Source organism: Pseudomonas sp. WS 5410 (assembly GCF_012985645.1).
GTDB classification, from domain to species: domain Bacteria; phylum Pseudomonadota; class Gammaproteobacteria; order Pseudomonadales; family Pseudomonadaceae; genus Aquipseudomonas; species Aquipseudomonas shahriarae.
The window spans coordinates 55959-169683 of record NZ_JAAQWS010000008.1; the positions used below are offsets into that span (position 1 = coordinate 55959).

General features: G+C 57.5%; 110 protein-coding genes and 6 pseudogenes (2 of these 116 only partly in view). 64 read left to right on the top strand and 52 right to left on the bottom strand.

Translation table 11 applies throughout. The annotated features are described in order from the left end of the window. Window positions 1-1573: the 5' portion of an FTR1 family protein gene (locus HBO24_RS13740; RefSeq protein ID WP_057960962.1), read on the bottom strand. The gene continues 326 nt to the left of window position 1, outside the view; 1573 of the gene's 1899 nt are visible here — the first part of the coding sequence; the start codon lies at window positions 1571-1573; its stop codon lies beyond the left edge, outside the window. A 303-nt stretch (window positions 1574-1876) separates the two neighbouring features. On the opposite strand from HBO24_RS13740, the gene HBO24_RS13745 reads away from it, so the two are divergent. From HBO24_RS13745 to HBO24_RS13760, 4 genes are read left to right on the top strand one after another with little or no spacing between them, the layout of a single operon-like run. After that, window positions 1877-3274, top strand: coding sequence for a hypothetical protein (locus HBO24_RS13745; RefSeq protein ID WP_169960079.1), 1398 nt, complete (start codon window positions 1877-1879; stop codon window positions 3272-3274). Between the two features lie 10 nt (window positions 3275-3284). Beyond that, complete coding sequence (locus tag HBO24_RS13750) at window positions 3285-3653, top strand: YcfL family protein (protein WP_029289599.1); 369 nt, start codon at window positions 3285-3287, stop codon at window positions 3651-3653. 35 nt (window positions 3654-3688) lie between these two features. Then, a complete protein-coding gene (gene lpoB / locus HBO24_RS13755; RefSeq protein ID WP_057440466.1) occupies window positions 3689-4276 on the top strand; it encodes a penicillin-binding protein activator LpoB in 588 nt (195 codons plus the stop codon). Window positions 4277-4279: 3 nt separating this feature from the next. Then, window positions 4280-5020: a hypothetical protein gene (locus tag HBO24_RS13760; protein WP_057440467.1), complete on the top strand. Its 741-nt coding sequence runs from the start codon at window positions 4280-4282 to the stop codon at window positions 5018-5020. A gap of 137 nt (window positions 5021-5157) precedes the next feature. On the opposite strand, the gene HBO24_RS13765 is transcribed toward HBO24_RS13760, so the two are convergent. From HBO24_RS13765 to HBO24_RS13775, 3 genes are all read right to left on the bottom strand, one after another. Beyond that, window positions 5158-5790 carry a LysE family transporter gene (locus tag HBO24_RS13765; protein ID WP_170059885.1) on the bottom strand — a complete coding sequence of 211 codons (633 nt, stop codon included), beginning with the start codon at window positions 5788-5790 and terminating at the stop codon, window positions 5158-5160. Window positions 5791-5861: 71 nt separating this feature from the next. Beyond that, entirely contained in the window at window positions 5862-6431 is a 570-nt protein-coding gene (locus tag HBO24_RS13770) for a mechanosensitive ion channel family protein (RefSeq protein ID WP_057440468.1), read from the bottom strand. Further along, window positions 6431-8341 carry an ATP-binding cassette domain-containing protein gene (locus HBO24_RS13775; RefSeq protein ID WP_057960966.1) on the bottom strand — a complete coding sequence of 637 codons (1911 nt, stop codon included), beginning with the start codon at window positions 8339-8341 and terminating at the stop codon, window positions 6431-6433. The genes HBO24_RS13770 and HBO24_RS13775 overlap by 1 nt, the downstream gene beginning before the upstream one ends. Before the next feature lie 50 nt (window positions 8342-8391). Between HBO24_RS13775 and HBO24_RS13780 the strand changes: the two genes are divergently transcribed. Further along, complete coding sequence (locus tag HBO24_RS13780) at window positions 8392-8856, top strand: TIGR02444 family protein (protein WP_170059886.1); 465 nt, start codon at window positions 8392-8394, stop codon at window positions 8854-8856. On the opposite strand, the gene HBO24_RS13785 is transcribed toward HBO24_RS13780, so the two are convergent. After that, entirely contained in the window at window positions 8853-10022 is a 1170-nt protein-coding gene (locus HBO24_RS13785) for an AlgP family protein (RefSeq protein ID WP_170059887.1), read from the bottom strand. The genes HBO24_RS13780 and HBO24_RS13785 overlap by 4 nt on opposite strands. A 192-nt stretch (window positions 10023-10214) precedes the next feature. Between HBO24_RS13785 and HBO24_RS13790 the strand changes: the two genes are divergently transcribed. Then, window positions 10215-10880, top strand: a complete 666-nt coding sequence (locus HBO24_RS13790; protein WP_057960977.1) for an FKBP-type peptidyl-prolyl cis-trans isomerase — start codon at window positions 10215-10217, stop codon at window positions 10878-10880. Between the two features lie 54 nt (window positions 10881-10934). Here the strand turns inward: HBO24_RS13790 and HBO24_RS13795 are convergent, their stop codons facing one another. From HBO24_RS13795 to HBO24_RS13825, 7 genes are all read right to left on the bottom strand, one after another. Next, the gene (locus HBO24_RS13795; protein ID WP_057440472.1) at window positions 10935-11393 is read right to left on the bottom strand and encodes an Rsd/AlgQ family anti-sigma factor; all 459 of its coding nucleotides are present in this window, start codon (window positions 11391-11393) and stop codon (window positions 10935-10937) included. 204 nt (window positions 11394-11597) lie between these two features. After that, complete coding sequence (locus HBO24_RS13800; protein ID WP_057440473.1) at window positions 11598-12119, bottom strand: disulfide bond formation protein B; 522 nt, start codon at window positions 12117-12119, stop codon at window positions 11598-11600. Between the two features lie 235 nt (window positions 12120-12354). Beyond that, window positions 12355-13596 (bottom strand): heme biosynthesis protein HemY, encoded by a 1242-nt coding sequence (locus tag HBO24_RS13805; RefSeq protein WP_057440474.1) that lies wholly within the window; start codon window positions 13594-13596, stop codon window positions 12355-12357. A gap of 5 nt (window positions 13597-13601) precedes the next feature. Beyond that, entirely contained in the window at window positions 13602-14714 is a 1113-nt protein-coding gene (locus tag HBO24_RS13810; RefSeq protein WP_057440475.1) for a uroporphyrinogen-III C-methyltransferase, read from the bottom strand. 19 nt (window positions 14715-14733) lie between these two features. Then, window positions 14734-15501 (bottom strand): uroporphyrinogen-III synthase, encoded by a 768-nt coding sequence (locus tag HBO24_RS13815; RefSeq protein ID WP_170059888.1) that lies wholly within the window; start codon window positions 15499-15501, stop codon window positions 14734-14736. Beyond that, window positions 15498-16439, bottom strand: coding sequence for a hydroxymethylbilane synthase (hemC, locus tag HBO24_RS13820; RefSeq protein ID WP_057440477.1), 942 nt, complete (start codon window positions 16437-16439; stop codon window positions 15498-15500). The genes HBO24_RS13815 and hemC overlap by 4 nt, the downstream gene beginning before the upstream one ends. 138 nt (window positions 16440-16577) lie before the next feature. Next, window positions 16578-17324, bottom strand: a complete 747-nt coding sequence (locus HBO24_RS13825) for a LytTR family DNA-binding domain-containing protein (RefSeq protein ID WP_057440478.1) — start codon at window positions 17322-17324, stop codon at window positions 16578-16580. Between the two features lie 550 nt (window positions 17325-17874). Between HBO24_RS13825 and argH the strand changes: the two genes are divergently transcribed. Continuing rightward, entirely contained in the window at window positions 17875-19269 is a 1395-nt protein-coding gene (gene argH, locus HBO24_RS13830) for an argininosuccinate lyase (protein ID WP_057440480.1), read from the top strand. 168 nt (window positions 19270-19437) lie between these two features. Here the strand turns inward: argH and HBO24_RS13835 are convergent, their stop codons facing one another. Continuing rightward, entirely contained in the window at window positions 19438-20097 is a 660-nt protein-coding gene (locus tag HBO24_RS13835) for a glutathione S-transferase (RefSeq protein WP_170059889.1), read from the bottom strand. 125 nt (window positions 20098-20222) lie between these two features. On the opposite strand from HBO24_RS13835, the gene HBO24_RS13840 reads away from it, so the two are divergent. From HBO24_RS13840 to HBO24_RS13850, 3 genes are all read left to right on the top strand, one after another. Next, window positions 20223-20507 carry a hypothetical protein gene (locus tag HBO24_RS13840; RefSeq protein WP_057440482.1) on the top strand — a complete coding sequence of 95 codons (285 nt, stop codon included), beginning with the start codon at window positions 20223-20225 and terminating at the stop codon, window positions 20505-20507. Between the two features lie 172 nt (window positions 20508-20679). Further along, window positions 20680-20934, top strand: coding sequence for a TIGR02647 family protein (locus tag HBO24_RS13845; protein ID WP_057440483.1), 255 nt, complete (start codon window positions 20680-20682; stop codon window positions 20932-20934). Between the two features lie 167 nt (window positions 20935-21101). Further along, window positions 21102-23942: a class I adenylate cyclase gene (locus HBO24_RS13850; protein ID WP_170059890.1), complete on the top strand. Its 2841-nt coding sequence runs from the start codon at window positions 21102-21104 to the stop codon at window positions 23940-23942. Here HBO24_RS13850 and rnk read toward each other — a convergent pair. The 3 genes from rnk to cyaY all read right to left on the bottom strand — a co-directional run bounded on the left by rnk (window position 23939) and on the right by cyaY (window position 25046). Then, window positions 23939-24349, bottom strand: coding sequence for a nucleoside diphosphate kinase regulator (rnk, locus tag HBO24_RS13855; protein ID WP_057444204.1), 411 nt, complete (start codon window positions 24347-24349; stop codon window positions 23939-23941). The genes HBO24_RS13850 and rnk overlap by 4 nt on opposite strands. 143 nt (window positions 24350-24492) lie before the next feature. Next, window positions 24493-24711 carry a DUF1289 domain-containing protein gene (locus HBO24_RS13860; protein WP_057440618.1) on the bottom strand — a complete coding sequence of 73 codons (219 nt, stop codon included), beginning with the start codon at window positions 24709-24711 and terminating at the stop codon, window positions 24493-24495. A 2-nt stretch (window positions 24712-24713) separates the two neighbouring features. Next, window positions 24714-25046: an iron donor protein CyaY gene (gene cyaY / locus HBO24_RS13865; RefSeq protein WP_057440485.1), complete on the bottom strand. Its 333-nt coding sequence runs from the start codon at window positions 25044-25046 to the stop codon at window positions 24714-24716. Window positions 25047-25285: 239 nt separating this feature from the next. On the opposite strand from cyaY, the gene HBO24_RS13870 reads away from it, so the two are divergent. Genes HBO24_RS13870 through HBO24_RS13895 form a run of 6 tightly spaced genes read left to right on the top strand, consistent with a single transcriptional unit; the run spans window position 25286 to window position 29871 of the window. Next, window positions 25286-25447, top strand: a complete 162-nt coding sequence (locus HBO24_RS13870) for a lipoprotein (RefSeq protein ID WP_038444426.1) — start codon at window positions 25286-25288, stop codon at window positions 25445-25447. Window positions 25448-25456: 9 nt separating this feature from the next. Next, entirely contained in the window at window positions 25457-26704 is a 1248-nt protein-coding gene (lysA, locus tag HBO24_RS13875) for a diaminopimelate decarboxylase (protein ID WP_170059891.1), read from the top strand. Between the two features lie 3 nt (window positions 26705-26707). Then, window positions 26708-27538, top strand: a complete 831-nt coding sequence (gene dapF / locus HBO24_RS13880) for a diaminopimelate epimerase (protein ID WP_170059892.1) — start codon at window positions 26708-26710, stop codon at window positions 27536-27538. A gap of 13 nt (window positions 27539-27551) precedes the next feature. Then, window positions 27552-28277, top strand: coding sequence for a DUF484 family protein (locus HBO24_RS13885; RefSeq protein WP_057440488.1), 726 nt, complete (start codon window positions 27552-27554; stop codon window positions 28275-28277). Window positions 28278-28279: 2 nt separating this feature from the next. Next, entirely contained in the window at window positions 28280-29179 is a 900-nt protein-coding gene (xerC, locus tag HBO24_RS13890) for a tyrosine recombinase XerC (protein WP_057440489.1), read from the top strand. Continuing rightward, window positions 29176-29871 carry an HAD-IA family hydrolase gene (locus HBO24_RS13895; RefSeq protein WP_057960982.1) on the top strand — a complete coding sequence of 232 codons (696 nt, stop codon included), beginning with the start codon at window positions 29176-29178 and terminating at the stop codon, window positions 29869-29871. The genes xerC and HBO24_RS13895 overlap by 4 nt, the downstream gene beginning before the upstream one ends. Window positions 29872-29981: 110 nt before the next feature. Here the strand turns inward: HBO24_RS13895 and sutA are convergent, their stop codons facing one another. The 4 genes and pseudogenes from sutA to glnK all read right to left on the bottom strand — a co-directional run bounded on the left by sutA (window position 29982) and on the right by glnK (window position 32535). Further along, window positions 29982-30308: a transcriptional regulator SutA gene (gene sutA, locus HBO24_RS13900; RefSeq protein WP_057440491.1), complete on the bottom strand. Its 327-nt coding sequence runs from the start codon at window positions 30306-30308 to the stop codon at window positions 29982-29984. A 123-nt stretch (window positions 30309-30431) separates the two neighbouring features. Beyond that, window positions 30432-30572 (bottom strand): annotated as a pseudogene (locus HBO24_RS29585) (YjbQ family protein); the annotation flags it as partial. A gap of 252 nt (window positions 30573-30824) precedes the next feature. Continuing rightward, on the bottom strand, window positions 30825-32162 hold the full coding sequence (locus HBO24_RS13910) for an ammonium transporter (RefSeq protein WP_029289659.1): 1338 nt from the start codon (window positions 32160-32162) through the stop codon (window positions 30825-30827). A gap of 34 nt (window positions 32163-32196) precedes the next feature. Next, window positions 32197-32535 (bottom strand): P-II family nitrogen regulator, encoded by a 339-nt coding sequence (gene glnK / locus HBO24_RS13915; RefSeq protein ID WP_002555808.1) that lies wholly within the window; start codon window positions 32533-32535, stop codon window positions 32197-32199. 420 nt (window positions 32536-32955) lie between these two features. Between glnK and HBO24_RS13920 the strand changes: the two genes are divergently transcribed. The 6 genes and pseudogenes from HBO24_RS13920 to HBO24_RS13945 all read left to right on the top strand — a co-directional run bounded on the left by HBO24_RS13920 (window position 32956) and on the right by HBO24_RS13945 (window position 39491). Further along, entirely contained in the window at window positions 32956-33216 is a 261-nt protein-coding gene (locus HBO24_RS13920; protein WP_057444205.1) for an accessory factor UbiK family protein, read from the top strand. A 148-nt stretch (window positions 33217-33364) separates the two neighbouring features. Continuing rightward, window positions 33365-33601: pseudogene (locus HBO24_RS13925) on the top strand (magnesium chelatase domain-containing protein); the annotation flags it as partial. A gap of 487 nt (window positions 33602-34088) precedes the next feature. Then, on the top strand, window positions 34089-35357 hold the full coding sequence (locus HBO24_RS13930) for a site-specific integrase (protein WP_262152972.1): 1269 nt from the start codon (window positions 34089-34091) through the stop codon (window positions 35355-35357). Next, on the top strand, window positions 35341-37068 hold the full coding sequence (locus HBO24_RS13935; protein ID WP_170059893.1) for a hypothetical protein: 1728 nt from the start codon (window positions 35341-35343) through the stop codon (window positions 37066-37068). Before HBO24_RS13930 ends, HBO24_RS13935 begins: the two co-directional genes overlap by 17 nt. After that, window positions 37046-39088: a hypothetical protein gene (locus HBO24_RS13940; RefSeq protein ID WP_170059894.1), complete on the top strand. Its 2043-nt coding sequence runs from the start codon at window positions 37046-37048 to the stop codon at window positions 39086-39088. The genes HBO24_RS13935 and HBO24_RS13940 overlap by 23 nt, the downstream gene beginning before the upstream one ends. Window position 39089: 1 nt before the next feature. After that, window positions 39090-39491 carry a hypothetical protein gene (locus HBO24_RS13945; protein ID WP_170059895.1) on the top strand — a complete coding sequence of 134 codons (402 nt, stop codon included), beginning with the start codon at window positions 39090-39092 and terminating at the stop codon, window positions 39489-39491. A gap of 229 nt (window positions 39492-39720) precedes the next feature. Here the strand turns inward: HBO24_RS13945 and HBO24_RS29835 are convergent, their stop codons facing one another. Next, window positions 39721-40179 (bottom strand): BPSL0761 family protein, encoded by a 459-nt coding sequence (locus tag HBO24_RS29835; RefSeq protein ID WP_122251781.1) that lies wholly within the window; start codon window positions 40177-40179, stop codon window positions 39721-39723. Next, complete coding sequence (locus HBO24_RS13950) at window positions 40176-40982, bottom strand: NAD-dependent deacylase (protein ID WP_170059896.1); 807 nt, start codon at window positions 40980-40982, stop codon at window positions 40176-40178. The genes HBO24_RS29835 and HBO24_RS13950 overlap by 4 nt, the downstream gene beginning before the upstream one ends. Before the next feature lie 704 nt (window positions 40983-41686). Between HBO24_RS13950 and HBO24_RS13955 the strand changes: the two genes are divergently transcribed. From HBO24_RS13955 to HBO24_RS13990, 9 genes are all read left to right on the top strand, one after another. Continuing rightward, window positions 41687-42154: a helix-turn-helix transcriptional regulator gene (locus tag HBO24_RS13955; protein WP_170059897.1), complete on the top strand. Its 468-nt coding sequence runs from the start codon at window positions 41687-41689 to the stop codon at window positions 42152-42154. Between the two features lie 644 nt (window positions 42155-42798). Next, on the top strand, window positions 42799-43149 hold the full coding sequence (locus HBO24_RS29590) for a hypothetical protein (RefSeq protein ID WP_262152971.1): 351 nt from the start codon (window positions 42799-42801) through the stop codon (window positions 43147-43149). A gap of 28 nt (window positions 43150-43177) precedes the next feature. Beyond that, complete coding sequence (locus tag HBO24_RS13965) at window positions 43178-44287, top strand: ATPase (protein WP_090401500.1); 1110 nt, start codon at window positions 43178-43180, stop codon at window positions 44285-44287. 43 nt (window positions 44288-44330) lie between these two features. Beyond that, a complete protein-coding gene (locus tag HBO24_RS13970) occupies window positions 44331-44891 on the top strand; it encodes a helix-turn-helix domain-containing protein (protein ID WP_020299879.1) in 561 nt (186 codons plus the stop codon). 113 nt (window positions 44892-45004) lie between these two features. Continuing rightward, on the top strand, window positions 45005-45361 hold the full coding sequence (locus HBO24_RS13975; protein WP_020299878.1) for a YegP family protein: 357 nt from the start codon (window positions 45005-45007) through the stop codon (window positions 45359-45361). Between the two features lie 208 nt (window positions 45362-45569). Beyond that, window positions 45570-46661, top strand: coding sequence for a multiubiquitin domain-containing protein (locus HBO24_RS13980; RefSeq protein ID WP_020299877.1), 1092 nt, complete (start codon window positions 45570-45572; stop codon window positions 46659-46661). Next, window positions 46658-48040, top strand: a complete 1383-nt coding sequence (locus HBO24_RS13985; protein ID WP_170059898.1) for a ThiF family adenylyltransferase — start codon at window positions 46658-46660, stop codon at window positions 48038-48040. The genes HBO24_RS13980 and HBO24_RS13985 overlap by 4 nt, the downstream gene beginning before the upstream one ends. Window positions 48041-48141: 101 nt before the next feature. Further along, window positions 48142-48378 (top strand): DUF6527 family protein, encoded by a 237-nt coding sequence (locus HBO24_RS29385; protein WP_225569406.1) that lies wholly within the window; start codon window positions 48142-48144, stop codon window positions 48376-48378. A gap of 55 nt (window positions 48379-48433) precedes the next feature. After that, window positions 48434-48973 (top strand): DUF6037 family protein, encoded by a 540-nt coding sequence (locus HBO24_RS13990; protein ID WP_170059899.1) that lies wholly within the window; start codon window positions 48434-48436, stop codon window positions 48971-48973. Window positions 48974-49729: 756 nt separating this feature from the next. Here the strand turns inward: HBO24_RS13990 and HBO24_RS13995 are convergent. The 4 genes and pseudogenes from HBO24_RS13995 to HBO24_RS14010 all read right to left on the bottom strand — a co-directional run. Further along, window positions 49730-50041: pseudogene (locus HBO24_RS13995) on the bottom strand (integrase); the annotation flags it as partial. Window positions 50042-50143: 102 nt separating this feature from the next. Then, window positions 50144-50473, bottom strand: a complete 330-nt coding sequence (locus HBO24_RS14000; protein ID WP_170059901.1) for a hypothetical protein — start codon at window positions 50471-50473, stop codon at window positions 50144-50146. A 189-nt stretch (window positions 50474-50662) separates the two neighbouring features. Beyond that, a complete protein-coding gene (locus tag HBO24_RS14005) occupies window positions 50663-51070 on the bottom strand; it encodes a HEAT repeat domain-containing protein (RefSeq protein ID WP_170059902.1) in 408 nt (135 codons plus the stop codon). A 229-nt stretch (window positions 51071-51299) separates the two neighbouring features. Further along, window positions 51300-53129, bottom strand: a complete 1830-nt coding sequence (locus HBO24_RS14010; protein ID WP_170059903.1) for a hypothetical protein — start codon at window positions 53127-53129, stop codon at window positions 51300-51302. A 938-nt stretch (window positions 53130-54067) separates the two neighbouring features. Between HBO24_RS14010 and HBO24_RS14020 the strand changes: the two genes are divergently transcribed. Beyond that, on the top strand, window positions 54068-55222 hold the full coding sequence (locus HBO24_RS14020) for a hypothetical protein (protein WP_170059905.1): 1155 nt from the start codon (window positions 54068-54070) through the stop codon (window positions 55220-55222). Window positions 55223-55459: 237 nt separating this feature from the next. Here the strand turns inward: HBO24_RS14020 and HBO24_RS14025 are convergent, their stop codons facing one another. Together HBO24_RS14025 and HBO24_RS14030 are read right to left on the bottom strand one after the other, a co-directional pair. Then, on the bottom strand, window positions 55460-56944 hold the full coding sequence (locus HBO24_RS14025; protein ID WP_170059906.1) for a hypothetical protein: 1485 nt from the start codon (window positions 56942-56944) through the stop codon (window positions 55460-55462). A 441-nt stretch (window positions 56945-57385) separates the two neighbouring features. Next, on the bottom strand, window positions 57386-58528 hold the full coding sequence (locus HBO24_RS14030; protein ID WP_170059907.1) for a hypothetical protein: 1143 nt from the start codon (window positions 58526-58528) through the stop codon (window positions 57386-57388). 335 nt (window positions 58529-58863) lie between these two features. On the opposite strand from HBO24_RS14030, the gene HBO24_RS14035 reads away from it, so the two are divergent. The 3 genes from HBO24_RS14035 to HBO24_RS14045 all read left to right on the top strand — a co-directional run bounded on the left by HBO24_RS14035 (window position 58864) and on the right by HBO24_RS14045 (window position 61567). Beyond that, window positions 58864-59733: a hypothetical protein gene (locus HBO24_RS14035; RefSeq protein WP_170059908.1), complete on the top strand. Its 870-nt coding sequence runs from the start codon at window positions 58864-58866 to the stop codon at window positions 59731-59733. Between the two features lie 626 nt (window positions 59734-60359). Next, window positions 60360-60989 (top strand): hypothetical protein, encoded by a 630-nt coding sequence (locus HBO24_RS14040; protein WP_170059909.1) that lies wholly within the window; start codon window positions 60360-60362, stop codon window positions 60987-60989. Beyond that, window positions 60974-61567, top strand: a complete 594-nt coding sequence (locus HBO24_RS14045) for a hypothetical protein (protein ID WP_170059910.1) — start codon at window positions 60974-60976, stop codon at window positions 61565-61567. The genes HBO24_RS14040 and HBO24_RS14045 overlap by 16 nt, the downstream gene beginning before the upstream one ends. Here HBO24_RS14045 and HBO24_RS14050 read toward each other — a convergent pair. Genes HBO24_RS14050 through HBO24_RS14060 form a run of 3 tightly spaced genes read right to left on the bottom strand, consistent with a single transcriptional unit; the run spans window position 61536 to window position 63827 of the window. Next, complete coding sequence (locus tag HBO24_RS14050) at window positions 61536-62498, bottom strand: GTP 3',8-cyclase MoaA (protein WP_170059911.1); 963 nt, start codon at window positions 62496-62498, stop codon at window positions 61536-61538. The genes HBO24_RS14045 and HBO24_RS14050 overlap by 32 nt on opposite strands. Window positions 62499-62509: 11 nt before the next feature. Next, a complete protein-coding gene (locus HBO24_RS14055) occupies window positions 62510-63505 on the bottom strand; it encodes a GTP 3',8-cyclase MoaA (RefSeq protein ID WP_170059912.1) in 996 nt (331 codons plus the stop codon). After that, entirely contained in the window at window positions 63495-63827 is a 333-nt protein-coding gene (locus tag HBO24_RS14060; protein WP_170059913.1) for a hypothetical protein, read from the bottom strand. The genes HBO24_RS14055 and HBO24_RS14060 overlap by 11 nt, the downstream gene beginning before the upstream one ends. Window positions 63828-64103: 276 nt before the next feature. Here HBO24_RS14060 and HBO24_RS14065 point away from each other — a divergent pair. From HBO24_RS14065 to HBO24_RS14075, 3 genes and pseudogenes are all read left to right on the top strand, one after another. Then, window positions 64104-64488, top strand: a pseudogene (locus tag HBO24_RS14065) (transposase); the annotation flags it as partial. Between the two features lie 332 nt (window positions 64489-64820). After that, window positions 64821-65000, top strand: coding sequence for a hypothetical protein (locus HBO24_RS14070; RefSeq protein WP_170059914.1), 180 nt, complete (start codon window positions 64821-64823; stop codon window positions 64998-65000). A gap of 53 nt (window positions 65001-65053) precedes the next feature. Further along, window positions 65054-66313, top strand: a pseudogene (locus HBO24_RS14075) (YifB family Mg chelatase-like AAA ATPase); the annotation flags it as partial. On the opposite strand, the gene HBO24_RS14080 reads toward HBO24_RS14075, so the two are convergent. Continuing rightward, window positions 66310-66894 (bottom strand): TetR family transcriptional regulator, encoded by a 585-nt coding sequence (locus HBO24_RS14080; RefSeq protein ID WP_057440493.1) that lies wholly within the window; start codon window positions 66892-66894, stop codon window positions 66310-66312. The pseudogene HBO24_RS14075 and the gene HBO24_RS14080 sit on opposite strands and share 4 nt — an antisense overlap. Before the next feature lie 113 nt (window positions 66895-67007). Here HBO24_RS14080 and HBO24_RS14085 point away from each other — a divergent pair, with 113 nt between their 5' ends. Continuing rightward, window positions 67008-67919 carry an ABC transporter six-transmembrane domain-containing protein gene (locus HBO24_RS14085; RefSeq protein ID WP_057440494.1) on the top strand — a complete coding sequence of 304 codons (912 nt, stop codon included), beginning with the start codon at window positions 67008-67010 and terminating at the stop codon, window positions 67917-67919. A gap of 6 nt (window positions 67920-67925) precedes the next feature. Here the strand turns inward: HBO24_RS14085 and HBO24_RS14090 are convergent, their stop codons facing one another. Continuing rightward, window positions 67926-69902 (bottom strand): methyl-accepting chemotaxis protein, encoded by a 1977-nt coding sequence (locus tag HBO24_RS14090; protein ID WP_115129273.1) that lies wholly within the window; start codon window positions 69900-69902, stop codon window positions 67926-67928. A 189-nt stretch (window positions 69903-70091) separates the two neighbouring features. Continuing rightward, window positions 70092-71012, bottom strand: coding sequence for a LysR substrate-binding domain-containing protein (locus HBO24_RS14095; RefSeq protein ID WP_057440495.1), 921 nt, complete (start codon window positions 71010-71012; stop codon window positions 70092-70094). Window positions 71013-71164: 152 nt separating this feature from the next. On the opposite strand from HBO24_RS14095, the gene HBO24_RS14100 reads away from it, so the two are divergent. Further along, window positions 71165-72559, top strand: coding sequence for a NorM family multidrug efflux MATE transporter (locus HBO24_RS14100; protein ID WP_057440496.1), 1395 nt, complete (start codon window positions 71165-71167; stop codon window positions 72557-72559). Window positions 72560-72624: 65 nt separating this feature from the next. Here HBO24_RS14100 and HBO24_RS14105 read toward each other — a convergent pair whose 3' ends face one another. Then, window positions 72625-74298: a bifunctional diguanylate cyclase/phosphodiesterase gene (locus HBO24_RS14105; protein ID WP_057440497.1), complete on the bottom strand. Its 1674-nt coding sequence runs from the start codon at window positions 74296-74298 to the stop codon at window positions 72625-72627. Window positions 74299-74566: 268 nt separating this feature from the next. Here HBO24_RS14105 and rep point away from each other — a divergent pair, with 268 nt between their 5' ends. After that, window positions 74567-76576 carry a DNA helicase Rep gene (gene rep, locus HBO24_RS14110; RefSeq protein ID WP_170059915.1) on the top strand — a complete coding sequence of 670 codons (2010 nt, stop codon included), beginning with the start codon at window positions 74567-74569 and terminating at the stop codon, window positions 76574-76576. A 57-nt stretch (window positions 76577-76633) separates the two neighbouring features. Further along, window positions 76634-77206, top strand: a complete 573-nt coding sequence (locus tag HBO24_RS14115) for a xanthine phosphoribosyltransferase (RefSeq protein ID WP_029289761.1) — start codon at window positions 76634-76636, stop codon at window positions 77204-77206. 130 nt (window positions 77207-77336) lie between these two features. Here the strand turns inward: HBO24_RS14115 and HBO24_RS14120 are convergent, their stop codons facing one another. From HBO24_RS14120 to dadA, 6 genes are all read right to left on the bottom strand, one after another. Further along, window positions 77337-79259 carry an acetyl-CoA hydrolase/transferase C-terminal domain-containing protein gene (locus HBO24_RS14120; RefSeq protein WP_057440499.1) on the bottom strand — a complete coding sequence of 641 codons (1923 nt, stop codon included), beginning with the start codon at window positions 79257-79259 and terminating at the stop codon, window positions 77337-77339. A 132-nt stretch (window positions 79260-79391) separates the two neighbouring features. Then, window positions 79392-79805, bottom strand: coding sequence for a c-type cytochrome (locus HBO24_RS14125; RefSeq protein WP_032856832.1), 414 nt, complete (start codon window positions 79803-79805; stop codon window positions 79392-79394). A gap of 181 nt (window positions 79806-79986) precedes the next feature. Next, window positions 79987-80535: a cupin domain-containing protein gene (locus HBO24_RS14130; protein WP_029289768.1), complete on the bottom strand. Its 549-nt coding sequence runs from the start codon at window positions 80533-80535 to the stop codon at window positions 79987-79989. A gap of 116 nt (window positions 80536-80651) precedes the next feature. Continuing rightward, on the bottom strand, window positions 80652-81725 hold the full coding sequence (gene alr / locus HBO24_RS14135; RefSeq protein WP_057440500.1) for an alanine racemase: 1074 nt from the start codon (window positions 81723-81725) through the stop codon (window positions 80652-80654). Between the two features lie 77 nt (window positions 81726-81802). Continuing rightward, window positions 81803-82156, bottom strand: a complete 354-nt coding sequence (locus HBO24_RS14140; RefSeq protein WP_032856829.1) for a RidA family protein — start codon at window positions 82154-82156, stop codon at window positions 81803-81805. Next, entirely contained in the window at window positions 82128-83429 is a 1302-nt protein-coding gene (dadA, locus tag HBO24_RS14145) for a D-amino acid dehydrogenase (protein ID WP_029289774.1), read from the bottom strand. The genes HBO24_RS14140 and dadA overlap by 29 nt, the downstream gene beginning before the upstream one ends. 156 nt (window positions 83430-83585) lie before the next feature. Between dadA and HBO24_RS14150 the strand changes: the two genes are divergently transcribed. Beyond that, entirely contained in the window at window positions 83586-84074 is a 489-nt protein-coding gene (locus tag HBO24_RS14150) for an Lrp/AsnC ligand binding domain-containing protein (protein WP_003206849.1), read from the top strand. Window positions 84075-84138: 64 nt separating this feature from the next. Here HBO24_RS14150 and HBO24_RS14155 read toward each other — a convergent pair whose 3' ends face one another. After that, a complete protein-coding gene (locus HBO24_RS14155; protein WP_029289779.1) occupies window positions 84139-84492 on the bottom strand; it encodes a YkgJ family cysteine cluster protein in 354 nt (117 codons plus the stop codon). 115 nt (window positions 84493-84607) lie between these two features. On the opposite strand from HBO24_RS14155, the gene HBO24_RS14160 reads away from it, so the two are divergent. Beyond that, a complete protein-coding gene (locus HBO24_RS14160) occupies window positions 84608-85900 on the top strand; it encodes an FAD-binding oxidoreductase (protein ID WP_057440501.1) in 1293 nt (430 codons plus the stop codon). Window position 85901: 1 nt separating this feature from the next. Here HBO24_RS14160 and HBO24_RS14165 read toward each other — a convergent pair whose 3' ends face one another. After that, a complete protein-coding gene (locus HBO24_RS14165) occupies window positions 85902-86135 on the bottom strand; it encodes a DUF1127 domain-containing protein (protein WP_115129276.1) in 234 nt (77 codons plus the stop codon). A 166-nt stretch (window positions 86136-86301) separates the two neighbouring features. On the opposite strand from HBO24_RS14165, the gene HBO24_RS14170 reads away from it, so the two are divergent. Further along, on the top strand, window positions 86302-87735 hold the full coding sequence (locus HBO24_RS14170; RefSeq protein ID WP_057440502.1) for a PLP-dependent aminotransferase family protein: 1434 nt from the start codon (window positions 86302-86304) through the stop codon (window positions 87733-87735). Window positions 87736-87797: 62 nt separating this feature from the next. Further along, on the top strand, window positions 87798-89363 hold the full coding sequence (locus HBO24_RS14175) for a phospholipase D family protein (RefSeq protein ID WP_115129278.1): 1566 nt from the start codon (window positions 87798-87800) through the stop codon (window positions 89361-89363). A gap of 35 nt (window positions 89364-89398) precedes the next feature. Here HBO24_RS14175 and HBO24_RS14180 read toward each other — a convergent pair whose 3' ends face one another. Continuing rightward, window positions 89399-90541 (bottom strand): MFS transporter, encoded by a 1143-nt coding sequence (locus HBO24_RS14180; RefSeq protein WP_170059916.1) that lies wholly within the window; start codon window positions 90539-90541, stop codon window positions 89399-89401. A gap of 166 nt (window positions 90542-90707) precedes the next feature. Continuing rightward, the gene (locus HBO24_RS14185; RefSeq protein WP_057440504.1) at window positions 90708-92201 is read right to left on the bottom strand and encodes an aldehyde dehydrogenase; all 1494 of its coding nucleotides are present in this window, start codon (window positions 92199-92201) and stop codon (window positions 90708-90710) included. A 227-nt stretch (window positions 92202-92428) separates the two neighbouring features. Between HBO24_RS14185 and HBO24_RS14190 the strand changes: the two genes are divergently transcribed. Beyond that, entirely contained in the window at window positions 92429-92791 is a 363-nt protein-coding gene (locus tag HBO24_RS14190) for a cupin domain-containing protein (protein ID WP_057440505.1), read from the top strand. Window positions 92792-92871: 80 nt separating this feature from the next. On the opposite strand, the gene rpmG is transcribed toward HBO24_RS14190, so the two are convergent. Next, window positions 92872-93027: a 50S ribosomal protein L33 gene (gene rpmG, locus HBO24_RS14195; RefSeq protein ID WP_003176906.1), complete on the bottom strand. Its 156-nt coding sequence runs from the start codon at window positions 93025-93027 to the stop codon at window positions 92872-92874. Between the two features lie 11 nt (window positions 93028-93038). Beyond that, entirely contained in the window at window positions 93039-93272 is a 234-nt protein-coding gene (rpmB, locus tag HBO24_RS14200) for a 50S ribosomal protein L28 (RefSeq protein ID WP_007920377.1), read from the bottom strand. A gap of 458 nt (window positions 93273-93730) precedes the next feature. Between rpmB and HBO24_RS14205 the strand changes: the two genes are divergently transcribed. Beyond that, complete coding sequence (locus HBO24_RS14205) at window positions 93731-95323, top strand: ABC transporter substrate-binding protein (RefSeq protein ID WP_170059917.1); 1593 nt, start codon at window positions 93731-93733, stop codon at window positions 95321-95323. A gap of 47 nt (window positions 95324-95370) precedes the next feature. On the opposite strand, the gene radC is transcribed toward HBO24_RS14205, so the two are convergent. Further along, a complete protein-coding gene (gene radC, locus HBO24_RS14210; RefSeq protein ID WP_057960999.1) occupies window positions 95371-96045 on the bottom strand; it encodes a DNA repair protein RadC in 675 nt (224 codons plus the stop codon). 131 nt (window positions 96046-96176) lie between these two features. Here radC and coaBC point away from each other — a divergent pair, with 131 nt between their 5' ends. From coaBC to argB, 4 genes and pseudogenes are all read left to right on the top strand, one after another. Beyond that, window positions 96177-97385 carry a bifunctional phosphopantothenoylcysteine decarboxylase/phosphopantothenate--cysteine ligase CoaBC gene (gene coaBC, locus HBO24_RS14215; protein WP_029289805.1) on the top strand — a complete coding sequence of 403 codons (1209 nt, stop codon included), beginning with the start codon at window positions 96177-96179 and terminating at the stop codon, window positions 97383-97385. Window positions 97386-97390: 5 nt separating this feature from the next. Further along, window positions 97391-97846: a dUTP diphosphatase gene (gene dut / locus HBO24_RS14220; protein ID WP_057440620.1), complete on the top strand. Its 456-nt coding sequence runs from the start codon at window positions 97391-97393 to the stop codon at window positions 97844-97846. A 142-nt stretch (window positions 97847-97988) separates the two neighbouring features. Then, window positions 97989-99401, top strand: a pseudogene (locus tag HBO24_RS14225) (phosphomannomutase/phosphoglucomutase); the annotation flags it as partial. A gap of 21 nt (window positions 99402-99422) precedes the next feature. Continuing rightward, entirely contained in the window at window positions 99423-100328 is a 906-nt protein-coding gene (gene argB / locus HBO24_RS14230; RefSeq protein WP_029289812.1) for an acetylglutamate kinase, read from the top strand. A gap of 85 nt (window positions 100329-100413) precedes the next feature. Here the strand turns inward: argB and pyrE are convergent, their stop codons facing one another. After that, window positions 100414-101058, bottom strand: coding sequence for an orotate phosphoribosyltransferase (gene pyrE, locus HBO24_RS14235; protein ID WP_057444213.1), 645 nt, complete (start codon window positions 101056-101058; stop codon window positions 100414-100416). Between the two features lie 82 nt (window positions 101059-101140). Here pyrE and HBO24_RS14240 point away from each other — a divergent pair, with 82 nt between their 5' ends. Then, complete coding sequence (locus HBO24_RS14240; protein ID WP_029289816.1) at window positions 101141-101920, top strand: exodeoxyribonuclease III; 780 nt, start codon at window positions 101141-101143, stop codon at window positions 101918-101920. Window positions 101921-101978: 58 nt separating this feature from the next. Here HBO24_RS14240 and HBO24_RS14245 read toward each other — a convergent pair whose 3' ends face one another. Then, window positions 101979-102347 (bottom strand): DUF4870 domain-containing protein, encoded by a 369-nt coding sequence (locus HBO24_RS14245; protein ID WP_057440508.1) that lies wholly within the window; start codon window positions 102345-102347, stop codon window positions 101979-101981. A 23-nt stretch (window positions 102348-102370) separates the two neighbouring features. After that, window positions 102371-103093, bottom strand: a complete 723-nt coding sequence (gene rph, locus HBO24_RS14250) for a ribonuclease PH (protein WP_057440509.1) — start codon at window positions 103091-103093, stop codon at window positions 102371-102373. A gap of 233 nt (window positions 103094-103326) precedes the next feature. On the opposite strand from rph, the gene HBO24_RS14255 reads away from it, so the two are divergent. The 6 genes from HBO24_RS14255 (at window position 103327) to HBO24_RS14280 (ending at window position 108638) form a co-directional block, all read left to right on the top strand. After that, the gene (locus HBO24_RS14255) at window positions 103327-104190 is read left to right on the top strand and encodes a YicC/YloC family endoribonuclease (protein WP_057440510.1); all 864 of its coding nucleotides are present in this window, start codon (window positions 103327-103329) and stop codon (window positions 104188-104190) included. Between the two features lie 10 nt (window positions 104191-104200). Next, a complete protein-coding gene (gene gmk / locus HBO24_RS14260) occupies window positions 104201-104821 on the top strand; it encodes a guanylate kinase (RefSeq protein ID WP_057440511.1) in 621 nt (206 codons plus the stop codon). 167 nt (window positions 104822-104988) lie between these two features. Next, a complete protein-coding gene (gene rpoZ, locus HBO24_RS14265; protein ID WP_057440512.1) occupies window positions 104989-105252 on the top strand; it encodes a DNA-directed RNA polymerase subunit omega in 264 nt (87 codons plus the stop codon). A gap of 60 nt (window positions 105253-105312) precedes the next feature. Next, window positions 105313-107418, top strand: a complete 2106-nt coding sequence (gene spoT / locus HBO24_RS14270) for a bifunctional GTP diphosphokinase/guanosine-3',5'-bis pyrophosphate 3'-pyrophosphohydrolase (protein ID WP_032856810.1) — start codon at window positions 105313-105315, stop codon at window positions 107416-107418. A 40-nt stretch (window positions 107419-107458) separates the two neighbouring features. Further along, a complete protein-coding gene (locus HBO24_RS14275) occupies window positions 107459-107839 on the top strand; it encodes a RidA family protein (protein WP_025130815.1) in 381 nt (126 codons plus the stop codon). Between the two features lie 55 nt (window positions 107840-107894). Beyond that, on the top strand, window positions 107895-108638 hold the full coding sequence (locus HBO24_RS14280) for a hypothetical protein (protein WP_057961005.1): 744 nt from the start codon (window positions 107895-107897) through the stop codon (window positions 108636-108638). A gap of 141 nt (window positions 108639-108779) precedes the next feature. Here the strand turns inward: HBO24_RS14280 and HBO24_RS14285 are convergent, their stop codons facing one another. Further along, entirely contained in the window at window positions 108780-109631 is an 852-nt protein-coding gene (locus HBO24_RS14285) for an SDR family oxidoreductase (RefSeq protein ID WP_057440515.1), read from the bottom strand. A gap of 190 nt (window positions 109632-109821) precedes the next feature. Between HBO24_RS14285 and exbB the strand changes: the two genes are divergently transcribed. The 5 genes from exbB to recG form a co-directional block, all read left to right on the top strand. Further along, window positions 109822-110835 (top strand): tonB-system energizer ExbB, encoded by a 1014-nt coding sequence (gene exbB, locus HBO24_RS14290; protein ID WP_057440516.1) that lies wholly within the window; start codon window positions 109822-109824, stop codon window positions 110833-110835. Between the two features lie 6 nt (window positions 110836-110841). After that, window positions 110842-111267 carry a TonB system transport protein ExbD gene (exbD, locus tag HBO24_RS14295; protein WP_057961008.1) on the top strand — a complete coding sequence of 142 codons (426 nt, stop codon included), beginning with the start codon at window positions 110842-110844 and terminating at the stop codon, window positions 111265-111267. Further along, complete coding sequence (locus HBO24_RS14300) at window positions 111264-112010, top strand: energy transducer TonB (protein WP_057440517.1); 747 nt, start codon at window positions 111264-111266, stop codon at window positions 112008-112010. The genes exbD and HBO24_RS14300 overlap by 4 nt, the downstream gene beginning before the upstream one ends. Window positions 112011-112246: 236 nt before the next feature. Beyond that, entirely contained in the window at window positions 112247-113167 is a 921-nt protein-coding gene (locus HBO24_RS14305) for a hydrogen peroxide-inducible genes activator (protein WP_057444217.1), read from the top strand. An 8-nt stretch (window positions 113168-113175) separates the two neighbouring features. Beyond that, window positions 113176-113725: the 5' end (the start) of an ATP-dependent DNA helicase RecG gene (gene recG / locus HBO24_RS14310; RefSeq protein ID WP_057961010.1), read on the top strand. 1526 nt of this gene lie beyond the right edge of the window; 550 of the gene's 2076 nt are visible here — the first part of the coding sequence; it begins with the start codon at window positions 113176-113178; the stop codon falls past the right edge of the window.

The window sequence follows — 113725 nt, forward strand, 5'->3', positions numbered from 1 at the left end:
CCAGTACCGCGTTATGCCCGGCAGGACCGGCTTGCAGCCACAGGGTTTCGTAGAACAGGATCACTTCGAACAGTTCGCGGTACACCGAGAAGAACGCCAGGACCGCAAACCCAAAACGCCCACCACCGCCGACCAGGCTACTCTTGATGTAGTCCTGCCAGGCCGCCGCGTGGCGCCGGTCGTGCATCCACACCCCGAGCCACAGCACCATCACGCTGGCAAACAGCGCCGTACAGCCTTCGAGCAGTTCACGCTGGGCGCCGCTGACGTCAATCACATACGCCGCCAGGGCCCAGGTCGCCGCACCGGCGACCAACGCCAGGGCCCAACCGACGTTGACACTGCGCACCGCCGATTGCTGGCCGGTGTTACGCAAAAAGGCCAGGATTGCCGCCAGCACCAGAATCGCTTCCAACCCTTCACGCAGCAGAATCAGCAAGCCCGAGATGTAGCTCAACGACCAGCTCAGGCCGTCGCCGCCCAACAGGCCGGCCGCTTCAGTGAGTTTGCCCTTGGCCACGTCCAGGCGCTGCTGGACCTGCTCGATCGGCAAACCATCCTGCAACGACTGCCGATACGCCATCAGGGCTTTCTCGGTGTCCTTGCGCACGTTGGCATCGACGTTGTCCAGGGAGCTTTCCACCAGCTCGAAGCCTTCCAGGTACGCCGCTACCGACAGGTCGTAGGCCTGTTCGTGCTCACCGCTGCGGAACGCTGCCAGGCTCTTGTCCAAGGTGGCAGCGGTGTACTCCAGCAACTGCGCCGGGCCACGCTGGACCTGGGGTGGCTGGGCGCGCTGGGCGCGGAACACCCGGACCGCGTCCGGCCCCTCGGCGGCCAGCACTTCTTCCGGGGTCTGGCGTGCCAGGTCGGCCAGGTTGAAGGATTTTTCGCTTTTCGCGGCGGCCGGGTCGGCAGTAAAGCCGGCGATGTAGGTGGCCAGGTCCCAGCGCTGCCGGTCATCCAACTGGTCGGCGAACGACGGCATGTCGGTGCCTTCGACGCCCAGGCCCAGGGTGTTGTAGATGCCGTAGAGGCTCAGACGGTCCAGACGCTGGGCATCGCGCAGGTTGGCCGGCGGTGGGGCCATACCGACACCGGCCGGGCCATCGCCCGCACCGGCGTCACCGTGGCACACCGAACAGTGCTGGGCGTACAGCGGCGCACCGCGCGTAGGGTCCGGGGTAATGGCCGGCGCCTGGCTGACCTCATAGGCGGCCGCCAGTTGCGCGCCCAGTTGACGCGCCTGGCGCGCTACCGCGTTGCCATCCTGGCGGTTAGTGACAGCGGCCAGCAGCTCATCGACGCCTTTGACCAGGCTCGCACGCTCGGGCTTGTCGGGCAGCTCTGCCACCAGCCCCTGCAACACGCCGAGAAACTCCACCTGTTCGCGGTATTCGGAGTCGTCGACCACCTTGCCCGCCTCCACCGTCGGCGGATAGTCAGCGCCAATGTAGTCCAGTAAATGCAGGGCCTGGGGCGCACCCTCTGCGGTAGCAGCCAGCAGATTGAAGCTGCACGACACCAACGCCGGCAGCAACAGCCAGGCGAGAAAACGGGAGGGGGCAGTCATGAATGAATCCCAAATGGAAACAAGAAGTAACACATTGTCGAATGTTAATCGGTTTGACTCAAGACGTTAGTGCTTTGGCCGCTGAAATGACTCGCTCAGGTAGGGGCCAACCCTCAAAGAAAGCAGCGGAAAAGCCATTGTTTTGCCAGTAACGAGGCCTATAATGCGCCGCCTTCGTTATCGCGAAACGGCATTTAGGCTCCTCTTTTTATGAGGGATGTGTGGGAAAAGGTTTTTCCTGCGCTTGGTTATTTGGCCCGACCAGCCCCTTCGGCCGATTACGCTCAGGGAAGCAGCACCTCAATGGCATCTCGCGTCTTTACCTCCCTTGCCCTCGCGGCACTCACGCTGCTGTCGGGCTGTTCGATGTTCCGCAGCTACGACACTGAACTGCAAGCCACCAACCAGCAGTTGGCCAGCGGCAATGTCGATGGCGCGCTGACCCTGCTGGAGAAGAACAACAGCAGCGAAGACAAAGACCTTCTCTACTACTTCGAAAAAGGCGAGTTGCTGCGGGCCAAGGGCGATCTGACCGGCAGCCAGGCGGCTTGGCACCGGGCAGACCTGGTGGTGTACAAGTGGGAGGAGTCGGTCAAGTTCGACACCGAGCGCTATCTCGCGCAATTCGGTAGCTTCCTGGTCAACGACAAGGTGCGGCGCTACGAAGGGTATGACTATGAAAAAGTCATGCTCACCACGCAGATGGCGTTGAACCTGCTGGCCGTCAATGACTTCGACGGCGCGCGCACCGAAATCAAGAAAACCCACGAACGCGAAGCGGTGATCGCCGAACTGCGGGACAAGGAATACCTCAAGCGCGAAAACGAAGCCGAGCGCCAGGGCGTGGCCACGCAGTTCAAGGATCTGCGCGGCTATCCGGTGGAAAGTCTCGATGCGCCGGACGTGGTGGGCCTGAAGAACAGCTACCAGAGCGCGTTCAGTCATTACCTGGCCGGTTTCATCTACGAAGCCTTGGGCGAAAAGGACCTGGCCGCGCCGGGCTACCGCAAGGCCGCCGAACTGCGCCCCAATACACCGTTGCTGGAACAGGCCCTGCTCGACCTGGATGCCTCCCGCGTGGCCGCTGACGAAAGCGACGTACTGATCGTGGTCCAGAGCGGCCTGGCGCCGGCCCGCGACTCGATCCGCCTGCCGTTGCCGATCCCTATCGACGGGCATTGGGTGATCACACCGCTGTCGTTCCCGGTGATCAAGCCAGACACTTCGACGGCCACCTTTGCGCAGATCGGCATCGATGGTCGGCAGCAGAACCTCACGCCACTCAACAGCACCACTGCAATGTCGCGCCGCGCCCTGCGCGACGACATGCCGGGGATCATCCTGCGTACCACCGTGCGCGCCATCAGCCGCGGCGTGACGCAAAAAAACCTCAACCAGACCAACCCGATGGCCGGCCTGGTGCTGGGCATCGCATCCGCCGTCACCGAAGGCGCCGATACCCGCACCTGGCGCACCCTGCCGGACCTGACCCAGGTCACGCGCCTGCGCCTCAAGCACGGTGAGCACCAGGTGAGCCTGCCCAATGCCTTGGGCGGCACCCTGGTGACGGTCAAGGCCGAACAACGCCATCAGGTGATCACTTTGCGAGTGGTCGGCAACCAGGTCTTCACCAGCGGCGTGGCCGCCCATGTGGTCGCGAGCAACCCGGCCCAGGCCGTCGCCAGCCTCAAACAACCTTAAGGAGCACGCTATGCGTCATTTCATCCTCGGCGCCTTGGCGCTGATCTTCCTCGCCGGTTGCGCCACCCCGCCGCCGGAACCGGGCAGCGCCGCGAGCAAAGTCGTGGTGATGGGCAAGTTCAAGGGCATCGCCGTCGGCGCCATTCGGGTAGCCCGCGAGAACGGCTTCCTGACGGCCAAGGTGCAACTGAGCAACATCACCAGCAGCAACCAGATGATGTATTACCGCTTCGCCTGGCTGGGCGCCGATGGTTTCCCGGTGGGTGACGAAGAAACCTGGAAAGTGCTGAACCTCTACGCCAACCAGGCCACCTTCCTGCCGGCCATCGCCAACCTGCCCCAGGCCGCCGACTTCCGCCTTGAAGTCAAGACGCCTTGAGCCAGCCCCCTATTCAGTTTTCGAGAGACATTCCCATGTTTGCACGCTTTTCGTTCCTCGCCGTAATCGCCGTCCTGGCCAGCGGCTGCGCCAACACCTCGCCGGTCATCGGCGGTAAAAATATCAGCTACGGCGACACCAAGGCCGTGGAACTGGTGACCAACGAGTTCGGCTCCACCGACCTGCAGATGATCGCCGAAAGCATGACCCGCTCCCTGGCGCAGTCCGGCATCCTCCAGGGCCGCCCGGTGGTGCAGGTGTATGACGTGAAGAACAAGACCAGCGAGTACATCGACACCCGCGAGATCACCACCTCGATCAAGACCCAACTGATGAAGACCGGCACCGCCCGCTTCGCCAGCGACAACACCGATATGCAAAGCCAGGTCGACCAGCTCAAGCTGCAAAACCAGAGCGGCCTGTACAAGAAATCCACGGTCAGCAAGACCGGCAACATGGTTGCCGCCAAGTACCGCCTGGAAGGCTCCATCAGCTCCATCGTCAAGCGCAGCGCCGACTACAAGGACGTGTTCTACAAGTTCAGCCTGCAATTGATCGACGTCGAAAGCGGCCTGGCGGAATGGATGGACGAAAAAGAAATCCGCAAGACCACGGAGCGCTAAGCCATGCGTCCATGGATCGGCATCATCGCCCTGCTGTGCAGCGTTGGCGCCTGGGCGGCGCCGAAAATCGCGGTGACGGACCTGGCCTACGAGGCGCGCGTGGAGGAATACATCCACGCCGTCGCGGCGACCAATAACTTCCAGGCCAGCCCCTACAACGCCAGCGGTGCGTCCAGCTACACCGAGTTCGAGAGCCGCAACAGCTACATCGAACAGAGTGAGCTGCGTAAATTCAGCGGCGATATCAAGGGTGAGATTCTCAAGTCGCGCCAGTTCCAGTTGGTCCAGGGCACGCCCTACACCAGCGAGGCCAAGGGCGATGTGTACGACGTGATCAAGCGGATCAAGGCCGGCCACTTCAAGGGCGCCGACTATGTGCTGTTTGGTACTTTGTCGGATATCGACTTCACCCAGGACATCAACGCCCTGGATCGCACCAACAGCTATTCAGCGGTGCTGGGGCTGGCGGTCGTGGCGGACTTCAGCCTGATCAACACCCGCACCTATGAAATCACCTCGGCGTTTACCGCCATGGGTGAGGGCCAGGACACCAAGCTGGTGAACAGTCGCGACGTGCGCGTCAGCCTGAGCCGGCCACGGGTGGTGAAGGAAGTGTCGAAAACCTTGGGTGAAGATGTGGCGCGCCAGCTGCAGGAGCAACTGGGCGGTGGCTACCAGGAGCCTGGTCAGCCGGCGTTGCGCAACAACCTGCCAAGGGATGAGGCGCCGAAAATCCTGCACTGAAGCTCAATGGCTCGGCTAGCACACATCAATGTGGGAGCTGGCTTGCCTGCGATGCAAGCGCCGCGGTGTCACTGATACACCGCGGTGATGCGATCGCAGGCAAGCCAGCTCCCACAGTTTTGATTGGGCTTGTTCAGTCAGGCCGTGGCGCGATGCAGGCTGGCGAGGAAACCCGCAGCGCCCACGAACAACCCGGCAAACATGCGGTTCACGCGTTTCTGCTGCTTGGGCGTGCGCAACAGGCGCAGCACCTTCGATGCCAGCCCGGTGTAGCCCGCCATCACGATCATATCCACGCCGATCATGGTCGCACCGAGGATCAGGTACTGAATCAGCAGCGGTGCCTGTGGGTTCACGAACTGCGGCAGCACCGCCAGCATGAACACCAGGGCCTTGGGGTTGCTGGCATTGACCAGGAAACCACGGAACATCATCGCCAGCGGCTTGCCGATCGGGCGGACTGGCGCGTCATCGCTCATGTCCATGGGCAGGGCGCGCCATTGCTTGACGGCCAGGTACACCAGGTACGCCACGCCAAACCATTTGATCGCGTAGAACGCGGTTGAGGACGTCGCCAGAACGGCGCCCAGGCCGCCCGCCACCACGGCAATCTGCATCGCCAGGCCCAATTGCAGGCCAATGGCGTTCCAGTAACCGCGCAGGAAACCATATTGCAGGCCGCTGGACATGGAGGCGATGGCGCCCGCGCCGGGGGAGAGACTGATGATCCAACTGGCCAGGAAGAAGGCCAGCCATGTGTCGAGCGCCATTACACACCTCGTAGCAAATTCGTTGTCAGCACTAAGCTAACGCCAAGGGCCGAGGGCTGGCTAGAGAATTTTTAAGGTAAAGGGCTGATATCGCTACCGCGCCAGCGGCGTACCGAGCGCTGGAAGAACAGGCTGTTGGGTACTTGCACCACGGCGCTGTCGGTGCCCGCTTCAGCCACTTCGATCAACGTGGTGTACAGCAGGTTAATCGCGATCACCCGGCCTTTGACGCCGGGCTTGTCGACGGTGTCCACCAACTCGACGACATCACCCAGGCGAAACGGCCCAACGGTGAAGATCAGGATCGCGCACAGCAGGTTCGACAGCACCGACCACATGGCAAAGAACGCTACCGCCGCGACGGCCACAAAACCCGAGAGCGCGGTCCACAGCACGGTGGCAGAGACCCCCAGGCGTTCAAGGACGAAGATCAGCGCACTGCCCATGATCAGCCAGCGCAGGCCACCACGCAGGGGCATCAGCAGTTGCGGCGGAAACGGATAGCGCTCACCCAGGCGCGTCAGGCCCTTGGCGACGAAGCGCTGGGCCAGGTAACCGGCCAGCAGGATCAGCAGGATTTGCACGCCGACCCACACCGGTTCGATCCATTGCGCTGGCAGTGGCAGCTGCAAGGCTTCCATCAGGACAGCGCCTCCAACTCCGCTTGCAGGCCTTCCAGCAGTTCGAGGGCTTCCATCCAGGTCTCCTCCAGTTGCCCTTCGCGCACCTTGAGCTTGGCCTGTTCGGCCAGCAGGTCGCGCAACTCATCCTTGCGGGCCGCTTCGTACACCGCGCTGTCGCCGAGGCTGGTTTCGATCTTGGCCAGGCGTTCGTGGACCTTGCCCAATTCGGCTTCAAGCTTGTCGGCTTCGCGTTTGTGCGGTGCCAACTGCTGGCGCAGGGCCGCAGCAGCCTGGCGCTGGGCTTTTTTGTCGGTCTTGTCCGGGTTGACCGGGGTGTTGCTGACCGGCGCGTTACGCAGACGGTAGTCGGTCAACCAGCGGGCGTAGTCGTCCAGGTCGCCATCAAACTCTTCGACCTTGCCATCGGCCACCAGCAGGAAGTTGTCGGTGGTGCTCTTGAGCAAGTGGCGGTCGTGAGACACCACCAGCACAGCGCCACTGAATTCCTGCAGGGCCATGGTCAGCGCCAGGCGCATTTCCAGGTCCAGGTGGTTGGTCGGTTCGTCGAGCAGCAGCAGGTTGGGACGGTCCCAGGCGATCAGGGCCAGGGCCAGGCGGGCTTTTTCGCCGCCGGAGAAATTCAGCACCGGCTCGTCGATGCGCGCACCACGGAAGTCGAAACCGCCGAGGAAGTCGCGCAGGGTCTGTTCGCGCTCGGTTGGCGCCAGGCGTTGCAGGTGCAACAGCGGGCTGGCCTTGGCGTCGAGGGAGTCCAATTGATGCTGGGCGAAGTAGCCCACCACCAGGTTCTCGCCACGGGTCAGGCGCCCGGCCAGGGGTTGCAGCTCGCCCGACAGGTTCTTGATCAGCGTCGACTTGCCCGCGCCGTTGGGGCCGAGCAAGCCGATGCGCGCGCCCGGGGTGAGCTGCAGCTTGACCTTCTCCAGGATGGTCTTGTCGCCATAACCCAGGCGGGCATCCGAGAGGTCGAGCAAGGGGCTGGAGATTTTCACTGACTCGCGGAACACAAAGTCGAACGGCGAATCGACGTGGGCCGCCGACAGCTCTTCCATGCGCTCCAGGGCCTTGATCCGGCTCTGGGCCTGACGGGCCTTGGTGGCCTGGGCCTTGAACCGGGCGATGTAGCTTTCCATATGCGCGCGTTGCGCCTGCTGTTTCTCGAAGGCCTGCTGTTGCTGGGCCAGGCGTTCGGCACGGGCCCGCTCGAACGCGGTGTAGCCGCCGCGATAGAGGGTGATTTTCTTCTGTTCGACATGGGCGATGTTATCGACCACGGCGTCGAGGAAATCCCGGTCGTGGGAGATCAGCAGCAACGTGCCTGGGTAACTCTTGAGGAAATCCTCCAGCCACAGGATTGCATCCAGATCCAGGTGGTTGGTCGGTTCGTCGAGCAGCAACAGGTCCGAGGGGCACATCAGCGCCTGGGCCAGGTTCAGGCGCATGCGCCAGCCACCGGAGAAGTCGGCAACCGGGCGGTCCATCTGTTCGTTGGTGAACCCGAGGCCGGCGAGCATTTTGCGCGCGCGGGCGTCGGCGGTGTAGCCGTCGGCACTGTCGAGTTCCGAGTGCAGGCGGGCCTGGGCGGCACCGTCCTGGGCTTTCTCGGCCTCGGCCAGGTCGTGTTGCACCTGACGCAGACGCAGGTCGCCATCGAGCACGTAGTCGATCGCGATGCGGTCCAGGGTGTCGATCTCCTGGCGCATATGGGCGATACGCCAGTCGGCTGGCAGCAGGCAGTCCCCGGAATCCGGGGTCAGCTCACCGAGCAACAGGGCGAACAACGTGGATTTGCCGGCGCCATTGGCACCGATCAGGCCGGCTTTGTGACCGGCGTGCAGGGTCAGCTCGGCGTCTTCGAGAAGACGTTGCGGGCCACGCTGTAATGTTAGGCTTTGAAGTCGGATCATAATGGCGGCGGAGTCTACCAGCTTCGTTGGCCGCTGGCTTGGGTGTGAACATGTGCGCTGACCTGTGGAGCTTTGCCCTCTCGACCTACGCCCGTACGGGCGCTGAAGATGCCTGCCTGCGCTTGCAGGAGCAAGGGGCGGATGTGTGTCTGTTGTTGTGCGGGCTGTGGCTGGAACAGCGCGGGGTCGCACTTGAACCTGGACGCGTGCAGGCGCTGCGAGCAATCGCCGGTCCCTGGCAGGCAGACGTTGTGGAGCCCTTGCGCAGGGTGCGCAAGCAATGGCGCGCCATGGCGCAGCAGGATGTGGGGCTGGGAGCGTTGCGCGAGCGGGTCAAGGCCCTGGAGCTGGAAGCCGAACAGCAGTTGCTGTTACGTCTGGAAGCGCTGGCACAGGCTTGGCCAACGGGAGAACGCGCCACGCATCCGACATGGCTTGAAGGACTGGCGACCGAAGCCGCCAACCTTGACCACGACGCGCTGCTTCAGCTGCGCGCCGCGGTCACCGGCACTTAGGAAGCGCTGGTTGGGGTGGTGCCTGGTGCTACCGGGGCAGGCGTGCTGCTGGCCGGTGCAGTGGTAGCGGCTGGCGCTGCCGGTGCGGCAGGAGCCGCTGGCTTGGCAGCTGCTGGAGCTGGCGCGGGTTTGGCAGCTGCAGGTTTGGCAGCCGGCTTGGCCACTGGTTTCGCAGCAGCAGGTTTGGCAGCCGGCTTGGCCGCTGGTTTTGCAGCAGCAGGTTTGGCAGTTGGCTTGGCCGCTGGTTTTGCAGCAGCAGGTTTGGCAGTTGGCTTGGCCGCTGGTTTTGCAGCAGCAGGTTTGGCAGCCGGCTTGGCCGCTGGTTTCGCAGCAGCAGTTTTAGCAACTGGCTTGGCGGCTGGTTTCGCAGCAGCAGTTTTAGCAGCTGGCTTGGCGGCTGGTTTCGCAGCAGCAGTTTTAGCAGCTGGCTTGGCGGCTGGTTTCGCAGCAGCAGCTTTAGCAGCAGGCTTGGCGGCTGGTTTTGCAGCAGCAGTTTTAGCAGCAGGCTTGGCGGCTGGTTTCGCAGCAGCAGTTTTAGCAGCTGGCTTGGCGGCTGGTTTTGCAGCAGCAGTTTTAGCAGCAGGCTTGGCGGCTGGTTTTGCAGCAGCAGTTTTAGCAGCAGGCTTGGCGGCTGGTTTTGCAGCAGCAGTTTTAGCAACTGGCTTGGCGGCTGGTTTCGCAGCAGCAGCTTTAGCAGGCGCTTTTTTAGCAGCAGGCTTGGCCGCAACTTTGGCCGGCGCCTTGGCCGCAACTGCCTTGGCTGGTGTACGAGTGCTCAACACTTTGGCCACAGCTTCTTTCACACGACCCACGCCCTGCGCCAGTTTCAGGCTCTCTTGGGCATCGCGCTTGAGTTGAAGGATGTAGGTGCGGGTTTCGGATTGACGATCCTTGAGGGCATCGAGCAAGTCCTCAAGTTCTTTGACGGCGCCCTTGGCTTTGGTTTGCGCCTTGGCTTTGCCGGCGGTCGCGGCGTCTTGCAGTTTAGTGCGGGATTTGTGCAGTTTTTCTTGAGCCTTGCCGCGTTGTTTTTCCAGCTTGGCGAGCAATTTCTCTGCATCAGCCAAGGCTTGGGAGCAAGCACTTTCCAAATGTTCGAGCAGGCTGCCCGAGAGTTGTTGGAGCAAGTGCAACGGGGTATTAACAGGCTTCTGTTTGGCCGACATGGTTTACCTCCTGGCTGACGTGGGTGCGGCTCATACTAGCCCTCTGCTCTTACCGCCGCTAGGGCATGTTGACAGTATCGAATGCGTTGCGTTGCACCGCACAAAAATTCTTATTGATATAACGAAAAACCGCTCCGGTTTTTGCCCATCCACACTGGCATAATCCACCGCACTTTCGGCTGGAGAACACCCATGTCGCGTTACCTTTTTTTCATCCTGGGTTTGTCACTTTCAGTGGCCAACGCAAGTGAGCCGACGGCGTCCAAAGACAGCCACGATCTGGCCTACAGCCTGGGCGCCAGCCTAGGCGAACGCCTGCGCCAGGAAGTCCCCGACTTGCAGATCCAGGCCTTGCTCGAAGGTCTCAAGCAGGCCTATCAAGGCAAGCCCCTGGCCCTGGATGACGCACGTATCACACAAATTCTTGCCCAGCACGAAGCACAGGCCAGCGCCGAGGCCCAAGTGCCGCAAAGCGAAAAGGCCCTCGCCGCCGAGCAACAATTCATGTCCACGGAAAAAGCCCGGGCCGGCGTGCGCGAATTGGCCGACGGTATCTTGCTCACAGAGTTGGCCGCCGGCAGCGGGAAAAAGCCGGGCGCCCGTGACAGGGTTCAAGTGAAGTACGTGGGGCGATTGCCCGATGGGACGATTTTCGACCAGAGTGCCCAGCCCCAATGGTTTCGCCTGGACAGCGTGATCAGCGGCTGGCAAAGCGCATTGCAACAGATGCCGGTTGGCGCGAAGTGGCGCCTGGTCATTCCATCGGCCCAAGCTTATGGCGCAGACGGTGCGGGTGAGCTGATCGCGCCTTACACGCCACTGGTTTTCGAGATTGAGCTGCTCGCAATCGGTAGCTGAACCCAACGAAAAACGGTGCGCCATGCGCACCGTTTTTTGTCTTGCCGCTGAGGCTCAAGCCTGGGTTGCAGGCTCTTCCTTGTGGGCGTTGTGCAGCACTTCGATCAGGCAGTCTTCCAGTTCGAAACGCTCATGGAGCAGGCCGCCCAGCTCTTTGAATTTTTCGGCAACGCACTTGCCTTTGTCGCAAAGGTCGTTAAAGGCCAGGAGTTTTTCGGTGATGACATCAATGCGCGGGTAAATAGTCTCGGCCAAGTCCAGGCCACGCTGGTCGTCGAAGGCCTCGGCCTCCTTGGTCAATTGCTCATAGACCCCGAAGTGACCTGCCGAGACGTAATCCACCAAGACACCACAGAAGTCCTGCAGAGATCCACGGTTCTCAGCCAGCGCTTCGGGCTTCTCACCGAGAGCATCAAAGGCTCGAACCAATTCGTGACGTGCCTTCAACCAGCTGTCGATCAGCTTATGCACACCACCCCAGCGTTCCTGAGCATTCTGACAACTTTCCAACATGATGATCTCTTCCCTTATGGGCGGTGCCGCTTTTGCCCGCGCAACACTTCGAGGATAAAGCGGCACCGGACAACGCCGCATCGAACAAACTGTTTCAATAACGCGTGCGGGCCAGATTATGCCCGCATGACTATGGCTTCAAGGTACGCAGACCAGAAAGTTCATACAAGTGTTTAATCCCATCCTACGAGCCAACAACCCCAATCAGTGCTTCACAAACCGCAAACCCTGACCGGACAACAGGCGTGAAAACTGCGTCCCTCCCAGGATGAGCATGGCAATGAAGAACAGCAGGCTCCATTCCGGGATGCTCAAGTCGAACAACGTCCAGTTGATTTCCACACAGTCGACGGTGCCCTTGAATGCCAGTTGCAGGGCTTGCCCCAGCGTCAGGTTTTCGATCATGTATTCCAGGCTTGGCCAGCAGTTGGGCATCTGGTCAGGCGGGATATTCTGCAACAGCACCTGGCGCACCGCTGTCACTGCGCCGAGCAATGCACAGCCCATGCTCGCCGCCCAATACAGGTAAATGCCCACACGCCTGGGGCCATGGAGCGTCGCTATCAGGTTAATCAGGGTGAACACCGCCAGCAGGCTGCGCTGGATCAGGCACAGGAAACAAGGTCGCAGCAATGCCCCATATTCCAGATAAAAAGACGCGCCCAACGTCAGCACACCGGCCATGAACGCCAGGAAGAACAAGGAGCGTGAGGGGGCCAAAGACATTGTTTATCCGCAACGCAAGAGATAGGTAGTTACGGTAGAGGAAAGACCTTACCCCTTTCAATACGCGCTGGAGCAGACGCTTCCGTGAGATCGCAGGGATATACCGTCAGAAGGTAGGTAACTTTGCGTGGCTCAGTGTGGGAAACCACCTCAGCCCCTGAAACGCCCCTAACCAAGGGGATTTGAAGGGCTGGCTGCCAGATGTTTCCCAGCCAACCCTTCAAAAAATCCTACGTCAAACCCGTGCAGGCACCGGCAGCGGTGAAGCCAGCAGACGGCTATCCAGCAGCCCAAGGCCTTCCTGGAACAGCTGATTACTGCGCTCGGTATCACCCAACTGCGCCAGCAACCGCGCCAACTCGGCGCAGGCCTCGGGGTTGCGCTGCACTTGCAGGCTGCTTTCCAGATAGTCCCGCGCCTTGCCCCACAAACTGTTTTGCAGGCAGAGCCGACCCAAGGTCAGCAACAGGCTGGCATCCCCCGGATGATCCTTGAGCCAACCTTCGGCGAATTTCAGCTGGCGTGCCGGATCGCTACCGCGCAACAGGCCATACAACCGGATCAGGTGGCTGTCATAACCGCGCTTGAGCGCCACACGCAACGCCTCTTCGGCCTTGGCATCGGCGCCCAGCTGACGCAACTGCTCGGCATAGGCCAGCACCAGTTGGGGCTCCTGGCGCTGGGCCGAGGTCAACTGCTGCCAGGCCCGCTCAAGGGATTGCAGGCCGGCTTCACCGTGCTCTTCACGCTGGACCGCCAGGCTCAGGTTTTCACCCCAGGCCCGGCGCTCCAGATCTGCCAGTTCGGCGGCAGGCAGCACTTTGTCCTTGCGCAGTTCTGGCAACAGGCGGATCACCGAAGACCAGTCACCGCGCTGCTGGTGCAAGCGCTGGAGTTGACGCAATACCTGGGCGTTGTGCGGATGGCGTTCATGCATGGCCTGCAGCGTCACCAGGGCGGCGTCGGTGTCGCCACGGTCCATCTGCAACTGCGCGTGGCTCAAGGCGATGGCCAATTCGGCCTGGGGCTGACGCTCCAGGGCGCGCTCCAGCAGGCCGTCGGACTCTTCATAACGCCCCTGCTCGTTGGCGGCCCGGGCCGCGCCAAGGTAATACAGCAGCGGCTGGCGCTCGGCTTCTGCAGCACGGTGCAGGTGTCGCTCGGCGCTGGCCCAGCGGCCTTCCGCCAGGTCCATCTGCCCTTGCTCGATGGCGACCTGCACCCGTCGGCTGCGATTGCGGCGCGACCAGGGATTGACCACGCCACCAGAGGTTGTCACCAGCCCCAGCAGCACCCGCAGCAGATAGATCGCCAGGCCGACGACAAACACCGCCACCAGGGTCGACCACAGGCCAGACTCGTAATGCAGCACATGGGGATAGGTGATCAGCACATAGCCGGTGTGTTTCGAGATGCCTACCGCCAGCGCCAGGGCGAGGGCAATCGCCAGCACCAGGATCACATAGAAACGCTTCATCGGCTTTACTCCTGGGTCGCCGGCTTACCGGCGGAAGCCTTGGCTTCATCGGCAGACAGATGGCGGCGTTCAAGGTAAGCCTGCACCGCAGACAAGCTCGCGGCGAGGTCCGGGGTCACCACCGAGACGGCCTTGGGCTCAAGCTCGGTGATACGCGCCAGCATGGCCTGGCTTTGCGGGTTGTCCTGGTTGAAGTTGTCTTGCAAGACGCTGCGCGCCTCGCCCAACGCACGGGCGTACACCGCCGGTTCGCCATTGAGCGCCGCCCATTGCGCCTGCTCCAGCGCCAGGCTCAGGGCCAGTCGCACCTGGTTCAAGCCTTGGCCTGCCAGCAGCGGGCGGATGTTATCGTCGGGGTTGAAGTCGATCCGGAAGTAGCGGGAGATCTGTTCCCACCACTGGCTCCAGCGACTGTCCGTGTCGGTACTCGGACGGCCCTGTGGGCTCTCTTGCAGCTGATATTCCGGGGACACGGCGGCCAGTTGCACCACCTGGTCCCGCAGCGCCGCCAGTTGCAGGTACAGCCCGGTACGGTCTGGCTGCTCGACGCTGCGCAAGGCCGCCAAACTCTTGGCCAACTGCTCACGGGCGGCGTAGGAACCGGGATCGCTCTGCTCGCGCAGGATCTCATCGGCGCCCTGCACCAGCGCCTGGGCACTGTTGATATCCTGCAAGGCCGACAGGCGCAGGCTGGCCAGACGCAGCAGATGCTCGGCCTCGGCCAGGCGCCAATCCTTGCGGCTAGCGCCCAGGACGGTTTCCAGACGCTGATTCAGGCGTTGCTGGTCGCCCTGCAATTGCGCCACCAATCGACGGCGTTCTTCCAGCTCATCAGCACCCGGCAATTGCGCCAGGCGCGCGGCCAACTGCTGTTGTGCCTGCTCAATACCCTGGGCTTGTTCATCCAGGGTACGCACCTGCCCCAACTGTTGCTGACTGCTCGCTTGCAGGGCCCGGACCTGCCAGAGCCCCCAGCCGCCGGCCGCAACACCGGCGGCACCGAGCAGCAAGGCGAAGACCGCCAGGCCGTTGCCACGGCGCGGCGCAGTGACCGGGGTCTCAACAGGCGCATCAAGCGCGGGCTGAGCTTCATCTTTAGGCAAGGCTGTTTCGCTCACGTGTCCATCCTTTGCGTTATTAGAGAGTGGGAACGGGCTGGCTCCGTAACGCCACTAGCAAAGCCGCGGCACTGGCACCGCGGCAATCCACAACTTTTTCCGCGCCCGCCGCCCGCGCCATTTCGGCGACGCGTGGGCTGGGCACGAACAACGGCAACTGTGCCACGCGTGGCCAATGGGCGCCGGCAAGGCTTTGCAAATGCAAAAAACCCTGCCCACTGCTGACCACCAGGCCGTTCAAGCGTTCCACAGCAATGCGCTGGGCGAGCACATCCGGGTCGTAGGCCGGCAGAAACCGACGATACAACTCCAGATAATCGACACTAGCACCTTGGCCGCGTAAACGCTCAGCCAGCAACTCTCGCCCACCCTGCCCGCGCAGGATCAATACCTGGGCATCGCCAATGGCGACAGCCTCGCGCAACCTGGGCACTTCAAGCAAGGCTTCGCTGTCATCCCCAACCTCGGGGTAGCTCACATCCAGGCCTTGGTCAGCCAGAACCTGGGCCGTTGCTGCGCCGACGCTGAACCATGGCAACGCCGGCACCGCTGGCGCGTACTGATCGAGCAATTGCAGCGCCACGCGCGCGGCCGGCTTGCTTACCACGATCACCGCGCAGTAGCGATCCAGGCCCTGGAAAACCGCCTGGTGCTCAGGAGTGATGGGCAAGGGTTCGGTTTCCAGCAACGGCAGGCAGCTGCTGAAGATACCGGCTTCGGACAACGAGGCCGCCAGGGCTGCCGATTCCTCGGCAGGCCGCGTCAGCAGCACACGCCAACCGGTCACTGCGGACCGGCCTCGCCATAGACTTTTTGCAGAATGGCGCCGGCGCCTTTGGCCAGCAATTCTTCGGCAACCTTCACACCCAGGCTGGCGGCCTCGGCTTGTGGCCCGCGGATTTCAGCGGTGAGCAGTAAACCACCGTCGGGATCGCCCACCAGGCCGCGCAGCCAGAGGTTGTCACCCTCAAGGACCGCGTAACAGGCGATCGGTACCTGGCAGCCACCGTTGAGGTGCTTGTTCAGGGCGCGTTCGGCGGTGACGCGAATTTCGGTTTGCTGATGATCGAGAGGCTTGAGCAGCGCCTGGATTTCACGGTCTGCGGTACGGCATTCGATACCGACGGCCCCCTGCCCACCGGCCGGCAAGCTGTCTTCGACACTGATGGCCGACGTGATGCGGTCTTCAAAGCCCAGGCGAATCAGGCCGGCCGCCGCCAGGATGATCGCGTCGTACTCGCCGGCATCCAGCTTGGCCAGGCGGGTATTGACGTTGCCCCGCAGGAAGCGGATCTGCAGGTCCGGGCGACGGGTCAGCAACTGGGCCTGGCGACGCAGACTGGATGTGCCGACGATGCTGCCCAGGGGCAACTCATCAAGGGAGGCGTAGGTGTTGGACACGAAGGCATCGCGCGGGTCTTCACGCTCGCAGATGCAATACAGGCCCAGGCCTTCGGGAAAGTCCATCGGTACGTCTTTCATCGAGTGCACGGCGATGTCGGCTTCATTCTCCAAGAGCGCGGTTTCCAGCTCCTTGACGAACAGCCCCTTGCCGCCGATTTTCGACAGTGGCGAGTCGAGCAGCTTGTCGCCGCGACTGACCATGGGCACCAGGGACACCGTAAGACCCGGATGGGCTTGCTCAAGGCGGGCTTTGACGTATTCGGCCTGCCACAAGGCCAGGGCACTTTTACGGGTGGCGATGCGGATTTCGCGAGAGGACATGGATCAATCCGTACTGAATAGATACGGCAGATAATAACAGCTCAGGCAGAACCGCCTTGATTTGAATCAGCAAGTGCGGGGCCTCCCTGGCCGCGTCACTCCGGGATTCGGGGCATGCAGGTCGCTCAAGCCCTCGGGCTAAAGCTGCTGCATCATTTTGCGCACGCCTGCGACATGGCGTCGGCTGACGATCAACGCATCGCCGTTGAGCCCTTTGAGGAACAACTGGAAATGCCCCAGGGGCGTGCGTTGCAGGCGCTCGATACGCTCGCGGGCCACCAGCGCATTGCGATGGATGCGCACAAAGCGCTCGCCAAATTCGTCTTCCAGGGCCTTGAGCGGCTCATCAAGCAGCACTTCGCCGACCTCGTGGCGCAAGGTCACGTACTTGTGGTCGGCGATAAAATAAATCACCTGGTCCACGGGAATCAGCTCGATGCCCTTGCGGGTCCGCGCGCTGATATGGCTACGCGGGCCGTTGCCACTTTGCGCTGCGGGCTGGGTCAAGGCGCCGAGTTGGGCGCGATTGGGTCGCTCAGCCTTCTTCAAGGCCTTGAGTACCGCATCGGCAGCCACTGGCTTGACCAGGAAGCTGACACCGCTGGCCTCCAGGGCCTGGGAGGGAAACTCCTCTTCACTGGCACAAAGCACCAATGCCGGCGGCGACTCGCGCTCGCTCAAGCGGGCAGCTACCTGCAGGCCATCAAGGCCCGGCATGGCGATATCGAGCAGCACCACATCCGGCTTCAGGCTTTCGATCAAGGCCAATGCCTCGTCGCCACTGCAAGCGCTGGGTTCAAGGACACTGTATCCCTCAAGCTCACTGACCATACGGCTCAGTCGCTCGCGGGCTTGGGGTTCGTCATCAACGATCAGGACATTCATATTGCGCTGGATTCCTGCGTGAGTCTCGCACAAGGATAGCGTAGACAGGTGCGGTGACTTCCGTCACGGCGATCCACGCTAAGACTAGCGCGAGCGGCAAAAAGTGCCCCGAGAGCGACACCAATATTTACCCGGACCTGTTCAATACCGCCCATAACCCGATACCGCAGGGCATCGTCATAGGGTTTGCTGATACACAATATGAACACCCCCTCTACTTTAAGGTTAGCCTGGAGTTCGACCTCATTGCCTGGCATTGGTGCAGTGCACCCCTGTCAGTGCAACTGTAGACGCTCATGAAGACGACATTGCTCAATCGTCAAATATCGTTTCAATAAACATCCTTTGTTTACCTCAGGAACCGGCCGGGTTAAACCCCCGCGTCACTCCCACCTCCAGTCTCATCCCGGACGCGGCAGACGGCAAGGCACTTTGCCATCCAGCAAACAAATAAAAATGCCGACGCGGCGTATCAACGCCTCCATCAGCAACCCTGTTATTATCGGCGGCACACTTTCATGCCTCTTTTAAGCAGATCACGAGCGAATCCATGAGCACCGACAAGACCAACCAGTCCTGGGGCGGCCGCTTCAGTGAGCCCGTCGACGCCTTCGTCGCGCGCTTCACCGCCTCCGTCAATTTCGACCAGCGCCTCTATCGCCACGACATCATGGGCTCCATCGCCCACGCCACCATGCTGGCCAAGGTCGGCGTGCTGACCGATGCCGAGCGCGACAGCATCATTGACGGCCTGACCACGATCCGTGGCGAAATCGAGGCCGGTACCTTCGACTGGCGCGTGGACCTTGAAGACGTGCACATGAATATCGAGGCGCGCCTGACCGACCGCATCGGCGTGACCGGCAAAAAACTGCACACCGGGCGTAGCCGCAACGACCAGGTAGCCACCGATATCCGCCTGTGGCTGCGCGATGAAATCGACTTGATCCTGGCCGAAATCACCCGCCTGCAAACAGGTCTGCTGGAGCAGGCAGAGCGTGAATCGGACACCATCATGCCCGGCTTCACCCACCTGCAAACCGCGCAGCCTGTGACCTTTGGCCACCATCTGCTGGCCTGGTTCGAAATGCTCAGCCGCGACTACGAGCGCCTGGTCGATTGCCGCAAACGCGCCAACCGCATGCCCCTGGGCAGCGCCGCGCTGGCCGGCACCACCTACCCGATCGACCGCGAATACACCGCGCAACTGCTGGGTTTCGACGCCGTGGGCGGCAACTCCCTGGACGGCGTATCGGATCGCGACTTCGCCATCGAGTTCTGCGCCGCCGCGAGCATCGCGATGATGCACTTGTCGCGATTCTCCGAAGAGCTGGTGCTGTGGACCAGCGCGCAGTTCCAGTTCATCGACTTGCCGGATCGTTTCTGCACCGGCAGTTCGATCATGCCGCAAAAGAAAAACCCCGACGTGCCAGAGCTGGTGCGGGGTAAGAGCGGCCGTGTATTCGGCGCACTGATGGGCCTGCTGACCCTGATGAAAGGCCAGCCTCTGGCCTACAACAAAGACAACCAGGAAGACAAGGAACCGCTGTTCGACGCCGCCGACACCCTGCGCGACTCGCTGCGCGCGTTTGCCGACATGATCCCGGCGATCAAGCCCAAGCACGCCATCATGCGCGAGGCGGCCCTGCGCGGTTTCTCTACCGCCACGGACCTGGCGGACTACCTGGTGCGCCGTGGCCTGCCATTCCGTGACTGCCATGAAATCGTTGGCCATGCGGTGAAATACGGCGTGGATACTGGCAAGGATCTGGCGGAAATGAGCCTGGAAGAGCTGCGCCAGTTCAGCGACCAGATCGAGCAGGACGTGTTTGCGGTACTGACCCTGGAAGGCTCGGTCAATGCCCGCAACCATATCGGCGGCACGGCTCCGGCCCAGGTCAAGGCAGCCGTGGTGCGCGGCCAGGCCCTGCTCGCCAGCCGCTAAAAGCATCGCAGGCAAGCCAGCTCCCACCTTTGACCGGGGCCTTCAATCACCTCGGTCAACTGTGGGAGCGGGCTTGTGTGGGAGCTGGCTTGCCTGCGATAGCATCACCTTAGTGTCACTGACACACCGAGGTGCCTGCATCGCGGGCAAGCCCAGCTCCCACATTTATTACTTCTTCGCCGCGATCATCGCCATAAAGGCCGGCATCGCCGCGTCCTTGTCCGCCGCCACTCGCTGGGCGTTGGGCAGGTCTTGCAGCGTCTTCAGCAAAGCCTTGGCCTTCGGCAACTCAGCCAGCAGATCCAGGCCGAACAGCTTCCCACCAACCGCGCACGCCAAGTCCACGCTGTACATGAAGTACACATCAGCAAGCGTAAAACGCTCCCCTGCCACATACGGCGCAAACTTGCCGTGCCGCCCCAGCGAAGCAACCCCTAACAGCAACTCGGCCTTGGCCTTGTCCTTGATCGCCTGCGGTACCGGCATGCCAAAGAACGCCTCGCCATAGCAAGCCCGGGCCGGCAGTTCGATGTACAACTCGATTTCCCTGCACAACGCCAACACCTGGGCACGCTGGAACGCATCGCCTGGCAGCAGGGCCGGGCCCGATTGCGTCTGTTCGAGGTACTCGAGAATCACGCTGGTTTCGTTGATAAAGCCGTTTTCCACCTTCAGCACCGGCACCTTGCCGCGCGGGCTCACCGCCAGGGCTTCAGGGGTTTGCCCGGCATAAAACGCCACTTCCTCGAAGGGCAGGCCCTTTTCCAGGAGCGCCAGCTTGACCATGTTGTAGTAGTTACTGACCGAAAATCCGTAGAGCTTGAGCATCACAAAGCCTCCAGGCCGTGCAGGGGTTGGCTGGTTAGGTTATAGAACGTGACGCGCCACCTGACCAGCAGCATCACCGGGCTGAATGGAGGTAGACTGGCGCCCTTTCCTGACAGGAGGCAGCCATGAGCGAGCCAACCGATATCGACAACGACGACGAAGAGTTCGCCGAATCCACCTTGACCCAAGCGATCGAAAACCAGATCGAAAGCGATAACCCGCCGGCGGCCAAGGCCACATTCAACAAGCTGACCCTGGTGGGCTACGAGCGCGAAGACATCCTGAACCTGATGGCTCACGTGCTGGCCGTGGAAATCGACGCGATGCTGGAAGAAGACCGGCCGTTCAACACCGACTGGTATGAAACCGCCCTGCGCGCCCTGCCAGAGCTGCCGCCGGAAAACCAGTAACCCTGCCCTTGCTCGCGAAAAACCTGAGCGCGCCGCGTTTCTCCAACTGCCCCGGGTCAACGTTAACGCTTTTCGCGAGCAAGCTCGCTCCTCCAGACTGGACAGTTCGCCCAAGTACGTTCACCTTAGGGGCTGCTAGCGTCTGACAATTCCTAGAACGTCTGGAGTCCTTATGTCGTATACCCCTGAGTTGGTTGCCGAACTGGAAATCCTTGCACTTTTCAACCTGGGCAGTTCCCAGGAAGGTCTGAAAGTCCATCAGACCGCTGCTCCCACTGCCATTGCTGCGGCCAAACGCCTGTTCGAGAAAAAACTGATCGACCAGCCAGATGGCGGCTACCTGACCAGTCTGGGCCGCGACGCAGCAGAACAAGCGCAAACACTGCTGACGATCCTGACCACCGCTACCACCAAAGAAGCCGCCTGACCCACCGTATCGCCCACGGAATCCTCTGTTCACGGATTCCGCGGGCACTTCTGCGCCGACGATAAAATTCTGGCGCCAAAAACAAATTCCCCTTAAACCTCCTACGATTCTGTCTGTAAACTCCTACACGGCCGCCCACGCCGGGCCTGCGAGCCGTTGAGTTCGACATGACCAGTACCCATGAAATCCGCCCTGACTTGGATGAAGGCATTGACCGCAAGGTACTGGCCCAACTGCGCTCGCGTTTCCTCACCCTCAATGCCGGCCGCATGGCCCGGGCTGTCGAAGGCCTGACGCCGCGCCAGCAAAGCGTGCTGGCACTGCTGCCGCTGTTTTTCCATGTCAATCACCCCTTGTTGCCTGGTTATGTCTCGGGCAGTACGCCGGCCGGTTTGTCGAATTTTGAACCGGATGCCCAGGTCCTGGCCGAAGCCCAGCGCCTGACCCGCTCGTTTTCCTACAAGCCACGCCACGGCAACCCGCCCACCCCGATCCACGGTCTGTTCCTGATGGGCAGCCTTGGCACACTGGCCCAGGCCGACCAGAGTGATATGGACGTGTGGGTCTGCCACGCCGCCGAGGTAAACGAGGCCGAGCTGGTCGAATTGCGCAAAAAGTGCCAGTTGCTGGAGGCCTGGGCCCTGAGCATGGGCGCCGAGGCGCATTTTTTCCTGATCGAACCCAGCCGTTTCGCTCAGGGCGGTCGCGATACCCAGCTCAGCTCAGATGACTGCGGCACCAGCCAGCACTATCTGTTGCTCGATGAGTTCTACCGCACCGCCATCTGGCTGGCCGGGCGCACGCCAATCTGGTGGCTGGTGCCAGTCTACGAAGAAGCGCGCTACGCCGAATTTACCCACGCGCTGATTTCCAAACGTTTTATCCGCGCCGACGAAACCCTCGACCTCGGGCACCTGGCCCATATCCCGCCGGGAGAATTTATCGGCGCCGGCCTGTGGCAGTTGTTCAAGGGTATCGAGTCACCCTACAAGTCGGTGCTCAAGCTGTTGCTCACCGAGGTGTATGCCAGCGAGCACCCCAAGGTGCAGTGCCTGAGCCTGCGTTTCAAACGTGCAGTGTTCGCCAACCAACTGGACCTGGATGAGCTGGACCCGTATATCGTGGTCTACCGTCGCATCGAGGAATACCTGCGCGGGCGCAACGAACCCGAGCGCCTGGAACTGGTGCGGCGCAGCCTGTACCTGAAGGTCAACCGCAAGCTCACCACCGGCCAGCGCACCACCGGCTGGCAACGTGCGCTGCTGGAGCGCCTGGCCCATGAATGGGGCTGGGACCAGCGGCAACTGGCCCTGCTCGACAGCCGCAGCCAGTGGAAAGTGCGACAGGTCGCGTCCGAACGCCGCGCCCTGGTCAATGAGCTCAATTACAGCTATCGCTTCCTGACCCAATTCGCCCGCACCGAACAGACCGTGAGCCTGATCAACAAGCGCGACCTCAATGTGCTGGGTCGACGCCTGTACGCCGCCTTTGAACGCAAGGCCGGCAAGGTCGAGTTCATCAACCCGGGGATTGCCCCGGACCTGGCCGAAGACACCCTCACCCTGGTCCACTCGCCTAATCGCAAGGAGCCGGGCCAGTACCATTGGGGCCTGTACAACGGCAGCCTGACGGCCCTGGAATGGGAGCACTTTGCGCCGATCAAACGCAGCCGCGACCTGCTGGAGATGCTCACCTGGTGCCATCGCAACGGCGTGATCGACAGCAGTACTCGCCTGGCCCTGCATCCGGGCACCAGCGATTTGAGCGAATTCGAGCTGTTCAATCTGCTGGGCAGCCTGCAACAGACCGTCGCCCTGCCCCTGACCACGGTGGATGAGGAACGCCTGCTGCGTACGGCGATACCCGAGGAGGTGCTGTTGCTGGTCAACGTCGGCGTCGACCCGCTCAAGCACCACCGTGACTTGAATATCCTGATGACCACCGAGCGCACCGACTCCCTGAGTTACGCCGGCGTCAGGGAAAACCTGGTGTTGACCCTGGACCAGGTGACACTCAACAGCTGGAACGAGGTAATGGTCAGCCGTTACGAGGGCCCCCACGCCCTGCTCGATTGCCTGCGCGATTACCTGAATCAGTTACCACACGACCAACTGCCACGGCTGCGGGTGCGCTGTTTCTGCCATAACCGTGCGCAGTTCATTGCCCAGCGTGTGGAAGAGATTTTCGATACCGCGCAAAACCTGATGCTCAGCCAGCTCAACCACCGCTATCTGATCCAGGTGCAGCAGCACTATCACGTCATGGAACTGGCGCCGGGGCAGGCCAATCATGTGTCCCTGGCCAACCAGCAGGCGCTGGTGGAATACCTCTGTGAAGAACTGGCCAGCTACAGCCCGTTGCACCTGGATGCCATGGCCCTGGAAGACCATGATCTGGCAGCGCTGCTACCTATGGGCCAGGCGGATTGTGTGCAGGTGTTCTACCGCATCAATGACGGTTTCGCCGAGCTGTACGTGCTCGACGAATTCAACGCCCTCTGGCAACAGCGCCTGCCGTTTCATGATGAGCAAAGCTTGCTCGCCCCTTTGCAGCGCTTCCTGCAGTCGGTCATCTATCGTCGGGACGCGCTCTCACCGCTGGACCCGCAGCAGCCACTGGGGGCCGTGCAAACGCTGTATTACCAGCTGTTGCCATCAGCAAGCGGTCGGGCCCGTCGGGTCGAGCCACGACCGGCACCCCAGGTCCCGGCCAACAAACCGTTCTACGACGTGCAGGCGATTATCGGCAAGGGCGCGCCAGGCCAGGTAGGGATTACCCTGTACTGCAATCAGCGGGAGTTTTGTGAACTGGAATTTGGCGACCAGCTGTTTGCAGTGGTCGCCCAGGAGATCGTCGGGCAGCGTCGGGAAACCGAGCGCTATCGTTGCTACATCACCGACCTGGACCTGTCCGGGCTACTCGGTGATGTTCAAAGCCCAAGCAATCTCTACCTGCGCTACAAGGCCGAGTTGGAGCAGGCGCTCAACCAGGCCTTGAATCAGGTCTAGAGCGTGAATGCGCCGCCGTCTTTAGGCTGGCCTTCGACACTCAGCAGCTCAAGCTTGAGGGTCTTGCCACCTGGAGCGGGCCAGTCGATGTGCTGGCCAACCTGCAGGCCCAGCAACGCACTGCCCACCGGGGCGAGGATCGAGATCTTGCCTTCGTCGGCATTCGCGTCCTTGGGGTAGACCAGGGTCAGGTGATAGTCCTTGCCGCTGCTTTGCTCGCGGCAATGCACGCTGGAGTTCATGGTCACGACACCGGCAGGCACTTCATCGTGACCAACCACGTCTTCAGCGCGGTCAAGTTCGGCTTGCAGGGCGATGACGCCTGGCAGTTTATCGTCCATACGGTCGATCAGTTGCTCAAGACGTTGCACATCGAGACGGGTGAGGATGATGGAAGGTGCAGTCATGATTGCGGCAGACTCCTTTTTTTCTGCACAAAAAAGCAAAACCCCGCCAATAAACGGCGGGGTTCTCACGGACCTCGATGAGTTGAGGTGTACCCGGACACTACCACAGCACACCAAATAAACAAGATGGGCTGGTCTGAAGGTCAGGCACCGGCCTTGCGTTGCTCGGCCTGTGCGACGATCACGCGGCGCCGCTGATCATCGGCGGAACGCCATTCCCGGATGTCTTCCACGTGTCGGAAGCAGCCAAGGCAGACTTTCTGCTCATCCAGCCGACACAAACTGATACAAGGTGACGGCACTGCCGGGCTGACATTGCTGAACAGCGGCTTGGGCGGACGGGCGGGTGTGGGCTGGGTCACGATCAAATCTCGTCGAAATCCAGCTCGACGCCGGCCTGTTCCTGAGTGATGCGTGCAAGCATTTCGCTCAGCAGCTCATCGCTGGTGTCGTGGGACCAGCGTTTTTCTTCTTCGTCATAGTCGAAGTGAAAACCTCCGGAACGTGCCGCCAGCCACAACTGACGCAGCGGCTCCTGGCGGCTGAAGATCAATTGGCTACCGTTCTCGAACTTGACGGTCAGCACGCCGGCAGAATTTTCCAGATCCACATCCAGGCCACTCTCGTCGAAAATATCCTCCAGCGCTTGCTGGGTCGCATCGACCAGGTCGTGAAAGCGGGCTTCGGTCAAACTCATGGTGGGAACCTCAAAAAGTGTCTACTCACGCTCAAGCGCCGCACGATACGGAGGCGCCATCATGATTGCAAAGAATACCGATTTCGTTCCCATCAGCCGCGAGAAATATCCCAAATTAATGTAGGTCACTTCACGACATACTCGGCAAAGCCCCGCCGGACGGGTGTCCCGGCACATAGGCAAGCTGGCGGGTGGTCGGTATACTCGGGCGCAATTAATGCATATTCAAGGATTTAGCCATGAAGCGCCTGATCTCTTCCCTTGCTGCGCTCGTCGCGGTCGCTTGCCTCGTCAGTGCCTGTGGTCAAAAAGGCCCGTTGTACCTGCCCGATGACAGCAAAGACCCGAATGAACAGGCGCAAACGTCGCAATCCAAAGCGCACAAGCACGACACCTACTAAGGGAATTTCATGGACGCTTTTAACTACCGGAACGGCGAGCTGTTCGCGGAAGGCGTGGCGCTGTCCGCGATTGCCGAACGCTTCGGCACCCCGACCTATGTGTACTCGCGAGCGCATATCGAAGCGCAATACCGCACCTTTGCCGATGCACTGGAGGGCACGCCAAGCCTGGTGTGCTATGCAGTAAAAGCCAACTCCAACCTGGGTGTACTCAATGTCCTGGCGCGCCTGGGCGCTGGTTTTGACATCGTGTCCCGTGGCGAGCTGGAGCGTGTACTGGCCGCAGGCGGCAAGGCTGACAAAATCGTGTTCTCCGGTGTCGGCAAGACCCGTGAAGACATGCGCCGTGCCCTGGAAATCGGCGTGCATTGCTTCAACGTCGAGTCCACCGACGAGCTGGAGCGCCTGCAAGTGGTGGCCGCCGAGATGGGCGTGCGTGCGCCGATCTCCCTGCGCGTCAACCCGGATGTCGATGCCGGTACCCACCCGTACATTTCCACCGGTCTCAAAGAGAACAAGTTCGGCATCGCGATTGCCGACGCCGAAGACGTGTATATCCGCGCCGCCCAACTGCCAAACCTGGAAGTACTGGGTGTGGACTGCCATATCGGTTCGCAACTGACCAGCCTGCCCCCCTTCCTCGATGCCCTCGACCGCCTACTGGCGCTGATCGACCGCCTCGGCGAGTGCGGCATCTACCTGCACCACATTGATCTGGGCGGTGGCGTGGGCGTGCGTTATCGCGACGAAGAGCCGCCGCTGGTGGCCGACTACGTCAAGGCCGTACGCGAGCGCACCGAAGGCCGCGACCTGAAGCTGATATTCGAGCCGGGCCGCTACATCGTTGCCAATGCAGGCTTACTGCTGACCCAGGTCGAGTACCTCAAGCACACCGAACACAAAGATTTCGCCATCGTCGATGCGGCGATGAACGACCTGATCCGCCCGGCGCTGTACCAGGCCTGGATGGATGTCAGCGCCGTGCGCCCGCGCGACAGCGCCCCGCGCACCTATGACATCGTCGGCCCGATTTGTGAAACCAGCGACTTCCTGGCCAAGGACCGTGAACTGGCCCTGGCAGAAGGCGATCTGCTGGCCGTGCATTCGGCCGGTGCCTACGGGTTTGTCATGAGCTCCAACTACAACACCCGCGGGCGTACCGCCGAAGTGTTGGTGGACGGTGATCAAGCGTTTGAAGTGCGTCGCCGCGAGACGGTAGCCGAGTTGTTTGCTGGCGAAAGCCTGCTGCCGGAGTAAGCCATGCTGCTGCGTTTTACCAAGATGCACGGCCTGGGCAATGACTTTATGGTCCTTGACCTGGTCAGCCAGCACGCGCATATCCTGCCCAAGCACGCCAAGCTGTGGGGCGACCGCCATACCGGCATCGGTTTCGATCAGCTGCTGATCGTCGAGGCGCCAAGCAATCCGGAGGTGGATTTCCGTTACCGGATCTTCAACTCCGACGGTTCCGAAGTGGAACAGTGCGGCAACGGTGCGCGCTGCTTCGCCCGGTTCGTGCTGGACAAGCGCCTGACCGCCAAACGGCAGATTCGCGTCGAGACCAAAAGCGGCATTATCGAGCTGGATATCCGCAGCGACGGCCAGATCAGCGTCGACATGGGCGCCCCGCGCCTGGTGCCGGCCGATATTCCGTTCCAGGCTGAGGCCCAGGCCTTGAGTTATCCACTGGATGTCGACGGCACTGTGGTCGAGGTGGCCGCTGTGTCCATGGGCAACCCCCATGCGGTGCTGCGGGTCAACGACATCAACAATGCGCCGGTGCATGAACTGGGACCGAAGATCGAACATCACCCGCGCTTTCCGGCGCGGGTCAACGTCGGCTTCCTGCAGGTCATCGACCGCTCCCGTGCGCAATTGCGCGTGTGGGAACGCGGCGCCGGGGAAACCCAGGCTTGTGGCACCGGCGCTTGCGCCGCCGCCGTGGCTGCGATCAGCCAGGGCTGGATGGATTCGCCCCTGTTGATCGACCTGCCCGGCGGACGCCTGTCCATCGAATGGGCAGGCCCAGGCCAACCGGTGAAGATGACCGGCCCGGCATCCCGTGTATACGAAGGACATGTCCGTCTATGAGAGCGACTCGCCAATGACCGATAAGCCCCAGGCACCCGCCAAGCAGCCCGAAGGATCCCCTTGCGAAAGCCTGGAGGCAGCGGCCGTCGCCGCTTACCTGGAGGCTAACCCGGACTTCTTCGTCGAACACGACGAACTGCTGCCGGCCCTGCGCATCCCTCACCAGCGCGGCGATACCGTGTCGCTGGTGGAGCGGCAGATGAAGATCCTGCGCGAGCGCAATATCGAAATGCGCCATCGGCTCTCACAGTTGATGGACGTGGCCCGCGACAACGACCGCCTGTTCGACAAGACCCGCCGCCTGATCCTGGCACTGCTGGATGCCGCCAGCCTGGAAGACCTGACCATTGCCGTCGAAGACAGCCTGCGCCAGGACTTCCAGGTGCCGTTTGTCAGCCTGATCCTGTTCAGTGACAACCCGATGCCGGTCGGGCGCTGGGTCAAGGGCAGCGAAGCGCAGACCGCCATTGGCGGCCTGTTGTCGGAAGGCAAGACCATCAGCGGCACCCTGCGCGAGCATGAGCTGGACTTCCTGTTTGGCGAGGACCAGCGCGTGCAGATCGGCTCGACTGCCGTGGTCGCCCTCAACCATCAAGGCCTGCATGGCGTCCTGGCCATTGCCAGCCGTGACCCGCAGCACTACAAGAGCACGGTAGGCACGCTGTTTTTGACCTACATTGCCGAAGTGTTGAGCCGCAGCCTGCCGCGCTTTACCACTGCCCTGCGCGCGGTGCGCTAGCCATGGAACGGCAACTGGACGCCTACTGCGCTCACCTGCGCAGCGAGCGCCAGGTGTCTCCCCATACGCTGGAAGCCTACCGACGGGACTTGAACAAGGTCCTGGCGTTCTGCCAGAAACACCAGATCAGCAGCTGGAAGGCCCTTGATATCCAGGGCCTGCGCAGCCTGATTGCACGCCTGCACCAGCAAGGCCAATCCTCCCGCAGCCTGGCGCGCCTGCTGTCGGCGGTACGTGGTCTGTATCACTACCTCAACCGCGAAGGCCTGTGCGATCACGACCCGGCCAACGGCCTGGCGCCGCCCAAGGGTGAGCGCCGCCTGCCCAAGACCCTGGATGCCGACCGCACCCTGCAATTGCTCGATGGCGCGGTCGAAGATGACTTCCTGGCGCACCGCGACCAGGCGATCCTGGAGCTGTTCTATTCCTCGGGCCTGCGCCTGTCGGAGCTGACCAGCCTCAACCTCGAGCAACTGGACCTGGCCGACGGCCTGGTGCAAGTGCACGGCAAAGGCAGCAAGACCCGCGTGCTGCCCATCGGCAAAAAGGCCCGCGACGCCCTGCTGGTGTGGCTGCCCCTGCGAGCCCTGAGCAATCCGCCGGACGACGCGGTGTTTGTCAGCCAGCAAGGCCGACGCCTCGGGCCACGGGCCATTCAGTTGCGGGTCAAGGCCGCCGGCGAGCGGGAGCTGGGGCAGAACCTGCATCCGCACATGCTCCGGCACTCCTTTGCCAGCCACCTGCTGGAATCGTCACAAGACTTGCGCGCCGTGCAGGAACTGCTCGGCCACTCGGATATCAAGACCACCCAGATCTACACCCACCTGGACTTCCAGCACCTGGCGACGGTGTACGACAGCGCCCATCCCAGGGCCAAACGCGTTAAAGGCGGCGACTCATGAGCATCAAGCTAATCACCTTCGACCTGGACGACACCCTGTGGGACAACGTCCCCGTCATCATCAGCGCCGAAGCGTCGATGCGCCAATGGCTGGCGACCCATGCGTCCAAGGTCGGCGACCTGCCCCTGGAGCATTTCGCCAGCCTGCGCCAGCAGGTGCTGCAACGTCATCCCGAGCTCAAACACCGGATCAGTGTGCTGCGCCAGCGGGTGCTGATGCACGCCTTTGAAGAGGCCGGTTATCCACAGCCGCAAGCCACGGAGATGGCCGATGTGTGTTTTGAAGCGTTCATTCATGCGCGGCACCAGCTCACCGTCTTCCCCGAAGCCGAGCCGATGCTACAAGCCCTGCGCCAGCACTTTCTGCTGGGGGTGATCACCAATGGCAATGCCGATGTGCAGCGCGTAGGCCTGGCGGATTACTTCCACTTTGCCCTGAGGGCCGAGGATATCGGCATCGCCAAGCCGGATGCGCGCTTGTTTCAAGAGGCGTTGCAGCGGGGCGGGGTGGATGCCAGTGCGGCGGTGCATATTGGCGATCACCCTGGCGATGACATCGCCGGGGCGCAGCAGGCGGGGTTGCGAGCCGTGTGGTTCAACCCGACCGGCAAGGTTTGGGAAGGTGAGGCATTGCCGGATGCGCAGATTCGCAGCCTGACCGAGCTACCGGAGCTGCTCCACAGCTGGAAATAACGCGGCTGCGATACCACTGGAAATCCAAGGTGGGAGCCTGCTGGAGTTTGTTCCAGGCATGAAAAAACCCGCAGCGACGGCGGGCTTTTTCAGCAAGCAAGTAACCGGCCTCAGATAGGCCGACTGCCGTACTTGTTATCCGGCTTCTTCGGTGGATCTGCCACCACGTTGGCCTCGACTTCCTGCACTTTACCGCCTTTGGCGAGGAACTCTTCCATCGCACGGGCCAGCGCATCGCGCTCTTTGTTCTTGGCCTCGACGCTCGGCAGTTCGTCTACCGAAACAGCAGCCTTGGCCTTGCCTTTGGCGGCCGGAACAGGTGCATCATCGCCACCGTCATCGTCAGCAACGTCTTCCGCTACCGCTTCAAGACCTTCTTCGGTGTCGTCTTCGTCACCTACTTCCAGTTCGTCGTTTTCCAGATCATCGTCGCTCATGTTCTACCTCATGACTTGCGAAAAGCAGATTAGTTATAGCCCAGCTTCACCATCTGTCGAAGGCTGCCGGAAAAAAATCAACGTCCACCGGATAACCAGTGGCTTATGCCCCATCACCGTGCAGGTGGCGAGGACTTTACGAGCACCGCCATGATCAGGGTGCTCGTCCAGATAAACGCGTTGCCATGTGCCCATTGCCAAGTGGCCGGCCTTGACCGGCAAACTCAGTTGGCGACCCGATAGGCTGCCCTTGAAATGACCCGGGGCTTGGCCCGCAGGGTAATCAGGGTCTGTCGCCATATACAGTTCTGCGCCCATCGGCGCGCATTCTAGCGCGCTCTGGGAAAAAACAAAGTGCCGAATACGCCTACATGCCTGTAAGACATTCGCACACTGAAAAGTACCGTGTGGATCCAATCACAAACTCGGCACAAAAATGCTCACGCGCCGTCACCACAGGCAAATACCAGACAAAAAAATGCCCGGCAAGCCGGGCATGTTTTTTTTCATACGTTCTTACAAGTTGTAGCCACGTTCGTTGTGCTCCGCCAGGTCCAGGCCAACGGCCTCTTCCTCTTCGGTCACACGCAGGCCGATGGTCAAGTCCAGCACCTTGAGAATTACGAAGGTCACGATGCCGGTATAGATCACGGTAAAGCCTACGCCCTTGGCCTGGATCCAGACCTGTGCGGCAATATCGGTCACGGTGCCGAAGCCACCCAGGATCGGCGCCGCGAATACGCCAGTGAGAATCGCCCCGACAATCCCGCCCACACCGTGCACACCGAAGGCGTCCAGGGAGTCATCGTAGCCCAGCTTGCGCTTGAGGCTGGTGGCGCAGAAGAAGCAGATCACGCCAGACGCCAGGCCGATCACCAGGGCGCCCATCGGGCCTACGGTACCGGCGGCCGGGGTAACGGCCACCAGGCCGGCTACCACACCCGAGGCAATGCCCAGGGCGCTTGGCTTGCCGTGGGTGATCCACTCGGCGAACATCCAGCCCAGTGCCGCAGCAGCAGTGGCGATCTGAGTCACCAGCATCGCCATGCCGGCCGTGCCGTTGGCCGCAGCAGCGGAGCCGGCGTTGAAGCCGAACCAGCCGATCCACAGCATCGCCGCGCCGATCAGGGTGTAGCCCAGGTTGTGCGGGGCCATTGGGGTGGTCGGGTAGCCTTTACGCTTGCCGAGCACGATGCACGCCACCAGGCCAGCCACACCGGCGTTGATGTGCACCACGGTGCCGCCGGCGAAGTCCAGCACGCCCCAGTCCCACATCAGGCCGCCGTTGCCGCTCCAGACCATGTGCGCGATCGGCGCATAGACCAGGGTGAACCAGATGGCCATGAACAGCAGCATGGCGGAGAACTTCATGCGCTCGGCGAACGCACCGACAATCAGCGCCGGGGTGATGATCGCGAAGGTCATCTGGAAGGTGATGAACACCGCTTCCGGGAACAGCGCCGCAGGCCCAGTGATGCTGGACGGTGTGACACCCGCCAGGAACGCCTTGCCCATGCCGCCGAAGAACGAGTTGAAGTTGACGACGCCCTGTTCCATGCCCGTGGTGTCGAACGCGATGCTGTAGCCGTAGACGACCCACAGGATGCTGATCAGACCAGTAATGGCGAAGCACTGCATCATCACAGAAAGAATGTTTTTGGAGCGGACCATGCCGCCGTAGAACAGCGCCAGGCCAGGGATGGTCATGAACAGCACCAGTGCGGTGGCTGTCAGCATCCAGGCAGTGTCGCCGGAATTGAGGACTGGAGCCGCCACTTCGTCTGCCGCCATGGCCAGGCTGGGCATTACGATGGACAACAGGGCTCCTAGCCCTGCGAATTTACGCAGAGTCATATTGTTTTCTCCTGGGGCGTTGGGGTTTGGCGGCTTAGATTGCGTCGGTATCGGTTTCGCCGGTACGGATGCGAATAGCCTGTTCCAGATTGACCACGAAGATCTTGCCGTCACCGATCTTGCCAGTGTTGGCCGCCTTGGTTATCGCCTCGATAACCCGATCAAGATCCTTGTCGTCAATGGCGACATCAATCTTCACCTTCGGCAGGAAATCGACTACGTATTCCGCGCCGCGATACAGCTCGGTATGACCCTTCTGCCGACCGAAGCCTTTGACCTCAGTGACGGTAATGCCCTGCACGCCGATCTCGGACAGTGACTCGCGTACATCGTCCAACTTGAACGGCTTGATGATGGCAGTGACTAGCTTCATGAAAACTCTCTCCCGAATTGGTGGACTTGCCCCAGGAAAACAAACCCGTCTCAAGTCTAAGCGCAGTGCCTGGCTTTGTAACGCATCGTCGCCTCGGCAAATGCCTTTGCGACGCCAGCTAACCGTTGGTGACGAAACATGTACCCTGGTCCGTCAGCGCACTGCATTCGTCACAGCGACTGCATCAGTGCATGGGTCATGATCGTCTAAGCAGAAACCTTGCCAGCTCCGTAAAAGTCACTGAAATCAATCCGTTGCCCGTCTACGCCCACCAATGGGCCGGTGCAGCAGCCTGGATACGCACAAAAACAGTGCATCCGCATTCAGCCCAATGCGCGAAAAGCGTGCGCAGGCCACGCTGAAAAGACTATAGGCGCTGCGTGATACACTGCCGGCCAACTGTTTTCCGGAATGTTTCCCATGCTCGCGCCCAAAGACCTCCTCGACGCCCTGAGCGGCCACGCCTCTCGCCTGTTCAGCGGCGAAACCCCGCTGCCCCGCAATGAAATCGAAAGCCAGTTCAAGGCGCTGCTGCAAAGCGGGTTCAGCAAGCTGGACCTGGTCAGCCGTGAAGAGTTCGACAGCCAGATGGTAGTCCTGGCCCGCACCCGTGCGCGGCTGGAGAGCCTGGAGGCGAAGGTGGCGGAGTTGGAAGCGCGGCTGAATCCACCTCAGGAATAACCACCGCGTCCCCTCTTGGAGCCGGCTTGCCGGCTCCTGCAATGACAGCGCCTGGATACGTTCTGTAAAACCTGCGCACAGCGCCTCACCCGCCCTCGTCTACCCTTGAAAAACCGCAACACGCGGCCCTCCCTTTCAAGGAACGAGCATGTCCCTCGCCATCGTCCACAGCCGCGCCCAGATCGGCGTCGAAGCCCCCGCCGTCACTGTCGAAGTGCATATGGCCAATGGCTTGCCGTCCCTGACCCTGGTGGGCCTGCCGGAGACCGCGGTCAAGGAGAGCAAGGACCGGGTGCGCAGCGCCATTCTCAACAGCGCGCTGCAATACCCCGCGCGCCGTATCACCCTCAACCTGGCGCCCGCCGACCTGCCCAAGGACGGCGGGTACAGATTAGTCAGCGCTGTGGACATAAACTGAATATGTTCCATCCATGGACATGAAATAACATCCCGACATGCGCCGCCTAAATCGAAATTTGAACCTAGTATTTTGGACAGGTAAGTCGGGCTGACAGATATTTCTTTCCGAAGAAATCAATTCTGCCTCAAGGCGAACAACAGCTTCAAATTTAGGTACCGCATTTTGGTTAGTGGATTCCAAAAAAAAGCTCATAGGGCTATGCACAAATAAAGGCTGACATCCAAATGAAAGCCGTTGTAACGCCGAGGTGCACGCCTAAACCCAAGCCGTTATTTGGGCAATAAATAATCTCTAACTAAGAATTTGGAACTGGTCTTTTGGGTAGTGAATTAAAAAACTAAGTGGACTAGCCCATGATAGGCCCTGAAAACTTATAAGTATCGAGGCATGGACAACCGATAAAAATCTTGCTATTGATAAAAAATCGCCACCAACAACGATCAAATTAAAAATGGCTAGATTGGAAAGTATTCAATACCGTACGAGCTACGCACGTATTGAACTCGACAGTATCCATTGGGTGACCTCTAAAGAGGTTTCCATTTCTGATCTGCCCGCATTATTCTGGATCACTTGCATGCCATGGAGGGAAGCAAATTCCTGGTTTCGCGAACAGGTATTAATTAACGGAAAGGATAGTAAAACAGCGCTATCAAATGCTAATGCCCTCCAACATTATGCGACCTGGCTAGAGAGCGAAAAACTTGACTGGAAGTATTTTCCGTTAAGAAAGGATGATCGCTGCCTACTAAAATATAGAGGCCATTTAATTAAAGAGAGAGACGCCGGAAACATAGCACCTTCTACTGCAACAGCTAGAATGAATCATGTTATAAGATTCTACCGCTGGGTAAAAAAAACCGGATTAATCTCACCCAACCTAGAGCTCTGGACGGACATAAGTGTCGCAATTAGAACACACACAAGCGTAGGATTTGAACGTACACTCCAAATTCAGTCGTGTGACTTAAGCATCCCAAACGCGGGGAAACGCGGAACAACATTGGAAGACGGCGTGTTTCCGGTTTCTGCAGTGGATAGAGAACTAATCCTAGACATTGCTGAGATGCATTGCCCACCCGAGCTGTACTATATGCTCCTACTAGGGTTCCATACCGGCATGAGAGTTCAAACAATCTGTGACCTAAAAATTAAAAATATAACAATGGCCACCAGGCACCCGGTACGAGACAAAACATTTTTGATTGCTGTGGGTCCCACCGCATCCCCACCAGTACGTACAAAATACCAAATCTCAGGACTTATAGAAATCCCAGAACAGCTGTTAAACACTCTAACTACATATGCCAATTGCATCCGACGAGCAAAGAGAGAAATCTTCGCAAAGCAAGAACACAAAGACTTATTGTTTTTAACAAGTCGTGGAAATTCATATGCGAGAAGAGGAACGGAAACCTCACCTGCAATCAATGTCGCAATGAACGATCTGCGGAAGCAAGGACTATCCCGCGGAGTCGCAGTGATGCAGGGTTTTTCGTTCCATCGATCGAGAGCCACTTTTGCCACAGAATACACCAAAGTAGCGTTATCGATAAATCCGAAGCACGCGCTCAGCATGGTGAAAAATGCCATGCTGCACAAAAATGAAAGCACAACGCTGGCCTACATAAAGTTTGTAGAGAACACCCCAATTAAAGAAGCCGCCAGTAACAAATTCACCCAAGAATTTTTAGGCAGGTACTATGGCAACGCGGCCTGAAATTGACGGCATTCCGCTACTAATTTTTTCAGGCGTGAATTATGGCCCTAGAGAAACACACCATGATTTGCGCTGCTTGGTGTACGAAAGAGGCACAAGGGGAAATGTAAGAGATAGCCAAGAACTCTTGGCATCGGAACATAAAACCTTGGTTCCCGAACGAATTCAATTGGCGTTGAAAATACATGAAACCCTGAATTCAATAATAGTCGGAGGCGGAAGTGCATTAACTCTAAGGGGGAAGATCGGAGCCGTTAGGGGTTTTTTCCAGTGGGCGGAAGATAGACACTCTCCTATAACGCTTACTACTGTAGAAGCTTTATACCTATCATGGTCTGATTACCTATGGGAGCGTGTTCGTAACAGAGGCATCGAGGAAAACTATGCGGCTAACTTATCATCCAAGCTAGGCTCATTACTGAGCGGAGTACTGGAATTATCATCTGGCCTGCATTCGCGTACGCCATTCTTTAACGCCAAGGTTCGAAGCCGAAATCGGACGAGAATTAAAACCGCATCTGACAAAGTGGATCTGCCCGAAGCATTCAAGTTTGGTAGATTCTTGCATGACATTACACGGAACCTGACTCTCGAGAGAATACAATCAGCGCTGCCCTTATTGATCACGTTCAGTGACGGTCAAGAGATCAGCGAGCGCTCGGGTTACTCGCCCAACACGAAAAGTATAAGGGCGCTAGCAATCGCCGACTATGCAGACGAAGAAGAACTTATTGCGGAAACATTCAGAGCAAGGTACGCCCTAATCAACCTGAGGGTGATGGCTGAGCTACTTATTTTCATATCACAAACCGCCATGAATCTTAACGAGGCCAGAAAGCTAAAAATCGGAAAGTTTTCCTATAAAAGCTTAAGTCGCGGATACGAGGTAAGACGAATATACAAAAACCGGAAGAAAGGCGTTGTAGAGTTTGAAATCTTCAGCGAATACAGGATTATATTTGAAGACTACTTAGAATGGCGCAACACGCTTTATTCAACTAGCACTAACGACCTGCTTTTCCCTTTTTTTTCGTATCAATGCAATGGAAATTCAGACTTCGCGCCTAGTTTTCTTCCTATAAAATCAAGATGTAAAATTTTAGGCATCACACCTGTATTGCCTAGAAATCTAAGAAAGCTGAAATTAAATTGGTTTGCGCGCGAGACTAAAAACTTAGAACTCACACTCGAACTAGGGCAGCACACCAAGGAGACTTACCTCAGACATTATCATCAGCCTAACTTTCAGATAGCACTGATTGAGATCAGCTCTTTCTTTAACACCCATGATCCTACATTGCAAGCAGCAGGGACAGGAGGCTGTAGCATCGCCAATCCCCTGGCCATTGAGAATATTCCTAAACAGGCAACAACACCTGACTGTGTAAGCGCTGCCGGTTGCCTCTTTTGTGTGAATCACCGTGACATTGATTCTCAAGATCATGTCTGGTCTTTAGTCTCTTACCGCCACTACAAAATTTTGGAACTTGCCACTTATACCGCTAAGCTTATTCCACACGATACAAACCCTTGCGCTTTAGCCATAGATGCCTTGAATTCAAAAATTCAGTATTTTTCCGCTTCCGAGGGGTTGCGCCCTGAATGGGTGGCAGAAGCACTTGAGCGGATTGCTGAAAGCCATTACCACCCTAAGTGGGATGGGTTCATTAAAATACTGGAATTAACAAGTGAAAATGCCGCGCAATATTAATATTAGGGTGGAGTCCACCTTAGAGTATATACCTAATCTACCATTGGATGTTTGGCCTCCGGAGGCCAAATTTCCCATTATCCGTGACAAGTATGGAAAAACAATTAGTATATACAGCGCTACCATATGGGACTTAACGGCTTGGTCAGCCACATCATCCATCATAAACTTCAACGATCCTTCGCAACCGGGATTTAAGGTGAAAAACTGCGAGTTCAATGGCGGCAAGCTACGAGAAATTTGCGCTTGGTGGCTCTATGGATATCACCCGGTTGGAACAGCAGCAACTTTGAAAGCGAGATTTGGTAAAATCTACAAACTCGTTGAAGCCTGCAGCAGCTACGGGTTAAAAATAACCGAGCTAAATTCCAACCTTACAATTTTGGACAAGATCTCGAAGCAGCTGGCTCCCTCCTCCATACCATCGGTTATTTCGCTATTGCATGGCCTTTATGAAAATAGGGCATTCCTTGGATTTGTGATCTTAGAGCCCAAACAAATTGCACGACTTTCATCGATCTCTAATGATCACGCAGTACGGCAGACTCCTTACATCCCACCACGAATCTGGGAATATCAAGTCCGTCGCCTTAGGCTTTTTCTTGAAGAATTCGTTGACAATAGCGGGAACATTGAAAATTGCTTCCACCACTGCTTAGAAGTATATCAAAGATTTTACGGATTAGATGCATGCTACGGAAATCGTAAGGGCCTGGGCACTGCTTTCGGGTCGAGAATGTACAAAGATCACAGGAAATATTTACTAGGCGGGAAATTTTCGGACGTTCTGAAGCTATACGGACTAACAACCCTGTTCCGAAACTGGCTAATTGATGACGATGCCGAATTAGACAGTGGGGGTAAAGGGGTGACATTGCTAACATCGCTCTTCACGATGGCACAACAGATTGGACTAGCATACCTGTTAAATTTTTCGATGATGCGGTATCGCGAGGCATCTGAGCTACGATCTGATTGTCTCAGCTATGTGGACGATAATCAATTCGGACGACTTTGGTTAGTATCTGGAGAAACTACCAAAATCTATCACGACTCAGACGCTCGCTGGGTAGTTTCTCCTTCTGTAAAAATTGTTATTACTGCAATGTCACTGATTGCGAAATTACGTATGCACTGTGCATGCCAAGATAGAAAAGTACCTTTCAATCTAGCACTTGGGGTAAATCCATATATCATAAACAGGTCTTATGAACCTTGGTCTAAACGCGTCGGAGTAGAGATGGACATGGATAAACGCCCATGCTATTTCTCTTACATGGAGGTGATAAGTTCACACCCCAAGCTTTTTGACCCACGCGAAATCACTATTCAAGAAAATGATTTTGAACTGGCTCGACTTGTTACCCCGTCGATTAACCAAGAGAGATTTTCCGTTGGAAAGATATGGGAGTTCACATGGCACCAACTGCGCCGAACTGGTGCTGTGAACATGCACGCTTCCAATATGGTAACTGATGAGTCTGCCCAACAACAATTAAAGCACCTTTCACGAAATCAATCCTTGTACTATCGACAAGGTTATTCAAATGTTGCACTTAATGAAGACGCCAAGGCGGAGTATGTCAAAGCGATGTATGACGTCCAGGTCTCCGGAGCCTTAAACTTTTTGCATGATCGCTACATCTCACCATATGGAGTAAAGCGTAAACTGGAAATGCTTTCTCCTATATCCGAGCGAGACTATAAAAGCTTAATGATTGCTGCCAGATCTGGCGAACTCTCTTGGAGAGATGTCTTGCTCGGCGTTTGCACTCATCGCGGTACCTGCCAATACGGCGGCGTAGAAAACATTATTAAATGCGGCGGAGGTGTCGACAACACTCCATGCGCCCATCTATTAGTGGATACTGAGAAAAAGAGCATTATGAAAAAACTGGAGTCGGTAATTCAATCAAGGAAATTAAGCGCAACTGAAGGTTCTCCATATGCACAGTCTCTAGAAGCGCAACACTCAGCCATACAAAATATGTTGCGCATAATTAAAACTGTGGAGATGTGAAATGCTACCGCCCAATTGCTCAGCAGAAGATAGATTCCGGGCTGCTTTTGAAAGGCTGAAAATTGGTGCGTCGTCTATTGTTCCTTCTGGTACACCAATCACACAAAACAATGTTGCAAGGGAAGCAGGCCTGGATCCGTCAGCGCTTAAGAAAAGCCGTTTCCCAATATTAATCAATGAGATCAAGAACTGGATTGCGTCATTTTCCGTGGACACTCCACCTTCCAAGCATAAACAATTGGTTGGCCAGAGGGATAAAAATCGAACGTTGCGTACGCAAATTAAAGAAATAAAAACCCAAAGAGATTATCTTCAATCCCTTTTGCTTGAGGCGGACGCTAAGATTATGGAGCTTTCAACAGAGCTAGTAGAAATTAAAAAATTAGTAGAAAGCCAGAAATAAATAAACAGAAATCGATCGACATTAACGGATACAGGCTTCGGGATGCGCCTGAATAAGCAGATGCAAACTTGTTCCACAGGCGCATAAATACCGCCCTATATATTAAACTCATACTCAGAATCCAGACAGCAGTTTCCGGTAGACCAGTAGATGGATACATCAGGATGTGGTCTCGACAGTTCAATATACCGGTCGATGGGCGGGCGTTATAAGCAGTTCGGAAACATCGTCATGACGGTGCTCGAGCTGATGTGAAACAGCGATATTCGGCGCTCAAGCATCCAATCCCTGTCGATTGCGCTTGCCCCAGCATTTGCAAGCTGACGGCCTGGTGCGCTCCCACTGTGCCGGATATGGACTGAAGCTTGGGCACAGTGGCCGCAGCCGGTGGAGCAACGGGCTTAGGCGTATCGCGTTCCGTTGAATCGTAAAAAAATGGTTCGAGAAGAGGCCAGGTCGCCAATGCTGGATGCATAGTTTGAGGACTGATAGGAAGTTTCGAAATTTCATACTGTCTGATCGCCTCGCATCGTCCAGCCAGTCTCACGGCTTGTGGAGTAGGGTAGTGGCGGAGGAGTTGTTTGGCTTGATCCCGGACGTTGTCGGGTAATGATCTATCTCGCCAAAGCATCGCCAAAAAACTGCCCGTTTCAATCACGCTAAGTGTCCGCTCGTAGGGTGTGGTCATTGTGGTTGCTCCGCACGAGTGACTAGGGCAAAAAGCTTCAGCAGGACCTCGGTAGCTTTCCCGATGAGCATTAGCTCATTCGGCTCGGCGGTACTGACATCCTCCGTGTTGACATGAATGACTGTCGCGCCGGATGACAGCGCAAGCCAAGGAATGTCCGCCGCAGGGGTGACGATCCCGGATGTGCCTACGGATATCAGGACGTCGCAGCTTTTTACCGATGCGATCGCCGACTTCCAAACGTCTGACGGTAAATCCTCGCCGTACCAGACCACGTTCGGCCTTAGTCTTCCACTGCACCTTTCACAGCGCGGCGGCTCGACCAATGCTCCACCCGCTGGCAGGGGCATCTGATGCTGAGGCAATGTTCCGGGGCGATGGCACGCAAAGCACTTTGGCGTAGACAGACTGCCGTGCAGATGCAGTACATCGCCAGAGCCTGCTCGCTCATGCAAGTCATCGACGTTTTGAGTGATGACAGAGACTTTTCGACCTGTGGCTGCTAACTGAGCGACAGCAAAATGGGCAGCGTTTGGTTGGGCGTTTGTAACCTGCTGCCGTCGCCACAGATACCATCCCCACACAAGCTGCGGATTTCTACGAAAGACGCTCGCCGTTTCTAACGTCCGCGGATCGTGCTCAGCCCATATGCCGGTCAGCGGGTCACGGTATGTGGCAATACCACTTTCGGCCGAAATACCAGCTCCAGTGAAGCAAACGATATGTCTGGCATTAGACACCACCTCTCTCGCCCGCTCTAAAGCAGCCCATGACGCCTCGAAATCTTCGTGCTTAGGCTTCATAAAACTCCCCGCATTAGGGAACGGCGGCATATAGGTACGGCTCGTTCAGATCGAGAGCACGATCGGATGCTTGAGGAATGTGAGAACGAAGACGCTGCTGCGAATACCACACTTGCCGCGTCTTCCTCTTCCGCAGATCGAGATCTCCTAGCTTATAGGTGCCCATCGACGTCCTATAAACAACGGCCCCTGCATCCGTCCCAATTCCCCGGTAGCAAACGATCTGAATCAGTTCTTCTAGGCTCCAATCCTCCCCGCCCGTAAGGCTTGGTGGGCATACCATTTGCACTGCTTCAATGGCCACATCCTTCGCGAGTGAGAGGTAGTGCTGGAGCTCGTAGGCGCAGCGAATTAATGCAGCTCTGTCGCGCTTACCAGTATGAATTGAAGTAATCGTTGCGAGGAAGCAAATGCCTTCGACTTCGCAATGTAGTCCTACATGTACATCGCGGCTCTTGGGATCAAGCACGTAAATCACTAGTGACACCATTGCGAGTGAGCCGGCTCGCGTGAAACGGCTTAAGGGTTGAAAATCGCCAGCGCTTGCCACGAGGCCCCACGCTGAAGGCCCGTGATACTAGAATGGAATTGGCGTACTGATGCAGCTACTGAGGCGGAAACCCCACCTATACATGTTATAGCTCCGCGATGTGGGGTGTCAAAGCATGGCCTGATAATCTCTTTTGTGGCTGCACGGAAGAGAGATGGAATATCTGGAAGCCCTTGGGCAAGTCCTTAGGGAGATCCGAGTCGACGCCGGACTGAGACGCGAGGATTGCCTGCGCGCATTGAGTCGCGAGTATTTGGGGGCCGTCGAGAGAGGTCGGCAATCGATATCCATAGCGAAGCTCAGGTCGCTATGTGAATGCTTAGGGGTTATGCCAAGTCTTGTGCTATTTGCGGCAGAAGCCCGATTGGGCGCCTTAAAGCTAGATGAGTATCAAGCTACCCAAGAACGTATGATCACCGAGTACATCGCAGACAAAAAGCTACGCAACGAAGAGGGTGCCGCGGCCATTCAGGGTGTAAGAGGACGCCAGGCGGAGAAAAATCGTAAGGCAGTCCAGTCTCTGAAGCTTGAAGGGCTGACCAAAATCGAAATAGCTCGGAAGCTGGGCATCGGTACCACAACCGTTGATCGGCATTGGCATCAGGCAAAGGACAACGGATAAGCCCTTAACTGCTTGCCCCCTTACAAGCTCCCACGCGCGTACGCCACTCTAGGGCAATGCTATCGTTGGAGGAAGAATGCCTAAGGATTTCGAACTCGCTTAATCGGTACGCTAACCTTAGGTCGACAATTGCGCCATCCAGAGCCAGTCGCTCAACGACGATCCTTTGGAGTGAGCAGGTTACCAAAGCCAATGCGGGTAAACCGTCCCACTCGTACCGGGGGAAATACCAACTCGTGGAATGAGGGGGCCGGCATCACATTCCGCCGCCTGTAGAACGGATAGGGTCTTACCTAACCTCGTTCGAAAAAGCTCACCGGCTGAGCCGACTACATAGACTAGCGCCGTTTCTCGCTGCTGGCTGCATAGCCCTAGCGTCAAATCGACCCTTGCTTACCACAGATCAGTACCGCCGCAGGCCATAGCTTGCGGACGTTAGGAGCTTTTATGAAAACCGCTTCGGCCTCATTCGCTGTTCTCACAGCCTTGGCCGCCCCGACCTTCCGGCTTCACAACCTGGGAACTCGACCATCACCCTAGGTGAATTGAGCGCTTCAGGTCAGGCCGGCGTAGCACTTCACACCGAGAATGTACTGACATCCGTCGATGTGCTGGGTGGGGATCAGGTTGAGGGAAAAAACGTGATGAATCGCTGGCAATTGCTGGGCCAGATGCCTGGTATCCAACTGGCGGAGACAGGCCAGGGGGCCGAGTCGGGTACCTCCAAGCCTGCGAGCAATGCCTTGCTTAGCTCAGCAACAAAGCAAGGCTTGCCAAAAATACTGGATGGGCATACAGTAAATACCATGGCGTGGGTGACCCGCGAGAGGGCCCGGCAGCCCACTTCCGCAAACCTGGAGGAAAGCGTAAAACCGCTGGATGGCATTTTGATTCCATCCGTGGAGCTGTATAATTTTCATCACCGCCACAGCATCACCGGTGATCGAGAAGGTCAAATTATTTCAAATAATCTGAACCTCAAGGAAATTATATAACTGCTTTAATATTTAAGTGATACCTCCAATGCCGATGCGGAAAAGGATTGCCCAGCTACTCAAAGGAAACCCAGGGCTGAAAGCTCGCGATATTGCGAAAGCTCTGGAGTGCGACCGGAAAGAGGTAACTAAATGCTTATACGACCATCTAGATGTTTTTGTCCAGGATGATAATTTCGTATGGCAGTTAAAGAAGGATGCAAGTTTTGTTTTAGAGTTTACCTCTACAGGGACATGGATAACCCAAGAACATTTTGAGAAGTCACTCTTAAAGTCCGGATCACCGCTAGATGCTATTCATGGGCATGTAGTATTAAAAATTCAGAAGGAACGAAAAGTCCTTCTTTGTGCTGCCGCGCGAATCCTAGCGCTTGCCAATCAACTGATTTTTGCAAAAAAAACAGTTGAGATTGATTTCACAGAGAACAAATCGACGCTCTCTTACTTGAATCGATCGGGCTTTATCGATCGGCTGGATCGGGCGGTTAAAGTTCTTCCTCGCCGACCGCCTACCTCCGCAGCCCAACAGTACAAAGCCAATAATGCTGGATTGGTAGAGCTGCTAGAGATCAAGCCTAGCAGCAGCGAAAACCCAGCGAATGAGAGCGTACCTGAGAGCATCAAGCACAGCTTCGTCGAGGCGTTTGGCGAGCAACATGCCAATAAGCTGTTTACCCTCGTCAGCGAGTTTGTGGGCAATGTAGAGGAACACTCAGACACCCAAATACCTGGGTTTGCTGGGCTACAAAGCTATAGGCGTTACGGTTCAACGTGCCTGGTGGCGGTGATTTCGGATTCAGGCAAAGGTATCTGCGCGACACTACGCCCTGCGCTTGATGTGCATTTTCCTGAGATAGCCAACCAGTTCCCAGGCTCGCAAAAAATCTCAGACCCTATGTTGATTATTCATGCGATGAGATATAGAGGGCTGAGCAGACTGGGCAAAGGCAGAGGTGCCGGCTTGAATGCTAGCCAATATCAAGCGGAGAAGTTGAATGCTACGATTAAAATTAGGCAGCAAAATTTTTCTGTAGCGCTTACTTTCAAAAATCAGAGCCTTTATGGTCATGAGTGGTCCTTAGACTTACCGAAACTTTCGGGAACACATGTTGTCTTTGAATTTACTCTTGACATTTAAATTCACTCTTGACATTTAAGATGTTTCTGGTTAAACTGAAGATATGAACGAGAATATTAGCATTATAGACCTTCGGGATTTCACGGACGGAAGCAACCCCTACGGCACAGCTAGGGGTAGGAAGGCTCATGCTCAATTAATTGATTTTATTGATTCAAAAATAAAATCAAAAACAATTGGTATATCCCTCAAGAGAATTGAAGGCGCTGATGTTTCCTTTCTCCGTGAATGTTTAATCTACACTTTTAAACGATACGCTAAACAGATAGCGTTTTTCGTTAGAGATATTGCAGATGAAGACATAATCGATAATCTAAATGGTGCAGCTTTATCAGGTGACTACATAGTTACGTGCTGGACCAGCAACAAATGCTTCTTCGTCGGCCCTAAGCCATCCGAGTCCAGCAGAGCCCTTCTGGACGCCGTTACCCAAAAGCGCTCAGCGACCACTGTCCAAATCGCCCAAGCTCTAGATATGAGCGTTCAGAACGCTAGCACCCGCCTCAAACGCCTATCCGAGGACGGCTTCTTGGTGAGAGCTGAGATGACCGCTGAAAGCGGCGGGAAAGAGTTCGTCTACCACGTGATTGGCAATTCTGCTTAAAGGGGTTGCTTTATCGAGAAAAGGAGGTATGCTCTTGGCATGTCTCCTTTTTTTGGATTCGGGTTAAACCGGATAATTGATCGAGACGGGTACGGTGACCAGGAGGACCCCGCATGAAAGCGCACTACGAGATTCACGAGTCGAAAAATGGCGAAATGCGCTTTCAGCTCAAAGACCCCAAAGGAATGGTGATCCTCTCCAGCACCGTGTACACCAGTCGGGCAAGCTGCGGTAAGGGAATGGAGTCCTGTCGTGAGCACTCTCCATTCGACCGGTTCTACAGCAGGAGCGAGACAGGGGAGCATTCATTTAGCTTGAGGTCGTCCAACAACAGGATCATCGGCCACGGAGGCAAGCAAGCCACCGCTAATGATCGGGACGCAGTGATTTCAGCAGTTAAGAAATATGCGCCGACAGCGCAAATCATCAACTACAGCGAAGAAGGAGAGGAAAAATGTAAAGCCACCTGACCGAAGAAAAACTTCGTAGATGAGATACCGGAAAGCGAGTGCAATCGCCGTACGGTGGAGTGGAATGCTTTAAGCGAACAACAGTATTCCCATGTTCCGCACATCAGTCAAGCATCGACTGCAGAACTTCTCAGCTACGGCAATGAACTGGATCGCCCCTCGGCGACCCGAAGCCGCTATGCGCGGAATTCAAAGGAAATACTGAAATATGAACACTGAAAATCAGCATCATCAACACCATATCACCGTTCAAATTGCTGGCGATGACCTGCAATTCCGTCCGGTTCATCTGGAAGACCGCACTCCCACTGGAGCGCAAATTGCGGCGGCGGCAGGCTTCACGCCAGATCAATTGCCGGTCATCCTCCAACTGCTGCCCTCGGGGGCTCTCGAAGACATTCGCCCGGACGAGATCGCCAAGATCACTGATGGCCTGAACCGTTTCATCGTGGTCGAGTCGGATCGGAAATACCTTCTGACCGTGGATGGCGCCCGATTTGAATGGCCATGTCACCATATCTCCGGTCAAACCATCCGCATCCTGGCAGACATCGCAGACAACAAGCGGCTGCTGCTCGAACGTGAAGACGAAGCTGACAAAGATATCGAGAACAACGAGTTCGTTGACTTGGACGAGCCGGGGGTCGAGCGCTTCATCACCCGTAAAGCCATCTGGAAGCTGAATGTCCAGGGTGTGGTTTACGAGTTCGAGACGCACACGGTGAGCGTTCGTGAGGCCATGATCAAAGCCAAACTCGACACGAACCAAGCCTGGCAGATCTTCCTCATGGTCAGTGACCAGCCGAAGAAGGAGCTCACCATCAATGACGTGATCGATCTGCGCGCCCCAGGTATCGAGAAGCTTCGGTTGACTCAAAAGGACGTGAGTAACGGCGAGGTCCCGCAGGTACCACGCCGTGAGTTCAGTCTGCTGCCACAGGACGAGCAGTATCTGAACGCGGCGGGCCATCAATGGGAAACCCGCTTGAACACTGACGGTGGTCGCTGGCTGGTGATCAACGACTACCAACTTCCTCCTGGTTACTCCCACGCAGTGGTTCAGCTGGCACTGAACGTGCCGGCTGGCTATCCAGCCGCCATGCTCGACATGTTCTACGTCCATCCAGCAGTGCGACTGGCGAACGGGGCAGAGATCGCTCAGACCCAAGTGGTGGGCCACATCGATGGCGTCACGTTCCAAGGCTGGTCGCGTCACCGGGCTTGGAATCCGGCAACGGATAACATCACCACCCAACTCGCGATGGCAGACGGTTGCATCATGAAGGAGGTAGGCCTGTGAAAGCCCATTCTCGTCTGGTGCTGACGGACGAGATCCATACCTCGCTTCGGGAACACCTGTTCCCGGGCGACGGTAAGGAAGCCGCAGCCATCCTCATTTGCACTCGCTCGCCTGGCAGCAACCTGAAACTTCTCAGCCAAGAGCTGATTTTGGTACCGCACAAGGAGTGCTCAGTCCGTACTCCTGACTCACTCACCTGGCCAGGCAAGTACCTAGAAGACGCCATCGATAGAGCGCTCGTGGGGGCGCGCTCAATCATTTTGGTCCACTCCCATCCTGGCGGTTTGTACGAGTTTTCTTGGGTCGACGATGCGAGCGATGCCGGCACTATGGTTTCGCTAGCTCAGGGGGTGGAGTCCATTCACGGCTCGGCCATCATGGTGCCGTGCGGAGCTATGCGCGCGCGCATTTATCATCCTGACCAAACGTGCGAAGACATTGAGCTGGTCACGGTCCCCGGAGACACGATCCTTTTCTGGTCGATCGACGCTGAAGAGCACCTGACGCCTCCTATGGCATTTACTTCGCAGATGCCCCACGCACTCCAGCGACTGACGGTCGCGGTGATTGGGGTCTCAGGCACCGGCTCGATCGTCGCGGAGCAAGTGACCCGCTTGGGGTTTGGCAAAGTCATCCTGGTTGATCATGACCATGTTGAAGAGAAAAACCTCAATCGTATCCTCAACTCGACTATCGCCGATGCTCAGTCAAAACGCCCTAAAGTTGAGATGTTTGCAGAGGCCATCGAGCGGATCCGTGGCCCCAACGTCGCCGAGCCAATTAACAACTCGGTGCTCTCGCGCGAAGCTGTTTTAGCGGTTGCTAACGCTGATGTCATTTTTTGCTGCGTCGATACGCACCAAGGCCGGATGATCTGTGATCTGATGGCATCAAGCTTCCTAACGCCATTGTTCGACGTAGGGGTAAAAATTCCTACCCGTCCCACCGAGTCAGATGGAAGAGCAATTCACGACGTTCAGGGGCGAATTGACTACGTCAAGCCAGGCGGCGCCACACTGGCCGACCGTAAAATCTACACCCCAGACTCGCTCTACGCTGAGGCACTGCGGAGCACTAACCCCGACGCACATCGTGATCAAGTGGAGCATGGCTACATCTCCGGTGTTCAGGAGGAAGCCCCTTCTGTGATCACGCTGAACATGCGAGCAGCCAGTGCTTGCGTGAACGAGTTCATTGCCCGGGCGTTCCCGTTTCGCGAAGAACACAACTCCAAATATGCCCAAACAAATTTCACGCTGTCTGGGTGCCTGGAGGACTTCGAACACGAGGACTCATTCAGAAAAGCGCCTAACCCTAAACTGGCGCAAGGAGGGAAAGAACCCCTCCTGGGGCTGCCTGACCTCGGAGTACGGCCATGACCTTCTTCCGAAATCTGCTAGCCAACACACTGCTCTGGCTTGAGCCATACCTTCCTCCTCGAAGACTGATCGTCGTCAAGGGAGATTCTCTTCCGGTCAAGATGCCAATTCGCTCGCTCGTACTTGCCAGGGACGGCAGAGAAGACTGGTGCATCGGTTTTCGATGCCCATGTGGCTGCGGCCGAACCATTGAACTGCTTGTGATTGAGGAGGCCAATCCTCGCTGGAGTTACACGTTGAATCCAGCTGGCCAGCCGTCCCTTCATCCGTCCGTATGGTTGAACAATGGTTGCCGGTCTCATTTCTGGGTCAAAGACGGCCGCATCAAATGGGTGTGATCGCCCTCACGAGTAAAAACTAACGAATGGACGAGGTTAGACCATGACCATACACATGAGCGGCTTGGAAAAACTGGGTAAAAGCATGCAAGCCCAAAACCTGGACATCCAAAAATTCAGGTTCAAAACCGGGGCAGTGGAGTTTGACTGCTTATTTTCCATGCGAGGAGACTACGAGCTTTCACTGACGACACGTGGCGCGAATCCGAGTTTTTTCCTGTTCCCCATCACGAAAACATTTCAGATGGCGACCTATCTCAAAGGAGAAAATTCGAAATTGGTAAATGTGCTGCGCACACATGGCCTTTCAATGAAGGGCTTCAGCAGCACACAGTTTTTCAAGGACTTGGACAAAATCGTCCCAAGCGTCGCCCATACGAACAATGTACCGACGACATCCGAAATCCTTCAGTTACGACATGACATGGAGGAGCGGGATCGGCCGTTCTTTGACACGTGGATACCTTGGACAACTGGAGGCCCATCCGCTAAGAACAAGAAAAAAACGTTACTGCTGCTGGGTCCTTCAGCCCTCATCTATAGCGAGAAAAACAACGCATCGTCGAGATGGAGCTCCGTCGAGCCTGATCGGTAGTGCCAATAGACAACGCTATACATACGAAGGCTGCCGACAAGATCATTTTCAGCGGAGACGCTCTGTGAAAAGCCACACTGCGGGCCCTCATGAAGCACTGTCATAGTTACGGCGACGACTCTGACGGTCATCAAAAAGCCCCTTTTGCTTGGGGCTTTCAGCAGCATGCAACGTTTTGGTTGACGACATAACTTTAAACGTCGCGATTCCTGTTTCCAGTGCGCAATGGCTCTCCTTAGGGACACCTACAAAGCCAGCTCGACTCTCATCCTCCGACAGGCAGCGATTGGCCGATCTATGCCTGTCGCGAGGGCCGTAATCGACCCAGAGCGGGTGCCCAGACATTCAAACCAAACGAGTACATAATCGACTGCTATTCCAGCCATTTTCAGTGCGTATGAACGACGAATCTTCCCAACGCGAATCTACAGGCAGTGCAGCATATAACCTTGCGCAGGCCCACAGTGCCCGGCCCCTGTCCGTTGATGGATATCATCAAACGGTAGAACTGTGTGGTCGCGTGGCCTGCGGCTGGCTGTTCCGCTACAGGATCATTTGCAGCTTGGACATCCCAGCGCATGACCAAGAGTCATTCGCTGGCGCTGTAGGTTGCTTGGTTGCTGACGACGGAGAGATACGTGATCTCTCAGGTCCGATGTTCATGGACATGCTTCATATGCTGGCATAGCTCTCGGGACCACCTTGACCGAACTCTGCCGTTCACTATGGGCGGGAGCCGACCCATAGCTGCCGGTCGGCCGCAAGAGCAAAACGTGTTTGCTCAGTGATCTCAAACTGCACAGGCCGCTGCGTCTTCTGCTGCATCACCATGGCTCGTGATGATACGTGCTCGCCATGAGCGACATCGCGCACGCGGAGCTTGGTTAAGTCGCAGGCTCGAAGCTTGCTGTCGATGGCCAGATCGAAGAGAGCCAGGTCTCGCGTTCTTTCCGCAATTTGAAGCCTTACTCGGATAGCCCAGATATCTCTCAGTCGGAGCGGGGTTTTCTGCCCGACCAGTTTTCCTTTGTTCCAGAGATGACGGCTGCAGGTAGCGATGATGTTCATGACAAGTCCTCCACGTTTGAAAGGACAAAGGATGGCTAATCAGAGCAACGGTCGCTAACCGGCCAACAGCAGACTGGCTTGTCGCCTGCTGAGAAACATGATTTACATACGCTTGATCGATACCACTTCTACATATCGAAATTTCTTCCTAGCTGCTTTGGTGGCTTCCTGCTCTGCTAGCAGCGTACTCAGAGTATCGGCTTCATGGACGATCTCAAACGTCCTTCCTTCGAACTCATTGCTAACACGGAGCGTCACTACAAGTCTCGAGGTAAAGGTTTTGGAGACCTTCTTTTTCGTCACTTTTGATAGGGGCACGACAGCAACGTCCAGTTGGACTTCTTCCAAGGGGGCGGTGCTCACCGGCGCAGATATTTCGGCATTGCCGAACAATGCTTGTCGCATTTCTTCTTCAGTCCATTCTTTGTTCATGCTGCATCTCAAGGGTCTGACTACTCAACCAGCGCAATTCTAACAGAGCTGAACATGCCGCTGGATGGGGCCACTTCTTCAGAACCACTGACACCTGGTTGCAACCATAACCGGCAGTGAGCGGCCAATAGGAGCCATTCAAAAGCGCCTAGGAAATAAGGGGCGATTCAGTCAGCTACCGAACAACCTTCATGCCTCTCTTAACTTCTTGACCAGCGTAGCCGCCATTAGCTTTAACGATCTGCTCTCTGCCTCAAACTCCTCATCTAGAGCGCGTATGACCTGCGCCCTATCAAGAATGTAGCCAGCCAAAAAAACTGACTCAATTGATTCAATTGCATGAATGCCAACCGACTCCTCTCCAGCTTTTAGAAGCGTTAGCAAAACACGCAACGCCCGCTCGTCATTCGAGTCACCGAGAGACTCCGCGCACCGACCTCGCCAGACTTCAGACTTCGCCAGAAGAGCAGATTCAAGGCCGCTCCAGCTTAAGTTATTAAACTGAGAGATCTTGTAGGCCGCGATATCAATTCCTACATCCGACCAGTAATCTTCTGACCCTATTGAATCCAGCAAAAATTCATATTCTTTAAACATATTTCACCTATCAGAATTTCGTCGGATTCGTACAGCCTCTGCCAAAAGGCTCGCCCGCAGTGACGCGCTTTCCAACCTCGACGGCCTCAACTTTAACCCCCGATATCTGCCTGTCACGACATACCATTTTCGGCCAAAAGCGAATTGCCTGCATATTAATAAATCCGTCCCCTTTCGATCTATACCATTACTTACCGCCCCCATCTCAATCATGGTTATATGGGGATTATTATTTACTAAGGCTATCTAGTTGGATTTTTAGTCGCTCAAGCTCCTCTCGTAATTCCAGGTTTTCTTTTTCTAGCATCTTTGTCCGAATAGCTTTTTTGTTTGCGTTGCCGGGAATTGATAGCAGCGTTTCAAGCTCATCTTTGTAGGGCATTATTGGCTGATAAAGCTGGTGGTATGCTCTGCCAACTGCGCCCCTGTAAAGTTGTAATGTTGGACTGTTGTCTCCTACTAGTAGAGTATGGCGAGTAGCAATTCCAGGGTATGGGTCAATGAATACAATTCTGCTGATTCCAAGTTGGTAGGCTTTCTTGGAGCAGAGTTCGCATGGACTGGCTGTAGTAAATAGTATCCCGTTTCTAAGCTTCATTCCGCCATGCTTTGAAATCTGAAGGAATGCATTTTCTTCTGCGTGTAGTGAGCGTGTGTGAACTTGGTTTTTTTCACCATCTATTTCATTTTGCATATCTTTAAAGCAAAAAGATAAATTGCGACCTTCCAGTAGCGGTGATTTTCTTAGCTTGTCAAATTTCCCATGTAAAACTTCCCTAAACTTACTATCATTTCTTTCATACTCGCTGTATGCATAAGTATCCTGCCCAAGCAGTAAGTCTTCGGCATTTCTGAGAAGGCATGGTACTTGCCCTTGTGGCGTGTTGTTCCATCCAACTGATTTGACAGAGAACTCCTCGTCAGTTACTGCTGCCCCCACCTGCCTAGATATGCAGCCAGAACTTTGCTTCACCGTGTAAGCAATTTGCATGCAACTTTCTAAAGATGTTGGCATCACCAAGCCAGGGCGCTGTATTAAAGAAATGTACCAGGCGAGCTGGCATTTCAGCTCAACGTTATTGAACTGTTCTTTCCTAGGATTGTGTATGTGTATATCTGATATTTCTATGCATTTTTGTATGTTTTGTGAGATAAATTTGCTATATCCGGCAAGTTTGCTTGGGTACTCTTTTTCATCAAGCTCTTTTATCTGGGATTCAGAAAATTTGTGTGTGCTGCGGAGGTGGGCTAGCCTGTTTTCATTTTCTGTATTTATTGATACTAGATAAAACCCCGCGTAACGCTCCTTAAAAAATATTGCTTCGTATGGATTTCTGATAGCGTCAATCACAATGAAGCAGGACTCATCGTTTTTTCGGGCCACATGGTGCGCGGATTTTATTATTTTGTTTATAGTTTTGGGGAAATGAAAGACTTTTGAGTCATCAAATTTAGAGCTGTTTGCCTGCCCTGATGCTCGAATGTTGTCACCTGCACTCTGGTATATTTTTGTGTATGCATCCATCGAAATGTTTTTTAGGGCTTCTCGTATTTTGTTTGAGAAAATTGGTAATCTTTTAAAGTAAAAATCGAAAGCAAATTCTTGCTTGGCTTCTATTTCGCCAAGCGTGTTTTCAGGACTCCTAAGATACTCAGATATTTCCATGTGAAGATCATCATATTCTTCCTTTATTACTCTCATGGCTTCGGAAGTTTTATGTATATCCCTAGACATCACTTCAGAAATAAAGCGGCAAAATTCTGAAAAATTAAGTGCAAGAATATATCTGGTTATGACCGTTCTAACTTGGAGACACTTAAACGGCTGCCATCGGTGTTCAATAAATTTTTTGATTATTCGATGTTTTCTGAGCTCATTATTTGTGATTCCGGTATAAGCATTCTCTGGGAGCTCAATCGAGGCACTACAAAGAATTTCTGCTGATGTAGAGCAGCCTGAACCAGTTCTTCCCGTCAAACCAATTACAACAAATCTTTTATTCTCTTTGTAAACGCTTCCAATAGCTCTGGATGATGGGTTTCCTAAAAGTTCTGACATATCGTTTTCCATGCGTGGATTTTTGTGAGGGAGCTATCAGCTTTTGTCTAGGTTGGTTGTGAGTCCTTGACATAGGTTGAGCGTAGCGGTACCTATCAATAATGGCTATCTGGAATTATCACTGCCGCACTCACCAACTACATACCGACCTCATCTCCATTCGCGCAATCCTTTGACCGAAAAGGGGAGACATTTATTTATAGAGAGCAGGCAGTCTGCTCTTGGCCATTATCCGCCCTTCACGAAGGGCTGCTTTGGGTCGATTTCGGTCGGTCGGGACAGGCAGAAAACGGCCAGAAGCTGTGACTCGAAGGTGTCCACGAACCCAGAGGCGATTCAATCTTCCACCGCGCGTACCTTTCCAGGCTCTTCCGTGACGTAGCCAAACGTCACGGGGACCGGTGAAATCGCAGGAGACACCAAATGGTAGAGCACGATCGCGCATCGACCTTGAATAATGATTGCCTCAAGTGGTGCGAGACGGTCAGTTTCGACGAATCCATGTGACAAGTGCGAAATTGCACTCCACTTGACCACCTGATGGCATTGGTACTGACCACTCGTTTGTATTGCACTTGACCAGGCGTTTGCATTCGATCAGACCACCGATTGCATCGGATTTGACCAGCACGCTTAGTAAACATGATCGGCAGAGAGCTGCCCATTGCTGCCGTTGGCGACAGGCAGTCATCGGCCAAAAGCGGCCGTTCTACTAGAGCTAGTTTCAGGTTTCAAAGGCCATTAGATGCGAGCTTGGCTAAGGAACTAACCGATCTGGAGTTCACAACGACCGCCCAAAGTATTGTGTTCATCGGCGCGCAAGGAACTTTCAAAATACACCGTGCTAGCGCACTGACCGTGTCCTGAGTCACAGTTGACACAAGCGCATTTGGTAGCATTATTCAGTGGCCATCCCCCCCCCCCCGCAGGAGTAAAGTTTGAACATGCACCTTCCCTATGACTTGCAAGTGACGCTAGATCAGAGGGGCGGCCTAGAGTTGCCATCGCACCCTGATGCGTGGACTCGAAATCTGATATCTCAGGCCTCAAGCGGGCTCGAACAGTATCGGGAGAGGATCGAAAAACTGTACTTCGAGGGCATTGGCACGCAACTGCGCTGTGGCATTTACAATGAACTCAAGGCCCGAGCATTTGCTGCACTTTCTTCTCAGGTTCAGCCGGACAAGGTGGCTTTTATCGGCATCAGCTACGGTTTTGTGTTCAACGCAGCTTGTTTTGCGACCATGATGCTTTCGCGCAACGATATGCTGACAGAGGTGGGCTCACCTGAAAAAGAGTCCCCGCCCAATCCGATCTCCAACATGCCTAGCAGCATGGCAGATTCTCCATTTCATCCATCCCAGCCTGTCTGCCCGGTTCGCAAAGCATTCGCCGTCTTTTTAACTGTTCGCTTTGTCGAGAGTGTCTTCATGCACGAGGTCAGCCATTTAGTCCGTGGTCACCTTGGCCTGGTTCAAAACCTGGGGGCGCTCAACTGGTCGGAAGGTGACGATATGCCAGGGCACTTGGCTGCCCTGAGCAAGCAAGCGCTAGAGTTCGATGCGGATACCGGGGCTATCGAAGAAAGCTTCAATTATCTGTTTGGTCTTCAGCATGCCGTCTCTATCGGGCAGTTCAAGAAGGCCGCCCCTGCTACGCTCCGGGCACTAGAAATTCTATATGCCGATGGGCCGTCCGCAGCGAAGTATTCGTTCATGGGCATGTATTTGCCGTTACGGATGTTCGAGCATCTGCACTGGGAGCGGGAATTGCAAAACGGCAACTCTCATCCTCATCCTCCTATCAGAATGCTTTACCTGATGTTCATATATTCCCTAGCTTTGGTGGAGGGGCTAGATCTGAATAAGGATTCTGCCCGTGAAACTGTTGATGAATGGACAAGGGAATGTGAAGCGAACTACATGGCATTACACGGCGAAACAATCGATCCAAGCGGAATTCGAAGCGCGTGGCTTTCTCCTGAAACCGATGCGTACATCGATGATATTCACAATGAGCTGGAGAGGCTCGCACCCGAACTGGAAAGACATGTCATAGAAATGAGCTTCAAGCCAGGCAGTGGCTCAAGATGAAGCCAAATACGAGCTTACTAGTTGCCTGGCAATGCAGACCAAAGCTAGTAACTTGTAACCCTGTCAGGCGAAATTGCTACATCACCCTGTTTTCGTAGACGCCTCGGTCACAGCCATGGGTCGAAGGCAGTTGATCGCGATTGACCGCTTCTGGACGATTTCTGTCTGTCACGACAGGCGGGAGTCGGCCAAGAGCGGAAAGTGCCCACTAGATCTGTCCTCTTTCTGTATATTCCATTAGTTATAGTTTTTTGTCTTAGATGCCAACGAAGCCACCAGCAGGCCTACTGATATCAAACCAAAGAATGACATGGCTGCCCCGATCATATTAAGTGCTTCACTGGCCTGATTTATTTCCAGTATCGAGACATTCGTATAAGACTGAAAGGAAAATGTAATCGATCTTAACGCATCGCTATAGGTGCTAGAGTCTTGCTTGAAATAACCGAGTGACGAAATTATAGAAATAATAGCTATTGAAAATAGTATTATATTAAAAGGTCTCTCCCCATACCCCCAATATAATTCTTGTAGAGACATCCATAAGTAACCAATCAGCGCATATAACCTGTTTCCTATTCCTGTGGCAGAGTTAGAACTTGAGAAAGTATCCCACCTGTGTTTTCGGTCTGATTTCTTCTCTGTCAAAAAATGCTTTCCAGCCAAATCAGGATACCCTAAGTGTGAAAAAATCATTTTTGCAGACTTGTGGAAGTTTTTCTTTTCATTGGGTGAAGAATTGAATATATCAGAATATTCTAAGCGACAATCTAAAAGTTCGGTAGCAGACAGCTTCAGATCAAGTCGCCGCGACCTTATCAAAGACCTGTCAAGCTTTGAGTTGCTCAGCTCAATCTTGTGATCGCCATGCTCAAACTGACAGAAAGATAAACCGCCGTTTTTTACGGTCATTTCAACTGAACATTGATGAAAAGTTATCGCGTGAATCGAACCAACAACTTTGAAGTTTCTCAATGTGGAAAATGCGATGATTTGAAAGCTGGTGATGATTGGAGAGATAAGCGTCAGGTTGTCAATGTTTGTAAATTCGAGATTCTTTTCTCCCACTACACCGTTTTCTATTTCTACTCCGCCTCCACCAAGCTTGAGCAGTTCGAGCCTCGGTGGAGCTTTTACAAAAGACATTGATTTTAATGAGTTCGCGGTAAAGCTTGGCATGAATAATGGTATGTTGAATTGTATGTTTGAATTGCTGTTCAAATAGTCTGAGGATTTTGATGTTCTTCCTGAAGGCGTAAAGAACAGAGCGATACCCCTGATGTCTTTTAGCTTGTTTGGAAAAGCCCATTCCATCCTAGAATAGGCCCAATCAATATAGCTTACAAAAAAAACCTGTCTCAAAATCTTAAAGCCAGCTGTTTTTCCATAATCGTTTTTTCCAAAAAACTCATATTTGACGACTTTATTGGCGGGGGACTCTTTAAAAATTGAGACTCCCACGTCGTGTTCAATATAAGTTGCATTTTCTCCGTAGGATTTTATAAATCTGGAAGGGCCGTGAAACAACAAATCTGCTTCAGTCAATCCAACCTGTTCAGAAAGCCATAAGGAAAAATAAGGTAAACTATCAAACAAGAATGCGACAATCCTAGGGAAGTCATGCTGTCGCCTCCAATTATTAAAGTCTTCATCCCTCCAGAACAACCAGTCACTTGGCGCAAGCTCAATATTTTCTTTGTACTGCTTACTATTTGCTAACATATTAGCTTTCCTTGTGGATCGAAGAAGACACGCTCGTACATTAATTCAAGCCAATAAACTTTTAATCAGAAGCGTAGGATGTCTACATATTATATCAACGGCATCATTTTGGCATGACAGCCTCGCTCATAACCTTGTCTATTTTCTCCTGCCTTCTCACTGAGATCAGCAAGGATCATTGACTGGCCGATTTGGGCACGCTGCACTTCATTGGTAAGCAATAGCTTCAGTAGCCCCCCAATCGCCAACCGCAGTTGATTCGCGACAGATCGGGGGATTTGCTTAAGAAAAAAAGGGGAAATATTTATTATGCATACTGTCCGCTTTTGGCCGGAAGCTACAAGGAGAACTGAGTTATTAATCCACCTTCTACGTATTGCTGATTGATATCAACTTTTCCTCGCGGCTAAAACACTGAAAAAAATTGTGCCAGTTTTTAAATCAGCCGGCGTCTGTATCGATTGAAGTAATAAATTGCCGAGACACCAATGATTTATCATTATGTTTTGATGTCATTGACATACTTAAAGGGTCGAAATCATTCTGAGTGATCTCTTTTGCTAAAAATAAGTCTTTAGGTAATGGTGTCTCTGCAAACGGATTGTAGTATAGGTGTAGTCCATCTAGATGAGTTTCTCGGTGGTTCGACGGCTTGCATAGCGTAACGTCTGAACCACAGACTAAATGGCCGTTAAAGTATCTATGAGAAAATATATCGTGACCGGATTCAATTTCTACATGATGCTTACCTATCCTATCCAACCCCTCTTTTACCATAAACTCTACGACACCCATTTCTCGGTATCTTGTGGACTTTACAAAGCCATCAACATTCGTGCCTATTAGAGCTTTGCTAAACATTCCTACGGTTGAGAAAATTATCGCGCTAATTTCCTTGTAGCTATCGTCTGTGAATATTCCGAACTCGACTGGCTTACTATTTTCGTTTAGTGCTCGGTGAATGACCGGTCTGCCACTACCTGTTTTGCTGTCGACACCGTACAGTGCACGATTAATTGCGATATTATTTTGAGAAAATGACAGGTGAGTATCAAAAGGAGCTACCGCTAACACAAATGGATTGCCCTTGACGTGATCTAGTGATGAATAAGGGTGCTTCTTTTTTCCTGCCAAGAATAATTCGCGCTTATCCCTTATTTTGCCCACCAGCTTTATTGCACTTAGGTCATAGAATCGTTCATCATCCAATCTGTTTTCAGCAGTTCGCCCTTTTGCACTGTGATATTCGATCGCTCCATTAGATCTATGATTAGAGGTGACCGCCTCAATATTTAAAATTCTACCCGACGAATGAATTAAACAAAAGTCCGGGCTTTCCTTTGAGTAGTCAACTTTGAACCCAAGATCAGCGAAAGCTTTGTTTAGATATAACTCCCAAAAGCTGGAGTTGAATGAAATCTGAAATTCTTTAACAAATTTTTTCCATTCTTTTCTGCGCTCACTGAGACCGGCAGACCATTCATTTATATTATCTCTGGCCTGTGCGTAACAGGCCTGATCGATTATATTTTTGACATCTGGGTGTAAATTTCTCTCTTCAATTTCAAGCTTGAATAAATCCATTTGAATTAACTCTCTAATACTCGGCGGTCACGTGTTTTCTGTAGGGACGCAGATCTTACCTCATAGGCGAAAAATTATTTAGAGCCTGATCGCTGACCGGCTGCTATTGGCCGATTTCTGCCTGTCACGAAGGGCAGCAACCGCCCCATAGCGGACGTTCGCGAACGACACGTATCGACCTACAGCAAGCGGTCGGTAATGATTGGAGATCTCTTAGCTTACTATCAGATTAATTCACGGATGAAATGGTTGGCAATTGTATTCTTGAACTTCATAGTCTGCGTCCATATGATAGGCTCAAGAGCGATTTAACGAAAAATCAGGAAGATATCTCAGTGTCCATCTATCTCAATTTCCCACCACCATCGAACTGGCAAGATTTTCAAATCCTTACTGCACGTCTTGTAGAGCAAATGTGTGAGCCCACTACGGTTCGCGAGTATGGAAGGCAAGGGCAACGCCAGAACGGCGTCGATGTGTATGGTGAAATGCCTGGAGAACTTCAACTTGGTATTCAGTGTAAAGAAATGAAGCAGGGTAAGAAATTAAACTTACACCTTATCAAGACTGAAGCCGATGCAGCTCGGGCCTTCAAGCCGGATCTGGATTTGTTCGTAATTGCGACGACCTTAGCCGAGGACACTGCACTCCATAACGCTGTGATGAGTCTTAATCAGTCGAAAGCTTATCCTTTTAAGATCAGTTACTGGAGCTGGAATCACTTCAACGACAAGCTCAATCGATCTAGTCAACTGATGGCTGAGAGCTATAAAAACTACGCAAAATCTTTTGACATCAGTGAACAATTGCTTGAGCTGGAGGCAATTTGCGACGGTTTTTCTCGCCCCGCATTCATTGATGATTTTCACCACGAGCTAAGTACCTTTGATTTCCTAAAAACTCTAGGCGACACACGACTGTTTCTTCAAACGGGGCTACTGAGAGATCGATTGACTGGTGAATTACTTCGCGGCACTTATCCGCTCAGTATGTTGCCTTATGGAGAAAGCAAGAAGTTGCGAAAACGTCTATTTGACGACGTCACTGAAATTCGCAAGCATGCTATTAAGGATAACGCCAACGGACAACTTAATAGGTCTAAAGCACCGGAATACAACGCTTTGCGGTATGCGCTGATCTCGGAGATTAACAAAGCGCTTGTAGCTCGTGGAATCCCTAAAATTGTTCCGCACTATGGAGGCTAGGTAGTCTTTGTTAGAAGTTTCCTTAGCCTAGTAACAGCCTCAGGAGGACATATGCCGCTATAGTGAACTTTCGTTATTCAATAGCTGGAGCTAGTTAGCTTGACGCTGGCCAATGAAGAAGCCCGGTGCCGCAGTACGTGGACGAATAGAATTGGATGGCTAGCGGGGCTTAGAGCAACCGGGGTATCTCGACAACTCCTCCAAGAGACTACCGTTATCGCTGCGGGGCTGACGGTGGCCATTCGAAGCAGGATTCGCCTCGGCCTCCTCTAAGATCAGGATAGACTGATTTGCCCAGCGGGGGCGTAGTAGGAGCCTTCATAGAAGCAAGTGAATCGCTACTGGTCCGATCGAGTTCTCAAAATGACGATAGCGGTGCTGATGGCTACTGAGTGACAGTTCTTCTCCACGTTGCAAAAAAATTATGCAATTTGAAACAATGGCAGCTTGATAAATAGTCTATACGCATCCAGTCTTGTGGAAGATAAGCCCCTCCTATAAATCATGGTTAGAGTAGTGTGCTCGGCTTGAGCCAATGAAAAAAGTTACTCTACCGAGCTTGCAGGGCATCTATCTTTGGACTAGGCTGATTTATTATTCTAGCCATACCCTTAACGGAAAATACTATGGATAAATACATGACACTGATGCAGCTTGCAATGTCAAAATCAAATTGGCACTTTGATCCCGCAATAAAGTCGATTGATTTTCGAGAAATTGGCAATGTTACTATTAGCAATAGAGAGGTCGACGATTTTCTTCTCCGCTTGGAGCAAGAGCAAGCTTTAAAGCTGAAGACCTTGGGGGGAAGGAAAAGTAAGTACGGCAGCCAGGCAGACATTAATGAGTTGGATCAGTGGGGATATGAAGATAATATTGAATTTCTCAGCATCGCAGAAATAAAAACCACCTCATTAAGCTTTATCCCAGAATTAATCAAAGTGCTCCCTCTAAGAAAACCTCATTTTGAATTAATGATTCAACGCCCAGGGCAAATGCTGCCACTTCACATTGATATGTATAACGCTTACAGGCGCAATACAAATTTGGAAATTAATCAAATATCAAGATATCTAGTTGCGCTTTCAAACTGGGATTGGGGGCACTATTTTAATGTGGGCAATAGCATCTGGCACCAATGGCAAGCTGGCGACATAATTACTTGGTCGCCTTTCATGTATCACGCGAGTGCCAACTGCGGCAGAAAAAATAAAATCACAATGTCCATAACAGGTATTACATGTATATCGGAATAGAAGGTCCGAATTTTTCTGGCAAAACAACGCTTAGCAAAATAATTGAACAACATTATATTGACTTGGGGCGGAGGGTCTCAATAGTTACGGGCATCAGTAAGTTGCATCCATTAGGCGAGCTTATTCATAATGACGGCAGGCTTTACAAGAACCCCGCTATCGTTAACGACTTAATGATAGCAGCAGAAAAATATTTCTACTATTACAATGTTATTCTGCCGAAATTGAACTCGCAAGAAATTGTGATTTCGGACCGATATCTTGTGACTTGCGTTGCGTACAACTATCTTTACGGTTTGGATCCCGAGCTAACCTGGCGGATTTATGAGTCTCTCCCAAAAGCCAACTTAATAATATACTTAAGGGTTGATGAAGATATTTTGATGGAGAGAATGAAGGAAAGACGCAACTTATCTTTTACGGAATTAAAGTTTTCGCGAAAACAGGAATTAGCTGCATTCGAAATGGCTGTTGATTTTATGCAAAAAAAGGGAGTGCATGTATTTATAGTTGAGCAAACGACTGATCAAGCTGCACTTGAGAACCTTATGTCGTTTTTACACTCTGCGATTGAATAAATGAGCTTAGTTGCGTACTATTTTCAATAAGCGAAGCCTCCCGATTAATTATAACCTGTGCAATGTCTTGTGAAAGCTCATCATCCCAATCAACATTCGCTAGCAAATTCTTCCCTTCGCAGGTTTTGCCATTTGGATATACTCTGATTTTCTGGCACTCTTTTACATCGCACATATGAGATTTCGGAACTTTCGCCACTCCAAACTTCACATTTGAATCCGTTAATTTGTAGTACGTAATGCCTGGATTCGTCGTGGTCTTTAAGGAGGTCTCTGAAAAAGAATAAAAGCTACTAATTACTTCAAGAATTTTCTCATGCGGCACATATAACGACTCCCACTTTTCTCTTGGATTAATATTCCATAACTCATGAAATTTAACGATTACTCCGGCGCCGAGGTCGGCACCTAATTTTAAAAAATCTATAATTTCATTTTGATTTGTTCGCATGACTACCATGTTTATCTTTGTCAGGCTTAATTTTTGTGAGCATTTTTTTATGCACTCCAGGACATCATCTAGTTTATTCGATTTTGTAATGTCTTTAAAATTCTTGTGGTTTAATGTATCCAGACTGATATTTGCTCGTGTTAAGCCGTTCGCAATTAGTTCATCTAGCTGGCCATTTAACAAAAATCCATTACTTGTTATCCCCTGCTCCAAAAAACCCAACTCGCTCGCTATCTTCGAGCACTCTAGCAATGGGCCTACCGTTGGTTCACCTCCTGTCCAAAGAACTTTTTTCACTCCGTTTTTTTTTGCTGAGGTTAGTATTTTTCTTACAGCATCGACTGTTAATTGGTTGTTTGAGTCTTGCTCGATCTGAGGAAGTTGAATGCAATAATAACATCTAAAATTACATCGATCCGTTAATGATATTTTAATAGACCACTGGCTCCCAACAGCATCACTCGCAATTAATCCACTCATAAGATAACTCCTTACGATAATTCCACAAATTTAAGCGTGCTATTCGACAAGTCGCCCCATCTCCAAAATCCCTTACTATCTGACAAATGCCTTCTCTTCTTGGCGACGACATCAAGCTGACTGCGGAAGAAAAATAATTTTTCAATCGCCGCCTCCTTATCGGAAATCGGCATATTCCTAACATTAATCCCTTCTGCATTTATACAAACCCCCAGATCGCCATAGGGACTAATTCTAATTTTATGGCACCCACCACAAGGATAACCTTTAGAGTGGTTAGCAATTTCACCGATTAGTGCCTTTGAACCTTCAATTGAAAAGTATGAACAGTTTGGGTTTTCGCCTGGAATTGCAATCGCTCTCAACGTCCCGAATTTTTCATTAATAATTGACTCTACTTCACTCATGGGAATGTGTTCACCTTTCATTCTGTCGGTAAAAAAAACTGGCTGGTTAGATTGTAACTCTATGAAGCGAACTATCACCTTGCCGTTATAGCGATTGGACATCTCGATAAAATGCTCAACCTCTTGAATGTTACGCCGCATAATTACAACATTGAGCTTGATTCTGTCGAAATAGTTTAAGGATTTATCGATACCTTTCAAAACTCTAGTCAAACAGTCAACGCCGGTAATTTTTTTATTCAAGTCTCCATTTAAAGAATCTAGACTGATATTTAGTCTTGTTAGTCCACAGTCAAAATACTCTTTAACTTTCTTCTCTAGCGTCAAGCCATTTGTTGTCATAGCTTGCTCTACAAATCCTTTGTCTCGCGCAAAATCAAATATGCTTGAAATTTCTTTTCGTAATGTGGGCTCTCCTCCGCTATAGTGAACTCGATCAACCCCTTTTACGGATGCTATGCTCATAACATCTTTAATATCTTGAAAGGAAATAAGCTTTCTATCTTCTGCCTCGGCATCGGGATTACAATACACGCATCTTAAGTTGCAATGCGGCACTAAGAAAAAGCGCAGATGGTAGGGGGAGATGTTATTTTTCAATTAGTTCAACCTCAAGAGCTTCAATCACATAACTATACACGTCAGAAAAATCAGGAAGTCCTAAAGTTCCATTTGCCGTCCTAACAGCCTGCAAAATAGTTTCTTTTGAAATCCCAAGCCTCAAACAGTTCCTTACATTTGATTGAATTGCACCTTCATGCTTTGTCCCTAAGGATACTCCAAATCTAATTAGGCTCATTTCGGATTCATTCAAGGGTCCCGATTTTATTGCTGTGATAAACGATGTCTTACAGGGGCCATACGCTTCATCAAAAGCCTCTGAGAATGCTTTAAATTTGTTGATCCTATTCAAATAGTCCATGGATTTCCCTCCGAAATTAATTGATAGAAAAGTTATGAGCCTAACTACCACAGCTAGATCATTCCAACGAATGAAAGCTACACTTTCCATTTAATCAAACAAATGTTACGCCGTAGACTTACGATAGTGCAGAAGTTCGGGATGTCAAATCGTGCACTAATTGCTTTATAATTCAGATATCTACGGAGTTTTACCTAAGGACACGCTGAAAAATACTTCCAACTCCGGAGAAATACCCACCTCTCATGAATCGAACTGTTGAGCCTCGATAAACAAATATTCTTCACCGATGCCGAGTACGCCGGCAGACGTAAGCAGACCCGCCGCGAGCGCTTCCTGATCGAGATGGATCAGGTGGTGCCCTGGAAGGGTTTGATTACCATGATCGAACCGCATTATCCAAAGGGCGATGGTGGCCGCCCGGCCTAATCCGTTGATGGCAATGTTACGGGTTCATCTTATGTAGAACTGGATCGGCTACGGTAATCCGGCGATAGAAGAAGCCCTTTACGAGGCCACGATTTTGCGGCAGTTTTCAGGACTGCATCTGGATCGGATTCCCGATGAAACCACGATCCTCAACTTTCGTCGCTTGCTGGAAAAACATGAGTTGGCCGGAGGGATTTTGCAGATCATCAATGGCTATCTGCTCGACCGTGGACAGACCTTTTCAATAATGCTGAATTTTTCCAGGGTGCCGGAATTCAGATTCTTTTCAGTAGCGAGGAACAGATATACGCAGCCAATGGGACTACATTGGATGCTGTCGTTGAAACACTCATCGGGAAAAATGCGTGAGGAGGCAATGATTCTTGGCGCTCTCAACCTTGCAGGATGAAACGCCCCTCATTTCTAGGCTCAACCGAAAGTCCGCTTTTGGCCGTTCTCTGCCGATCTTCACAACGGCGTGTGCTGGTCAAATCGAAAGCAAGCGGTTGGTCAGCACGGATGCAAATGGCTGGTCAGTGGCAATGCAAATGAGTGGTCAAGTCCATGCAATTACCCAACAAGGCCTTTGCATCTGAACAATCAGCTTTGGCTCGTTTCTTACCCTGCCACCTTCTCGGCTTAACAAGTTGGCAACGTCATCTCGTATTTGCACAAAACCTGCGTGAAAAGCAGCACCTAAGCTGCGACTCCATGGACATCGATGAAAGCTCCTGCGCTCCTTGAATGGCGCGGTCTCCAGCATTATGTCCACGCATCGCTACTAATCTGTATACGAGCGTTTTGATCTGGCGATTGCCCTGGGGATTCTCGCGGCCAGCGTGCAGGTACCGGCGCTGGAGTTGGAAGACGTTGAATGCCTTGGCGAACTGGCCCTGTCTGGCGAAGTGCGGGCCGTCAAAGGGGTGTTGCCAGCCGCGCTGGCGGCACGCAAGGCTGGGCGCAGCGTGATCGTGCCCAGGGCCAATGCCGAGGAGGCGTGCCTGGCCTCCGGATTGAAGGTGATTGCAGTGGATCATCTGCTGCAAGTGGTGGCACACCTGAATGGACGGGTGCCGATCGAGCCGTACAAGTCCGACGGGCTGCTGTACCTGAACAAACCTTACCCGGACCTGAGCGAGGTGCAGGGCCAACTTGCCGCCAAGCGCGCGTTGCTGATTGCCGCAGCGGGTGCCCACAACCTGCTGTTCAGCGGGCCACCCGGCACCGGCAAGACCTTGCTCGCCAGCCGCCTGCCCGGCCTGCTGCCGCCCTTGAGCGAACAGGAAGCCCTGGAAGTGGCGGCCATCCAGTCGGTGGTCAGCCTCGCACCGTTGAGCCACTGGCCCCACCGGCCATTTCGTCAGCCGCACCATTCGGCGTCCGGGCCGGCGCTGGTGGGCGGCGGTTCGAAGCCACAACCTGGGGAAATCACCCTGGCCCATCACGGCGTGTTGTTTCTCGATGAACTGCCGGAATTTGATCGCAAGGTGCTGGAGGTGCTGCGCGAGCCATTGGAGTCCGGGCATATCGTGATTTCCCGGGCGCGCGACCGCGTGAGCTTCCCCGCACGCTTTCAACTGGTGGCAGCCATGAACCCTTGCCCCTGCGGCTATATGGGCGAACCCAGCGGGCGCTGTCGGTGTACGCCGGAACAGATCCAACGCTACCGCAACAAGCTCTCTGGGCCGTTGCTGGATCGAATCGACCTGCACCTGACCGTTGCCCGGGAAAGCACCGCGCTGAACCCAGCCAAACAAACCGGCAATGACACTGCCAGCGCTTCAACCCTCGTCGCCAGCGCCAGGGATCGCCAGCAACAACGCCAGGGCTGTGCAAATGCATTCCTCGACCTGACGGGTTTGCGGCGCCACTGCGAGCTATCGAAAGCCGATGAGGGTTGGCTGGAAAGCGCCTGTGAGCGCCTGACCCTGTCGTTGCGCGCAGCTCATCGGCTACTCAAGGTCGCGCGCACCCTGGCCGACCTGGAACAGGCAGACGCCATCGCTCGCCATCATCTGGCCGAAGCGTTGCAGTACCGGCCAGCCGCCGTGACTTAGCGATCCCTGGGCAAATCCAGCAGCAGCCCCGCCACTTCCATCACCTCACCCAGTACCACTTGCGCCGACTCGACGGAGGGCTTGAGCAACAGATCATCGGTATAACCCATCGTCACCGCAAAGATCTGGCGGGCCGCACGGCTGGATGAGTCACAGCGAAATACCCCGGCAGCGATCCCCTGCTCGATCACATCGGCAAGCATGGCTTGCCACTGGGCATTGACCAGCAGATACGCCTGAGCCAGTTCCGCGTCATGCATCGCCTCATCCCAGGCATCCAGCCAGAGCGCCCAGCCGGCGTCGGCGGTACACGGCAGGCAACCCTTGAGGAAACCCACCAAGGCCTCAAGCGGCGGCGCATCTGCCAATGGCCCGCGCACTTCGTCCAACTGCTCATTTGCGAAGCGAACAAAGGCTTCGCGGCGCAGTTCTTTCCAGTCGCTGAAGTAGTGATACACGTGGCTGCGGGACAAGCCCGCATGCTCCGCCAGATCGCGGGTGGAGACATCGGCAAAGCCCTTGCTGCGAAACAGCTCCAGGGCAGCGGCGATGATCTGGTCTTTACGGTCGATACGCGACATGGGCAATTCCTTACGGGCGCCGTCAGATAAGCGGCGCTTGCTTTTTGAGCGACTGCTCAAGGATACTTGAGCAGTCGCTCAATAGTAGCGCCTATTACTCCTTTGGTGCACCCATGCCATCCACAACGCCACAGATCCTGATCGAAGAAAGCAAGAAAATCGGCCAGCAATCGGCCAGCCAAACCCTCAAGGCAATCGCCAAGGCTTATCCCGGCAAGCTGTTCTGCACGCTGTCGTTGGTTGCGCTGGAGAACGCGTTGCTGCTGGCCTATCCCCTGTTTGCCGGTTTCGCCGTGGACTCGATCCTGCGCGGCGATGCCAGCAGTGCGCTGTTCTATGCGGCCGTGGTGATGGCGTTCTGGGTGGTCGGCGCCGCACGCCGGGCGTTGGATACCCGGACCTTCACGCGGATCTACGCCGATCTTGCCGTACCTGTGATTCTCAACCAGCGTCTACAGAATCACAGCACGTCCAAGGCCGCCGCACGGGTGGTGCTGGCGCGGGACTTTGTCGACTTCTTCGAAAAGCATGTGCCGGTGATCGCGACAGCCTTGGTCTCCATCGTTGGCGCGGCCGCGATGTTATTGGTGATTGAACCTTGGGTGGGCCTGGCCTGCTTTGCGGCACTGCTGCTTTGCATCATCCTGCTACCGCGCTTTGCCCGCCGTAACGAGCAGTTGCACGAACGGTTGAATAACCGCCTGGAGAAAGAGATTGGCCTGGTGGAAAAGGTTGGCGCCCAGACGTTGCGACGCCATTACCAACTGCTGTCACGCCTGCGTATCTGGCTGTCGGACCGCGAAGCCGTCGCCTACCTGTTTCTCGGCGCGCTGGCAGCGCTACTGTTCATCGTAGCGATCAGCCAACTGGCCTTGTCGCCAGCGGTCAAGGCCGGCCATGTCTATGCGGTGATGACGTACCTGTGGACCTTCGTCAGCAGCCTCGACGAAGCGCCAGGGATGGTTGATCAACTGGCGCGGCTCAAGGACATCGGCAAACGGGTGGATCCGGGACTCGGGAATTGATCAGCCTTACCGAAACCGATCCACCTCTTGCCGCAGCCCTGCCGCCAACGTCTCCAACTCCCTGGCGGTAATCGCCAGGTTCGAGACCACTTCCCGCTGCTCACTGTTGGCCAGGGCAATGCTCTGCAGGTTGCTGCTGAGCAAGGTCGCGGTGCTGCTTTGCTCCTGGGTCGCTGTGGTAATCGCGGCAAACTGCTGCCCCGCCGAGCGGCTTTGCTCGTCGATGCGCGCCAGGGCCGAGGCCACGTCGGCGTTGCGCGACAAGCCTTCCTGCATCAGTACATTGCCCTGCTCCATGGTGCTGATGGCATTGCCGGTTTCCTGCTGGATGCTCTGGATCATCCCGGAAATCTCATCGGTGGCCTGGCGGGTACGCGAGGCCAGGTTGCGCACCTCATCGGCGACCACGGCAAATCCACGCCCCTGCTCCCCGGCCCGCGCCGCCTCGATGGCGGCGTTGAGTGCCAGCAGGTTGGTCTGTTCGGCGATCGAGGTAATCACGCCGACGATGCCGCCGATTTCCTGGGAACGTTGGCCCAGGGTATTGATCACCTTGGCCGTGCTGTTCAGTGCCGTGGCGATATGCTCCAGGGACGACGACGCCTCCTGCATCGAGTTGCGGCCAATGCGGGTCTGCTGGGCATTTTCCTGGGCCATGCGTTCGGTATTGCCCATGTTGTCGGCAATGTTCAGCGAAGTGGCGCTGAACTCTTCCACCGCGCCGGCCATGCTGGTGATCTCGCCGGATTGCTGCTCCATGCCCTCATAAGCGCCTCCCGACAAACCTGACAGCGCCTGGGCGCGGCTGTTGACCTCTTCGGCCGCCTTGCGGATATGGGAGACCATGGTCGACAAGGCCTCGCCCATCTGGTTGAAGCTGCGTGCCAGCTGTCCGATTTCATCGTGGCTGGACACATTCAGCCGCGCACTCAAATCACCGGCCCCCAGGGCTTCGGCCTGGCGCACCAGGTCGCCCAGGGGCTGCAATTTGCTGCGTAGCAACCAGACCGCCGCGCCTACCGCCAACAGCATCGCCAGCACGCTGCCGATCACCAGGCGGATACCCACGGCCCAGGTCACCGCGCGGATCTCGGCCTTGGGCATGCTCGCCACCACCGACCACGGGCCGCCGTCAAATGGCACCGCAACGCTGTAGAAGTCTTCGCCCTTGTCACTCCAGAAACGCCCCTGGCCAGGCTTTTGCGCCAGCTCCAGGATCACCGGAACGGCCTGCTCCAACGCCTGCACGCCGGCAGGCGGCACCAGCCAGTGTTTTTGCTCGTCCAGCAGCGCCAGCGAGCCGGTCTGGCCAATGCGGAACCGCTTGAGGTTGGCGAATTGGGCGTTCTGCGCATCGGTGTAGTCGAAACCGATGAACAACACCGCAATCACCTGGCCGCTGGCATCACGTACCGGGCTGTACTGGGTCATGTAGGAACGTTCGAACAGCACCGCGCGACCGATGTAGCTCTGCCCGGCGAGCAGGCGCTGGTAGGCCGGCCCCTGGCGATCCAGCACGGTGCCGATGGCGCGGTTGCCGTCCTGTTTGGTCAGGGAGGTGCTGATACGGACAAAGTCTTCGCCGCTGCGCACGAACACCGTGGCCACGCCGCCGGACATCTGCTTGAACTCATCGACCTCGTCGAAGTTGTTGTTCAGTACTTCAGTGCCCAGGTAAAGGCTCGGGGTCTGCACCCCGGCCACACTCACCATCTGCTCGGGACGTACGCTCAACCCGGCGCCGAAGCGCTTTTCAAACAACCCGCTCAAACGCTGGGTGCTCTCACGCAGGGTGCTGTGGAAGGTATTGAGTTGGTCGGCGAGCAAACGCGCTTCGCTGGCCAGGTGTTCTTCACGGGTCAGCAGGTTGGCCGAGTCCAGGGAACGCAGGGCAAACACCGTGCTGCCGCTGATCACGACAGCCAATATGACCGCCAAGGCAATGCCCAGCTGCGAAGCGATGCGGGCGCGGGGTTGAGACATGACAGCTCCTGGCCGAGGCCCGGATCGTCCTGATCTCATAGCGCTAATCGGCAAATTTCTTGGATTGGGGGCACGCTGAGCCGCAACTAAAGGCGACTCCGACACACCTACTTCGGCGGCCCCAATCAATACTTGAGCAAATTACAGGGGCATCACTCAAAGGCACCGTGTGTAGGGAGCTGCATCGTTTCACTCGAGCTGTTCCACCGCCGGCAAGGCCATGGCCTGGACTTCACTTTGCAGGAAGTCCGACAGCCTGCGCAGGCGCTCACCGCCGGGGCGGGTCTTGGGCCAGACCAGGTAATAGCTTTCGCCGCTGGCCACCGCAGTCGGCCATGGCAAACTCAAGCGCCCCTGGGCCACATCCTCGGCGACCATCAACAGATCGCCCATGGACACGCCATAGCCCCGGGCAGCGGCAATCATCCCCAGCTCCAGCGTATCGAACACCTGCCCGCCCTTGATGGCGACGCGGGACGCCAGCCCCGTACGCTGCAACCAGCGGCGCCAGTCACGCCGATCCGGCGTGGGGTGCAGCAGTTCAGCGCTGGCCAGGCGCTCCACATCCCAGGGGCCGTCATTGAGCAGGTTCGGCGCGCCCACTGGGATCAACAGTTCGGGAAACAGGTAGCTGGCTTCCCAGTCCGCCGGAAAGTGCCCGTCACTCAGCAAGACCGCGCAGTCGAACGGTTCCTGATTGAAATCCACTTCGTCGATGCTCATCCAGGCGCTGGTCAACTGCACCTCGTTGCCCGGCTGCAAGTGCCGGAACCGGCTCAGGCGCGCCAGCAACCAGCGCATGGTCAGGGTCGACGGGGCCTTCATGCGCAGGATGTCATCTTCGGCATTCAAGGTATGGCAGGCGCGCTCCAGGGCGGCGAAACCCTCGCGCACCCCAGGCAGCAGCAGGCGCGCCGACTCGGTCAACTGCAAGGTGCGCCCGCTGCGCTGGAACAGGCGGCAGGCGAAATGCTCCTCCAGGGTACGGATATGCCGGCTGACTGCACTTTGGGTGATGGACAGTTCTTCGGCCGCACGGGTGAAGGAGTTATGCCGTGAGGCGGCTTCAAATGCACGCAAGGCATACAGCGGAGGCAGGCGACGAGACATGAGGAAAACTCCGACGGCACGATTCCGAAACCCTACCAGATTCATCTTGGCATGAGTTTTAATCATGCGAATGATCGCATTTATCCCTTTGTGCAAAGCGCTGAGAGCGCCGAGAATCAACCCTTCTACCCCTTGTGCAATTATTGAGCGTGATGATCATGCAGCATCCGGCGCGTACCGAACTCTGGGCCATTCTGCGGCTGTCAGGGCCGTTGATTGCCTCGCAGTTGGCGCACATGTTGATGGTGCTGACCGACACCCTGATGATGGCCCGCCTCAGCCCCGAAGCCCTGGCCGGCGGCGGGCTGGGCGCGGCAAGCTATTCGTTTGTGTCGATCTTTTGCATCGGCGTGATTGCCGCCGTGGGCACCCTGGTCGCCATTCGCCAGGGCGCCGGCGACATCGAGGGCGCCACCCGCCTGACCCAGGCCGGCCTGTGGCTGGCCTGGCTGATGGCCCTGGTGGCCGGCCTGCTGCTGTGGAACCTCAAGCCGGTGCTGCTGATGTTCGGCCAGACCGAAACCAACGTGCAGTCGGCCGGGCAATTCCTGATGATCCTGCCGTTCGCCCTGCCCGGCTACCTGACGTTCATGGCCCTGCGCGGCTTCACCAGCGCCATCGGCAAAGCCACGCCGGTGATGGTGATCAGCCTGTGCGGCACGGTGCTCAACTACCTGCTCAACCATGCGTTGATCGAAGGCATGTTCGGCCTGCCCAAGCTGGGCCTGATGGGCATTGGCCTGGTCACGGCGATTGTCGCCAACTGCATGGCCCTGGCACTGTTGTGGTACATCAAATACAACCGCGCCTACGCGGCCTACCCCCTGGGCAAGGGCCTGCTGCGGCCCAACCTGCATTACTTGCGCGAGCTGTGGCGCCTGGGCCTGCCGATTGGCGGCACCTATGCGGTGGAAGTCGGCTTGTTCGCCTTTGCGGCGCTGTGCATGGGCACCATGGGCAGTACGCAGTTGGCGGCCCACCAGATTGCCCTGCAAATCGTCTCGGTGGCGTTCATGGTGCCGGCGGGCATGTCCTATGCCGTCACCATGCGCATCGGCTTGCACTATGGCGGCGGGCAACTGCTCGACGCACGGCTGGCCGGGCGCGTGGGTATCGCCTTCGGCGCGAGCGTGATGCTGGGGTTTGCCATGGTGTTCTGGCTGTTTTCAGACCCGCTGATCGGCCTGTTCCTCGACCATGACGACCCGGCCTTTGCCCAAGTGATCAGCCTGGCGGTCAGCCTGTTGGCCGTGGCGGCGTGGTTCGAGCTGTTCGACGGCGTGCAGACCATCGCCATGGGTTGCATCCGAGGGCTCAAGGATGCCAAAACCACGTTCCTCGTCGGCCTGGGTTGTTACTGGTTGATTGGCGCACCGGCGGCCTGGTTGATGGCGTTTACCCTGGACTGGGGCCCGACTGGCGTGTGGTGGGGGCTGGCGCTGGGGCTTGCCTGTGCGGCGATTACCCTGACCTGGGCGTTTGAGGCGAAGATGAAGCGGATGATTGCCCAGGAGCCGCAAGTCGATGCGGTCCCACAGCCGAACTGAAGGATGTACTCGGTCAGTGTGGGAGCTGGCTTGCCAGCTCCCACCTTTTTGATTGGTTTACAGCGCTAGATCACATCGCCCAACAACGCCTGCTGGCTGCTGCCAAACGTCAGGTATTCCACCAATTCCGCCAGCGGCAACGGCTTGCTGATCAGGTAACCCTGGGCTTGGTCGCAGCCGAACAAGCGCAACAACGCCAGCTGCTCCGGGGTTTCCACGCCTTCGGCCACCACTTCCAGGTTGAGGTTGTGGGCCAGGTTGATCATGGCGTGCACCAGCTTGCGGTTTTCTTCGCGCTCTTCCATACCGCCGACAAAGCTCTTGTCGATCTTGAGCAAGGCAATCGGCAGGCTGTTGAGGTGCACGAAGGACGAGAACCCGGTGCCAAAGTCATCCAGGGAGAAGCGCACACCCAGGCGGCCCAAGGCATCCATGGTCTGCTTGACCAGGTCGCTGCGGCGCATCACGGCGGTTTCAGTAAGCTCGAATTCCAGCCATTGCGCCTCCACCCCACGCTCGGCAATCAAACGGCTCAGGGTCGAGAGCAACTGGCTGTCCTGGAACTGACGGAACGACAGGTTGACCGCCATGTGCAACGGCGGCAGGCCGCGCTCGCGCAAGTCCTGCATATCGCGCAGGGCCCGGGAAATTACCCAGTAGCCCAACGGCACGATCAGGCCGCTCTGCTCGGCAAGCGGCACGAACTCGCTCGGCGGCAGCAAGCCACGTTCACCGTGGCGCCAGCGCACCAGGGCTTCGAGGCCGACGATATGCCCATCGTCCAGGTCCAGCCGCGGCTGGTAATGCAGTTCCAGTTCGTCACGGCGCAGCGCCCGGCGCAGTTCGCTTTCCAGGTCGGCGAGGCTGCGGGCATTGCGGTTGATGCGTTCATTGAAGATATGAAAGGTACAGCCCTGAGTGCTCTTGGCCTGTTGCATGGCGATATGCGCGTGCCACATCAACGGGTCGGCGCCGGCCTTGGCGCGGGCATGGGCCACGCCGAGGCTGCAGCCGATCAGCAGGCTCTCGCCATCGACCCAGTAAGGTTCGGCCATGGCCTCGGTGATGCGCTCAGCCATCCACTCGGCACGTTGCGGCGCACGGCGGGTGTCGATCAACAAAGCAAATTCATCACTGCCCAGGCGCGCCAGTTGGTCGCCGACCTCCAGTTGGCTCTTGAGCCGCGAGACCACTTGCAGGATCAGCCGGTCGCCCGCCTGATGGCCGAGGGCATCGTTGGCGTGGCGAAAGTTGTCCAGGTCCAGGTGGCCGAGGGCCAGGCCACGCCCGTCGTTTTCCGCCAGGCGCGCGGCCAGCAGGGTCTGGAAACCCTGGCGGTTGGCGATGCCGGTCAAGGGGTCTTGTGCGGCCAGGCGTTGCAGGGTGTTTTCCAGCAAGCCGCGTTCGCGTACATGGCGCAGGCAGCGGCGCAGGGTATCCACATCAAACGCGCCACGGATCAACCAATCGCTGGCGCCCAACGGTGCAACCAGCGGTTCCTGCTCCAGCAGCATTACGGTGGGCAGGTTACAACGGCCAGGGCCGGGTTGCAGGCCGGGGGTGGTGAGCAAGACAGCCGTGCGGCCGTCGTCGAACAAGCTGCTCACCGACTCCCAGCTTGGCGCACTGATCAGCACAGCCCCATCGCCCATCGGCGCCAGGCACTCGCGCAACAACGCTGCCCACGCTGGCTCATCGGCCAGTAGCAGCAAACGCAAGGGTTCGACAGGCGTAGACAAGCTAGCTCCCTAGACTTTGCAAAAATTCGTTGGCGGCGGGCATTATGACGTGCAGCCTGATAATGACAAATGATATTGGTTATCAAATGCGCGCAGTGCAGGTCTAGATCGAACAATAGACCCAAAAACCCCGCACATCCTGCGGCAAAGTAACAAAACCGGCAAATTTAGATCGAGTGGTACGTCACACTGTCGTTCAGAGGCGGCAGAATCTTGCCAGCCTGTTAAAATGCCCGCCCTTTTCGCTCAAAGACTCCCAAAACCCTGTATGTCCCGACTCAATCCCCGGCAGCAAGAAGCCGTGAACTACGTCGGCGGCCCTCTATTGGTGCTCGCCGGTGCTGGCTCCGGCAAGACCAGCGTGATCACCCGCAAGATCGCGCACCTGATCCAGAACTGCGGCATCCGTGCCCAGTACATCGTCGCCATGACCTTTACCAACAAGGCGGCGCGGGAAATGAAAGAGCGCGTCGGCACCCTGCTCAAGGGTGGCGAAGGCCGTGGCCTCACTGTGTGTACCTTCCACAACCTGGGGCTGAACATCATCCGCAAGGAGCATGTGCGGCTGGGCTACAAGCCGGGCTTCTCGATCTTCGACGAGACCGACGTCAAGGCCCTGATGACCGACATCATGCAGAAGGAATACGCGGGCGACGACGGGGTCGACGAGATCAAGCACATGATCGGCTCGTGGAAAAACGACCTGATCCTGCCGCCCGAAGCCCTGGAAAACGCGCGCAACCCCAAGGAACAGACCGCCGCCATCGTCTACACCCACTACCAGCGCACGCTCAAGGCGTTCAACGCGGTGGACTTCGACGACCTGATCCTGCTGCCGGTGAAGCTGTTCCAGGAACACGCCGATATCCTCGAAAAGTGGCAGAACAAGGTGCGCTACCTGCTGGTGGACGAATACCAGGACACCAACGCCAGCCAATACCTGCTGGTGAAGCTGCTGATCGGCACGCGCAACCAGTTCACCGTGGTCGGCGACGATGACCAGTCGATCTACGCCTGGCGCGGTGCGCGCCCGGAAAACCTGATGCTGCTCAAGGACGACTACCCGTCCCTGAAAGTGGTGATGCTGGAGCAGAACTACCGCTCCACCAGCCGCATCCTGCGTTGCGCCAACGTGCTGATCTCGAACAACCCCCACGAATTCGAAAAACAGCTGTGGAGCGAGATGGGCCACGGCGATGAGATCCGCGTGATCCGCTGCCGCAACGAAGACGCCGAAGCCGAACGCGTGGCCGTGGAAATCCTCAGCCTGCACCTGCGCACCGACCGGCCCTACAGCGACTTTGCGATCCTCTATCGCGGCAACTACCAGGCCAAGCTGATCGAGCTGAAGTTGCAGCACCATCAGGTGCCGTATCGTCTGTCGGGCGGCAACAGCTTTTTCGGACGCCAGGAAGTAAAGGATCTGATGGCCTACTTCCGGCTGATCGTGAACCCGGATGACGACAACGCCTTCCTGCGCGTGATCAACGTGCCGCGCCGGGAAATCGGCTCCACCACCCTGGAAAAGCTCGGCAACTACGCCACCGAACGCAAGATCTCGATGTACGCCGCCACCGACGAAATCGGCCTGGGCGAACACCTGGACACGCGCTTCACCGATCGCCTGTCGCGCTTCAAGCGCTTTATGGACAGGGTGCGCGAGCAATGCGCCGGCGAAGACCCGATCAGCGCCCTGCGCAGCATGGTCATGGATATCGACTATGAAAACTGGCTGCGCACCAACAGCTCCAGCGACAAGGCCGCGGACTACCGCATGGGCAACGTCTGGTTTCTGATCGAGGCGCTGAAGAACACCCTGGAAAAAGACGAAGACGGCGAAATGACCGTCGAAGACGCCATCGGCAAGCTGGTGCTGCGCGACATGCTCGAGCGCCAGCAGGAAGAGGAAGACGGCGCCGAAGGTGTGCAAATGATGACCTTGCATGCGTCCAAGGGCTTGGAATTCCCCTACGTGTTCATCATGGGCATGGAAGAGGAAATCCTCCCACACCGCTCCAGTATCGAAGCCGACACCATCGAGGAAGAACGGCGCCTGGCCTACGTGGGCATTACCCGCGCACGTCAGACCCTGGCCTTCACCTTTGCGGCCAAGCGCAAGCAATACGGCGAAATCATCGACTGCGCCCCAAGCCGGTTCCTCGATGAGCTGCCACCGGACGACCTGGCCTGGGAAGGCAACGACGACACCCCAACTGAAGTCAAGGCGGTACGCGGTAACACCGCCCTGGCGGATATACGCGCGATGCTAAAGCGCTAGAATCGACTACTTTTTAATCTACTTTCGGCGCCCCTTGCGCCACCAGAGGAAGCTTTTGTGGAAGCACTGCACAAGAAAATTCGCGAAGAAGGCATCGTGCTTTCCGACCAGGTACTCAAGGTCGACGCCTTTCTGAACCATCAGATCGACCCGGCGCTGATGAAACTGATCGGCGACGAATTCGCCGCGCTGTTCAAGGATTCGGGGATCACCAAGATCGTCACCATCGAAGCCTCAGGCATCGCGCCAGCGATCATGACCGGCCTGAACCTGGGCGTACCGGTGATCTTCGCCCGCAAGCAGCAGTCCCTGACCCTGACGGAAAACCTGCTATCGGCAACGGTGTATTCCTTCACCAAGAAAGTCGAAAGCACCGTTGCAATCTCCCCACGCCATCTGACCAGCAGCGACCGCGTGCTGGTGATCGACGACTTCCTGGCCAACGGCAAGGCGTCCCAGGCGCTGATTTCGATCATCAAACAGGCCGGCGCCACCGTGGCGGGCCTGGGGATTGTGATCGAGAAGTCGTTCCAGGGCGGGCGTGCTGAGCTGGATGCCCAGGGTTACCGGGTTGAGTCGCTGGCGCGGGTCAAGTCCCTGGCCGGTGGCGTCGTGACCTTCATCGATTAAACCTGAGCGGGCACGCTTAAAAATGTGGGAGCGGGCTTGCTCGCGATAGCGGTCTGTCAGTCAACTCACGAGTGGCAGATCCATTGCTATCGCGAGCACGCCCGCTCCCACATTTGGTTTGTGGTGGCCGTTAGTGTGCGGTGGCCTTAAGGCCAGCAAGCAATAGGCGCTGATACAAATCCTCTTTAAACCCCTCCGGCTTATCCAGGCGCATCCGCACCAAGTGCTCGGGAAACGCCTCAGGCTCAGGCGCATCCAGCGCCGCTTTGCCCAACTCCAGAATCTCCGTCAGCTTGAATTTGCTCTTGAGCCAGTTCAACGCGCGCAACAAATCCCGTTCTTCATCGGTGAAGTCACTGCCCAGCGGGTACTCCGGGAACAGCCTTGAATGCCGTGCTTGCACCGCCTGCAAACGCTCTGGCGTGTTGTCGGCAAAGCGCGGGTCGAGCTGAAAGTCCTTGGGCAACTTGCCGGCTTTTTGCGCCTGCTCGATCAAGTCCGCCTGGAAGCGTGAGTCGGTGATATTGAGCAGCGCCTCGATCACCTTGGCGTCGGTCTGGCCACGCAGGTCGGCGATGCCGTATTCGGTGATGACAATATCGCGCAAGTGCCGGGGAATCGTGCAATGGCCATATTCCCAGACGATATTGGAGCTGACATCACCGCCCGCTTCACGCCAGCTGCGCAGGATCAGGATCGAGCGCGCGCCCTCCAGCGCATGTCCCTGGGCCACGAAGTTGTATTGCCCGCCCACGCCACTGAGCACGCGGCCGTCTTCCAGTTGGTCGGCAACGCCAGCGCCCAGCAACGTGACCATGATGGCGCTGTTGATAAACCGCGCATCCAGGCGCTGTAAACGCTTGAGTTCTTCCTGCCCGTACAGCTCGTTGATATAGCTGATGCGGGTCATGTTGAATTCCAGGCGCTTGGCGTGGGTCATTTCCTGCAAGCGCTGGTAAAAACTGCGGGGGCCGAGGAAGAAGCCACCGTGGATCGACACGCCATCCGGTTGTGCCGCGTCGTCCAGCAGACCCGCATTGGCCTGCTGCTGCGTCGCCACATCGGGGTACACCTTGCGCCGCACAATGCCGGCGTCGGCCAGCACCAGCAGGCCATTGACGAACATTTCGCTGCAGCCATAGAGGCCCCGGGCAAACGGCTCGACCCCGCCCTCGCGGCTGATCAGCGGCGCCCATTGGTACACATCCAGGTCAGTGAGCAACTGCCGGTAGCCTTCGTTATCGGCCTGACGCGCCAGCAATGCGGCAGTCAGGGCGTCGCCCATCGAACCGATACCGATCTGCAGGGTGCCGCCATCGCGTACCAGGGTACTGGCGTGCAAACCAATGAAGTGGTCCTGCAAACCCACTGGCATGTTCGGCGTGGAAAACAGCGTAGTGCGGTCTTTTTCGTCGATCAGGAAGTCGAACTGATCCATGCCCAGCTCGGCATCACCGGGCATGTAGGGCAAATCATCATGCACCTGGCCCACCACCAGGATGGTCTCGCCTGCCGCGCGGCGCTTGGCGATCATCGGTAACAGGTCGAGGGTGATATCGGGGTTGCAGCTCAGGCTCAGGCGATCCGGGTGCTCACTGCTGCTGGCCACCAACTGCGCGATCAGGTTCAGGCCGGCGGCGTTGATATCGCGGGCGGCATGGCTGTAGTTGCTGCTGACGTAATCCTGCTGGGCCGAGGTGCTATGCAGCAGGCTGCCGGGCTGCATAAAAAACTGCTGCACGTGAATATTGGCCGGCAGGCTGTCTTTGCGCAGGGCGGCGAGGAAGTCCAGCTCAGGATAATCGCCGAACACCCGCTCGATAAACGGCTCCAGAAAACGCTTCTGCAAGCCATCGCCCAACGGCGGGCGACCCAGGCTCAGCGCGGTGTAAATCGTCAGCGCCCGCTCAGGCAGCTTGGCGATGCGCCGGTACAAGGCATTGGCAAACAGATTCGCCTTGCCCAGGCCCAGCGGCATACCCATGTGGATATGCGCAGGCAAGCGCTCCAGTACGTCATCGACCGCTTGCTCGATTGAACACAACTGCACCATCCGACCCTCCTGACATTCCATGATTAGGGGTTGGACCGAGCTTGCCGGGTCTTTGCTGCAATGAACAGCCTTGGCCGCCAAATTGCGCCCACAAAAAAGCCGCTGGTCAGCGGCTTTTTGGCGAAGATCGGTTTATTTCAAACCAGACATCTTCTCGATCGCACCCTTGAGGTCAGCATCCGAGCAATCGGCGCAGGTACCTTTAGGCGGCATGGCGTTGATACCAGTGATGGCCTTGGCCAGGATGCCATCAAGGCCGCCCTGGTGGTCGGCGCGCTCTTTCCAGGCGGCGGTGTCACCGATTTTCGGTGCGCCCAACAGGCCAGTGCTGTGGCAAGCATTACAGTGTTTAGCGATGATCTCGTCCGGCGTTTTCGCGCCGCCGCCGCCAGCTGTCACAGCGACTTCCATCCCCTTGCATTCTTCGCCCTGAATACAGACCTTCCCGACGGGTTCAAGACGCTTGGCAATATCATCATTGGTCGCAGCTTGAGCGCTGGCAGCCCAAAGGGCCAGTACGGTTGCTGGTACAGCCAGCATTTTCATAATTAGGTTCACGCGTTCACCCTCATGGTGGCTATTCACGCCTGCGGCCACGGTTTCGCAGGCGGCGAAAGTATAACGGTTAGGCCGCCTCACTGAAACAACCCTATTATCCAAGGGGGGATTCAGCATGGCGAAATACAACTACGGGCACCTCTGCAAGGTAGGCAGGGCGCCTCTTCGGTTAAAAGTTCGCGGGTGTGGCTGCGCTGATTAGTCGCGCCGGCACATCGAACGGATTGCGAAAACGGTGCGGCTTGGTGCTTTCAAAGTAGTAGCTATCGCCGGCTTCGAGCACAAAAGTTTCGACGCCCACGACCAATTCCAGACGACCTTCCAACAGAATCCCGGTTTCCTCGCCATCATGGGTCAGCATTTCCTCGCCCGTATCGGCGCCCGGCGGGTAGATTTCGTTGAGAAACGCAATCGCCCGGCTGGGATGCGCACGGCCCACCAGCTTCATGGTCACCGCACCATCGGAAATGTCGATCAGCTCATTGGCTTTATAGACGATCTGAGTCGGTTTTTCCTGGAGGATCTCCTCGGAAAAAAACTCGACCATCGACATGGGGATGCCGCCCAGCACCTTGCGCAAGGAGCTGATGGAAGGGCTGACACTGTTTTTCTCGATCATCGAAATGGTGCTGTTGGTGACGCCCGCACGTTTGGCGAGTTCACGCTGGGAAAGACCTTTCAGTTTACGGATGGATTGCAGTCGTTCGCCGACGTCCAATGCAGGAGCCTCCTAGGATTCAGGCTTTGTTGTAATTGAGCGTTATCATGGCGACAGCGTTCAGTATTTACAACACTTTGGTCTGAATCCCGCTGGACGTCTTCGGCGTCCGGCAGCTAGGCGCCGGAATAGAGCCGTGGCACTCGGCGCAGGTTGCAAAAAATCTGGTAGGGAATGGTGTCAGCAGCGGTCGCCACATCGCTGGCGAGGATGTTTTTGCCCCACAACTCGACGGTAGAGCCCAGGCCGGCCTCGGGCACATCGGTCAGGTCGACACACAGCATGTCCATCGACACCCGCCCCAGCAACTGGCTGCGCTGGCCGGCGACCAGCACCGGCGTACCGGTCGGCGCGTGGCGCGGATAACCGTCGGCATAGCCCATGGCAACCACGCCGATACGCATCGGCTTGGGCGTCACGAACCGTGCGCCATAACCCACGGGCTCGCCCGCCGGCAGTTCGCGCACGCAGATGACTTTCGATTCCAGGGTCATCACCGGCTGCAAACGCGCGGCAACCGCCTGGTCTTCGCCAAAGGGCGTTGCGCCGTAGAGCATGATGCCGGGCCGCACCCAATCACTGGAGACGCCCGGCCAACCCATTACCGACGGCGAGTTGCGCAGGCTGACCTGGGCCGCCAGGCCCTGGCGCGCCGCATCGAATACCGCGACCTGCTCATCGCTGCTTGTGCAGTCCAGTTCATCGGCGCGAGCGAAGTGGCTCATCAACACGATCTTGGCCACTTTGCCACTGGCCAGCAGGCGCTGGTAGGCGTCGTGATAATCCTTGGGATGCAAACCAACCCGGTGCATGCCCGAATCCAGCTTCAACCACACCGTCAGCGGCTTGCTCAGGCGCGCCTGTTCAATCGCCTCCAGTTGCCACAGCGAATGCACCACGCACCACAAGTCATGCTCAATGATCAGCGGCAGTTCGTCGGCCTCGAAGAACCCTTCGAGCAACAACACCGGCCCACGAATTGCGGCGGCGCGCAGCTCCAGCGCCTCCTCGATACAGGCCACGGCAAAACCGTCGGCCTGGTCTTCCAGGGCCTGGGCCACGCGCACGGCACCATGGCCATAGGCGTCGGCCTTGATCACGGCAAGGGCCTTGGCCCCGGTCAGTTCGCGGGCCAATTGGTAGTTGTGGCGCAGGGCTTGTAGGTCGATCAGGGCACGGGCAGGACGCATGGCGGCAGGCTTCTAGGCGGCGGTGGGAAGAAAAAACCGGTACCGGCCAATAGCGCCGGCACCGCAAGAGTGATCGTTTAAGGCAGAGCGGCCACGACAGACAGCTCGACCAGGATTTCTGGCTCACACAGTTTCGACTCGACCGTGGCACGGGCCGGGGCCACGCCTTTTGGCAGCCACTTGTCCCAAACCGCGTTCATGCCGGCAAAGTCGGCGTCGATGTCTTTGAGGTAGATCGTCACCGACAGCAACTTGGTTTTATCGGTACCGGCCAGATCCAGCAAACGCTCGATATTGGCCAGGGTTTCACGGGTCTGCTGTTCAATTCCGGCACTCATGTCGTCGCCGACTTGCCCTGCCAGATACACGGTACCGCTGTGGACAACGATCTGGCTCATGCGCTCATTGGTGAGCTGGCGCTGGATTGACATGTTTTGTGGACTCCTGAGGGTTGCCGTAACGGGAAATATCAAGGCCAGCGGCACTGATCTGCGGGGTTTTCTTCGCCATCAGGTCCGCCAGCAGGCGACCAGAGCCACAGGCCATGGTCCAGCCGAGGGTGCCGTGGCCAGTGTTCAAGAACAGGTTTTTGAAAGGCGTGGCGCCGACGATCGGCGTACCGTCCGGGGTGGTCGGGCGCAGGCCGGTCCAGAACGTCGCTTCGCTCAAATCACCGCCCTGAGGATAAAGGTCGTTGACGATCATCTCCAGGGTTTCGCGCCGACGCGGGTTCAGCGACAGGTCAAAACCGGCTATTTCAGCCATGCCACCGACGCGGATGCGGTTGTCGAAACGGGTGATCGCAACCTTGTAGGTTTCGTCGAGAATAGTCGAAGTCGGGGCCATCGCCGGGTTGGTGATCGGCACGGTCAGGGAGTAACCCTTGAGCGGATACACCGGCGCCTTGATCCCCAGCGGCTTGAGCAACTGCGGCGAGTAACTGCCCAGGGCCAGCACGTAGCGGTCGGCGGTTTCCAGCTTGCCGTCGATCCACACGCCGTTGATGCGATCACCGGCGTGGTCCAGGCGTTGAATGTCCTGCTCAAAACGGAATTCCACCCCCAACTGCTTGCACATGTCGGCCAGGCGGGTGGTGAACATCTGGCAGTCGCCGGTCTGGTCATTGGGCAGGCGCAAGGCACCGGCGAGGATATCCGTGACACTGGCCAGGGCCGGCTCGACGCGGGCAATGCCGGCGCGGTCAAGCAGCTCGAACGGCACGCCGGACTCTTTCAGCACGGCGATATCCTTGGCCGCGCCATCCAGTTGCGCCTGGGTGCGGAACAATTGCGTAGTCCCCAGGCTGCGCCCTTCGTAGGCAATGCCGGTTTCGGCGCGCAGCTCATCGAGGCAGTCGCGGCTGTACTCGGACAGGCGCACCATGCGTTCTTTGTTCACGGCATAACGGTTGGCCGTGCAGTTGCGCAGCATCTGCGCCATCCACAGGTATTGGTCGATATCGGCGGTGGCCTTGATCGCCAGCGGCGCATGCCGCTGCAGCAGCCACTTGATGGCCTTGAGCGGCACACCTGGCGCGGCCCACGGCGATGCATAGCCGGGCGAGACCTGGCCGGCGTTGGCGAAGCTGGTCTCCATTGCAACGGCCGGCTGGCGGTCGACCACGACCACCTCAAAACCGGCACGCGCCAAATAGTAGGCACTGGCCACACCAATGACACCGCTACCCAAGACCAAAACCCGCATTTTTATATCCTCATCACGGCTTGACCGCTGACGTTTGTTGTTCGGCACAAAGATGTGAGCAGTATAAAAAGCAATGACCAGTGCATTTCACTATATAAGTGCCTATATTTGGCGACAATTCTCGGCAAAAACCCTTTTCACGGAGGAGCATCCCCTATGCGGACCAATACCCAGACCAAGCGGGAGCTGGACAAGATCGACCGCAACATCCTGCGCATCCTGCAGGCCGACGGGCGGATTTCGTTTACCGAGCTAGGGGAGAAGGTAGGACTGTCGACCACGCCGTGCACCGAACGGGTCCGGCGCCTGGAGCGCGAGGGGATCATCATGGGCTACAACGCCCGCCTCAATCCGCAGCACTTGAAGGGTAGCCTGCTGGTGTTTGTCGAGATCAGCCTCGACTACAAATCCGGCGATACCTTCGAAGAATTCCGACGTGCCGTGCTGAAACTGCCCCATGTACTGGAGTGCCACCTGGTCTCAGGGGATTTCGACTATCTGGTGAAGGCGCGGATTTCCGAGATGGCGTCGTACCGCAAACTGCTGGGCGATATCCTGCTCAAGCTGCCCCATGTGCGCGAGTCCAAGAGCTATATCGTGATGGAAGAGGTGAAGGAGAGCCTGAACCTGCCGATCCCGGATTGACCCTGTGGGCGCTACACCGTCATCGCAGGCAAGCCAGCTCCCACCTTTTGACCGGGTACATCTGTCAGACCAGCACCTGCCGCGTCGTCGCCATGTACTCGTGAATCTGCTTCTCCACCCGCGGGTGAATCAGCTCCACCGGGCCTCGATTGTTGGGGCATGGCAGGCTGGGCGTGGTACCAAACAACCTACAGATCAACGGGCGCTCGTCGTACACCGTGCAACCGTTGGGCCCCAGGTGCACACAGTTCAGCTCATCCATGGCCGCTTCCTGCTCGGCCGCAGTCTTGCGCGGCAGGCGCGACATTTCCTCGGTGGATGTAGTCACCGGCCCACAGCAATCATGGCAACCCGGCACACACTCGAACGAGGGGATCTGCCGGCGCAGCGCGTTGACTTTCTGGCTGTTGCAACTCATTGAAACCCATACCGAACGGCGAATAGGCGTGGATTTTGCCCTAAAAGCCCCGAGTGAGACAGCTTCACCCGACCGCTGTATCCTGCGTCAAATTTTCCAAACACGGATGCTCCCCATGACCGCCAGCGCCCGGCACACCGCTTCCTACTACGCCGCCAGCAGCCTGGCGCAACCCGATTACCCGGCACTGGCGGGCGAAGTGGTCGCCGATGTGTGCGTGGTCGGCGGCGGGTTTTCCGGGCTGAACACCGCGCTGGAGCTGGCTGAACGGGGCTTTAGCGTGGTGCTGCTGGAGGCACGCAAGATCGCCTGGGGCGCCAGCGGGCGCAACGGTGGGCAGTTGATTCGCGGCGTCGGCCATGGGCTCGATCAGTTTGCCAATGTGGTCGGCAGCGAAGGCGTGCGGCAGATGAAGCTGATGGGCCTGGAAGCCGTGGAAATCGTGCGCCAGCGGGTCGAGCGCTTCCGGATTGATTGCGACCTGACCTGGGGCTACTGCGACCTGGCCAACAAGCCCCGCGACTTGCAGGGCCTGGCCGCCGACGCCGAAGAGCTGCACGACTTGGGCTATCGCCACGAACTGCGCCTGCTGCAAGCCGGGGAGATGCGCAGCGTGATCGGCTCCGACCGTTACGTGGGCGGCATGATCGACATGGGCTCCGGCCACCTGCACCCGCTGAACCTGGCCCTTGGCGAAGCGGGCGCCGCGCAGCAACTGGGCGTGAGGCTGTTCGAGCAGTCCGAAGCCCTGCGCATCGACTACGGCCCTGAAGTCAAAGTCCACACCGCCCACGGCAGTGTGCGCGCCAAGACCCTGGTGCTGGGCTGCAATGCCTACCTCAATGGCCTCAACCCTCACCTGAGCGGCAAGGTGCTGCCCGCCGGCAGCTACATCATTGCCACCGAACCCTTGAGCCCAACCCAGGCCGCCGAGTTACTGCCGCAAAACATGGCGGTGTGTGATCAGCGGGTCACGGTGGACTACTTCCGCTTGTCGGCCGACCGGCGCCTGCTGTTTGGCGGTGCTTGCCACTATTCCGGACGCGATCCCCAGGACATTGGCGCCTATATGCGGCCGAAGATGCTCAAGGTCTTCCCGCAATTGGCCGAAGCGAAGATCGACTATCAATGGGGCGGCATGATCGGCATCGGCGCCAACCGCCTGCCGCAGATTGGCCGGCTGGCCGACCAGCCCAATGTGTACTTTGCCCAGGCCTACGCCGGCCATGGCCTGAACGCCACCCACCTGGCCGGCAAACTGTTGGCCGAAGCCATCAGCGGCCAGCAGAGTGGGCGCTTCGATCTGTTTGCCCAGGTGCCACACATCACCTTCCCTGGCGGCAAGCACTTGCGCTCACCGCTGCTGGCCCTGGGCATGCTCTGGCACCGCCTGAAAGAACTGCTCTGACTCAACCGCGCCAGAACGGCTTCAAGCCTTCCCGGCGCGCTTGTTCAGTACTCAAGCCGATATCGCGCAGTTGCTCCGGGGTCAGGTCCAGCAAGGCCTGGCGCGTGTGGCGACGGCGCCAGAACAGTTCCCAACGGCTCGGATTACCCGGCGCCAGCCCGGTCAGCCCGCGCTCCTGCCCTGCTTCCAGTTCCTGACTGTGTAATGCCAGCCGCACATCGCTCAAGCCACTCATTGTCCTGCCCCTCATTTGCCTGTTGCCATGAGTGACTAGAATGGACGGCACGGCAAAACCATTACAGATTCAACCCACTTTTATTAAATCCATACAGATACTCCCAACCACAGGCTGAATCCTGTATTTTCCTCACATCTGTACTGGTCCCCTGGGAGCGACCGCCATGACCCTCTACATCAACCTCGCCGAACTGCTGGGCACCCGTATCGAACAGGGCTTCTATCGCCCCGGCGATCGCTTACCCTCCGTGCGTGCCTTGAGTGTGGAACACGGGGTCAGCCTGAGCACCGTGCAACAGGCTTACCGAATGCTCGAAGACAACGGCCTGGCGACGCCAAAGCCGAAATCCGGCTACTTCGTGCCCGTCGGTCGCGAACTGCCCGCGCTGCCTGCCGTGGGTCGGCCGGCCCAGCGCCCGGTGGAGATTTCCCAGTGGGACCAGGTGCTGGAACTGATCCGCGCGGTGCCGCGCAAAGATGTCATACAGATGGGCCGTGGCATGCCGGATGTCCTGTCACCGACCATCAAACCCCTGCTGCGCAGCCTAGCCCGGGTCAGCCGCCGCCAGGATCTGCCAGGCCTGTACTACGACAATATCTACGGCTGTATGGAGCTGCGTGAACAAATAGCCCGTCTGTCATTGGATTCCGGCTGCCAACTCGACGCCCAGGACATCGTGATCACCACCGGCTGCCATGAGGCACTGTCCTCCAGCATCCGTGCCATTTGCGAGCCCGGCGATATCGTCGCCGTCGACTCGCCAAGCTTCCACGGCGCCATGCAGACCCTCAAGGGCCTGGGCATGAAAGCCCTGGAAATCCCCACCGACCCGCTCACCGGCATCAGCCTGGAAGCCCTGGAACTGGCCCTGGAGCAATGGCCGATCAAAGTCATCCAGTTGACCCCCAACTGCAACAACCCCCTGGGCTACATCATGCCCGAGGCACGCAAACGGGCGCTGCTGACCCTGGCCCAGCGCTTTGACGTGGCGATTATCGAAGACGATGTGTATGGCGAGCTGGCCTACAGCTACCCGCGACCACGCACCATCAAATCCTTCGACGAAGATGGCCGCGTCCTACTCTGCAGTTCCTTCTCCAAAACCCTGGCCCCCGGTCTGCGGATCGGTTGGGTAGCGCCGGGCCGCTATCTGGAGCGGGTGCTGCACATGAAATACATCAGCACCGGCTCCACCGCCACCCAGCCGCAGATCGCCATTGCCGAGTTCCTCAAGAACGGGCACTTCGAGCCGCATTTGCGGCGGATGCGCAGCCAATACCAGCGCAATCGCGACCTGATGCTCGATTGGGTCAGCCGCTATTTCCCCGCCGGGACCCGCGCCAGCCGGCCCCAGGGCAGCTTTATGTTGTGGGTGGAACTGCCAGAAGGTTTCGACACCCTCAAGCTCAACCGGGCCCTGGTCGAGCAAGGCGTACAGATTGCCGTGGGCAGCATCTTCTCGGCCTCGGGCAAATACCGTAACTGCCTGCGGATGAACTACGCTGCCAAGCCAACCCCCCAGATTGAAGAGGCGGCGCGCAAGGTCGGGGCAACGGCGATCAAAATGCTCGCCGAAGCCGAACAGCGGGTGGACTGACCTTTTGCCAGCAATCACCGTCATATGCCCACCAACGCCCTGATTCGGAACCTGTCGCCTTGATGAGCCAACGGCTGTTAGCGTTTTTTTTGCTGGGGTTCCTGGGCCTGGGCGGTTGCGCCACCCTGGATGTGCCCAGGGTGGCCAGCGAGGCGCTGCCGGCGACGCAGTCCGCCTTTGGCCGCTCGATCCAGGCCCAGGCCGCGCCCTACCAGGGCCGCTCCGGGTTCCGCCTGCTGCCCAACAGCAGCGAAGCGTTCATGGCTCGCGCCGAATTGATCCGCAATGCCCAGACCAGCCTCGACTTGCAGTACTACATCGTCCATGACGGCATCAGCACGCGCATGCTGGTGGCCGAGCTACTCACGGCGGCCGACCGTGGCGTGCGGGTGCGCATCCTCCTGGATGACACCACCAGCGACGGCCTGGACCAGGTCATCGCCACCCTGGCCGCGCACCCGCAGATCCAGATTCGCCTGTTCAACCCCTTGCACCTGGGGCGCAGCACCGGCGTGACACGGGCCATGGGCCGGCTGTTCAACCTGTCGCTGCAGCACCGGCGCATGCACAACAAGCTGTGGCTGGCGGACAACAGCGTGGCGATTGTCGGCGGGCGCAACCTGGGGGATGAGTATTTCGATGCCGAGCCCAACCTGAACTTCACCGATATCGACATGCTCAGCGTCGGGCCCGTGGCCGAGCAACTGGGCCACAGCTTTGACCAGTACTGGAACAGTGCGCTGAGCAAACCCATTGCCGACTTCATCTCCAGCGCCCCGTCCTCCCGCGACCTGGCCACGGCGCGCGGGCTTCTGGAGAACTCCCTGGCCGAGTCGCGCCAGCAAAACCATGCCTTGTACAACCGCCTGCGCACCTACCAGACCCAGCCCCGCATGGACATCTGGCGCCGGGAGCTGATCTGGGCATGGAACCAGGCGCTGTGGGATGCGCCGAGCAAGGTGCTGGCCAAGGCCGATCCTGACCCGCAACTGTTGCTCACCACCCAACTGGGGCCGGAGCTGGAAAGCGTGCACAGTGAACTGATGATGATTTCGGCCTACTTCGTCCCCGGTCAGCCGGGCCTGGTGTACCTGACCGGCCGCGCGGACGCCGGTGTCGACGTGCGTCTGCTGACCAACGCCCTGGAGGCCACCGACGTACCGGCAGTGCATGGCGGCTATGCGCCCTATCGCAAGGCGCTGTTGGAGCACGGGGTGAAACTGTACGAACTGCGCCGCCAACCGGGCGACGGCGGCGGCAGTGGCCCGCACCTGCTGGGCAGCCGCGCGCTGCATGGCTCGGACTCCAGCCTGCACAGCAAGGCGATGATCTTTGATCGGCAGAAGTCGTTTATCGGCTCATTCAATTTCGACCCGCGTTCGGTGCTGTGGAACACCGAGGTTGGCGTGCTGGTGGACAGCCCCGAGCTGGCCGAGCACGTACGCAACCTGGCCCTGCAAGGGATGGCGCCGGCCTTGAGTTATGAGGCGAAGCTGCAGGATGGCCAGGTGGTATGGGTGACAGAAGACAACGGCCAGTTGCACACCCTGACCCGCGAGCCGGGCAGTTGGTGGCGCCGCTTCAATGCCTGGTTTGCCACCACTGTGGGCCTGGAGCGCATGCTCTAAGCACCACCAAAATCCAATCTGGGAGCACTTCCAGGTCAGGCCGGCTGCTCGGTGCCAAACGCCCCTTGGCGTAACAACAGAATCACCAGCCCCAAGGCCCCCGCCGCCATCAGCAACGGCAACGCATGCCCGCTGATCCACTGGCTGCCCGCACCCGCCGCCAGCGGGCCGATCAGGCAACCAATCCCCCACAACTGCGCAATATGGGCATTGGCCCGCACCAACGCATCGTCACGGTAGCGCTCGCCGATCAGGATCAACGACAAGGTGAACAAGCCCCCGGCGCTGGCACCGAACAGCACCCAGATCGGCCAGATCAGCCAGGTATCGAGCAGCGGCGCAATGGCCAGGCTCGATAACAGCAACAGCACCGCGCACCCCAAAAACAGGGTACGCCTGGGCAGGTAATCGGCCAGCGCGCCAATCGGCAATTGCAGCAAGGCATCGCCGACCACCACGGTGCTGACCATCGCCAGCGCCACCTCAGCGGTAAAACCCTGCTGCAGGCAATACACCGGCAGCAGCGTCAGAATCATCGCCTCGAACGCGGCAAACAACGCCACCGCCCAGGCAATCGCCGGCAGGCCCCGGCAAAAAACCCACAAGTCGCCAAAGGTCACGCTGAAGGCCTCCGCCGTCGGCGCCCCGCTGCGCCCCAGCAGCAGGAACGGCGCAACGATCAGCAGGCCGACGCCGACCCAGAAGCCATAGTCATGATCGGTCCCCAGTACGCCGAGCAACAACGGCCCCGACAGCTGGCTCAAGGCGTAGGTACAGCCATACAGCGCCACCAGCCGGCCACGCCACTGCTCCACCACCAGTTGATTGATCCAGCTTTCGCCGAGGATAAACACGATGGTCAGGATCACCCCGATCATCAACCGCAGCACCAGCCACACCGGATAGCTGGGCAGTACCGCCAGCAAACCGATGGAAATCGCCCCGGCCCACAGGCACAGACGCATCAGGTTCGCCGTGCCCAACCAGGAGGCCAGGCGGCTGGAGACCTTGGCGCCCAACAACACACCGAACGCCGGCATCGCCGCCATGATGCCGATGGCAAAGTTGCCATAGCCCCAGCTTTCCAGGCGCAGGGACACCAGCGGCATGCTCACGCCCAAGGCGAGGCCGACGCTGAGTACCGAGGCCAGGACGGCGAAGTAAGTCGCCCAACGCATTGCCACGCTCCTGTGAGTTATTTCCAGATCACGCAAAATACTGTGGGAGCGGGCTTGCTCGCGATGAGGGAGTACCAGCCAACTCATGAGTGACTGATATACCGCTATCGCGGGCAAGCCCGCTCCCACATGTGGATCTACTGCAGCTGGTGCCCGGAGTCCGGGTTTACAGCTTGATCCAGGTCGCCTTCAGCTCGGTGTACTTGTCGAACGCGTGCAGCGACTTGTCGCGACCGTTGCCCGACTGCTTGAACCCGCCAAATGGCGCAGTCATGTCGCCGCCATCGTACTGGTTGACCCACACGCTACCGGCGCGCAGGGCCTTGGCGGTCAAGTGGGCCTTGGAGATATCCGAAGTCCAGACCGCAGCAGCCAGGCCATAAGGCGTGTCGTTGGCAATCGCCACGGCTTCTTCAGCGCTGTCGAACGTCAGCACCGATAGCACGGGGCCAAAGATCTCTTCCTGGGCAATCTTCATGGCGTTGGTCACGCCGTCGAAAATCGTCGGTTCGACGTAGGTACCGCCAGTTTCCTGCAGGGTGCGCTTGCCACCGGCCACCAGCTTGGCGCCATCGGCGTGCCCGGCTTCGATGTACGAAAGCACGGTGTTCATCTGCTGGGTATCCACCAGCGCGCCGACGTTGGTAGCCGGGTCCAGCGGGTTGCCCGGCTTCCAGCCCTTGAGGGCCTCGATCACCATTGGCAGGAATTTGTCCTTGATCGAACGCTCCACCAGCAGGCGCGAACCGGCAGTGCAGACTTCGCCCTGGTTGAAAGCAATGGCGCCAGCCGCGGATTCGGCAGCGGCTTGCAGGTCCGGGGCATCGGCAAACACGATGTTCGGGCTCTTGCCGCCAGCTTCCAGCCAGACACGTTTCATGTTCGATTCGCCGGAGTAGATCATCAGTTGCTTGGCGATCTTGGTCGAACCGGTGAACACCAGGGTATCGACGTCCATATGCAACGCCAGGGCCTTGCCGACAGTGTGGCCATAACCCGGCAGCACGTTGAGCACACCCTTGGGGATACCCGCTTCAACGGCCAGGGCAGCGATGCGGATGGCGGTCAGCGGCGATTTTTCCGAAGGCTTGAGCACGACCGAGTTACCGGTGGACAGCGCCGGCCCCAGCTTCCAGCAGGCCATCATCAGCGGGAAGTTCCACGGCACGATGGCCGCCACTACGCCGACGGGCTCGCGGGTCACCAGGCCCAGTTGGTCATGGGGGGTGGCGGCGACTTCGTCGTAAATCTTGTCGATGGCCTCGCCACTCCAGCTCAGGGCTTGCGCCGCGCCAGGGATGTCGATGCCCAGGGAGTCGCCGATGGGCTTGCCCATGTCCAGGGTTTCGAGCAGGGCCAGCTCTTCGGCGTTGGCCTTGAGCAGCGCGGCGAAACGGATCATGGTGGCTTTGCGCTTGGCCGGGGCCAGGCGAGACCAAGCGCCGGAGTTGAAAGTGGCGCGGGCGTTTTCCACGGCGCGCTGGGCGTCGGCGACGTCACAGCTGGCAACCGTGGTCAGCAGGCGGCCATCGACTGGGCTGAGGCATTCGAACGTGTCGCCGGAAACTGCGGCGGTGTACTCGCCATTGATATAGGCGCGGCCTTCGATCTTCAGATCCTTGGCGCGTTGTTCCCAGTCGGCACGGGTCAGGGTGGTCATGCGAGTGTCCTCCTCTTATTAAATATAAGGGCCCGGCGTTATAACCGTTCCCTTCCAAATGCTTGCCCGGCCAGCCAGCTATTCGGTCCGAGGCACCCGCCACCCTAAACCAGCCGCAAGGGATGTTTCAATATATTTGACATAACGGCCGCAAACGCCCTTGCGATGTTCATTTTAATAAACATAGACTTTGGCTCTCCAACCCCAGGCCTAGACGGGATACGTGCATGAACATTCAGGATGTCGTCGATTTCAGCCAGGCGAACACCGCCGCCGAACGCTACCGCCCCGCCACAGAAAAAATCCTCAAGGGCGACCCCGAGCAGACGCTCTTCAACCACTACAACAGCCCGTGCGGCCAGATGAACGCCGGGGTATGGGAAGGTGAAGTCGGGCAATGGACGGTGAACTACACCGAACACGAGTACTGCGAGATCGTGCAGGGGGTTTCGGTGCTACGCGATGCCGAAGGCAACGCCAAGACCTTGCGCGCCGGTGACCGCTTCGTGATCCCGGCCGGCTTCAGTGGCACCTGGGAAGTGCTGGAGCCGTGCCGCAAGATCTACGTGGTGTTCGAAGAAAAAGCCTGATCGGTCGACCGCGACTTTTCAAAAGGCAAAAAAAACCCGCATCGTGAGATGCGGGTTTTTTTCACAAGAAAGAAAACCAATTACTTGATTTTGCCTTCTTTGTAGATCACGTGCTTGCGAACGCGCGGGTCGAACATTTTCTTTTCGAGCTTGTCCGGGGTAGTACGCTTGTTCTTGTCGGTAGTGTAGAAGTGACCAGTACCGGCGCTAGAGATCATTCGAATCAATTCACGCATGATTTAGCTCCTTAGATTTTGCCGTCGCGGCGCAGTTCAGCGAGCACGACAGTGATGCCACGCTTGTCGATGATGCGCATGCCTTTGGCAGATACGCGCAGACGGACAAAACGTTTCTCTTCTTCAACCCAGAAGCGGTGATGCTGCAGGTTTGGCAGGAAACGACGACGGGTTTTGTTGTTTGCGTGGGAAATGTTATTCCCAGTCACCGGACCCTTACCGGTAACTTGACAGACTCTCGACATGCCTCAGCCCTCTAAAACCACATGCCCAACCCGGCATGGGTTGGCCGCTTAATCTCTCAGTCATTTGGCGCCAGGCGCCGCGTTTCTTTAAGGGTCTTACCGGCTACACCTACAGTGAAGGAACCGGGCCCCTAGAAAAGAGCGCTGCTTTATACCAGAAAGACCCAAGCGCAACAACAGCCGGTGTGTTTTTCCCGCTGTAAATCTCGCCCGAGCAGCTCTCAAGCGCTGCCAGGGTGGGCCGCCGTGCCGCCGGACCGCTCGTCGCACCGAATGATTTATCGCCGCTGCTTGTAGGCCAAGGCCCCGGGCAAAATGACCTGAAGCGCCATCAAAACAGTATTTGTCCTAAATGCACAGGCAAAAATGGGCTAGTCATTTGTGAATCAGGCCACTACGGTAGGCCTTTTCCAGACTGCACTCGCAGATGGGCCTCCGATCTGCAAAGGAAACCGACCATGCGCCTCGCTGCCCTGCCACTTCTACTCGCCCCGCTCTTCCTCGCCCCGCTGGCCCAGGCGGCCTCCACGTTGAGCGTCTGCACCGAGGCCAGCCCCGAAGGGTTCGATGTGGTGCAGTACAACTCGCTGACCACCACCAACGCCTCGGCGGATGTGCTGATGAACCGCCTGGTGGACTACGACGCCACGAGCGGCAAGCTGGTGCCGAGCCTGGCCGACAGCTGGGAAGTCTCGCCGGACGGCCTGACCTACACCTTTAAATTGCACCCGGGCGTCAAATTCCACCGCACCGCGTATTTCAGCCCAAGCCGCAGCCTTACCGCCGAAGATGTACGTTTCAGCTTCGAACGCATGCTCGACCCGGCCAATCCCTGGCACCAGATCGCCCAGAGCGGCTTCCCCCACGCCCAGTCCTTGCAACTGCCGGCGCTGATCAAAAAGATCGACGCCCTGGATCCGCTGACCGTGCGCTTTACCCTGGATCACGCCGACTCCACGTTCCTCGCCGCGCTGAGCATGGGCTTTGCCTCGATCTACCCGGCCGAATACGCCGACAAGCTGCTCAAGGCCGGCACCCCGGAAAAGCTCAACAGCCAGCCCATCGGCACCGGCCCCTTTGTTTTCGGGCGTTTCCAGAAAGATGCAGCGATTCGCTACAAAGCCAATCCGGATTACTTCGCCGGCAAGCCTGCTGTGGATAACTTGATCTTTGCCATCACCCCGGACGCCAACGTGCGCCTGCAGAAACTGCGCCGGGATGAGTGCCAGATCGCCTTGTCACCCAAGCCCCTGGATATCGGCGAGGCGCAAAAGGATGCGGCGCTCAAGGTGGAAAAGACTGCAGCCTTCATGACCGCGTTTGTGGCCATCAACAGCCAGCACCCACCGTTGGACAAGCCAGAAGTGCGCCAGGCGATCAACCTGGCCTTCGACAAGGCCAGCTACCTCAAGGCCGTGTTTGAAGGCACCGCCGAAGCCGCCACCGGCCCCTACCCGCCCAATACCTGGAGTTTTGCCAAGGAATTGCCGGGTTATCCACAGGACATCGCCAAGGCCAAGGCCCTGCTGGCCCGCGCCGGGCTGAGTGACGGCTTCAAGACCACCCTTTGGACCCGGCCCTCGGGCAGCCTGCTCAACCCCAACCCAAGCCTGGGCGCACAACTGCTGCAGGCGGACCTGGCCAAGGTCGGCATCCAGGCCGAGATCCGCGTGATCGAATGGGGCGAACTGATCCGCCGCGCCAAGGCTGGCGAGCACGACCTGCTGTTTATGGGCTGGGCCGGCGACAACGGCGACCCGGATGACTTCCTGACCCCGCAGTTTTCCTGCGCGGCGGTAAAATCCGGCACCAACTTTGCCCGTTACTGCGACCCGGCACTGGACAAGCTGATCAGTGCCGGCAAGACCACCAATGAGCAAGGCGTGCGCAGCAAGCTGTATCAACAGGCACAGGCGCAGATCCAGCAGCAGGCGCTGTGGTTGCCACTGGCTCATCCGACGGCCTTTGCCCTGACCCGTAAAAATGTCGAGGGGTATCAGGTCAGCCCGTTTGGGCGCCAGGATTTCTCCAAGGTCAGCGTAAAGCCCTGACCCGGCCGTTGTAGGAGCCGGCAAGCCGGCCCCTACAAGCAACTGCGTTACAGCCAACCGTATTCGGCCATCGACAGCGGGTCACCGTCGCCGATAATGATGTGATCCAGTACCCGCACATCCACCAGATCGAGGGCCTTTTGCAGATGCTTGGTCAGTTTTCGATCAGCAATGCTGGGCTCGGCATTCCCGGAGGGGTGGTTGTGGCACAGGATCAACGCCGCTGCGTTGTAGTCCAGGGCGCGCTTGACCACCTGTCGCGGGTACACCATGGCATTGTCTATGGTGCCCTGGAACAGCGCTTCGAAGCCCAGCACCCGGTGCCTTGAATCAAGAAACAGGCAGCCGAATATTTCGTGGGGCTCATGGCGCAGCAGCGCCTTGAGGTAGTCACGCACGGCAACCGGGCTTTCCAGCACCGACTCATTGCGTACATGCTCGGCCAGATGGCGCCGGCCCATTTCCAGCACCGCCTGCAACTGGGCGAACTTAGCCGGCCCCAGGCCCAGATGCTGGATGAAGACGGTTTGGCGGGCCTCCAGCAACGAACGCAGGCTGCCAAATTGCCCCAGCAGATGGCGCGCCAAGTCCACCGCGCTTTTACCCGAGACGCCGGTACGCAGGAAAATCGCCAGCAACTCGGCATCCGAGAGACTTGCCGCCCCCAACTCCAAAAGCTTCTCCCGCGGGCGCTCCGCCGCAGGCCAATTGCGAATACTCATGGCACCTCCGTGTGCATGTGCGCCGCTGTTGCATGGCGGACGCTGTGTTATCTTAGCCGCTCTTTTTTGCGCGCGATTTCACCTGGGGAGGGGGGATCGCAACGCCATCACTGAACTGGAAAGGCAAACCAATGCAGCGTCTGTATCGGAAACGCATCGTTCTCGGCGTCGGCGGCGGTATTGCCGCCTACAAGAGCGCAGAGTTGGTTCGCAGGCTCCTGGACCAGGGCGCCGAAGTGCGCGTGGTCATGACCCGTGGCGGCAGTGAGTTCATTACCCCGCTGACCATGCAGGCCCTGTCCGGCCACCCGGTGCACCTGGACCTGCTGGACCCGGCAGCCGAAGCCGCCATGGGCCATATCGAACTGGCCAAATGGGCCGACCTGGTGCTGATCGCACCCGCCACCGCTGACCTCATCGCGCGCCTCGCCCAAGGCATTGCCGACGACCTGCTGACCACGCTGGTGCTGGCCACCGACGCCACCGTCGCCATTGCCCCGGCAATGAACCAGGCCATGTGGCGCGACCCCGCCACCCAGGCCAACACCCAACTCCTGCAAAGCCGTGGCCTCAAGGTCTTCGGCCCGGCCTCCGGCAGCCAGGCCTGTGGCGACGTCGGCCTGGGGCGCATGCTCGAAGCCACGGACCTGGCGCTGTGTGCCGCCGAGTGCTTCCAGCATCTGGCCCTGACCGGTAAGCACGTACTGATTACCGCCGGCCCGACCCAGGAAAACATCGACCCGGTGCGCTACATCACCAACCATAGCTCAGGGAAAATGGGCTTTGCCCTGGCAGAAGCGGCGGTTGAGGCAGGCGCACGCGTGACCCTGATCACCGGCCCGGTGCATCTGCCGACCCCGGATCGGGTCACCCGCATCGACGTAGTCAGCGCCCGCGACATGCTCGCGGCCTGTGAGGCGGCGATTCCCTGCGATGTGTTTATCGCGTCGGCAGCGGTCGCAGACTACCGCCCGGAAGTGGTTGCCCCACAAAAACTCAAGAAAGACCCTACAAGCGGCGACGGCCTGCTCCTGCAAATGGTGCGCAACCCGGACATTTTGGCCACCATCGCCACCCGCGCGGATCGTCCGTTCAGCGTCGGTTTCGCTGCCGAAACCGAAAACCTGCTGGACTACGCCGCACGCAAACTGAAAGACAAAAACCTCGACCTGATCGTTGCCAATGATGTCGCCAACCCGAGCATCGGCTTCAACAGCGAGGAAAACGCCTGCAGCGTGATTGATCGCGAGCTGCACGCCACCCTTTTCGCCCAGACCAGCAAGGGCAAGATTGCCCGCCAACTGATCTCTTTTATCGCCCAACGGCTGAACCAGGTTTAATGTCCATGCACGCTTTGCAAGCCAAGATCCTCGACCCCCGCCTCGGCACCGACTTCCCACTGCCGGCCTACGCCACACCGGGCTCCGCCGGCCTGGACCTGCGCGCCATGCTCAAGCAAGACACCGTCCTTGAGCCGGGCCAGACCCTGCTGATCCCCTCCGGCCTGTCGATCTACGTCGGCGACCCCGGCCTGGCCGCCTTGATCCTGCCGCGCTCCGGCCTGGGTCACAAACACGGGATCGTGCTGGGCAACCTGGTGGGCTTGATCGACTCGGACTACCAGGGCGAATTGATGGTCTCGTGCTGGAACCGTGGCCAGACCGCCTTCAACATCGCCGTCGGCGAGCGCATTGCTCAACTGGTCCTGGTGCCGGTGGTGCAGGCACATTTCGAACTGGTCACCGAGTTCGACGAAACCCAGCGTGGCGCGGGTGGCTTCGGGCATTCCGGTAGCCACTGACTACGCTCAGGCATGCCGGACTCTGTGTCCGACATGCCCCAGTGGCATTTTCGCACCACGAACTCTAGGGCAAAAACGCCGTCTTACCCTTCAGTTTGAGCCTGCCGGTCGCCACATTCCGGCATGTCCGCCCCGTATCGATGGAGTTTCCCCAGTGATGAGCAACGCAGCCCCAGTCGCACCGACGTTTCCCGACAGCATTTTCCGCGCCTACGACATCCGTGGTGTCGTCCCGAAAACCCTGACCGCCGAAACCGCCTACTGGATCGGCCGCGCCATCGGCTCGCAAAGCCTGGCCCAGGGCGAGCCCAACGTCTCTGTGGGACGTGACGGTCGCCTGTCCGGCCCCGAGCTGGTGGAGCGCCTGATCCAGGGCCTGGCCGACAGCGGCTGTCATGTCAGCGACGTTGGCCTGGTGCCGACCCCGGCGCTGTACTACGCCGCCAACGTGCTGGCCGGCAAATCCGGCGTGATGCTCACTGGCAGCCACAACCCATCGGACTACAACGGCTTCAAGATCGTGATTGCCGGCGATACCCTGGCCAACGAACAGATCCAGGCCCTGCACACTCGCCTCAAGACCAATGACCTGACCAGCGGTAAGGGCAGCATCACCAAGGTCGATATCCTCCAGCGCTACTCGGACGAAATCACCCGTGACGTCAAGCTCGAGCGGCGCCTGAAAGTCGTGGTGGACTGCGGCAACGGCGCGGCCGGCGTGATCGCCCCGCAACTGCTCGAAGCCTTGAACTGCGAAGTGATCCCGCTGTTCTGCGAAGTCGACGGCAATTTCCCCAACCATCACCCGGACCCGGGCAAGCCTGAAAATCTGGTTGACCTGATCGCCAAGGTCGCAGAAGTGGGCGCCGATGTCGGCCTGGCCTTCGATGGCGACGGCGACCGCGTAGGCGTGGTGACCAACACCGGCAGCATCGTGTTCCCCGACCGCCTGCTGATGCTGTTCGCCCGCGACGTAGTGGCGCGCAACCCCGGTGCCGAGATCATCTTCGACGTCAAATGCACCCGGCGCCTGACGCCGTTGATCAAGGAATACGGCGGCCGCCCACTGATGTGGAAGACCGGTCACTCATTGATCAAAAAGAAAATGAAGGAAACCGGCGCCCTGCTGGCCGGCGAAATGAGCGGCCATGTGTTCTTCAAGGAGCGCTGGTTCGGTTTTGACGACGGCATCTACAGCGCCGCCCGCCTGCTGGAGATCCTCAGCAAGGAAAAATCCAGCGCCGAAGACCTGTTCGAGACCTTCCCGAACGATATTTCTACGCCGGAAATCAATATCCATGTGACCGAAGAGAGCAAATTCAGCATCATTGACGCATTGCACGATGCGCAATGGGGTGCAGGCGCCAACCTGACCACCATTGATGGTGTGCGAGTCGATTATGCCGAAGGCTGGGGCCTGGTTCGCGCGTCCAACACCACTCCGGTGCTGGTCCTGCGTTTCGAGGCGGATACCGAGGCCGAGTTGCAGCGCATCAAGGACGTGTTCCACGCCCAGTTGAAACGTGTTGCCCCTGATCTCCAACTACCGTTCTGATTATTTGCCCCGGAGCCCTGAATGACCCTCGAACGCGAAGCCGCCGCCAATACCGCCAAGGTCCTTTCCGAAGCGTTGCCTTACATTCGACGCTACGTCGGCAAGACGCTGGTGATCAAGTACGGCGGCAATGCCATGGAAAGCGACGAGCTGAAAACCGGCTTTGCCCGTGACATCGTGCTGATGAAAGCCGTCGGGATCAACCCGGTGGTGGTGCACGGCGGCGGCCCGCAAATCGGTGACCTGCTCAAGCGCCTGTCCATCGAGAGTCATTTCATCGACGGCATGCGTGTTACCGATGCGCAGACCATGGACGTGGTGGAGATGGTCCTGGGCGGCCAGGTGAACAAAGACATCGTCAACCTGATCAACCGTCACGGCGGCAGCGCCATCGGCCTGACCGGCAAGGACGCCGAGCTGATCCGTGCGAAGAAACTTACCGTGACCCGCAAGACTCCGGAGATGACCCAGCCGGAAATCATCGACATCGGCCAGGTGGGCGAAGTGATCGGCATCAACACCGATTTGCTCAACCTGCTGGTCAAGGGCGACTTCATCCCGGTGATCGCGCCGATTGGCGTGGGGGCCAATGGCGAGTCCTACAACATCAACGCCGACCTGGTGGCGGGCAAGGTGGCCGAGGCACTCAAGGCCGAGAAGCTGATGCTGCTGACCAATATCGCCGGCCTGATGGACAAGGAAGGCAAGGTTCTGACCGGCCTGACTACCCAGCAAGTCGACGATCTGATCGCCGACGGCACTATCTACGGCGGCATGCTGCCGAAGATCCGCTGCGCACTGGAAGCGGTGCAAGGTGGCGTAGGCAGCTCGCTGATCATCGACGGCCGGGTGCCCAATGCGGTGCTGCTGGAGATCTTCACTGATACGGGCATGGGTACGCTGATCAGCAATCGCAAGCGTCCGTAAGCGCTGAAACAAAAAGCCCCCGTTCAACTGGATTGAACGGGGGCTTTTTTGTGACCAATCTGCAACAGGGTGGGTATCCCCTGTGTCAGACGCCAAACTGCTCGCGGTACGCACGCACTGCCGGCAGATGCTGCTTGAGCTGCGGGTCGTCTTCCAGGAACTGCAATACCTGGTTCAGCGACACGATGCTCACCACGGGAATCCCGAAGTCACGTTCCACTTCCTGGATCGCCGACAACTCACCGTTGCCGCGCTCCTGGCGGTTCAACGCGATCAGCACGCCCGCAGCCTTGGCGCCGTCCTGGGACGCAATGATCTGCATCACTTCACGAATCGCGGTACCGGCAGTGATCACGTCGTCGATGATCAGCACATCGCCGGTCAGCGGCGCGCCGACCAGGCTGCCGCCCTCACCGTGGGCCTTGGCTTCCTTGCGGTTGAAACACCACGGCAGATCGCGGTCGTGATGTTCAGCCAGGGCCACTGCGGTCGCGGCGGCCAACGGAATGCCTTTGTAGGCCGGGCCAAACAGCACGTCGAAGGCAATACCGCTTTCAACGATGGCGGCGGCGTAGAAACGCCCCAGTTGCGCCAGGGCAGAACCCGAGTTGAACAGGCCGGCATTGAAGAAGTATGGGCTGGTGCGCCCGGACTTGAGGGTGAACTCACCGAAGCGCAAAACCCCGCGATCGATGGCAAAACGAATGAAATCGCGTTGATACGCCTGCATGAAAAAAGCCTCAGATACCACGGATTTAGCTAAATAGGTAGACGCCGTGTATCATACACGCACGCGATTTTTGGGGCCATTTATGCGGATCATCAGTGTGAACGTTAATGGTATTCAGGCTGCAGTCGAGCGTGGTTTGCTCAGTTGGCTGCAAGCCCAGAATGCCGACGTCATCTGCCTGCAGGACACCCGCGCCTCCGCCTTTGAACTGGACGACCCAGCCTTCCAACTGGATGGCTACTTCCTTTATGCCTGTGATGCCGAAGTCCCTGCCCAAGGTGGCGTGGCTCTGTACTCACGGTTGCAACCCAAGGCGGTCATCAGCGGCCTCGGCTTCGAGACAGCCGATCGCTACGGGCGCTACCTGCAAGCCGATTTCGACAAAGTCAGTATTGCTACCTTGCTGCTCCCTTCGGGGATGAACGGCGATGAAGACTTGAACCAGAAGTTCAAGCTAATGGACGATTTCGCCCGTTATCTGGATAAACAGCGACGCAAACGCCGCGAGTACATTTATTGTGGCTCGCTGTACGTGGCGCAACAGAAGCTGGATATCAAGAACTGGCGCGACAGCCAGCAATCCCCGGGCTTCCTGGCGCCGGAACGGGCCTGGATGGACGAGATTGTCGGCAACATGGGGTATGTAGATGCCCTGCGAGAAGTCAGCCGCGAAGGCGACCAGTACAGCTGGTGGCCGGACAACGAACAGGCCGAGATGCTTAATCTGGGCTGGCGTTTTGACTACCAGTTGCTGACCCCCGGCCTGCGCCGGTTTGTCCGCAGCGCACGTCTGCCGCGTCAACCGCGCTTCTCGCAACATGCGCCGTTGATCGTGGACTACGACTGGACCTTGACCATCTGAGGTCAATATCCAGGTACAAAAAAACCGACATCGCTGTCGGTTTTTTTGTGGGCGATCATTATTTGATCAATCGCCAGGTGAGCGGGTAACGGTAGGCAATGCCTTTGTTGGCCTTGACCCCGCCAATGATGGTCAAGATCAGTGCGGCAATTACCAGCACCACCATTAACAGGAAACCGATCACCACGAACCCCAGGACAAAGCAGACCAGCCAGGCGATGGCCACGGTCAGCTGGAAGTTCAGCGCTTCCTTGCCCTGGTCGTCGATCAGCGGGTCCATGTCCTTCTTCACCTGCCACAGGATCAATGGCCCCAACACGCTACCAAAGGGGAACACCAGGCCCAGGAACGCCGCGAAGTGACAGAGCATCGCCCATTGGCGCACTTCCTTGTTCTGGGCTGACACGGGAAGCTGGTTGTCACTCATCGCGTTGCTCCTTGAGGCCGGTTTCAGTCAGCCAGTGCGGCGTTCTGCAGTTCGAAGATTTCGCTCATGCCTTTCTGGGCCAGGGCCAGCATGGCGTTCAGGTCTGCCGGCTGGAATGGCGCGCCTTCGGCGGTGCCCTGCACTTCGATGAACCCACCGGTGCTGGTCATGACCACGTTCAGGTCGGTCTCGGCAGCCGAGTCTTCCAGGTAGTCCAGGTCCAGCACCGGCTCGCCCTGGTACATGCCCACCGATACGGCGGCAATCATCTGCTTGAGCGGGTCGCCGCCTTTCAGGCCGCCGCGCTTCTTGATCACTTTCAGCGCATCGACCAGGGCCACCATGGCGCCAGTGATGGACGCGGTGCGGGTGCCGCCGTCGGCCTGGATCACGTCGCAGTCGACGTACAGGGTTACATCGCCCAGTTTAGTCATGTCCAGCGCAGCGCGCAGGGAACGGCCGATCAGACGCTGGATTTCCAGGGTACGACCGCCCTGCTTGCCACGGCTGGCTTCACGCTGGTTACGCTCGCCGGTGGCGCGCGGCAACATGCCGTACTCTGCAGTCAACCAACCCTGGCCCTGACCCTTGAGGAAACGCGGCACGCCATTCTCGACGCTGACGGTGCAGATGACCTTGGTATCGCCAAACTCGACCAGTACAGATCCCTCGGCGTGTTTGGTGTAGTTGCGGGTGATGCGGATCGAGCGGAGCTGATCGGCAGCGCGACCACTTGGACGTTTCATAGGGGATACCTGTACAGAGGACGAAAAACTGCCGAGCATTATAGAGCCGCAGGCCGCTTCTCGGCACTGCTAATAAATTCGGTAACGAATCGACACCCCCTGGCACCCTTTGTCACAGCCCGCATTTGGGGGCGCCCGCCCCGTTGCGCTACAATCCTGCGCCTTCGCAGCCAGTCGGCTTCAATCTACCCACCAGCCCGCCCGTTTGCGGGACTGCATCGCGAGGTACCTCCATGGTGCACAGCATGACTGCCTTTGCCCGCGTCGAAAAAGCCGGCGTCCAGGGCACCCTGAGCTGGGAATTGCGCTCGGTCAACAGCCGCTACCTGGAGCCGCACCTGCGCCTGCCCGAATCCTTCCGCGACCTTGAAGGCGCAGTGCGCGAGGCCCTGCGTGCCGGCATCTCCCGCGGCAAGCTGGAATGCACCCTGCGCTTTACCGAGGAAACCACCGGCAAGCCGCTGCAGGTTGACCGCGAACGCGCCGCGCAACTGGTCGCCGCCGCCGAGACCATCGCCAGCCTGATCAAACAGCCAGCGGCCCTGAACCCCCTGGAAGTGTTGGCCTGGCCTGGGGTGCTGGTGGCCGACGCCACTGACCCGCAAGCGCTGAACGCCGAAGCCCTGGCCCTGTTCAACCAGGGCCTCAAGGAGCTTAAAGCCGGCCGCGAGCGTGAAGGCGCCGAGCTGGCCCGCCTGATCAACGAACGCCTGACGGCCATCGAGGCCGACGTCGTGACCCTGCGCGAACTGGTGCCGCAGATGCTGGCCACCCAGCGTCAGAAAGTCCTCGACCGCTTCACCGACATGAAGGCCGACCTCGACCCGGTGCGCCTGGAGCAGGAAATGGTCCTGCTCGCACAAAAAAGCGACGTCGCCGAAGAACTCGACCGCCTGAGCACCCATATCCTGGAAGTGCGCCGCGTGCTCAAGTCGGCCGGTGCCGCCGGTCGGCGCCTGGACTTCCTGATGCAGGAACTCAACCGCGAAGCCAATACACTGGGCTCCAAAGCCTTCGATCCGCGCAGCACCACGGCTGCGGTCAACCTCAAAGTGTTGATCGAGCAAATGCGCGAACAAGTACAGAATATTGAGTAAGGCAACTCCCATGACCCACAGCACCGGCACCCTGTACATCATTTCCGCCCCCTCGGGCGCGGGCAAAAGCAGCCTGGTCAAGGCCCTGACCGACACCAACCCGGAGATCCGCGTATCGGTCTCCCACACCACTCGCGCCATGCGCCCGGGTGAGGTGAACGGCGTGAACTATCACTTCGTCGAACGCAGCGAATTCGTGAAAATGATCGAACACGGTGACTTCCTGGAGCGCGCCGAGGTGTTCGGCAACCTCTACGGCACGTCCCAGAGCCACTTGCAGCAGACCCTGGACGAAGGCCACGACCTGATCCTGGAAATCGACTGGCAGGGCGCCGAACAGGTGCGCCAATTGATGCCCAAGGCGCGCTCGATCTTTATCCTGCCGCCGTCCCTGGAGGCCTTGCACCAGCGCCTGACCAATCGCGGCCAGGACAGCGACCAGGTCATCGACGGCCGCATGCGCGAAGCCGTCAGTGAAATGAGCCACTATGTGGACTACGACTACCTGATCATCAACGACGATTTTTCCCACGCCCTGGACGACTTGAAGGCGATTTTCCGCGCCAATCAGCTCCAGCAAAAACGCCAACAGCAGCGTTTTGGCAAATTGTTGGCCGAACTGCTCGGTTGAATGGCTCTTCCCAAAACCGCTGCAAGGGCCTTACATTGGCACTTGTAGCGTGTTTGCCGGGGCCTGCAGAAAATCAGCGCTTCCCTAAACGCTGGTGATTTTTTAAACTGTTGAGTCCGCTCGCCCAACCGGGCAGCGCGCATCTTGCATTCGCTCCGAGGAATACCATGGCCCGCGTAACCGTTGAAGACTGCCTAGAACACGTGGATAACCGCTTTGAGCTGGTCATGCTCTCTACCAAGCGTGCCCGTCAATTGGCCACTGGCGGCAAAGAGCCACTACTCAATTGGGAAAATGACAAGCCTACCGTGATGGCCCTGCGCGAAATCGCTGCCGGCGTGATGAGCTATGAATACATTGCCAGCGCTGAAATCGTTGAAGACGAACCGCTGTTTGCAGCGTTCGAGGACGAGTCCAACGAGGCCGTCTAAGCCTATGCCTGGTCGACGTAGCACGGCGCGGGGTCACAGCCTTCGGCAGGAGTTAACACTTTGCCGAGCATAGACGCCCTCGCCGATCGCTTATCGACCTACCTCGGCACCGACCAGGTCAACCTGGTCCGCCGAGCGTATTTCTACGCCGAACAAGCCCACGACGGCCAACGCCGCCGCAGCGGCGAGGCATATGTCACCCATCCTCTTGCGGTGGCCAATATTCTTGCCGACATGCACATGGACCATCAGAGCCTGATGGCCGCGATGCTGCATGACGTGATCGAAGACACCGGCATTGCCAAGGAAGCGCTCAGTGCGCAATTTGGCGAAACCGTGGCCGACCTGGTCGACGGAGTCAGCAAGCTGACCCAGATGAACTTCGAGACCAAGGCCGAGGCCCAGGCGGAAAACTTCCAGAAGATGGCCATGGCCATGGCCCGGGACATCCGGGTGATTCTGGTCAAGCTGGCCGACCGGCTGCACAACATGCGCACGCTGGAAGTGCTGTCCGGTGAGAAACGCCGGCGCATTGCCAAGGAAACCCTGGAAATCTACGCGCCCATCGCCAACCGGCTGGGCATGCATGCCATTCGTATCGAATTCGAAGACCTGGGTTTCAAGGCGATGCACCCGATGCGCTCAGCGCGCATCTACCAGGCGGTCAAGCGCGCCCGGGGCAATCGCAAGGAAATCGTCAACAAGATCGAAGAGTCCCTGAGCCATTGCCTGGCAATCGACGAGATTGAAGGCGAAGTCAGCGGGCGGCAGAAGCATATCTACGGCATCTACAAGAAGATGCGCGGCAAGCGCCGGGCCTTCAACGAGATCATGGACGTGTATGCGTTCCGGATCATCGTCGACAAGGTCGATACCTGCTACCGCGTGCTGGGCGCTGTACATAATTTGTACAAACCCCTGCCAGGCCGCTTCAAGGACTACATCGCCATCCCCAAAGCCAACGGCTATCAGTCGCTGCATACCACGCTGTTCGGTATGCATGGGGTGCCGATCGAGATCCAGATCCGCACCCGGGAAATGGAAGAGATGGCCAACAACGGCATCGCCGCCCATTGGCTGTACAAATCCAGCGGCGACGAGCAGCCCAAAGGCACCCATGCCCGCGCCCGCCAGTGGGTCAAGGGCGTGCTGGAAATGCAGCAACGTGCTGGCAACTCCCTGGAATTCATCGAAAGCGTGAAGATCGACCTGTTCCCGGACGAGGTCTACGTGTTCACGCCAAAAGGCCGGATCATGGAGCTGCCCAAGGGCTCCACGGCGGTCGACTTTGCCTACGCAGTGCACACCGACGTCGGCAACAGTTGCATCGCCTGCCGGATCAACCGCCGCCTGGCCCCGCTGTCGGAACCGCTGCAAAGCGGCTCCACCGTGGAGATCGTCAGCGCGCCGGGGGCCCGGCCGAACCCGGCCTGGCTCAACTTCGTAGTCACCGGCAAGGCCCGCACCCATATCCGCCACGCCCTGAAGCTGCAACGCCGCTCCGAGTCCATCAGCCTGGGCGAACGCCTGCTGAACAAGGTGCTCAACGGTTTCGACAGTTCCTTGGAGAAGATCCCCGCCGAGCGCGTGCAGGCGATCCTCCACGAGTACCGCCAGGAAACCATCGAGGACTTGCTCGAAGACATCGGCCTGGGCAATCGCATGGCCTACGTGGTCGCCCGCCGCCTGCTCGGCGAGGGCGAGCAACTGCCGAGCCCCGAAGGCCCGCTGGCCATTCGCGGCACCGAAGGCCTGGTGCTGAGCTACGCCAAATGCTGCACACCGATCCCGGGCGACCCGATTGTCGGCCACCTGTCCGCCGGCAAAGGCATGGTCGTGCACCTCGACAACTGCCGCAATATCAGCGAAATACGCCACAACCCGGAAAAATGCATCCAGCTGTCCTGGGCCAAGGATGTGACCGGCGAATTCAACGTCGAGTTGCGGGTCGAGCTGGAGCATCAGCGCGGCCTGATCGCCTTGCTGGCCAGCAGCGTCAACGCCGCCGACGGCAATATCGAAAAAATCAGCATGGACGAACGTGATGGTCGCATCAGCGTGGTCCAACTGGTGGTCAGCGTGCACGACCGTGTACACCTGGCCCGCGTGATCAAGAAACTGCGTGCCCTGACTGGGGTTATCCGCATCACTCGCATGCGCGCATAACGCCTCCCCCCTATAGCCCGGACATTACAAGGAGTCATTTATGACCAAGACTGTTATCACCAGCGACAAGGCACCTGCTGCCATCGGTACTTATTCCCAGGCGATCAAGGCGGGCAACACCGTCTACATGTCCGGCCAGATCCCTCTGGACCCAAAGACCATGGAGCTGGTTGAAGGCTTCGAAGCCCAGACCGTACAAGTCTTCGAAAACCTCAAGTCGGTAGCCGAAGCCGCAGGCGGTTCGTTCAAGGACATCGTCAAGCTGAACATCTTCCTCACCGACCTGAGCCACTTCGCCAAGGTCAACGAGATCATGGGCAAGTACTTCGAACAACCCTACCCAGCCCGCGCCGCCATTGGCGTTGCCGCCCTTCCCAAGGGCTCCCAGGTTGAGATGGACGCGATTCTGGTCATCGAGTAATACATTCGGCGCAACCCACAGGGTTGCGCCGACTTCGTTTTAAAAGGATTTCATAATGCGCAAAGCGCTCGTTGCCTCCACGCTGCTCGCCCTGTTCCTTGGCGGCTGTGCCAGCAATCCTGCCACCCGGGATGTGAGCGGCACCTGGATCAACCAGGTCGCCATTGATGCGGCGTCCAAGGGCGGCCCTTTGCGCGAAGCCCTGCAAGCCTACGGTCCGAACCTCGAATGGGAGGTCAACACCAAGGCCAACCAGGCACGCTACTTCAATGGCTTTGAACGCCCCGAAGGCACCCTGGCCGGGGAAAAGTCCGGCACCTGGAACGTTGATTTCTACGGTAGCTCGACCACCGAACTCAAGCGCAAGGGCAAACAGCTGCTGCAAGTGGCCAACGACAACGAGCCCGAACAGCTGTTTGACCGCCCCAAGGACCCTGCCCCCGAAGGCGCGCCCCTGGGCGCCAACTTCGAACGGGCGCTGTACTCGGCCTATATGGGCGGCAGCTGGAAAATCACCAGCGGCAGCGGCTTGGGCGCCACCGTGCAGTTCCAGGCCAACGGCCAAGTAAGCGGGCTGCCGGGCGCCGAGCAGTACTCACTGTGCCTGGCGGGCGATTGCGCCTCCATGAGCGGTGGCTACGACAGCATCTGGCTGCAACAAGGCGGCCAGGGCAACCCGTGGATCTTCAGTCGCAATGACAAGCAGTTGGAGATTTTCCAGGCGATCAATACCTCCCAGGCCGACGAAGTCCCTTCGTTTACCCCCGGGCCACGCCAGTGGTTGCTGGAAAAGCAGTAACCTCAATGTGGGAGCGGGCTTGCGTGGGAGCCGGGCTTGCCCGCGATGTAGGCACCTCGGAGTGTCAGTGACACCGAGGTGATGCTGTCATAGCGATCCGACAAGCCAGCTCCCACACAAGCCGGTGCCTAGCAGGAAAGGTCAGCCTTTGAGGATAGCGGCGTAGCCTTCGCGATAACTCGGATAGGTTGGCGTCCAGCCCAGCGCCTTGGCCCGCGCATTGCTGCACTGCTTGCTGCCCGCGCGCCGCACGCTGGCGTCTTCGGCCCACTCGGTCACCCCAAGGTACTCACGCAGCCAGCCCACAACCTCAGCCAGCGGCGCCGGCGCGTCGTCGACGCCGATATAGACCTTGTCCAACGAACCGCCCTGCTCTACATGTTGCAGCAGAAACGCCAACAACCCTGCCGCATCATCAACATGTATCCGGTTGCCGTACAAAGGCGGCTCCACCGCCACGCGATAGCCCTGGCGCACCTGGCTCAACAACCATTCACGCCCCGGCCCGTAGATACCGGTCAAGCGCACAGTCGTGGCCGGGATGCCGCTGTCGAATGCCACTTGCTCGGCTTCCAGCATCACCTGCCCGGAATAGCCAAGGGCCTGGGTAGGCGACGTCTCATCGACCCATTCGCCATTTTGCTGCCCATAGACACTGCTGCTGGACACAAACACAAGCTGCTTGGGCTGCTGGCCATAGTCGTCGAGCCATTCCAGCACATGCTGCAAGCCTTCGACATAGGCCTTGCGATAGCCCGCTTCGTCATGGTCGGTGGCGGCTGCGCAGTACACCAGGTAGTCCACACCGCCGATCGGCCAGGTGTCGGGACAATCCTTTTTGAACAGGTCGCCGGCAATCCCGATCACCCCTTCGGGCAGGCGCGAGACATTACGCCGCAGGCCATGCACCTCCCATCCGGCAGCCAGCAATTGACTAGCCAGCCGACTACCTACATCACCACAACCGGCAATCACCACAGAAGGCGCAGACATCACAAAACTCCGTTCTCAAAGGTCTAGATTAGCCCTCGCAGGTGACCAGCGGCCAGAAAAAGCACAAATAAAGATACTGTATTACTTCTGTTAACAAGAATTACTTGCAATAATAACCGCCCATTTGTCCTCGACCCTTTATGCGGTCTGGCAGGGCAAGCCCTTATTTTTTCTATCAGGTCCGGCCAGCATGACACGCAATAACCTCCCCGCTTCGCCAACCAAGCCTCACAGCCCGTCCCGCGTCTGGCGCGCGATAACTGCGTTGCTGTTCAGCGTCCTGCTGGCACCGACCGCCGCGCTCGCCGATGCCACGGCACCGGCCACTCCGCCTGCCGCTACTGCGCCAGCCCCGGCCGCGGCCCCCGCACCAGAGCAAAATGCCGCAGCACCCGGTGCTCCAACTGTCGCTCCTGCGGCCACCGACCCGGCTGCCGCCGAAGGCGTAGCCCCGCAAGATGAAACCGGCGTGGTTCTGGAAGAAGACAACACCCTGGGCATGGCTCACGACCTGTCGCCTTGGGGCATGTATCAGAACGCTGACATCATCGTGAAGATCGTGATGATCGGCCTGGCCATCGCCTCGATCATCACCTGGACCATCTGGATTGCCAAAGGCTTCGAGCTGCTGGGCGCCAAACGCCGCCTGCGCACGGAAATCGCCAACCTGAAAAAAGCCACCACCCTTAAAGAAGCCAGCGAAAGCGCGGCCATCAAGGGCACCCTGGCGCACCTGCTGGTACACGACGCACTGGAAGAAATGCGTCTGTCGGCCAACACCCGCGAAAAGGAAGGCATCAAGGAACGCGTGAGCTTCCGCCTGGAGCGCCTGGTGGCAGCCTGCGGTCGCAACATGAGCAACGGCACCGGCGTGCTGGCGACCATCGGTTCCACCGCGCCGTTCGTCGGTCTGTTCGGTACCGTGTGGGGCATCATGAACAGCTTCATCGGCATCGCCAAGACCCAGACCACCAACCTCGCCGTCGTTGCCCCCGGCATCGCCGAAGCCCTGCTGGCAACTGCCCTGGGCCTGGTCGCCGCAATTCCGGCGGTGGTGATCTACAACGTGTTCGCCCGTTCGATCGCCGGCTACAAGGCCCAGGTGTCGGACGCTTCGGCAGAAGTCCTGTTGCTGGTCAGCCGCGACCTCGATCACCTGCCTACCGAGCGCAGCTCGCAACCGCACATGGTGAAAGTGGGGTAATCGGCCATGGGCCTGCATTTGAATCAAGGCGACGACGAGCTCGTCGAGAACCACGAAATCAACGTCACGCCGTTTATCGACGTGATGCTGGTGCTGCTGATCATCTTCATGGTGGCAGCCCCCTTGGCCACGGTGGATATCAAGGTCGACCTCCCCGCCTCCAGCGCGAAACCCGCGCCCCGGCCGGAGAAACCGGTGTTCCTCAGCGTCAAGGCTGACCAGCGTCTGTTCCTGGGCGAAGACGAAGTCAAACCCGAAACCCTCGGTGCGGTGCTCGACGCCCGGACCCAGGGCAAGAAAGACACGACGATCTTCTTCCAGGCCGACAAGGGCGTGGACTACGGCGACCTGATGAGCGTGATGGATGCCCTGCGGGCAGCCGGCTACCTCAAGGTCGGTCTGGTCGGACTTGAGACGGCAGCCAAGAAATGATCACGACGCGCCACAAACTGACGCGTTATGGCACCAGCCTCGCCGTCGTGCTGGGCGTCCACGCCGTCGCGATCATCCTCGCGCTCCAGTGGTCGGCGCCACAGATGGTGCAGTTGCCACCGGCGGCCATGGTCATCGACCTGGCGCCGATGCCAGCCCCACCCCCTCCGGCCCCGCCGAAGGTGGTGACGCCACCGCAACCGCCGGCACCGGTGGAAGAGTTGCCCTTGCCGAAACTGGCCGAGGCACCCAAGCCCACGATTTCCGTGCCCAAGCCGGTCAAGCCAAAGCCTAAGCCGCAGCCGCCCAAGCCTGAGAAAAAGGTCGAGCAGCCCAAGGAGAAACCCTCCGAGGATCCGCCGAGCGAAACCCCTCAGAACAACGCGCCTTCGGAGAAATCCGCGCAGCCGCAACCCGGCCCTTCGCCGGCACAGATCGCGGCCAAGGCCACCTGGCAAAGCACGCTGCTCGGTCACCTGGCGAAGTACAAGAAGTACCCGCCAGGCGCCCAGGCCCGTGGCAAGGAAGGCTTGAACCGCTTGCGGTTCGTGGTGGATGCCGAAGGCAAGGTGCTGTCCTATGAGCTGGTGGGCCGCTCCGGCAACGCCGACCTGGACCGCGCTACCCTGGAGATGATCCGTCGCGCCCAACCGCTGCCCAAGCCTCCGGCCGAGATGTTGACCAATGGCAGCATCGAAATCGTTGCGCCGTTTGTCTACAACATCGAGAAGCGCCGCCGCTAACCCCTGGGGGAGCGGGTTTGTGTGGGAGCGGGCTTGCCCGCGATGACGGTGTAACAGTCAACATCCACAGTGACTGACACACCGCCATCGCGAACAAGCCCACCCCCACACAAAACGGCCAACGCCATTAAGCAAAATCCCCCGCACAAACCGCTCAATCCCCAATCAAGCTCTGATAACGTGCGTCTATCGTTTGCAGCCGGTATGCTTGGCCCGCAACCTCATGGACGCCCGCTATGACTCTTACAGAATTACGCTACATCGTGACCCTCGCCCAAGAGCAACACTTCGGCCATGCAGCCGAACGTTGCCATGTCAGCCAACCGACGCTGTCGGTGGGCGTGAAAAAGCTTGAAGACGAACTCGGTGTGCTGATTTTCGAGCGCAGCAAAAGCGCCGTGCGCCTCACCCCGGTAGGCGAAGGCATTGTTGCCCAGGCGCAGAAGGTGCTGGAGCAGGCCCAGAGCATTCGTGAGCTGGCCCAGGCCGGTAAGAACCAGCTGACTGCCCCGCTGAAAGTCGGCGCGATCTATACCGTCGGCCCGTACCTGTTCCCGCACCTGATCCCGCAACTGCACCGCGTCGCGCCGCAGATGCCGCTGTATATCGAAGAAAACTTCACCCACGTACTGCGCGACAAACTGCGCAACGGTGAGTTGGACGCGATCATCATCGCCCTGCCCTTCAACGAAGCCGACGTGCTGACATTGCCGCTCTACGACGAGCCGTTCTATGTATTGATGCCGGCCTCGCACCCGTGGACGCAAAAAGACACGATTGACGCCAGCCTGCTCAACGACAAGAGCCTGCTGCTGCTCGGTGAAGGCCATTGCTTCCGCGACCAGGTGCTGGAAGCCTGCCCGACCCTGACCAAGGGCAACGACGGCGCCAAGCACACCACCGTGGAGTCCAGCTCCCTGGAGACCATTCGCCATATGGTGGCGTCCGGCCTGGGCATCTCGATCCTGCCGCTGTCGGCCGTCGACAGCCACCACTACGCGGCCGGCGTGATCGAAGTGCGTCCGCTCACCCCGCCCGTGCCGTTCCGTACCGTGGCGATTGCCTGGCGCGCCAGTTTCCCGCGCCCGAAAGCGATTGATATCCTCGCCGACTCGATCCGCCTGTGCTCGGTGGCCAAGCCGCCTGCCGCGAGCTAAGTACGTGTATGACTGAGCTGTCGCAGGTGTCGGTGACGGCACTCAAGGGTGTCGGTGAAGCCATGGCCGAGAAGCTGGCCAAGGTCGGCCTGGAGAACCTCCAGGACGTGTTGTTTCACCTGCCCCTGCGTTACCAGGACCGCACCCGCGTAGTGCCCATCGGCCATCTGCGCCCTGGGCAGGATGCCGTGGTCGAAGGCACCGTCAGCGGTGCCGATGTGGTGATGGGCAAGCGCCGCAGCCTGGTGGTGCGCCTGCAGGACGGTACCGGCGGCCTGAGCCTGCGCTTCTACCATTTCAGCAACGCGCAAAAGGAAGGCCTCAAGCGCGGCACCCGTGTGCGCTGCTACGGTGAAGCGCGGCCCGGCGCGTCGGGCCTGGAAATCTACCACCCGGAATACCGCGCCATTACCGGCGACGAACCCCCGCCGGTAGACACCACCCTCACCCCCATTTACCCGCTCACCGAAGGCCTGACGCAACAGCGCCTGCGCCAGCTGTGCATGCAGACCCTGACCCTGCTCGGCCCCCAAAGCCTGCCCGACTGGCTGCCGCAAG

Excerpts from the sequence above, each read along its gene's own strand:
- HBO24_RS14080 (WP_057440493.1), bottom strand. The coding sequence starts at position 66,894 with ATGTCGCGTATCGACCGTAAAGACCAGATCATCGCCGCTGCCCTGGAG.
- HBO24_RS14085 (WP_057440494.1), top strand. The coding sequence starts at position 67,008 with ATGCCATCCACAACGCCACAGATCCTGATCGAAGAAAGCAAGAAAATC.
- HBO24_RS13895 (WP_057960982.1), top strand. The coding sequence starts at position 29,176 with ATGAGCATCAAGCTAATCACCTTCGACCTGGACGACACCCTGTGGGAC.
- HBO24_RS13935 (WP_170059893.1), top strand. The coding sequence starts at position 35,341 with ATGGCAACGCGGCCTGAAATTGACGGCATTCCGCTACTAATTTTTTCA.
- HBO24_RS13840 (WP_057440482.1), top strand. The coding sequence starts at position 20,223 with ATGAGCGAGCCAACCGATATCGACAACGACGACGAAGAGTTCGCCGAA.
- HBO24_RS14025 (WP_170059906.1), bottom strand. The coding sequence starts at position 56,944 with ATGTTAGCAAATAGTAAGCAGTACAAAGAAAATATTGAGCTTGCGCCA.
- HBO24_RS14000 (WP_170059901.1), bottom strand. The coding sequence starts at position 50,473 with ATGAACAAAGAATGGACTGAAGAAGAAATGCGACAAGCATTGTTCGGC.
- HBO24_RS29835 (WP_122251781.1), bottom strand. The coding sequence starts at position 40,179 with ATGACCACACCCTACGAGCGGACACTTAGCGTGATTGAAACGGGCAGT.
- HBO24_RS14030 (WP_170059907.1), bottom strand. The coding sequence starts at position 58,528 with ATGGATTTATTCAAGCTTGAAATTGAAGAGAGAAATTTACACCCAGAT.
- HBO24_RS13775 (WP_057960966.1), bottom strand. The coding sequence starts at position 8,341 with ATGATCCGACTTCAAAGCCTAACATTACAGCGTGGCCCGCAACGTCTT.
- rnk (WP_057444204.1), bottom strand. The coding sequence starts at position 24,349 with ATGACTGCACCTTCCATCATCCTCACCCGTCTCGATGTGCAACGTCTT.
- exbB (WP_057440516.1), top strand. The coding sequence starts at position 109,822 with ATGACACGCAATAACCTCCCCGCTTCGCCAACCAAGCCTCACAGCCCG.
- HBO24_RS13955 (WP_170059897.1), top strand. The coding sequence starts at position 41,687 with ATGGAATATCTGGAAGCCCTTGGGCAAGTCCTTAGGGAGATCCGAGTC.
- rpoZ (WP_057440512.1), top strand. The coding sequence starts at position 104,989 with ATGGCCCGCGTAACCGTTGAAGACTGCCTAGAACACGTGGATAACCGC.
- HBO24_RS13800 (WP_057440473.1), bottom strand. The coding sequence starts at position 12,119 with ATGTCTTTGGCCCCCTCACGCTCCTTGTTCTTCCTGGCGTTCATGGCC.
- rpmG (WP_003176906.1), bottom strand. The coding sequence starts at position 93,027 with ATGCGTGAATTGATTCGAATGATCTCTAGCGCCGGTACTGGTCACTTC.
- HBO24_RS13780 (WP_170059886.1), top strand. The coding sequence starts at position 8,392 with ATGTGCGCTGACCTGTGGAGCTTTGCCCTCTCGACCTACGCCCGTACG.
- HBO24_RS14140 (WP_032856829.1), bottom strand. The coding sequence starts at position 82,156 with ATGTCAATCCAGCGCCAGCTCACCAATGAGCGCATGAGCCAGATCGTT.
- HBO24_RS13885 (WP_057440488.1), top strand. The coding sequence starts at position 27,552 with ATGACCGATAAGCCCCAGGCACCCGCCAAGCAGCCCGAAGGATCCCCT.
- HBO24_RS14300 (WP_057440517.1), top strand. The coding sequence starts at position 111,264 with ATGATCACGACGCGCCACAAACTGACGCGTTATGGCACCAGCCTCGCC.
- HBO24_RS14150 (WP_003206849.1), top strand. The coding sequence starts at position 83,586 with ATGCGGACCAATACCCAGACCAAGCGGGAGCTGGACAAGATCGACCGC.
- HBO24_RS14185 (WP_057440504.1), bottom strand. The coding sequence starts at position 92,201 with ATGACCACCCTGACCCGTGCCGACTGGGAACAACGCGCCAAGGATCTG.
- HBO24_RS13795 (WP_057440472.1), bottom strand. The coding sequence starts at position 11,393 with ATGTTGGAAAGTTGTCAGAATGCTCAGGAACGCTGGGGTGGTGTGCAT.
- HBO24_RS14100 (WP_057440496.1), top strand. The coding sequence starts at position 71,165 with ATGATCATGCAGCATCCGGCGCGTACCGAACTCTGGGCCATTCTGCGG.
- HBO24_RS14170 (WP_057440502.1), top strand. The coding sequence starts at position 86,302 with ATGACCCTCTACATCAACCTCGCCGAACTGCTGGGCACCCGTATCGAA.
- HBO24_RS14175 (WP_115129278.1), top strand. The coding sequence starts at position 87,798 with ATGAGCCAACGGCTGTTAGCGTTTTTTTTGCTGGGGTTCCTGGGCCTG.
- lysA (WP_170059891.1), top strand. The coding sequence starts at position 25,457 with ATGGACGCTTTTAACTACCGGAACGGCGAGCTGTTCGCGGAAGGCGTG.
- HBO24_RS14040 (WP_170059909.1), top strand. The coding sequence starts at position 60,360 with ATGGATAAATACATGACACTGATGCAGCTTGCAATGTCAAAATCAAAT.
- HBO24_RS14070 (WP_170059914.1), top strand. The coding sequence starts at position 64,821 with ATGCAATTACCCAACAAGGCCTTTGCATCTGAACAATCAGCTTTGGCT.
- hemC (WP_057440477.1), bottom strand. The coding sequence starts at position 16,439 with ATGTCCTCTCGCGAAATCCGCATCGCCACCCGTAAAAGTGCCCTGGCC.
- radC (WP_057960999.1), bottom strand. The coding sequence starts at position 96,045 with ATGAGTATTCGCAATTGGCCTGCGGCGGAGCGCCCGCGGGAGAAGCTT.
- argH (WP_057440480.1), top strand. The coding sequence starts at position 17,875 with ATGAGCACCGACAAGACCAACCAGTCCTGGGGCGGCCGCTTCAGTGAG.
- HBO24_RS14275 (WP_025130815.1), top strand. The coding sequence starts at position 107,459 with ATGACCAAGACTGTTATCACCAGCGACAAGGCACCTGCTGCCATCGGT.
- HBO24_RS14060 (WP_170059913.1), bottom strand. The coding sequence starts at position 63,827 with ATGGACTATTTGAATAGGATCAACAAATTTAAAGCATTCTCAGAGGCT.
- HBO24_RS13980 (WP_020299877.1), top strand. The coding sequence starts at position 45,570 with ATGAACACTGAAAATCAGCATCATCAACACCATATCACCGTTCAAATT.
- rpmB (WP_007920377.1), bottom strand. The coding sequence starts at position 93,272 with ATGTCGAGAGTCTGTCAAGTTACCGGTAAGGGTCCGGTGACTGGGAAT.
- dut (WP_057440620.1), top strand. The coding sequence starts at position 97,391 with ATGCACGCTTTGCAAGCCAAGATCCTCGACCCCCGCCTCGGCACCGAC.
- HBO24_RS14045 (WP_170059910.1), top strand. The coding sequence starts at position 60,974 with ATGTATATCGGAATAGAAGGTCCGAATTTTTCTGGCAAAACAACGCTT.
- cyaY (WP_057440485.1), bottom strand. The coding sequence starts at position 25,046 with ATGAGTTTGACCGAAGCCCGCTTTCACGACCTGGTCGATGCGACCCAG.
- HBO24_RS14180 (WP_170059916.1), bottom strand. The coding sequence starts at position 90,541 with ATGCGTTGGGCGACTTACTTCGCCGTCCTGGCCTCGGTACTCAGCGTC.
- HBO24_RS14305 (WP_057444217.1), top strand. The coding sequence starts at position 112,247 with ATGACTCTTACAGAATTACGCTACATCGTGACCCTCGCCCAAGAGCAA.
- HBO24_RS14005 (WP_170059902.1), bottom strand. The coding sequence starts at position 51,070 with ATGTTTAAAGAATATGAATTTTTGCTGGATTCAATAGGGTCAGAAGAT.
- HBO24_RS13750 (WP_029289599.1), top strand. The coding sequence starts at position 3,285 with ATGCGTCATTTCATCCTCGGCGCCTTGGCGCTGATCTTCCTCGCCGGT.
- argB (WP_029289812.1), top strand. The coding sequence starts at position 99,423 with ATGACCCTCGAACGCGAAGCCGCCGCCAATACCGCCAAGGTCCTTTCC.
- HBO24_RS14165 (WP_115129276.1), bottom strand. The coding sequence starts at position 86,135 with ATGAGTGGCTTGAGCGATGTGCGGCTGGCATTACACAGTCAGGAACTG.
- HBO24_RS14280 (WP_057961005.1), top strand. The coding sequence starts at position 107,895 with ATGCGCAAAGCGCTCGTTGCCTCCACGCTGCTCGCCCTGTTCCTTGGC.
- HBO24_RS13770 (WP_057440468.1), bottom strand. The coding sequence starts at position 6,431 with ATGGAAGCCTTGCAGCTGCCACTGCCAGCGCAATGGATCGAACCGGTG.
- glnK (WP_002555808.1), bottom strand. The coding sequence starts at position 32,535 with ATGAAGCTAGTCACTGCCATCATCAAGCCGTTCAAGTTGGACGATGTA.
- HBO24_RS13950 (WP_170059896.1), bottom strand. The coding sequence starts at position 40,982 with ATGAAGCCTAAGCACGAAGATTTCGAGGCGTCATGGGCTGCTTTAGAG.
- HBO24_RS14285 (WP_057440515.1), bottom strand. The coding sequence starts at position 109,631 with ATGTCTGCGCCTTCTGTGGTGATTGCCGGTTGTGGTGATGTAGGTAGT.
- rep (WP_170059915.1), top strand. The coding sequence starts at position 74,567 with ATGTCCCGACTCAATCCCCGGCAGCAAGAAGCCGTGAACTACGTCGGC.
- HBO24_RS13930 (WP_262152972.1), top strand. The coding sequence starts at position 34,089 with ATGGCTAGATTGGAAAGTATTCAATACCGTACGAGCTACGCACGTATT.
- HBO24_RS14050 (WP_170059911.1), bottom strand. The coding sequence starts at position 62,498 with ATGAGTGGATTAATTGCGAGTGATGCTGTTGGGAGCCAGTGGTCTATT.
- HBO24_RS14125 (WP_032856832.1), bottom strand. The coding sequence starts at position 79,805 with ATGAAAATGCTGGCTGTACCAGCAACCGTACTGGCCCTTTGGGCTGCC.
- rph (WP_057440509.1), bottom strand. The coding sequence starts at position 103,093 with ATGAAACGTCCAAGTGGTCGCGCTGCCGATCAGCTCCGCTCGATCCGC.
- HBO24_RS14245 (WP_057440508.1), bottom strand. The coding sequence starts at position 102,347 with ATGAGTGACAACCAGCTTCCCGTGTCAGCCCAGAACAAGGAAGTGCGC.
- HBO24_RS14090 (WP_115129273.1), bottom strand. The coding sequence starts at position 69,902 with ATGTCTCAACCCCGCGCCCGCATCGCTTCGCAGCTGGGCATTGCCTTG.
- HBO24_RS14190 (WP_057440505.1), top strand. The coding sequence starts at position 92,429 with ATGAACATTCAGGATGTCGTCGATTTCAGCCAGGCGAACACCGCCGCC.
- HBO24_RS13910 (WP_029289659.1), bottom strand. The coding sequence starts at position 32,162 with ATGACTCTGCGTAAATTCGCAGGGCTAGGAGCCCTGTTGTCCATCGTA.
- alr (WP_057440500.1), bottom strand. The coding sequence starts at position 81,725 with ATGCGTCCTGCCCGTGCCCTGATCGACCTACAAGCCCTGCGCCACAAC.
- HBO24_RS13970 (WP_020299879.1), top strand. The coding sequence starts at position 44,331 with ATGAACGAGAATATTAGCATTATAGACCTTCGGGATTTCACGGACGGA.
- HBO24_RS13785 (WP_170059887.1), bottom strand. The coding sequence starts at position 10,022 with ATGTCGGCCAAACAGAAGCCTGTTAATACCCCGTTGCACTTGCTCCAA.
- HBO24_RS13805 (WP_057440474.1), bottom strand. The coding sequence starts at position 13,596 with ATGAAGCGTTTCTATGTGATCCTGGTGCTGGCGATTGCCCTCGCCCTG.
- dadA (WP_029289774.1), bottom strand. The coding sequence starts at position 83,429 with ATGCGGGTTTTGGTCTTGGGTAGCGGTGTCATTGGTGTGGCCAGTGCC.
- HBO24_RS14010 (WP_170059903.1), bottom strand. The coding sequence starts at position 53,129 with ATGTCAGAACTTTTAGGAAACCCATCATCCAGAGCTATTGGAAGCGTT.
- HBO24_RS14095 (WP_057440495.1), bottom strand. The coding sequence starts at position 71,012 with ATGTCTCGTCGCCTGCCTCCGCTGTATGCCTTGCGTGCATTTGAAGCC.
- pyrE (WP_057444213.1), bottom strand. The coding sequence starts at position 101,058 with ATGCAGGCGTATCAACGCGATTTCATTCGTTTTGCCATCGATCGCGGG.
- HBO24_RS13965 (WP_090401500.1), top strand. The coding sequence starts at position 43,178 with ATGCCGATGCGGAAAAGGATTGCCCAGCTACTCAAAGGAAACCCAGGG.
- HBO24_RS14160 (WP_057440501.1), top strand. The coding sequence starts at position 84,608 with ATGACCGCCAGCGCCCGGCACACCGCTTCCTACTACGCCGCCAGCAGC.
- gmk (WP_057440511.1), top strand. The coding sequence starts at position 104,201 with ATGACCCACAGCACCGGCACCCTGTACATCATTTCCGCCCCCTCGGGC.
- HBO24_RS13945 (WP_170059895.1), top strand. The coding sequence starts at position 39,090 with ATGCTACCGCCCAATTGCTCAGCAGAAGATAGATTCCGGGCTGCTTTT.
- HBO24_RS13835 (WP_170059889.1), bottom strand. The coding sequence starts at position 20,097 with ATGCTCAAGCTCTACGGATTTTCGGTCAGTAACTACTACAACATGGTC.
- HBO24_RS13920 (WP_057444205.1), top strand. The coding sequence starts at position 32,956 with ATGCTCGCGCCCAAAGACCTCCTCGACGCCCTGAGCGGCCACGCCTCT.
- HBO24_RS13765 (WP_170059885.1), bottom strand. The coding sequence starts at position 5,790 with ATGGCGCTCGACACATGGCTGGCCTTCTTCCTGGCCAGTTGGATCATC.
- HBO24_RS29590 (WP_262152971.1), top strand. The coding sequence starts at position 42,799 with ATGAATCGCTGGCAATTGCTGGGCCAGATGCCTGGTATCCAACTGGCG.
- HBO24_RS13790 (WP_057960977.1), top strand. The coding sequence starts at position 10,215 with ATGTCGCGTTACCTTTTTTTCATCCTGGGTTTGTCACTTTCAGTGGCC.
- HBO24_RS13870 (WP_038444426.1), top strand. The coding sequence starts at position 25,286 with ATGAAGCGCCTGATCTCTTCCCTTGCTGCGCTCGTCGCGGTCGCTTGC.
- xerC (WP_057440489.1), top strand. The coding sequence starts at position 28,280 with ATGGAACGGCAACTGGACGCCTACTGCGCTCACCTGCGCAGCGAGCGC.
- exbD (WP_057961008.1), top strand. The coding sequence starts at position 110,842 with ATGGGCCTGCATTTGAATCAAGGCGACGACGAGCTCGTCGAGAACCAC.
- dapF (WP_170059892.1), top strand. The coding sequence starts at position 26,708 with ATGCTGCTGCGTTTTACCAAGATGCACGGCCTGGGCAATGACTTTATG.
- HBO24_RS14255 (WP_057440510.1), top strand. The coding sequence starts at position 103,327 with ATGGTGCACAGCATGACTGCCTTTGCCCGCGTCGAAAAAGCCGGCGTC.
- HBO24_RS13975 (WP_020299878.1), top strand. The coding sequence starts at position 45,005 with ATGAAAGCGCACTACGAGATTCACGAGTCGAAAAATGGCGAAATGCGC.
- HBO24_RS13745 (WP_169960079.1), top strand. The coding sequence starts at position 1,877 with ATGGCATCTCGCGTCTTTACCTCCCTTGCCCTCGCGGCACTCACGCTG.
- sutA (WP_057440491.1), bottom strand. The coding sequence starts at position 30,308 with ATGAGCGACGATGATCTGGAAAACGACGAACTGGAAGTAGGTGACGAA.
- HBO24_RS14240 (WP_029289816.1), top strand. The coding sequence starts at position 101,141 with ATGCGGATCATCAGTGTGAACGTTAATGGTATTCAGGCTGCAGTCGAG.
- HBO24_RS13760 (WP_057440467.1), top strand. The coding sequence starts at position 4,280 with ATGCGTCCATGGATCGGCATCATCGCCCTGCTGTGCAGCGTTGGCGCC.
- HBO24_RS14155 (WP_029289779.1), bottom strand. The coding sequence starts at position 84,492 with ATGAGTTGCAACAGCCAGAAAGTCAACGCGCTGCGCCGGCAGATCCCC.
- HBO24_RS13825 (WP_057440478.1), bottom strand. The coding sequence starts at position 17,324 with ATGAATGTCCTGATCGTTGATGACGAACCCCAAGCCCGCGAGCGACTG.
- lpoB (WP_057440466.1), top strand. The coding sequence starts at position 3,689 with ATGTTTGCACGCTTTTCGTTCCTCGCCGTAATCGCCGTCCTGGCCAGC.
- HBO24_RS14120 (WP_057440499.1), bottom strand. The coding sequence starts at position 79,259 with ATGGTGCAGTTGTGTTCAATCGAGCAAGCGGTCGATGACGTACTGGAG.
- HBO24_RS13990 (WP_170059899.1), top strand. The coding sequence starts at position 48,434 with ATGAGCGGCTTGGAAAAACTGGGTAAAAGCATGCAAGCCCAAAACCTG.
- HBO24_RS13845 (WP_057440483.1), top strand. The coding sequence starts at position 20,680 with ATGTCGTATACCCCTGAGTTGGTTGCCGAACTGGAAATCCTTGCACTT.
- HBO24_RS29385 (WP_225569406.1), top strand. The coding sequence starts at position 48,142 with ATGCCAATTCGCTCGCTCGTACTTGCCAGGGACGGCAGAGAAGACTGG.
- HBO24_RS14205 (WP_170059917.1), top strand. The coding sequence starts at position 93,731 with ATGCGCCTCGCTGCCCTGCCACTTCTACTCGCCCCGCTCTTCCTCGCC.
- coaBC (WP_029289805.1), top strand. The coding sequence starts at position 96,177 with ATGCAGCGTCTGTATCGGAAACGCATCGTTCTCGGCGTCGGCGGCGGT.
- HBO24_RS13850 (WP_170059890.1), top strand. The coding sequence starts at position 21,102 with ATGACCAGTACCCATGAAATCCGCCCTGACTTGGATGAAGGCATTGAC.